We start from the raw sequence: 115,343 nt of genomic DNA, 5'->3' as shown, positions 1-115,343 counted from the left end.
TCGACCGCTCCGGCATCGTCACCGTGCGCGAGCTCCTCGCGCTCCCGCAGAACCAGCTCTCCGCGATCCGCGGCGTCGGCCGGGAGACGGCGCGCGCCATCCAGGACTTCGTCGAGCGCTGGCGCGCGGCGCGCGCGACCGAAGGCGGCGCCTCATCGCCCCTCGAAGGCGGCGCGCCGGGTCGACCGCGATCGACCCCCCCGCTCCCCGCGCCGTTCTACCCGGGCTTTCAGGGCGAGGACGCCGCCGTCGCCTATCTCCCCGGGGTGCCGCGCGAGCTCACCACGGCCCTCGCCGACGCCGGCCTCGCCCGCGCCTCCCACGTGGCCGCGGCCTCGCCGGGACGCATCCTCCACGTCCTCGGCGATCGGCCTGACGCCGCCGAGGCGGTGCGCGCTGCCCTCGCCAAGCTCGCCGAGGGCGCCGCCGACGACGCGCCCGCGACCCTCGCCGCGTGGCTCGATCTGCTGCTGCCCGGCAAGGCGGCGGGCGCCGGCAGGACGCGCGTCGCTGCGGGCCGGGGCGCGGCGTCCGCCGTCCCGTTCAAGCACGTCCGCGAGCTGTTCGGCCTCGATCCCGTGGAGGGCGAGCGGATCACCGAGGCCTCGCTCCTCGCGAAGAAGCACCGCATCTCGCCCCAGGCCGTCTACCTCCAGCTCTCCAAGGCCCGGGAGCACTGGCGCGGCTTCCCCCGGCTCCAGGTGCTCCACGACCTCGTGCACGGCGCGCTCGCGAGCCTCGGCGGCGTCGCCTCGGTGGCCAGCGTCGGCGCCGCCCTCGCCTCCGCCGTCCCCGCGGGGCCCGCCGCGGAGGACGCCTCGCCCGACGCGGCCGCGCGCCTCGCTGAGGCCCTGGTCCGCGTCGTCGTCGAGACCAGCGAGCACCTCGTCGTCGGGCCCGTTCGCGGCCTGTGGATCGCCCCTTCGTACGAGCACCTCCGCGTCGCGCGCGCGCTCGGCGACGAGGCCGACGCCCTCGCGGCGCGCGAGCCGCTCCCGGCTTCGGAGGAGGCGCGCACGGCGCTGGCGGCGCGCGTGAAGGACACCGAGCTCGCGGCGCTGCCCCCCGAGCGGCTCGTCTCCCTCGCCGCCGAGGCCAGCCGCACCGCCGCGAAGAGCGCCAGGCTCGAGCTCTATCCGCGCGCGATGTCGCCCGCGCGTGCCCTCAAGCTCTCCGCCGGGGCGATGGCGCACCTCGAGCTCCAGCCCGACGAGATCGTCAAGGCCGTCGTCGCGCGCTACCCCGAGGCCGAGCGCCCGCCGCCCCGCCCGGCGCTCGATGCGCTGGTCCGGCCGCTCGGTCTCGAGTGGAGCGACGAGAAAAACGCGTACATCCGCCCCGGCGCGCTCCCGACGAGCACGGTGCAGACCCAGCTCCCGCCCGCCCCGCTGCCGACCCACCATGGGTCCCGCCGGCCCACGCGCGACCCGCTCGTCCAGGAAGCGCGCGAGTTCGACGAGCGCTTGCGCCTCGCCGCGAGCCGCAAGCTCTTCCGCGTCATCGAGGTCAACTGCGCCTTCGCCGACGAGGCCGCGAGCCGGCTCTCGCGGGACCTCGGGATCGAGCCTGTCTCGCTCGATCGCGCCATCTTGCGCGCCGCCGACGCGGTGGCCCGGGAGTGGGAGATCCCCGACCGCGGCGTCCTCGACGACGCCGATCGCGCGGGCCCGACCGGCCCGGACTGGGCCAACCTCCGCGACCTGATGCGCGAGAGCGCCGAGCGCGTCGTGCGCGACCTCGTGGCGAGGAACGCGTCGGTGCTCCTGACCCAGCCGGGGCTCCTTGCCCGCTATCGCCTCGACGGCGTCCTGGCCACGCTGATCGAGGCGACGCAGAAGGACGACGGGCCCGCCGTCTTCCTCCTGGTCCCGGCCTACGACGACCTCGGCCCGGCGCCGATCGACGCCGTTCCGGCGCCGATGCCGATCCCGCAGAGCTCGCCGGCGCAGCGGCTGCGCGTGCCCGAGTCGTGGATCGAGAACCGACACCGGGCGATGCCCTGAGCCGCGCGAACACCGCGCCGCCGGCCCGGCGCGCGCCCGCGGATCGGAAATCGGCGCCGCGCGTGCGCGTGGTACCGTCGGCGCCGATCCGGCCGAAGCAGGCGAGGCGCGAGGTAGACGATGGCAGGCAAGCGCAAGAAAGGAGCGGACGAGAGCCTCACGACGGCGCTCGCGCGGCTCCTCGAGAAGACCCTCCTCCCGGACCTCACGGCCCGGGCGAAGACCCCGGCGGTGGCCGCGGTGCTCGCCGAGCAGCACGCCCGCGAGAAGGCCGAGTCGCGCACCGCCGACGCGCTGGCCGAGTGGACGCCGCGCTGGATCGAGCAGATCGGTGTGGCCTGGGTGCTCTCCTGCGTGTTCCTCCGGACGCTGGAGGACCGCGGCCTCGTCCGCCACCGGCGCATCGCTGGCGAGGGCGCCGCAGATGCCGAGCAACTGTTCTTCGAGCTCGCCCCGTCGCTCACCGCCCGCGACTACCTGCTCACCGCCTTCCGCGAGGTCGCGCGCCACCCCGGCGCCGAGGATCTCCTCGGCCCCACCCGGAACCCGGCGTTCCGGCTCTCGCCGTCGAACGAAGGCGCCCGTGCGCTGCTCGATTTCTTCCGCCAGACGGACAAGACTGGTGGCGGCCTGTGCTGGCGCTTCGAGGGGAGCGACACGCGGTTTCTCGGAGATCTGTACCAGGATCTATCGCCCAGCGTTCGCGAGCGCTACGCGCTTCTGCAGACGCCGGACTTCGTCGGAGCGTTTATCCTCGATTTGACCCTCGATCCAGCGATCGCGACCTTCGGTCTCGAGGAAACGCACCTTATTGACGCGACGTGCGGGTCGGGACACTTCCTGCTCGATACTTTCGAACGCATCTGCGAACACCGGATGCGTACGGCGCCAGGGATCGATGTTAGGGAACATGCAGCGGCGGCACTGGGACAGGTCCATGGCGCGGACATCAACCCCTATGCGGTCGCGATTGCGAAGTTTCGATTAATACTGGCATATATGGCGAAGGCGGAGCTCCGCAGCCTCGTCGACGTGAGCGGAAAGCTGCCGATTGATGTCGTGGTGGCGGATTCACTACTGTATGGTGTCAATGGGACGACTCGGAACTTCGCGGAACTAGGAAAACAGAGTGCGGCGGAGTGGGGACAGCCCATGTTCGACCTGGAGGACCAGGAGGCGGCGAGCCGGTTGTTCGGGCGGAAGTACCAGGCGGTGGTGGGGAATCCGCCGTACATCACGTGCAAGGATGCGGTGCTCCGGGAGGCGTATCGGGAACGATATGTGAGCGCATCGGGGAAGTACGCACTGGCAGCCCCGTTCACGGAGCGGTTCTTTCAGCTCGGAGTGGATGGGGGGTACGTGGGCCTGATCAATGCGAACAGCTTCATGAAGCGGGAATTCGGAAAGAAGCTGATCGAGGACGTGCTGAGGCGGCTCGATGTCACCCGAATCATCGATACCTCAGGAGCCTACATCCCGGGGCATGGGACCCCGACGGTACTGCTTTTCGGGCGGAACCAGCAGCCTGTCGCAACGACGGTGCGCGCCGTGCTCGGCAAGAGGGGGGAGCCAGAGACGCCGGAGGAGCCGAAGAAGGGGAAGGTCTGGTCGGCGATCGCGACACACTTCGATGATCTGACCTACGAGGACGACTTCGTATCCATTATCGATGTCGAGCGAGCAACGTTTTCGAGGCACCCATGGAGCCTTGGTGGTGGCGGAGCGTCCGAGCTCAAGGAATTGATTGGAGAACGAGCCAAAGCGCGCTTGGGCGAAATCGCAGATAGCATCGGAATCGCATCATTCACTCTCGAGGACGACGTGTACCTTCGGCCGAAGAGTGCATGGCTGAGGCTTAAACTGCCCGAAGCGCGGCTCCGGGCCATGGTTGTTGGAGAGGCGATTCGGGATTGGTCCGTCGGTGAAGTTGACGATGCATTCTTCCCCTACGACGACAATCTCTTGCCCGTGAGTCCGTTGGATCCAGGCTTGACTGCCCTTTGGCCTTACCGAACCAATTTGTCGAACAACATGCTATTCGGTGGCAAGACCAAAATACAAGGGGGACTCAAGTGGTATGAGTTTGGTCGACTTACGGTAGACAAGCTGCGTACCCCGCGAACAATCACATTTGCCTTCGTCGCCACCCACAATCACTTCGTCCTCGACCGGGGCGAGAAGGTGTTCAACCGCACGGCCCCCATCATCAAGCTGCCGGAAGGTGCCACGGAGGAGGACCACCTGGCGCTGCTCGGATACCTGAACAGCTCGACGGCGTGCTTCTGGATGAAGCAGGTGTTTCACGACAAAGGATCAGGCACGGACACGGGAAAGTGGCAATCGGAGCCTGCCAAGATCGCCTATGAATTTACTGGAACAGGCTTGCTTCCGCTGCCGATTCCGTCTATTCCGCAGCCCAAGACTCTCGTGGAGCTTGCGTCAGCTATCGAGCTGGTAGCGCGGGAACGGTCCGAGCTTCTGGATGAGCTGATTGATGGAATCATTGAAGATCAGTCGCTGCATGATTTCCAGAGGCGCATAGCAAAGGCCGCCGATTTAGACGGACAGTTGCTTGCTCACGGAATATACTTTCAGGAGTGGATGGATTGGTTCGTATATGGATCGATGGGTCTGGCGCCGGTCAGTCTCGCCGACCGATTTGGAACTGATCCGAGCGTCCGGATTGGAGTTCCTCTTGGGGGGCGACCGTTTGAGCTGCTCCTGGCACGCAATGGACAAGCTGTCGGAATTGATGGGCAAGCTCTCTTGCCCCAGTTGCCACCGTCTTGCTCACCAGAGACCGCCGCACTCTGGGAGGACCTCGTCAGTACGATAACGGCTAGCCCCGAACTCAGTGTCCTCGAAACCCCCGACTATAAGAGGCGCTGGTGCATCACTCCCAAGGACATGGGAGGTCGTGTCCTTACGTTCGAGGACCGCATGCGCGACCGACTTCAGTCCTGGCTGGCCGACAGGATCGAGGCCATATTTCGCGAAAGCCAAGCGCGGTTTTCGCTACGTCAACTGCTTGAGCGCCTGAGCCTCGACGTATCTTTCGGAGTCGCAGCGCAGCACTGGTCCGGCGCAACCGATCTGGATGCTGTCGTCGCAGCTTTTGTCGCGGCCGATGCGGTCCCCTACCTCGCCGCCCTTCGCTACACCGCCGAAGGCCTCGAGACCCGCAGCGCCTGGGAGCACACCTGGGCCCTCCAGCGCCGCGAGGACGCCGGTGAGAAGCTCTCCGCACCCATCCCCGTCCCGCCGAAATACGACGCCAAGGACTTCCGCGACCCCAACTACTTCCGCCTCCGCGGCAAGCTCGACGTCCCTCACGAGCGCTTCATCTCCTATCCCGGCGCCGAGAAGGACGACGATCCGAGCCCGCTCTTCGGCTGGGCCGGGTGGAACCACCTCGAGCGCGCCACCGCCCTCGCCGGTCTCTACCAGGAGCGCAAGACCGAGGACGGCTGGGGCGCCGATCGCCTCACCCCCCTCCTCGCGGGCCTCCTCGAGCTCGTCCCCTGGCTCAAGCAGTGGCACAACGAGATGAACGAGGAGTTCGGCGAGCGCCTCGGCGACTACTACGAGCGCTACGTCGACACCGAGGCCCGCGCCCTCGGCCTCTCCCTCGACGCCCTCCGCGCCTGGCGCCCCGAGGCCAGGGGACGCAAGGGCAAGGCGAAGCGAACCGCGCCGTGAGGGCCCCGACGAGCCGATTCCGTCCGCGGGACGATATCGAGCAGGCCTGGAGAGCCGAACTGGAGGAGCTCGCGCAGCAGGACACTCGGAAGGACAGGTGAGCCGTAACCACCCGGCCAAGGCCATCGTGACCACCCCGTCGAGGCCGGCTACGACTTGGGAGCGAGCTCGATGACACGCTCGGGCGGCCACGTGGGCAGCAGGATGAGCACATCGCGCAGGTAGGCCCAGCGCTCGTGTCGGATGCACGGAGTCAACCCGCTCGCCTGGGTGACAGACGTCATCGAACACTTGTATTTTACGCATTTTCTGCTATATTCAGCAGGCGCATGCGGAACGAGGGCGGGTGCTGGGGGGGTTGACGATGGCGAAGACGGATCGGAAGTTGAGTTATGATTCCAACGTCCTTTCTGTGGCGGTAAGCCTGGCGCTGCTGACGGCCCCAGGGTGCACAATCCGGCTAGGACCGGGCACGGATGGAACTGGTGGCAGCGGCCGCACCGACGATCAGACCGAGCAGGCTGATCCTATGCCATCCGATACCGGTGACGCGCAGCAACCACAACCGAACCAAGAAGCGACGCCGGAGGAGATGCAAACAGCCGCCGATGCGCTGGCGCAGGTAGATCCACAGGAGCTGGCCCTCGCCAGCGCGAAGGCCGGCTACGCCGCTTACTTCGTCCAAGGCAGCATCGAATCCCTCGGACTTGATCCCAACACGCTGGACGACGCCACGCTATCTCAACTCATCGAGCAGTACATGCCGCAGGCCATGAACGAGGCCAACAAGTGGGCGCTGACCGCAGACACATCGAACCTGCCTATTCCTGAGAATCCCAGGTGGGATTGTCGTCGCCTCTACGGTTGTCCTTCCAGGGTTCATTGCGTGAGGCCGACATGGGACGCTTTTTGCTTTGCCACCGACTGCGACGAAGCAAAGTGCCGCTCCTGCCCCGACATCTTCAACCTTAGTAATTTGCTTATCAAGTCTTGGTGCGCCTATGTCTGCATCGATGGAAGCAAAACAGTTGGCATCGCAGCAACAGTGATATCCCACTGGCGCACTGAGCCCATTGGCCCATTCTGCGTTCAGCTTTGAGAAGCACCATGGGAGAAAGTGCGCAAAGGGACGCTTTCAGCCACGCTCGAGAAGAGGCATCCAAGCTCGCCATGACGGTCGCGAGCGCTCTCAACTGGATGGGTCTGCTTGCCTGTCCACGGGCGGCCGCGCGTTATCCCGAGGATGGATGGCCACGACGCGAGGCGCTGGCAGGCGAGCTTGAGAAGTATCTAGCCTGCATGGTCCACGCAAGAGCCGCCCTGAGTGGGTGGGATCTCAAAATGCTCGCCTCGGAGCCGCACGCTCTGCGGCTGCATGGCTTTCTCATGGACTGGAATCCCTCGCCCGCCATCCCGGTGGGAATCATGCAGTCGGCGCGCGATTGTCTCGAGGCGCTTGATGTCCCAGAGCCTGCGGAAGGTTGGGATTCGTTCGACGGCTTTCCAGACCTGCCGACGCATGGCCGGAGCATGGGCCTGCCTGCGAGCGGTTCCCAAGCCGGCCTATCGGGAATCTTCGATTGTAGGACCCAGATGTCGATGTTGCCCGCGATACCGGAGGTCCATGCGCGCTCAGCGCTCGGTGTGGAGCTTGGCGGCGCGTTCCAGCGTGGACGCGGCGGACCAGGTGGTTTTTGGCTGCTCGACGCGCCTGCGATTCGTTTCTCCTCTCCTCCGCCCGAGTGCAGCGAGGACATCCTCGTTCCGGACCTTGCAGGATGGCGTCGGGAGCGGTTGACGCGCCTTCCCAGAGCGGCCTACCTCACCGTCGCGCCGGACTGGGCATGCGAGGTGCTGAGCCCGTCGACCGAGGCATTCGACCGCGAGTGCAAGATGCCCGTGTATGCCCGCGAGGGCGTGCGCTGGGTGTGGCTTCTGGACCCCGACGCTCGTGTCCTCGAGATCTACAGCCTGACCGAGAACCGCTGCTGGGGGATGCCGGCGGTCTACCGCGACAATGCTCTCGTACGAGCTGAGCCGTTCGAGGCGATCGAGCTCGATCTGGCAGTGCTCTGGACGTAGGTCGTCGCCTCAATCGTAAACGCCCGCCGAAGGCCATCGTGACGACTACCTCGCGCCGCCGAAATGGTTCACGATCTGCTGCGCGATCTGCCGCAGGACCGGCCCGCCCGCGCCGCTCACGAGCAGCTCCAGGCCGGGCACGAGGACGATCCGCTCCCACGGCTCGGCCGCGTAGGTCGGCTCGGGCGGCGGCTCCCTTCGCGGAGCGGGCGGCGGCGCGAGGAGCGCCTCCATCTCATCGAGCGACATGGCCGCGAGCTGCCGCCTGATCGCGGGCAGCTTGAGCCCCTTCTCGCGCAGCTTCTGGATGGTGAGGATGCGAAGCCGATGCTCGCGCAGGTACCGCGTCCCGGGTCCGGCGAAGGGCGGCGGGACAAAGAGGCCCTGCGTGTACCAGTAGCGGATGGTCCGCTCGCTCACCCCGGCCTCGCGCGCGATCTCCCCGATCGTCGTTCCGTCGTTCGGCATGCTCTTCCTCCTACGGCCGGGAAGAATAGGCCGCGCAGGCGGCAAACGATCGGAAATCTTGACAAGATTTCTCGCCAATTCGCCCGTGAACCAGCGATTCTGACAAGTTTACTTCTCAAGAACGGGTCGTGGAGGTCACTATGGAGAAGTTGACTTCTCCATCCTGGCTGCTGACAACCGCCGCCGACAAGCTAACTTATCCAACATGGCCGCCGACAACCGCCGCCGACAAGTTAACTTATCCATCGTGGCCGATCCCAGGCTCTTCCGAGAAGTTAACCTCTCAAGGCCGCCCGGGTTCGGGCCGCTCGCGCCGCCCGGACGACGCTGCCACGTTTCAGGGTCATGGGGCCACCCCGTTGCAGGGTCATGGGGCCAGGGGGAGACGACGTGACGTTCCGCGCGAAGGCTGCGCGCCAAGCGGCGCGTCAAAGGACACAAGCCTTCGCCATGCCTGCGTGAGCTCATGGCGGCGGCGGTGCGGTCGCGCTCGGCCGGCGACAGCAAGGGACAGACGTCCATCGACCGCGCGTGAGCCGTGGACATACCCCGAGATCGTCGAATGGCGGGGACGTGTTTCGAGCTTTCCAACGAGACGCGCCGTGGTAGTTCAAATTACGTCCTGCAGGGGCGTCCGCGGTGGCCCGCTGACGCACGTAGAGTCGAAGAGGGGATCGACAGCAAACAACTGATGTCTCGCGGAACCGCGAGAGCGTCCTCGTGCGGAGCGATCGGCGCGCGAATCGTCGCGCCGATCGTTCCGCGGTGGCTCTCCTCGTCATCTCCTCCGCTGTCGACCGTCGGCGACGAGGCGCACCGGCCGCGGCGGCCGAACACTGCGCCAACTGATGGTTTTTGACCATGGAATCGAAGGGAGCTCGCATGAAAAAGTATAAACTCTCCGGTCGGGTCGTCCGAGCCAAGACCGAAAGGGGCGTCGGGAGTGTGCGTGTCGAGGCGTGGGACAGCGCGGAGGTCACCACGGATCTCGTCGCCGTCGCCGTGACCAACCAGACCGGCGATTTCGAGATATCGCTCGACCAGGCCGCCGTGGATCGCCATTTCCAGGGGCGGAAGCCGCTGATCGCGCTCCGCGTGTTCTCGCCCGGGGCCGAGGAGTACGTCACGCGCTACACGCAATGGAAGGTGTCGCCGACGCCTGCGACCGTGCGGATCGAGGTGGACCTCGCGTTGACCTCGACCAGGCGCGCTCCAGCCCAATCGGTCGTACGCGGCATCGTGCGGAACGATCAAGGCGCGACGGTCGCGAACGCGACGGTGCGCGCCTACGACGTGAGGCTGACGTCAGAGATAGAGATCGGCTCGTCGACGACCGATTCGACGGGTCATTACAAGATCTCGTACTCGCCCCTGCTGGCATCCGGCAAGCAACAGCCGGATCTCCGGGTGATCGTCTACAACGGGTCGAATCAGGAGCTGGGCCGCTCCGCGCTGATCGTCCGCGCCCCATCGACCGCCGTCGTCGACCTGGTCACCAGCCAGAACCAGGAAGATCGCGGCCCCTCGGAGCTGCAGCAGCTCAAGTCCCGCACCGCGGCCCATACGCAGGGGGTGGTCCTCGGAACCCTTCAGGCCGAGCAGGTCGAGTTCGTCGCGATGGGGACCGAGGTGGATCGCGGGAAGGTCGAGGCGCTCGTCGCGGCCGACTCCCTCCTGACGTCCGTCGGCGTCGGCGGGTCCGCCGATTCTTTTTACCCCTTCGTCCGCATGGGCTTGCCGGCCACCCGGCGCGGGCTCCTGTCGTACCCCAAACCCGCGCTGCGCCGCGCGCTCGACGAGGCAAAGGAAGCGAAGATCGTGGGCGGCGAAGTCAGCGATAGCTTCGTCGATCTCCTCACCCAGGCCGCCGTCGATCTCGCCATGGGGGCGCCGCCCGCGGGAGCGACCTGCAGCCTCGGTCAGCTCGTCGAGCTCGTGCTGTCCGAGGAGGGCTACGCGGAACAGTTCCTCGCCGAGTACCTGGCGTTCGATGGCACGCCGGAGGCCTTCTGGGCCCACCTCGCGTCCTTGCCCGAGTACCAGAGCGAGGGCTCGCTCAACATCCCGCGGCTCCAGCTCGTGCTGCAGCTGGGCGCGCTCACGCGCTATCACTTCCCGCTCGTCGAAGAGCTGTGGGAGCGCTGGCAGGACGCCCAGTTCGCCGAGCTCAAGGACCTCGCGGCCTACAGCGAGGCCGACTGGATCGCGGTCCTCACCATCCAGCGCAACGGCTCGCCCATCAACTACCCGGCCGACACGCCCGGAGCGACGGTGGCCGAGAGGCGCGCGACCTACGCGAAGGTCCTCCGGCGGGCCCTGGAGGAGGCGTTCCCGTCGAAGGCGGTCGCGTCCGCGATCGCCGCGGTCGGCGGGAGCGAGCTGCCCACGTTCTTCAACAACAACCCTTCGTTCAAGCTCGGCGAGGCGCGCATCGGCCACTTCATCGCGTCGAACCCGGGGGCGGTCGCGGGGCTCTCCAACCCCATGGTCGCGGTGCGCGATCTCAAGGTGGTCGAGCGGCTGCACAATCTCACACCCAGGTACGAGGAGGCGAAGGTGCTGCTCGACGCCGGGTTCAAGTCGGCGCGGGAGATCTCCATCCGCGGCAAGCCCCGGGTCGGCGCCGAGCTCGGCGCTGCCCTCGGAGGCGTCGAGATCGCGAACGACATCTACGAAAAGGCGGTCGCCGTCTCCGATGTTGCGCTCGCGCTGTCGCTCAAGTTCGGCACGGCCTTCAACCAGGGCTCGGCCTACGCCCTGCCCAACCCCGCGCGCCGCGCGAGCCAGCCGGCGCCCGATCTCGCGACGTACGAGGCGCTCTTCGGCTCCTCCGACGCGTGCGCGTGCGCGCACTGCGCCTCGGTCTACGGCCCGGCGGCGTACCTCGTCGACATGCTCCGCTTCCTCGACCGGTACAGCTCCACGATCACGAAGAGCGGCAGCACCAAGTGGACCGCGAAGGAGCTGCTCCTCGGCAGCGCGCCGGGCTCCACGCCGGCGCGCGCCGGGCGGCGCCCGGACATCGGCCGGATCGACCTCACCTGCCAGAACGCCGACACGCCCCTGCCGTACGTGGATCTGGTGAACGAGATCCTCGTCCACGCGTTCGTGGGCGAGACCAAGGAGCAGAACGAAGCCCCGCCCGCGTTCCCGGAGCACATCGCGACCGTCGGCACCGCCGAGGAGCTCGCGGCCATGCCGAACCCGCCGAGCGGCGAGGAGGACTGGCACGAGACGGCTTACGAGCGCCTGGCGGAAACCGACTTCCCCTTCAGCTTGCCGTATCACCACCGGCACCACGAGGCGCGCGTCTACCTCGAGCACCTCGGCGTGCCCCTGCACGCATTCCTGAGCGAGCTGAGGGCGAGCTGGTCCAGCCCGGAGGCCATGTATCCCGAGGAGGCGGCCGCCCATCGGCTCGGGCTTTCACTGCGCGAGCGCGATCTGATCCGCGGCACATCGATCTCGGGCGTGACCCTGGCGAGCGCCTGGGGCGTCTCCGTGATCCCCGGCGGGCTGTTCAACGTGCCGGTGTTCCTCAAGCGCTCGGGGCTGTCCTACAACGAGCTGCGCGATCTGCTCGAGACATCCGTGCTCCATCGCTTCGGATCACCGGCGATCCAGCCGGCGGATAGCTGCAAGATCGACGAGCAGAGCATCGGCGGCCTGAGCGACGCCGTGGCCTCGCTGGACATCTTGCACCGCTTCCTGCGGCTCCGGCTGCGCCTCGGCTGGTCGATCCGCGAGCTCGACCAGGTGCTGGCCGCGTGCGCACCCAGCGGCACCGACCTCGTGAACAATCGCGCGCTGCGCGTGATCGCGGTGATCCAGGCGCTGCGCGCCGACCGGGGCATCTCGCTGCCGATCGCGGTGCTCGCGAGCTGGTTCGGGCCGCTCGACACCCGGCGCCGCGACGCCGGCGAGACGCCCTCGTTCTACGAGCAGCTCTTCCAGAACAGGGCCGTGACCAACCCGGTCGACGCGGCGCTCGCGCTGCCGGGGGTCGCCAGCCTGCCGACCGCCAACCTGCTCGCCGACCACACGCCCGCGGTCCTCGCCGGCCTGCGCATCAGCCGGGAGGAGCTGTCGCTGCTCACCGAGGACTCCGGGCTCGGGCTGCCCCCGCTCGTCCCGGCGGACACCTCCGATCTCGCGCCGGTGACGCTCGCGAAGCTCCACCGCATCGTCACCTTTGCGCGGGCGTTGCGGCTGTCGTTGCCCGATTTCCACGTGCTCTACAACCTGAGCAAGTACAGGCCGTTCGAGGTCGACAACCCAGAGCACACGCTGCGCTTCCTGGACACGGTCGATCGCGTCAGGCGCTCGGGGCTGTCGCCGGCCGACCTGGATGTCGTTTTCCGGGAGGGGTCGTCTCCGCGCGCGCGGATCTCCATGACGGCCGAGGCGGCGGGCCCCGTGCTCGACCAGATGTTCGGCGCGCTGCTGGCGCTGCGCGGCAAGAACGGCGACGGCGCCCCGGACATCGAGGCCGAGGCGGCCCTCGTCGAGGACACGCTCGCCGCAGCGCTGAAGCTCGACGCGCGGTCGACGCACCTGCTCATCGCGGACATCCTCACGACGGGCGAGCCGGGCGATGTGCCGCTCGGCAGCGCGTTCTCGCTGCCCGCCTCACCGCCGCCGTCGCTCGACGTCGTCAGCCGCGCCGCCCAGCTCGCCGCCTACCGGCACCTGGCCAAGGCCGCGGCGGTCGTGCAGCGGCTCGGCGCGAGCGCCGACGAGATCGAGCGGATGTTCGTCTTGGACGAGGGCGAAGGCGCCACGGTGGCCCTCGATCTCGACGCCTTGCCGCGCGCCGAGATCAACAGCGCCGGCACCGGCTCGCCGCTGTTCGAGGCCTGGGAGAAGCTCGTACAGTTCGTCGAGCTCCGTTCCCTGCTCGTCGGACCGAACCCGTCGCTGGCGAGCCTGTTCGTGGCCGGGACCCCGGAGCAGGCCGCCACGGCGCTGGCGGAGGCCACGGGCTGGCCCGCGGCGGACGTCGAGCAGCTGCTCCTCGCCCGCGGCTATGGGCCGAGCAACCCGCTCAACCCGAGCAACGCCGCGGAGCAGGTCTCGGTCCTCGGGCTCGTGCGCCGCGCGATCGTGATGCTGAAGCGGCTCGGCATTTCGGCCCAGCAGGCGATCGACTGGGAGACCTCGATGTACTCGGACGGCGCCGGGCCTGCCGAGAGCATCGTCCGGGCCGCGAAGGCCAAATACTCCGACGCCGAGTGGGCGCGGGTGGCGCCGCCGCTGCGCGACGTGCTGCGCGAGCGGCTCCGGTCGACGCTGGTGGCGTACCTCGTGGCGAAGCGGGGATACGAGGACAGCGACGACCTGTTCGCCAACCTGCTCGTGGACGTCGAGACGAGCCCGGCGGTGATCACCTCGCGCCTGAAGCAGGCCATCGGCTCGGTGCAGACGTTCGTGCAGCGCGCGCTCATGAACCTGGAGTCGGGAGAGCTGAAGCTCCCGGAGGAGGCGGCGCGCGAGTGGGCGTGGCGGAAGAGCTTCCGTGTCTGGGAGGCGAGCCGCAAGGTGCTCCTTCAGACCGAGCTGTACCTCGACCCGTCGCTGCGCGACGACAAGTCGCCGTTCTTCAAGGCTCTGGAGGCCGAGCTCCGGCAGCAGGACATCACCGACGACTCCGCGGAGCGCGCGTTCGAGCGGTACCTGGACAGGCTCGACGAGGTCGCGAACCTCGAGATCGCGAGCGCGTTCCACCAGGAGGAGGAGGGCGACGACACGCACCTTCCGATCGACGTGCTCCACGTCGTCGGCCGCACCGCGGCCCAGCCGTACAAGTATTTCTACCGCACGCGGGTGGACGGGCTGTCCTGGACTCCCTGGGAGCCCATCGATCTCGACATCGAGGGGGACAGGGTCCTGCTCGCCGTGGTGGATCGTCGCCCACACCTGTACTGGCCGATCATCGAGGAGCGCGCCGAGCCGGTGCAGCCGATACCGAGCGACACGCGCGAGGCGGGCAAAACGGCGGTGACGAGCCATTACATCCGCCTCGCGTGGAGCCAGCGCCGCAACGGCGCGTGGGGTGCGCGCCGGATGAGCGGCGGCTCGGAGGTGACGCTGGCGTCAGAGTCGGATCCCGATCGTGTCTCGCTGTTCGTGCAGCGCGACGACGAGCAGGATCCGCCCGCGATCGCGGCGATGACGCTCGACGGCACCGGCGGCGATCGCCTCGGGCATTTCGCGCAGAGCGCTTGCGGTGCGCTGGAGGGCACCCAATTCATCTCCAACTATTCGCACTTCAGATCTCTCAGTGATGGAATGCCCCTCAGGACCGGCTGGCGGGGGCAGCACGTGGTGTCGAAAGATGCGACAGAGCTGGTCGTTCCGGTCAAGATCAACGGCTTCCTGAAGTGGATCCCGCTGCTCGGCAGCGTCACCCCGTTCCGCGCGCTCATCCCGCGTGAGATCGGCAGCGGGCACTTCAAAGACACCGCCTCGGCCGGCGTGTCGTTCTTCTTCAAGGACGCGAGGTCGACGTTCTTCGCTGATCTCGTCCTGACCGAGTACACCGAGTGGGATAAGGCCACGCAGGTCCAGCCCGGGATGACGGCGTACGGCGACATCGGCCTGAAATTCGGCGCGTTCGCCATGCGCGCGGGGTCGACGGCGGACGAGTGGGCGCACAGGGCGCCCGAGGAGACGCGCATCGCGCACGTCTACGAAGACGCGAAGCGATACCGCTTCATGTCCTTCTACCACCCCTACGCCTGCCTGTTCCGGAAGGAGCTGCAGCGCTCGGGCGTGGACGGGCTGCTCAAGTGGTCGCTCCACCCGACCGAGCCGCTCCAGCTCCGCTCCGGCGACGTCGACGCCTTCAAGGAGACGTACGACCCCGACCCCGCCAACGTGCTCACGCCGTATCCGAAGGAGGAGGTCGACTTCTCGTTCCAGGGCGCTTACTCGATCTACAACTGGGAGCTGTTCTTTCACGCGCCGTTCCTGATCGCCCTCCGGCTGATGCAGAGCGGCCGGCACGCCGAGGCGCAGCGCTGGCTCCACTTCATCTTCGACCCGACCACGGGCGATCCGGCCCCGGCGCCCGAGCGCTTCTGGAACGTGCGGCCGTTCCGCGAGAACAAGGATCTCGCCTCGATCGAGGACGAGCTCCGGGAGCTGCCGGCCTCGGAGCAGGGCGCGATGGCCAAGCTGATCAGCGCGCTCCTGACGAACCAGGGCGACGCGTCGGAGAAGCTCGATCTCGCCGCGCAGATCGAGGCGTGGCGGGAGGACCCGTTCAATCCGCACCTCGTCGCGCGGATGCGGCCGATCGCCTACCAGAAGGCGGTGGTGTCGAAGTACATCGAGAACCTGATCGCCTGGGGCGATCAGCTCTTCCGCCGCGAGACCATCGAGTCGATCAACGAGGCGACGCAGCTGTACATCCTCGCCGGCAACATCCTCGGCCGGCGCCCGGCGCGCGTCGAGCGGAAGGACGCGGTGACGCCGCGGAACTACTGGCAGCTCGAGGCGCTCGGGCTCGGAGACCTCTCCGACCCGGTGATCGGGTCGCGGTCCCGCGTCGAGGCGGAGAGCCTCGCGATCCTGATCAAGCCGCCTCACCCCACGATCCACGAGCGGGCGCCTGACCTCGGGGAGCTGTACTTCTGCGTGCCCCGCGACGAGGCGCTCTCGGGGCTGTGGGACACGGTCGCCGATCGGCTCTTCAAGATCCGACACTCGATGAACATCGATGGGTCGGTCCGGACGCTGCCCCTGTTCGAGCCGCCCATCGATCCGATGCTGCTCGTGCAGGCCAGGGCGCTCGGCGTGGATCTCGCGACGGTGCTCGGCGAGGCGAGCTCCCCGCGGCTCCCCTACCGCTTCCAGGTGGTGCTCGCGAAGGCGGCGGAGCTCTGCGGCGCGGTCTCCGGGCTCGGCGCCGCGCTGCTCGCCGCCATGGAGAAGAAGGACGGCGAGGCGATCGCGCGGCTCCGCTCCGGCCACGAGGTCGAGCTCCTCGCGGCGGTGCGCGAGATCAAGGCGCAGCAGGTCAAGGAGACCCAGGCGACCGTCGCCTCGCTGGAGCGGTCGCTCGAGACGGCGCGGCTCCGCCGCGACCACTACGCGGGCTTGCCGCGGATCAGCGCTGCGGAGCAGGGCGCGCTGGCCATGAGCATCACGGGCTTGGAGCTCGGGCTCGCGGCGCAGGTGATCGCCGCCGTCGCCCCCGGCGTCGAGGCGACCCCGTCGACGACGTTCGGCGGCGCGGGCACGATGGGGAGCCCGGTGGCCCTCACCACGATCGGCGGGCAGGCCTCGGGCGCGTCGATCGAGGCGGCGGCACAGGCGCTCTCCATGGCCGCCGGCGCGCTGCGCGAGGGCGCGTCGATCGCGTCAACGATCGCCGGCTACGAGCGGCGCGCCGAGGAGTGGGCGCTGCAGGAGCGGCTCGCGGCGAAGGAGATGCAGGGCCTGGAGAAGCAGATCGTCGCCGCGAAGATCCGCGCCGCGGTGGCCGAGGTGGAGCTCAGGAACCACGATCGGCAGACCGAGCAGGCGCGCGAGGTGCTCGAGTTCCTCCGGGACAGGAAGCGCACGACCGAGGAGCTGTACGACTGGATGGTGGCGGAGCTGTCGACCGTCCACTACCAGACGTACACGCTGGCTTTCGACATGGCCAGGCGCGCGGAGCGGGCGCTCCGGTTCGAGCTCGGCACGGCCGACAGCACGCCCGCGATGGTGCGCTTCGGCGCCTGGGACAGCCTGAAGCAGGGCCTGCTCGCGGGCGAGCGGCTCCAGCACGACCTCCGCCGCCTGGAGGCCGCATTCCTGGAGCAGACGCCGAGAGAGGCGGAGCTCGTCAAGAACGTCTCGCTCGCCGAGGTCGCGCCCGAGCAGCTCATGCGGCTGCGCGAGACCGGCACCTGTGACGTCGTGCTGACGCAGGAGGTGTTCGATCTCGATTACCCGGGTCACTACTTCCGTCGCATCAAGTCGGTCGCCGTCACGATACCGACCGTGACCGGCCCGTACGCGGGCGTGAGCTGCACGCTCACGCTGAGCAACACGCGCGTGCGCCCGCCGCCGCAGCCGGCGGTGACCGCCGAGACCTATCCGGACACTGAGGGCTTCCGGACGGATCTCGTGCCGCTGACGGACGTGATCGCGACCAGCGGAGGGGTGAACGACGCGGGCCTGTTCGAGCCGAACCTGCGCGACGAGCGGTATCTCCCCTTCGAGGGCGCGGGCGTGCTCGGCACCTACAAGATCGAGCTCCCTGCGGCGAACAACCGCTTCGACATCGCGGCGGTGAGCGATGTGATCCTGCACATCCGGTACACGGCGCGCTCGAACAGCACCCTCGCGGCCGCGGCGAAGACGTATTACCACGACCACCCGCCGGTGCGGCGCCGGCTCTTCAGCCTGCGGTCCGAGCTGCCGGCCGAGTGGGCCCGGTTCATGGTAGCGCCGTCGGATGACGACGTGGCACAGCAGCTGTCCATCCCGCTCACGCCGGAGATGTTCCCCTATGCCCCGGCGACGCAGAAAATCGCGCTGAAGAGCTACACGCTTTATGCGCGGTGGAATGGGAAGACGCATTATTCGGCCGGGGACGAGCTCCAGGTCGCGATGGCGCGGCCAGGCGTCGCGGAGGAGGGCCCGCTCACGCTTAACCAGTTCCCGCTGGACAGCACCGGCGGCTGCAACACGGGGGCCAGCGACAAGGTGAATTTGTCCGAAGGCGAAAGGGATCTCGGCACCTGGACGCTCGGCGCGAGCCGCACTCAGGTCGGCGTGATCGACGATGAGCTCAAGACGGAGGACGACCGGCTCAACGACACGCTTCAGGACATCTACCTGCTCTGCGAGTACGGTTTCGTCGACGCGATCGAGGTCGGATAAGAGAACCAGGCGATCTCTCACCAAGGAGTCAGCATATGTCGGACAACATCACGCTTCCTGAGGGCGCGGGCACGCTCCTCGCCACCGACGAGATCCTCGGCGTCCACGTCCTGCGCGCCAAGCTGCAGACAGGCGCGGACGGCACCGCCGTCGACGTCTCGCAGACCGACCCGCTTCCGGTGACTCTGGTCGGGTCGCTCCCGGCCGGCACCAACACGGTCGGCGCGGTGAACGTGAAGCCGGCCACGGCAGGTGGGCTCTCCATCTACCGCAACGTCGGACTGAGCACCACGGGGCAGAGCGTGAAGAGCTCCGCCGGGCAGGTGTTCGGCTGGCACCTGGCCAACTGGAGCTCGACCGATGCGTTCGTGAAGCTCTATGACGCGGCCGGGGCCCCGACGGTCGGCTCGAGCCAGCCTGCCTTGACGCTCATGGTGCCGGCCGGGCAGGTGGTCTCGGCAGAGCACACGAATGGTATCGCGTTCACGAACGGCATCGGTATCGGCGCGACCGCCGCCGCGGCAGACGACAACACCTCCCAACCGGGAGCGAACACGGTGATCGTGAACGTGTTCTACAAGTAGCGCTGCCCGCAGAGGGGACGAGCCCTCGTCCGGGGGGATCGGGCGACGAGGACAGGGCCGTGGAGAGCTTGAACAGTCCGTGAGCGGCGCTGGCCCGGCGCCGCTCACGGGCTCGGCGGCCGGCGCCGTCGTGCCGGAGCGAGTCGCTCCGGGCGCGCGGGCCGCCCATTGCCATGGGAAGAGGGAGACGAATGAACGCTCGTGAGCCCAAGAAGGAATCCACCGCTGCTCCGGCAGCATCACCGGCCGCGCCGGACGGCGGAGCTCGCGGCAAGAGCCGAGACCCCGCGTCCCTCGCCCGGGAGGGGTCCGGCAAAGACACCGAGGCTCCGAAGGGCCTCCCCGGCGCGCCCAAGGCGCCGGAGCTGCCCGCGCCCGCGCTGCCCAAGGGCGGCGGCGCGATCCGCGGGGTGGATGAGAAATTCTCCGCGAACCCGGTGACGGGCGCGGGGTCGTTCTCGATCCCGCTGCCGCTGAGCCCCGGCCGCGCGGGGTTCGGGCCAGCGCTGGCGGTGACGTACGACTCGGGGGCAGGCAATGGCCCGTTCGGCGCCGGCTGGCAGCTGTCGATCCCGCGCATCACGCGAAAGACCGACAAGGGCCTTCCCCGTTACGACGACGCGCACGAGAGCGATGTGTTCGTCCTGTCCGGCGCGGAGGATCTGGTGCCGGCCCGGTCGATCGACGGCGCCACGCTCGACCGGTACGAGACCGACACCGAGAGGGTGATCCGCTACCGTCCCCGCGTCGAGGGCGCGTTTGCGCGCATCGAGCGCCGCGAGGTCAAGGAGGGCGGAAACGTGTACTGGACGGCGACGACGCCGGACAACATGACGAGCGTCTACGGGCGGAGCGCGCCCGCGCGGATCGCCGACCCGGCGAGGCCTGCGCGCATCTTCTCGTGGCTGCTGGAGGAGACTCGGGACGACAAGGGCAATGTCGTTGTATACGACTACAAAGCAGAAGACCTGATGGGTGTGGCGCGCGACGAGGCCGCGGAGAGCCACCGCCACGCCGGCCGTGCGGCGGTGGCGAACCGCTATCTCAAGGGCGTCCGTTACGGGAACACCGTGCCGGGCGTCGCGGGGAGCTTCCTGTTCGAGGTCGTCTTCGATTACGGCGAGCACGACGCCGAGGCGCCCACGCCCGAGGGAAGCGCCCCGTGGCTGGTCCGCCAGGACCCTTTCTCGGTGTACCGCGCCGGCTTCGAGATCCGCACCTACCGGCTCTGCCGTCGCGTGCTGATGTTTCATCATATGTCCGAGCTCGGCGAGACGCCGTGCCTCGTGCGGTCGCTCGACCTCACATACGTGGAGAACGCTTACCTGACGCGGCTCGCCACCGCGATCCAGGCCGGATATGTCCGCCATCCGCAGACCCAGGCGTACAGCCGCGAGGCGCTCCCGTCGATCGCGCTGACGTACAGCGAGCCGGTGATTCACCGCGAGGTGAAGTCGCTCGACCCCGAGAGTCTGCGCGACCTGCCGGGCGGCACGATGGGTTCCGGGCGGCGGTGGGTCGATCTCGACGGCGAGGCGCTGCCCGGCGTGCTGATCGAGGAGGGCGAGGCGCTGTATTACAAGCAGAACCTCGGCGGGGGCCTCCTGTCCGCGGCGCGGCCGCTGCAATCTCGCCCGGCCGTCTTCGGCGGGCAGCTGCTCGACATCGACGGAGACGGGCGCAAGGAGCGGGTGGTGTTCGAGCGGCCGGTGGCGGGCTACTTCGACCGCACCGACGCGGGCTGGGCGGCGTTCCGCCCGTTCGCGTCGCAGCCGAACGTCGACTGGAGCGACCCGAACGTCCGCCTGATCGATCTGAACGGTGACGGGCACGAGGACATCCTGATCACGGGGCCCGACACGTTCACGTGGTATCCGTCGCTCGCCAAGGGCGGCTTCGACCGGCCGATCACGATCTCGCGTCCGAGCGACGAGGAGCGCGGGCCGTCGCTCGTCTTCGCCGACGCGGCGCAGAGCATCTTCCTGGCCGACATGAGCGGCGACGGGCTGGTGGACCTCGTGCGGATCCGGAACGGCAACGTGTGTTACTGGCCCAACCTCGGCCATTGCCGCTTCGGGGCCAAGGTGCAGATGGGCGGCAGCATGCGATTCGACCACGAGGGCCGCTTCGACCCGAAGCGCATCCGCCTCGCCGACGTGGACGGCTCGGGGACGACCGATATCGTCTACCTGCACCCGGACGGCGTGCGCTTCTATGCGAACAACGCCGGCAATACGTTGGCTTCGCCGGTGATCCTGCCGCAGCTGCCCGACGTGAGCGATCTGGCGGCGGTCGAGGTGATCGATCTGCTCGGCTCCGGGACCGGGTGCCTGGTGTGGGCCTCATCGCTGCCCGGGGCGCGCCCGCGGGTGCGCTACATCGATCTGCTCGGGAGCAAGAAGCCGCACCTCTTGACCTCGATCGCGAACAACCTCGGAAGGACCACGACGGTGACCTACGCTCCGTCGACGAAGTTCTACCTGGCCGACCGGGCGGCCGGCCGGCCGTGGGTGACGAGGTTGCCGTTCGTGGTCCATGTCATCGAGCGCGTGGAGGTATTCGACGCGATCTCGCGGCATCGCTTCGTGACAACGTATGCGTACCACCACGGCGACTACGACGGGGTGGAGCGGGAGATGCGCGGCTTCGGCATGGTGGAGCAGCGGGACACCGAGTCGTTCTCGGCGTTCAGCGGGGCTGGCTTCGCGCCGCCCGCGGCCAACGCGGATCCCGAGCTGCACCTGCCGCCGGTGCTGACGAAGACGTGGTTCCATACCGGCGCCTGGATCGAGGGGGTGAAGATCTCGGCGCAGTACGAGCGCGAGTATTACGCCGGCGACGCGGATGCGGTCCGTCTGGCGGACACGCTGCTTCCCGAGGACTTCCGCGTCGTGGAGATGCGCGAGGCGTGCCGGGCGCTCAAGGGGCGGCCCCTCCGCCAGGAGATCTATGCACTCGACGGCTCTGCGGAGGAGCCGCGTCCGTACGTCGTCAAGGAGCACAGCTACGCGATGCGGCGGCTCCAGCCCGCGGTGGGGGATGCGCACGCGGTGTTCTTCGCGCATGCGCGCGAGGCGCTGGAGTACCATTACGAGCGCGGCGAGAGCGATCCACGCGTGGCGCACGCGCTCACGCTGGAGGTCGACGATTACGGCGCGGTCCTGCGGGCGGCGCAGATCGGGTATCGCCGGCGGGCGGCGTGGGCGGAGTTCCCCGAGCAGGGGCAGGGGAAGGCGACGCTGACGGAGAGCAAGGTGAAGCACCTGGTCCCGGACGAAGAGGGTGCTTATCGGATCGGGGTCCCGACCGAAACGCGGACCTACGAGCTGCACGGCCTGCCGCTCGGCGCGGAGGGGGTGCTCGCGTTCCAGGCAGTCCTCGACGCGGCGGCTGCGGCGGAAAACGTGCCGACGCTCACGTACGACGGGACGCCGAGCGGGGGCTTCCAGAAGCGCCTGTTGCAGCATGCGCGCACGAGGTACTGGAGCGACGATCTCACGGGGCCGCTGCCGTTCGGAGAGGTCGGCAGCAGGGCGCTCGTTTACGAGAGCTTCGCCAAGATCCTCACGCCTTCGTTGATCACGTCCGTGTTCGGGACCCGTGTCACGAGCGGCATGCTCGCGGAGGGGGGCTATCTCCAGCTCCCGGACGATCCGGACTATTGGGTGTCCTCGGGGCGGGCGGTGCCTTCGGCGGCTCACTTCTACTTGCCGACGACGTTCGTCGATCCGTTCAGCAATGCGTCGCAGGTCGCCTACGACCCGTATTGCCTGCTCGTGACGGCGGTGACCGATCCGCTGAGCAATCTCGCGGAGGCCGTCCCCGACTACCGCGTCCTCGCCCCGCGGCAGCTCACGGACGCAAACCGCAACGTGAGCGAGGTGCGCTTCGACGCGCTGGGGAGGGTCACGGCGATGGCGCTGATGGGCAAAGCGGGTGCCGGCGAGGGCGACACGCTCGACGACCCGACGGCCACATTCGCGTACGATCTGGAGCGATTCGAGTCCACCGGCGAGCCGAGCGTGGTGCACGCGCGCGCCCGCGAGCAGCACGGACCGGGCAACCCGCGCTGGCTGGACACGTACATCTACTCGGACGGCTCGGGCAACGAGGTGCTGCGCAAGGTGAAGGCGGAGCCGGGGCTCGCGCCCGAGCGCGACGCGAACGGCGCGCTGGTGCACGACGCAGAGGGCGACCTGGTCTTTTCGCATGCGACGTCGCGCTGGGTCGGGACCGGGCGCACGGTGCTGGACAACAAGGGCAATCCGGTCAAGCAGTACGAGCCGTTCTTCAGCGCGACGCACGAGTACGAGGACGAAGCGGAGCTCGTGGAGTGGGGGGTCACGCCGATCCTGCGGTACGATCCGCTTGGCCGGCTCATCCGGACCGACCTGCCCAATGGGACGTTCTCGCGGGTGGTGTTCGATGCGTGGAAGCAGACGTCGCACGATCCGAACGACACGGTGCTGGAGAGCTCGTGGTACGCGGCGCGCCAGGCGCTGCCTGCGGGCGATCCGGAGCGCCGTGCGGCGGATCTGGCCGCGGCGCACGCGGGCACGCCGGCGGTGAGCCACCTGGACGCGCTGGGGCGGGTGTTCCGCGCCGTGGCGGACAACGGCGCCGAGGGACAGTACGTCACGCAGAGCACGCTGGATATCGAGGGGCAGCCGGTCGTGATCACGGATGCGCGCGACAACGAGGCGAAGCGGCATCGCTTCGGGCTGGGCGGGCAACTGCTGTACCAGAACAGCAATGACGGCGGCGAGCGGTGGATGCTGGCGGGCGCGACAGGACAGTGGCTGCGCGCGTGGAACGGGCGAGGGTTCGTCTATCGCTCGTCGTACGATGGGCTGCGCCGGCCGACGCACGAGCAGGTGCAGCTGGGCTCGGGCAGCGAGCGACTGGCGCGCCGTTACGTCTACGGCGAAGCGCACCCGCAGGCGACGGCGCTGAACCTGCGCGGCAGGCTGTACCAGGTGTATGATGGCGCGGGAGTTGTGACGAGCCAGGCGTACGACTTCAAGGGAAATGTGCTGCAGGCGTCGCGCCGGCTGCGCAGCGACGTGCACACGGACGCCGACTGGTCGGTGCTGTCGGCGCTGACGGATGTGTCCGCCATCGCGACGGCGGCCGAGCCGCTGCTGGAGACCGAGAGCTTCGGCACGCTGACGGCGTACGATGCGCTGAACCGCCCAACCAGCCTGACCGCCCCGGATGGCCTGACCGCCTCGGATGCGAGCGAGGTCAAGCCGACGTACAACGAGGCGGGGCTGCTGGAGCGGGTGGAGGCGCGGATTCGAGGCGCGGTGGCGTGGACGACGTTCGTCGACAACATCGATTACGACGCGAAGGGGCAGCGCGAGCGGATCGAGTACGGCAACGGCACCTCGACGGCGTACACGTATGACCCGCTGACGTTTCGGCTCTCGCGCCTGAAGACGACACGGAACTCGGACAGCGCTGTGCTGCAGAACCTGACGTATGTGTACGACCCGGTCGGGAACATCGTGGAGATCGGGGACAGCGCGCAGCAGACGGTGTTCTTCAACAACGCGGTGGTATCGCCGAGCGCGCAGTACGTGTACGACGCGGTCTACCGGCTGATCGAAGCGACGGGGCGGGAGCACGCGGGCGGGCTGTCGGACGCGCCGCGCGACCAGAACGACCTGCCGATCCAGTCGCTGCCGCACGCGAACGACGCGCAGGCGCTGAGGAACTATACGGAGCAGTACGTCTATGACGCCGTGGGCAACCTGCGGAGGATGGTGCACCAGGCGGGCACGGGAAGCTGGACGCGGTGGTATGCGTACGAGGAGACGGAGAACAACCGGCTGACGAGCACGACCGGGGACCCGGAGAACGGGCCGTTCCGCACCTATGCGCATGACGCGCACGGCAACATGACGTCGATGCCGCACATCACGGCGCTGACCTGGGACGAGAACGACCAGGTGCGGAGCACGGATCTCGACGGCGGCGGCAATGTCTATTACGACTACGATGCTGCGGGTCAGCGCGTGCGCAAGGTCTGGGAGCACAATGGGCTCGTGGACGAGCGCATCTACCTCGGCGGTTACGAGGTGTACCGGAGGCGCAACAGCTCGGGGCTGGTGCTGGAGCGGCAGACGCTGCACGTGATGGATGGCGCGCGGCGGGTGGCGATGGTGGAGACCAAGACGGTCGATACCCCGGGGCCGTTCACGGTGACGCCGCGGGTGCGCTATCAGCTCGACAACCACCTCGGGTCGGCGTCGCTGGAGGTCGACGGGGCGGGGCTTGTGATCGGCTATGAAGAGTATCACCCGTACGGGACGACGGCGTACTGGTCGGCCAGCAGCGCCGTAGAGGTGAGCCAGAGGCGGTACCGGTACACGGGCAAGGAAAAGGACGAGGAAACCGGGCTCTACTACCACGGCGCGAGGTACTATGCGCCGTGGCTGGGGAGGTGGACGAGTGCGGACCCAGCGGGAATGGTGGACGGTCCGGGGTTGTATAATTATGTGAGGGGAAATCCAGTTCGGTTGACGGATCCGACCGGGAAGGAGAGCGCGACCGACAAGCAGATTGCACAGATGACTGATGTGCAGTTGCACCGGCATTTTACTAGCCTTTCGCCAGAAGCCCGCGCGTCGTTTGCCGGTGCCGCAACCGGCAAATTTGCAGAAAGAGCATGGGCGACACTCAACCGGGGTGGAATGGACATTGGCTATGATCTCCCAGCCGACACGATCACGGGCTCTGCTTCAAAGGCGGCTACGCCGCACATGACTGCAGTGAGCCCGCGTCCAACGGCGGAGCAACTCCGAGACAAGACGCCGCTCCTGCCGTTCTTTCTCAAGGTGCCCGCGCAGTATGTTCGAACGAATCAGGAAACACCCCAGGGGGCTCCGGTTGGTCTGGCTGCCCTACGGCAGCTAAATGGAGGTGCAGCACTCGCGGTTGCCAATTTCTCGCGGGACATCGCTCCAGGAACAGCTGTCGAGAATCTCACGCTGCAATCCGTCGACGTCCTTTCTGCCGGCGTTGGAGTTCTCGCTGCGGCGGCACCCCTTGAGAGGACTGGGGCAACCGTGGGACCGCTCGCGAGAGCTGTTTCGAGCAGCGAGAGGAATGCCAGCCCTCTCAGCGAAGCGCAACGTGCGGAGGCCCTTGCAATCGCCGAAGAATTGGGGATGCCAGCGGAGCGCACCGTTGTAAGCAGCTCGCAGAGCACCTCTCATGCCGGTGGCATGCTGGATATCCTCATCATTGGTCCAGATGTGCTACCCGCGGTTAACGCTCCAGTGGGCACAACGGGTGCAAACGCAAGGATCGGCATGCGCGGTGCCCTGGCACATGAACTGATCGGCCATCGCGAGGCTTATCTCGCGGGGCGTACCCTTTCGGACGGCATTTTCGAAGAGGCACAGGCGAGCATCAGGGCTGCCAAGTTGACTCCGGGACTCTCCAGCACCGAGCGCGTGACGCTGTTGAGGGATGCTGTTAATCGTCTCCATAACGCTGGCCGGACGACCGAAGACATTAGGCCACTTCTCTTTCTCGGGAGGGCTGAATGAAAAAGGTGATGACAATACACGATGTGTGGGAGTTCTCTCATGTTGATGGCGTGGTCGCTGCTGGCACAAATGCGGACTTTGATGCGATGGATCGCCGGAGAGTTGAAGCGCTCTTGTGTGGGCGTGAGGTCGTGGTGATTCTTGCTAGTGGTGCTGTCGCCCGGTTGATTCCTGCAGGTGTTCATGTCTCCGAATCGATTGTTGGCAAGAAAAACATTCTTCTAACCATGCCGAGATTCATATCCAAGACAGATCTAGTCGTGGGGTCCGACGTGTGTATGGTCGACGAAGGTGGATAACCCCGGCCTAGCGCAAGGCTCATTTCTTGTTCGGTCATTGAGGTTTCGCTTCGTCTTGCCCGGTTTTGTTTCGCGTAACAGCTGAATCGAAGCCAGAGGCTGGGTCGAACCCAGGATACTGCTTTTTCCCTCCGGCCCCCGAGCCACCAGAAAGGTGAGAGCGCCCGTACCGGCGGCTCGCAACGTGTATTACTGGCCCAACCTCGGCCATTGCCGGTTCGGGGCCAAGGTGCAGATGAGCGGGAGCATGCGGTTCGACCACGAGGGCCGCTTCGACCCGAAGCGCATCCGCCTCGCCGACGTGGACGGCTCGGGGACGACCGATATCGTCTACGTGCACCCGGACGGCGTGCGCTTCTATGCGAACAACGCCGGCAACACGCTGGCTGCGCCGGTGATCCTCCCGCAGCTGCCCGACGTAAGCGATCTGGCGTCGGTCGATGTGATCGATCTGCTCGGCTCCGGGACCGGGTGCCTGGTGTGGGCCTCGTCGCTGCCCGGGGCGCGCCCGCGGGTGCGCTACATCGATCTGCTCGGGAGCAAGAAGCCGCACCTCTTGACCTCGATCGCGAACAACCTCGGAAGGACCACGACGGTGACGTATGCGCCGTCGACGAAGTTCTACCTCGCCGACCGGGCGGCCGGCCGCCCGTGGGTGACGAGGCTGCCGTTCGTGGTCCATGTCATCGAGCGCGTGGAGGTATTCGATGCCGTCTCGCGGCATCGCTTCGTCACGACGCATGCTTACCACCACGGCGACTACGATGGGGTGGAGCGGGAGATGGGCGGCTTCGGCATGGTGGAGCAGCGGGACACCGAGTCGTTCTCGGCGTTCAGCGGGGCCGGTTTCGCGCCGCCCGCGGCCAATGCCGATCCCGAGCTGCACCTGCCGTCGGTGCTGACGAAGACGTGGTTCCATACCGGCGCCTGGATCGAGGGGGTGAAGATCTCGGCGCAGTACGAGAGCGAGTATTACGCCGGCGACGCGGGCGCGGTCCGTCTGGCGGACACGCTGCTTCCCGAGGAGCTCCGCGCCGTGGAGATGCGCGAGGCGTGCCGGGCGCTCAAGGGGCGACCCCTCCGCCAGGAGATCTATGCGCTCGACGGGTCGGCGGAAGAGCCGCGTCCGTACCTCGTCAAGGAGCACAGCTACGGGATGCGGCGCCTCCAGCCCGCGGTGGGCGATGCGCACGCGGTGTTCTTCGCCCATGAGCGCGAGGCGCTGGAGTACCATTACGAGCGCAGCGAGAGCGATCCGCGCGTTTCGCACGCGCTCACGCTGAAGGTCGACGATTACGGCGCGGTCATGCAGGCGGCGCAGATCGGGTATCGCCGGCGGGCGGCGTGGGCGGAGTTCCCCGAGCAGGGGCAGGGGAAGGCGACGCTGACGGAGAGCAAGGTGAAGCACCTGGTCCCGGACGAAGAGGGGGCTTATCGGATCGGGGTCCCGACCGAGACGCGGACCTACGAGCTGCACGGCCTGCCGCTCGGCTCGGAGGGGGTGCTCGCGTTCCAGGCAGTCTTCGACGCGGCGGCTGCGGCGGAAAACGTGCCGACGCTCACGTACGACGGGACGCCGAGCGGGGGCTTCCAGAAGCGCCTGTTGCAGCATGCGCGCACGAGGTACTGGAGCGACGATCTCACGGGGCCGCTGCCGTTCGGAGAGGTCGGCAGCAGGGCGCTCGTTTACGAGAGCTTCGCCAAGGTCCTCACGCCTTCGCTGATCACGTCCGTGTTCGGGACCCGTGTCACGAGCGGCATGCTCGCGGAGGGGGGCTATCTCCAGCTCCCGGACGATCCGGACTATTGGGTGTCCTCGGGGCGGGCGGTGCCGTCGGCGGCTCGCTTCTACTTGCCGACGACGTTCGTCGATCCGTTCAGCAATGCGTCGCAGGTCGCCTACGACCCGTATTGCCTGCTCGTGACGGCGGTGACCGATCCGCTGAGCAATCTCGTGGAAGCCGTCCCCGACTACCGTGTTCTCGCCCCGCGGCAGCTCACGGACGCAAACCGCAACGTGAGCGAGGTGCGCTTTGACGCGCTGGGCCGGGTCACGGCGATGGCGGTGAAGGGCAAGCCTGGGGCCGGCGAGGGCGACACGCTCGACGACCCGACGGCCACATTCGCGTACGATCTGGAGCGATTCGAGTACACCGGCGAGCCAAGCGTGGTGCACGCCCGCGCCCGCGAGCAGCACGGACCGGGCAACCCGCGCTGGCTGGACACGTACAGCTACTCGGACGGCTCGGGCAACGAGGTGCTGCGCAAGGTGAAGGCGGAGCCGGGGCTCGCGCCCGAGCGCGACGCGAACGGCGCGCTGGTGCACGACGCAGAGGGCGACCTGGTCTTTTCGCACACGACGTCGCGCTGGGTCGGGACCGGGCGCACGGTGCTGGACAACAAGGGCAATCCGGTCAAGCAGTACGAGCCGTTCTTCAGCGCGACGCACGAGTACGAGGACGAAGCGGAGCTCGTGGAGTGGGGGGTCACGCCGATCCTGCGGTACGATCCGCTCGGCCGGCTCATCCGGACCGACCTGCCCAATGGCACGTTCTCGCGGGTGGTGTTCGATGCGTGGAAGCAGACGTCGCACGATCCGAATGACACGGTGCTGGAGAGCTCGTGGTACGCGGCGCGGCAGGCCTTGCCGGCGGGCGATCCGGAGCGCCGTGCGGCGGAGCTGGCCGCGGCGCACGCGGGCACGCCGGCGGTGAGCCACCTGGACGCGCTGGGGCGGGTGTTCCGCGCGGTGGCGAACAACGGGGCCGAGGGGGAGTACATCACCCAGACGACGCTCGATATCGAGGGGAAGCCGCTCGTGATCACGGACGCGCGCGACAACCAGGCGATGCGGCATCGCTTCGGGCTGGGTGGGCAGCTGCTCTATCAGAAGAGCAACGACAGCGGCGAGCGGTGGATGCTGGCGGGCGCGACCGGACAGCGGCTTCGGGCGTGGAACGGGCGTGGGTTCGTCTATCGTTCGTCGTACGATGGGCTGCGCCGGCCGACGCACGAGCAGGTGCAGCTGGGCTCGGGCAGCGAGCGGCTGGCGCGCCGTTACGTCTACGGCGAAGCGCACCCGCAGGCGACGGCGCGGAACCTGCGCGGCAGGGTGTACCAGGTGTATGATGGCGCGGGCGTGGTGACGAGCCAGGCGTACGACTTCAAGGGCAACGTGCTGCAGGCGTCGCGGCGGCTGCGGAGCGACGTGCACGCGGACGCCGACTGGTCGGTGCTTGCGGCGCTCACGGATGTGGCTGCCATCGCGACGGCGGCCGAGCCGCTGCTGGAGACCGAGAGCTTCGGGACGCAGACGGCGTACGATGCGCTGAATCGGCCGACGAGCGTGACGGCGCCGGATACGAACGAGGTCAAGCCGACGTACAACGAGGCGGGGCTGCTCGAGCGGGTCGAGGCGCGGGTTCGAGGTGTCTGGACGACGTTCGTCGACAACATCGATTACGACGCGAAGGGGCAGCGCGAGCGGATCGAGTACGGCAACGGAACCTCGACGGCGTACACGTACGATCCGCTGACGTTTCGGCTCTCGCGCCTGAAGACGACACGGAGCTCGGACAGCGCGGTGCTGCAGAACCTGACGTATGTGTACGACCCGGTCGGGAACATCGTGGAGATCGGGGACAGCGCGCAGCAGACGGTGTTCTTCAACAACGCGGTGGTATCGCCGAGCGCGCAGTACGTCTACGACGCGGTCTACCGGCTGATCGAAGCGACGGGGCGGGAGCACGCGGGCGGGCTGTCGGACGCGCCGCGGGACCAGAACGACCTGCCGATCCAGTCGCTGCCGCACGCGAACGACGCGCAGGCGCTGAGGAACTATACCGAGCAGTATGTCTATGACGCCGTGGGCAACCTGCGGAGGATGGTGCACCAGGCGGGCACGGGAAGCTGGACGCGATGGTATGCGTACGAGGAGACGGAGAACAACCGGCTGACGAGCACGACCGGGGACCCGGAGAACGGGCCGTTCCGCAACTACGCGCATGACGCGCACGGCAACATGACGTCGATGCCGCACATCACGGCGCTGACCTGGGACGAGAACGATCAGCTGAGGAGCACGGATCTCGGTGGCGGCGGGGTGGTTTACTACACCTACAGCGCGACGGGGCAGCGCGTGCGCAAGGTCTGGGAGCACAACGGGCTCGTGGACGAGCGCATCTACCTCGGCGGCTACGAGGTGTACCGGAGGCGCAGCGGGTCGGGGCTGGTGCTGGAGCGGCAGACGCTGCACGTGATGGATGGCGCGCGGCGGGTGGCGATGGTGGAGACCAAGACGGTGGACACCTCGGGGCCGTTCACTGTGACGCCGCGGGTGCGGTATCAGCTCGACAACCACCTCGGGTCGGCGTCGCTGGAGGTCGACGGGGCGGGGCTTGTGATCGGCTACGAGGAGTATCACCCGTACGGGACGACGGCGTACTGGTCGGCCAGCAGCGCCGTGGAGGTGAGCCGGAAGCGGTATCGCTACACGGGCAAGGAGAAGGACGAGGAGACGGGGCTCTATTACCACGGGGCGCGGTACTACGCGCCGTGGCTCGGGAGGTGGACGAGCGCGGATCCGGCGGGGGTGGTGGATGGCCCGAATCTATACGCGTACGTGATAGGGAATCCCGTTCGGTTTCATGATCCGGTGGCCAGGAGAGCGCGACCGACAGGCAGATCGGTCAGATGACTGACGTACAGTTGCATCGGCATCTCAAAGCTCTCACCGAAGAAGGGCGCGCGGAGTTTCGTGCGTCGGCCACAGGAAAGTTCAATGAACGAGTCGTGGCTTCGTTGTCGCAGGGCAAGCTCGAAGCCATCCGCACTGGCGTCACTACAGTGGAGCATGTGCGGCCCGAACCTAAGGAGGTGACGCCATCGACGTACTCGGCGCCCGGTCGCATACATTCTCCGGACGCGACCTTTGAGGCGCCTGGGACGAGTAGCGGCAACGGGGCCGATCGAATGCCCGACCCGGTGACAAAGACCGTCTACGAGTACCTAACGGAGGAGAATCCGACCGCAGGAGCGGTCGTGGAGGGAATTCAGTCGGTTGGTGGCCTCGCACTGCTCACCATGGACGTTCGCGCACTCCTGAGTGGTAGATCTCCTGGTCAGCGACTCAGCTTAAGAGGTGCTGGAGAAGGCGCAGCGAACGGAGGAGGAGCTGCCGCTGGAGCGCTGTCAACGTCAGGTCCTCGCTTGCTACCTCCGCCGCGACCGCTCGCCATGGGGGAAGGTGATGTCATAAGTCACTTCACCGATGCCAAGGGCGTTGAAGGAGTCACGGGTATAGTAGGCAATCGTCTCAGTGTGGGACAGCAGGTAATTGTCAGAGAATTGCGGTTTGGAGTAGGATCGAACGAGTTTCTGGCGGGAGAAAAAGGAAGGATCTTCGTCACCAAGCTCGGGGACGAAGCGACCGTGGGCGAGCTCAACCAGATCGGTGTTTTTGGTGAAAAGCAGTCCTTCGTGGTACAGTTTTCTGGTGAGGCCGCATTCACGCAGGGGGCTCGGGTCACCCCTGAGCTTGCCGCAAGAAATATTTACAGTATTCCCGGTAATTCTACTCTCAAAGAGTATGATTTTATCGTCAAGAGGTTGCGATGAACTGCGGTATAGATCTGAATACTCCTCTGAGTAAGGTTGTTAGCGAGCGCATCGATGAGCAGATAGATGCGCTCGGTGCGTTGGCTGTGGGCTTGGATGACGCCGGTAGGCTCATTGTCGAAGGATTCGTGCGCAGTTCCAACCGTTTCTTGATTGCAGAGAGGTTGGTGCGCTTTGGTCATATTGTTGTTGGGCCGCTGCAGGAGGTCGTGGAATCTGCCACGTGCAAGGAGGTGCGCGTGCTGGGATCCGTTGTGTTGCTTAATCTGAAGGTGTACTCGGTGGTGCCGTATTTGCTTGATGTGATTCGTGGTGATGATGATTATCTGAGTCTTGTTTCCAGTAATCTTGCTGCCGCCGGCGTCGTGCAGGCTGGTGATCTTATGGTGGAGCGACTTCGGACGCTGACGGAGGCCAGGAAATACGAGATCGTTGGCCTGTTGACGGCACTTGAGAAGCTGGGAGTTCCCTTGCCTGATGACGTTCGTGAGCGTTTTGGCGCACCCGATACGCCTTTTGAAATACGTCTGTCGTTGCCAGCAAAGCGATGAGTTTGCGACCCGTCGATGTTGGTAGCTGGTAAGCAATTTAATGCCCCTTGATGCATGGGCGATCGGTTAAGAATCCGCGGCAATTCCCGCGCGTTTTGCCTTGCGGGAGCGCTCTCGGCGCTGCCGGCGGGACTTGCCCAGTACTTTGGCGAGCAGCAGTATCCGTCGCTCCATCTCGGCCAGATCGACGTTCTGGCCGCGCATGCGCAGTGCGAGGATCATGGGAACGGCGCGGTTGAGCGTCAGGTAATAGCGGTCCTCGCCGCCGTCGGTGGGCGCGATCCCGACGACGCGAAAGGTTCCCTCGACGCGCTTCTCGTCGACGCGCGCGGCGAGGACGACATCCACGTCCAGACGCCTCTTCTCGAAGTCGAGCGCCCCCGTCGCGAGCGCCTCATCGAGTTTCATTCCGCGGCAGAAACGCTTGTCGCCTCGACCGACACGAACACGCGCGATGCGCGGGTCCTGACTGGCCTTGAGCCGCATGAGGATGTGCACGCAACGTGCCTTGAGGCGCAGAAGCCGCTCGTGATCGACGTAGCCGAGGTCTGCCAAGAACAGGCCGCCCGGTGTCAGGACCGACTCGTCCAGGTGCGGATTGTCGTGCTCGCGCTGGGGTGAGATGTGGTGCTCGATCGGAGGTGGTCCTTGAGCGAGATGACCGCATGAATCTTGAACGAAGCCGGGCGCTCGGGGCTTGTCGAAGGCGACCAACACGCCGCGAGCTTGCGGAGCACCTGACAGCTCGAGTCGGCCACCTGGACGTCGGAGAAGTGCTCAAGCAGACGCTCCATCTCCGCCACATCGCGCAACGAGGGGTCGACCGCCCGCACCGCGGCCATCGCGCGGCGAGTCACGTCCGCCATCAGGTTCGCGAACGGCACCGTGAAGCGGTCGTAGAAGGCCGAGGGCGCCAAGTCCTGGCCGGTCAGATGGATGTAGTTGGCGAAGATCGTCGTCTGCGTGCCGGGTAGACCCGACATCGCCAAGACGAATGCCTCCACCAAGGCGCTCACATCGACCTTTCGGTCGCGCGTGACCGCCCCCATCTGCCGCGCCGCCGCCCACAGGGCCTCCGCGTCGAACAGCTCGTGGTACTTCGCGAGAAAGGGGACCGGCACCGCGGGCGGCGCCGATGTGGGCTTACCGGAGGGCTTCGCCATGGCCGCACGATCGCCGACTGTGATCGAAATGTCGATCGTCCTCGGGCCGCTGCGGTCAAGCGATCGATTTTATTGGCAGAATCGTCCGCTCTGCTAACCGGACGCCCATGCCTGCGCTGGCTGGACACGTACAGCTACTCGGACGGCTCGGGCAACGAGGTGCTGCGCAAGGTGAAGGCGGAGCCGGGGCTCGCGCCCGAGCGCGACGCGAACGGCGCGCTGGTGCATGACGCGGAGGGCGACCTGGTCTTTTCGCATGCGACGTCGCGCTGGGTCGGGACCGGGCGCACGGTGCTCGACAATAAGGGCAATCCGGTCAAGCAGTACGAGCCGTTCTTCAGCGCGACGCACGAGTACGAGGACGAAACGGAGCTCGTGGAGTGGGGGGTCACGCCGATCCTGCGGTACGATCCGCTCGGCCGGCTCATCCGGACCGACCTGCCGAACGGCACGTTCTCCCGGGTGGTGTTCGATGCGTGGAAGCAGACGTCGCACGATCCGAACGACACCGTGCTGGAGAGCGCGTGGTACGCCGCGCGCCAGGCCCTGCCGGCGGGCGAACCGGAGCGCCGTGCGGCCGACCTGGCGGCCGCGCACGCCGGGACGCCGGCGGTGAGCCACCTGGACGCGCTGGGGCGGGTGTTCCGCGCGGTGGCGGACAACGGCGCCGAGGGGGAGTACATCACCCAGACGACGCTCGATATCGAGGGGCAGCCGCTCGGGATCACGGACGCGCGCGGCAACCAGGCGATGCGGCATCGCTTCGGGCTGGGCGGGCAGCTGCTCAATCAGCAGAGCAACGACGGAGGCGAGCGGTGGATGCTGGCGGGCGCGACAGGACAGCGGCTGCGGGCCTGGAACGGGCGTGGGTTCGTCTATCGCTCGTCGTACGATGGGCTGCGCCGGCCGACGCACGAGCAGGTGCAGCTGGGCTCGGGCAGCGAGCGACTGGCGCGCCGTTACGTCTACGGCGAAGCGCACCCGCAGGCGACGGCGCGGAACCTGCGCGGCAGGCTGTACCAGGTGTATGATGGCGCGGGCGTGGTGACGAGCCAGGCGTACGACTTCAAGGGAAATGTGCTGCAGGCGTCGCGCCGGCTGCGGAGCGACGTGCACGCGGACGCCGACTGGTCGGTGCTGTCGGCGCTGACGGATGTGTCCGCCATCGCGACGGCGGCCGAGCCGCTGCTGGAGACCGAGAGCTTCGGCACGCAGACGGCGTACGACGCGTTGAACCGCCCAACCGGCCTGACCGCCCCGGATGGCCTGACCGCCTCGGATGCGAGCGAGGTCAAGCCGACGTACAACGAGGCGGGGCTGCTGGAGCGGGTGGAGGCGCGGATTCGAGGCGCGGTGGCGTGGACGACGTTCGTCGACAACATCGATTACGACGCGAAGGGGCAGCGCGAGCGGATCGAGTACGGCAACGGAACGTCGACGGTATACACGTATGACCCGCTGACGTTTCGGCTCTCGCGCCTGAAGACGACACGGAACTCGGACAGCGCTGTGCTGCAGAACCTGACGTATGTGTACGACCCGGTCGGGAACATCGTGGAGATCGGAGACAGCGCGCAGCAGACGGTGTTCTTCAACAACGCCGTGGTGTCACCGAGCGCACAGTACGTGTACGACGCGGTCTACCGGCTGATCGAGGCGACGGGTCGGGAGCACGCGGGCGGGCTGTCGGACGCGCCGCGCGACCAGAACGACCTGCCGATCCAGTCGCTGCCGCACGCGAACGACGCGCAGGCGCTGAGGAACTATACCGAGCAGTACGTTTATGACGCCGTGGGCAACCTGCGGAGGATGGTGCACCAGGCGGGCACGGGAAGCTGGACGCGGTGGTATGCGTACGAGGAGACGGAGAACAACCGGCTGACGAGCACGACCGGGGACCCGGAGAACGGGCCGTTTCGCACCTATGCGCATGACGCGCACGGCAACATGACGTTGATGCCGCACATCACGGCGCTGACCTGGGACGAGAACGATCAGCTGAGGAGCACGGATCTCGGTGGCGGCGGGGTGGTTTACTACACCTACAGCGCGACGGGGCAGCGCGTGCGCAAGGTCTGGGAGCACAACGGGCTCGTGGACGAGCGCATCTACCTCGGCGGCTACGAGGTGTACCGGAGGCGCAACAGCTCGGGGCTGGTGCTGGAGCGGCAGACGCTGCACGTGATGGATGGCGCGCGGCGGGTGGCGATGGTGGAGACGAAGACGGTCGACACGTCGGGGCCGTTCACTGTGACGCCGCGGGTGCGGTATCAGCTCGACAACCACCTCGGGTCGGCGTCGCTGGAGGTCGACGGGGCGGGGCTTGTGATCGGCTACGAGGAGTATCACCCGTACGGGACGACGGCGTACTGGTCGGCCAGCAGCGCCGTGGAGGTGAGCCGGAAGCGGTATCGCTACACGGGCAAGGAGAAGGACGAGGAGACGGAGCTTTACTACCACGGGGCGAGGTATTACGCGCCGTGGCTCGGGAGGTGGACGAGTGCAGACCCTGCGGGGTTAGTAGATGGGCCAAACCTGTATCAGTATGTACGGGGGAATCCGATACGGTTGGTGGACGCCAATGGGACGGAGTCGAAAGAGGTTGCTGATTTCAAGGCCGGCCTGAGGTTTCAGCTGAAGACCGTATCCGCTGACGATGGCACGGTGAAGCCTGTCCAGCATAGGACGAGAAGCATCTTCGGGGACAGGAAGGACATCAAGCAGATCGGTGAGCTACAGGTTGCGCTGCCTCCCGAGACGAGCACATCGTCTCCGGGAGCGACTCACTCGACCCCGCCGGGACGAGGAACAGGCCCGGCCGGAGCTACGTATGTGCCGCCTGGAAGGAGCAGCGGCGGTCCGACCGACGGGATGTCCCCGGAGACCGCCGCGGTCTATCGATACCTGACGGAGGAGAACCCCGTCCTTGGGGCCGTCGTCGGTGCGGTCCAGGTTGCAGGAGCGATTCTCATGCTCCGTTCCGATGTTCGGGCTCTCAGCTCCGCTGCCAGGGCGAATATCTCGCCGACGTGGAGACCTGCGGCGGGGAAGAATGAGGGGCGAGAGAGCACCCCAGGCCTGTCAGCATCCCACGTGTTACCGTCCGGCAAGGCTTTAAGCTCCCCAGGAGGGCGCCCCATCGCGACGCTTGAGCAGCGGAGTCCATCGATCCTCGTCTCCGAGCGACCCGGCGAAGTCGGAGTCATGATCTCAAGACGCCTCACCCCAACGGAGATGTGGTCGCTGCAGAAGGAGTTCGGAGTCGAGTTCGCTCTGGTCTATCGAACCGGAATGGGACGAGGTGGTGGAGGCGGCACGTACTGGCTTTACTCTGGGTCCGTCGCAGGGGTCAAGCCGCCCATTGGGCCAAACATCCGTCTCATCAGCCACACTCATCCAGAGGGCGGTGACTACGGGCCCAGCGAGCAGGATCTCGGATTCCTTAAGGATTTGCGCAAAGCGGGCTCGCCACAGAATGTGTCTAAGGTGATAGAGCATGATATGAACGTGATCACATTCGGGCAGCCTCGCCCCAAGAAGTAGTAGAGGAAATTGGATCATGGACGACAGCAAGCTGAAAGAGTTTGAGCATATGTGGCAATCGGACAAGGAGCGCTACATGCTGAGCGAAGTCGAAGGCGGCGACTCCTCGAGCAAGAGGTATGCGATCGTCGACATTAGTACGAATCATGGAGTTATCATCGAAGACAACGAGGTCGCGCACGAGGTCGTCCGGCGCATGCTCGAAGCCGGCGTGAGCGTCGGCAATCCATTTGACCTGAAAACGAGAAAAGAGATCCTGAAACGCCGCCTCAGGTCGTCCTGTGAGGGCCATTAACACGATCTCCTCCTGCGGTTCTCTGGTGCCGACCTGGTGCTCGTGAGCTCGGCAATGCTCTAGCGCATCTGCATACCGCACTCGGTCAGCCCGCTGTCAATGAGCGAGAGCCGCTTCCGTGGGAAGAACAAGAGCTCCTGTCGTGTCTCCATGATGCGATCTTTGGATAGCTATATCAGGTTCTTGCCGCAGCTCTTGCTGGAGCTGGGGGCGCCGATGATCGGCGCGATGCCGCTCTGGTCCCCGTGAGGCCGGGCTTGACATCGGTGACCTCTAGCGCCCCGCTGGTGGTGCTCTCGTCTCGGCAATCGCCACCACCCCGCTGAGCCCTCCTTGCGCCGGCAATCGCCAACTTGCCATCGCAGGCATTCGCGAATGCTGATGACGGTCATCGTGCTCGTTGGCGCTGCCCGCGTATGCTGGCGATGGTGGAGGAGGACCCTCTATCAAAAGCGCAACCTCGGCGGAGGCCTCCTGTCCGCGGCGCGACCGCTGCAATCTCGCCCGGCCGTCTTCGGCGGGCAGCTGCTCGACATCGACGGAGACGGGCGCAAGGAGCGGGTGGTGTTCGAGCGGCCGGTGGCGGGCTACTTCGACCGCACCGACGCGGGCTGGGCGGCGTTCCGCCCGTTCGCGTCGCAGCCGAACGTCGACTGGAGCGACCCGAACGTCCGCCTGATCGATCTGAACGGCGACGGGCACGAGGACATCCTGATCACGGGGCCCGACACGTTCACGTGGTATCCATCGCTCGCCAAGGGCGGCTTCGACCGGCCGATCACGATCTCGCGTCCGAGCGACGAGGAGCGCGGGCCGTCGCTGGTCTTCGCCGACGCTGCGCAGAGCATCTTCCTGGCCGACATGAGCGGCGACGGGCTGGTGGACCTCGTGCGGATCCCGAACGGCAACGTGTGTTACTGGCCCAATCTCGGCCATTGCCGCTTTGGCGCTAAGGTGCAGATGGGCGGGAGCATGCGGTTCGACCACGAGGGTCGCTTCGATCCGAAGCGCATCCGCCTGGCCGACGTAGACGGCTCGGGGACGACCGATATCGTCTACCTGCACCCGGACGGCGTGCGCTTCTATGCGAACAACGCCGGCAATACGTTTGCTTCGCCGGTGATCCTGCCGCAGCTGCCCGACGTGAGCGATCTGGCGGCGGTCGAGGTGATCGATCTGCTCGGCTCCGGGACCGGGTGCCTGGTGTGGACCTCGTCGCTGCCCGGGGCGCGCCCGCGGGTGCGCTACATCGATCTGCTCGGGAGCAAGAAGCCGCACCTCTTGACCTCGATCGCGAACAACCTCGGAAGGACGACGACGGTGACCTACGCTCCGTCGACGAAGTTCTACCTCGCCGACCGGGCGGCCGGCCGGCCGTGGGTGACGAGGTTGCCGTTCGTGGTCCATGTCATCGAGCGCGTGGAGGTATTCGACGCGATCTCGCGGCATCGCTTCGTGACAACGTATGCGTACCACCACGGCGACTACGACGGGGTGGAGCGGGAGATGCGCGGCTTCGGCATGGTGGAGCAGCGGGACACCGAGTCGTTCTCGGCGTTCAGCGGGGCTGGCTTCGCGCCGCCCGCGGCCAACGCGGATCCCGAGCTGCACCTGCCGCCGGTGCTGACGAAGACGTGGTTCCATACCGGCGCCTGGATCGAGGGGGTGAAGATCTCGGCGCAGTACGAGCGCGAGTATTACGCCGGCGACGCGGATGCGGTCCGTCTGGCGGACACGCTGCTTCCCGAGGACTTCCGCGTCGTGGAGATGCGCGAGGCGTGCCGGGCGCTCAAGGGGCGGCCCCTCCGCCAGGAGATCTATGCACTCGACGGCTCTGCGGAGGAGCCGCGTCCGTACGTCGTCAAGGAGCACAGCTACGCGATGCGGCGGCTCCAGCCCGCGGTGGGGGATGCGCACGCGGTGTTCTTCGCGCATGCGCGCGAGGCGCTGGAGTACCATTACGAGCGCGGCGAGAGCGATCCACGCGTGGCGCACGCGCTCACGCTGGAGGTCGACGATTACGGCGCGGTCCTGCGGGCGGCGCAGATCGGGTATCGCCGGCGGGCGGCGTGGGCGGAGTTCCCCGAGCAGGGGCAGGGGAAGGCGACGCTGACGGAGAGCAAGGTGAAGCACCTGGTCCCGGACGAAGAGGGTGCTTATCGGATCGGGGTCCCGACCGAAACGCGGACCTACGAGCTGCACGGCCTGCCGCTCGGCGCGGAGGGGGTGCTCGCGTTCCAGGCAGTCCTCGACGCGGCGGCTGCGGCGGAAAACGTGCCGACGCTCACGTACGACGGGACGCCGAGCGGGGGCTTCCAGAAGCGCCTGTTGCAGCATGCGCGCACGAGGTACTGGAGCGACGATCTCACGGGGCCGCTGCCGTTCGGAGAGGTCGGCAGCAGGGCGCTCGTTTACGAGAGCTTCGCCAAGATCCTCACGCCTTCGTTGATCACGTCCGTGTTCGGGACCCGTGTCACGAGCGGCATGCTCGCGGAGGGGGGCTATCTCCAGCTCCCGGACGATCCGGACTATTGGGTGTCCTCGGGGCGGGCGGTGCCTTCGGCGGCTCACTTCTACTTGCCGACGACGTTCGTCGATCCGTTCAGCAATGCGTCGCAGGTCGCCTACGACCCGTATTGCCTGCTCGTGACGGCGGTGACCGATCCGCTGAGCAATCTCGCGGAGGCCGTCCCCGACTACCGCGTCCTCGCCCCGCGGCAGCTCACGGACGCAAACCGCAACGTGAGCGAGGTGCGCTTCGACGCGCTGGGGAGGGTCACGGCGATGGCGCTGATGGGCAAAGCGGGTGCCGGCGAGGGCGACACGCTCGACGACCCGACGGCCACATTCGCGTACGATCTGGAGCGATTCGAGTCCACCGGCGAGCCGAGCGTGGTGCACGCGCGCGCCCGCGAGCAGCACGGACCGGGCAACCCGCGCTGGCTGGACACGTACATCTACTCGGACGGCTCGGGCAACGAGGTGCTGCGCAAGGTGAAGGCGGAGCCGGGGCTCGCGCCCGAGCGCGACGCGAACGGCGCGCTGGTGCACGACGCAGAGGGCGACCTGGTCTTTTCGCATGCGACGTCGCGCTGGGTCGGGACCGGGCGCACGGTGCTGGACAACAAGGGCAATCCGGTCAAGCAGTACGAGCCGTTCTTCAGCGCGACGCACGAGTACGAGGACGAAGCGGAGCTCGTGGAGTGGGGGGTCACGCCGATCCTGCGGTACGATCCGCTCGGCCGGCTCATCCGGACCGACCTGCCCAATGGCACGTTCTCCCGGGTGGTGTTCGATGCGTGGAAGCAGACGTCGCACGATCCGAACGACACCGTGCTGGAGAGCTCATGGTACGCGGCGCGGCAGGCCCTGCCGGCGAGCGATCCGGAGCGCCGCGCGGCCGACCTGGCGGCCGCGCATGCCGGGACGCCGGCGGTGAGCCACCTGGACGTGCTGGGGCGGGTGTTCCGCGCGGTGGCGAACAACGGGGCCGAGGGGGAGTACATCACCCAGACGACGCTCGATATCGAGGGGAAGCCGCTCGTGATCACGGACGCGCGCGGCAACGAGGCGATGCAGCATCGCTTCGGGCTGGGCGGGCAGCTGCTCTATCAGAAGAGCAACGACAGCGGCGAGCGGTGGATGCTGGCGGGCGCGACCGGACAGCGGCTGCGGGCCTGGAACGGGCGAGGGTTCGTCTACCGCTCGTCGTACGATGCGCGGCGCCGGCCGACGCACGAGCAGGTGCAGCTGGGCTCGGGCAGCGAGCGGCTGGCGCGCCGTTACGTCTACGGCGAAGCACATCCGCAGGCGACGGCGCTGAACCTGCGCGGCAGGCTGTACCAGGTGTATGATGGCGCGGGCGTGGTGACGAGCCAGGCGTACGACTTCAAGGGCAACCTGCTGCAGGCGTCGCGCCGGCTGCGCAGCGACGTGCACGCGGACGCCGACTGGTCGGTGCTGTCGGGGCTGACGGATGTGGCTGCCATCGCGACGGCGGCCGAGCCGCTGGTGGAGACCGAGAGCTTCGGCACGCTGACGGCGTACGATGCGTTGAACCGGCCGACGAGCGTGACGGCGCCGGATACGAGCGAGGTCAAGCCCACGTACAACGAGGCGGGGCTGCTCGAGCGGGTCGAGGCGCGGGTTCGAGGCGCGGTGGCGTGGACGACGTTCGTCGACAACATCGATTACGACGCGAAGGGGCTGCGCGAGCGGATCGAGTATGGCAACGGCACATTCACGGCGTACACGTATGACCCATTGACGTTCCGGCTCTCGCGCCTGAAGACGACACGGAACTCGGACAGCGCTGTGCTGCAGAACCTGACGTATGTGTACGACCCGGTCGGGAACATCGTGGAGATCGGGGACAGCGCGCAGCAGACGGTGTTCTTCAACAACGCGGTGGTATCGCCGAGCGCGCAGTACGTGTACGACGCGGTCTACCGGCTGATCGAAGCGACGGGTCGGGAGCACGCGGGCGGGCTGTCGGACGCGCCGCGCGACCAGAACGACCTGCCTATCCAGTCGCTGCCGCACGCGAACGACGCGCAGGCGCTGAGGAACTATACCGAGCAGTACGTCTATGACGCTGTGGGCAACCTGCAGAGGATGGTGCACCAGGCGGGCACGGGGAGCTGGACGCGGTGGTATGCGTACGAGGAGACGGGGAACAACCGGCTGACGAGCACGACCGGGGACCCGGAGAACGGGCCGTTCCGCAACTATGCGCATGACGCGCACGGCAACATGACGTTGATGCCGCACATCACGGCGCTGACCTGGGACGAGAACGATCAGCTGAGGAGCACGGATCTCGGTGGCGGCGGGGTGGTTTACTACACCTACAGCGCGACGGGTCAGCGCGTGCGCAAGGTCTGGGAGCACAACGGGCTCGTGGACGAGCGCATCTACCTCGGCGGCTACGAGGTGTACCGGAGGCGCAGCGGGTCGGGGCTGGTGCTGGAGCGGCAGACGCTGCACGTGATGGATGGCGCGCGGTGGGTGGCGATGGTGGAGACCAAGACGGTCGACACGTCGGGGCCGTTCACGGTGACGCCGCGGGTGCGCTACCAGCTCGACAACCACCTCGGGTCGGCGTCGCTGGAGGTGGACGGGGCGGGGCTCGTGATCGGGTACGAGGAGTACCATCCGTATGGAACGACGGCGTACTGGTCAGCCAGTAGCGCGGCGGAGGTGAGCCGGAAGCGGTACCGCTACACGGGGAAGGAGAAGGACGAGGAGACGGGGCTGTACTATCAAGGGGCGCGGTACTACGCGCCGTGGCTGGGGAGGTGGACGAGCGCGGATCCAGCGGGGTTCGCGGATGGGCCGAGCTTGTACGCCTATGTGCGGGGGGATCCGGTTCGGCTAGTCGATCCTCGGGGAACGAACGCAGAGGATCCGTTGCGAAGTGACGCACCTAGCGGTGTCGTTCAGTTCAAGCATCCATCTGCGGGCGGACAGACCGCTCTGGTTTCCGACGCGCCCATCAGGTTCGAGGAGCCGGGAGCTCCTGAGCCAGTGAAACCCGAGCCTGCACCCGTACCGGTGGCGTCCCGCAAGCCTCCTCACAAGGCCAATCCGCCTCCGCTGGCCAGCACGTCTTCTCCCGTCGCAACCACGGCTCCAGCCGCAACCACGGCCGAGGCAGTTGGGGCCTTTGCAAAGGGTGCTGCAGAGGGCTTGGCATCCGGTATTCTCGTGAATGCAGCGATCGGCGTAGGCGCAGGCCTCGCGGGCGTGAGCGTGGGCGTCGCGGCGGCCACCGTTGGCGTTGTTCTCTTGCCGTTTGCTATTCATGGTGTCATCTCTCACTGGGATGAGATCACGGCGAGCGTCGATCGGCTAGTACATGGCGCCGGGACTGCAAAAGACTATCAGGCCGCTGGTGAGGTGGTCGGCGGTCTCCTGTCCACCGCGACCTCAGGGCCTGCGAGCAGGGTGGGGGCGGAGCTTGGTCAGGCGATTCGCACAGAGGTAACAAGCGCTGTCTCAGCACTCGGACCAAAGCTGGCGCCAGTCGGAGCCTCACTGGACGATGTGGCGAGCAGCTCGATGCTCCAAAGCACGGGAGGTACCGCGACCGCGAAAGGAGGAGCGGCGAGCTTCACCGATGATGGGGAAAGAGCTATTGCAGAGTATCTCGAGGCCTTCGGTAGAAAAGTATGCAAGAACCCGCAGGAGGGTGTTCCCGGCGCAGGGCGGCAGGGTGACGCGTACGTTGATGGCGTCATGCACGAGTTCAAGACGCTGGACCCAGGGGCAGGCCCGGGTACTGTGAAGAACGTCGTGAATGACTCCATTCGCGGCGGGGGTCAGGCACGTGAGATTATCATGGATGCACGTGGTACCGGACTCACCAAGGAAGCGGCAGAGAAGGGCGCAGCGAGAGCCCTGGGTATCTCACGGGGCAAGCTTGACGGTCTCACGATGATTGGTGATGGGTATTTCTTCAGATGGACTCCGAGGTGACCATGTCCAGGCCGATGAGTGTGTTCGTTGATTTTTGCGGCGATGAAGGCGTGCTCCTCAGCGCTCTCACCGAGATTCTCGGCTGCTCTCTCGTGAAAGAAGAGATTGATGTTGGGGTTCTCTATCGTGGTAGGCTCCTTGATATGGAGGTTGTGTTGGTTGGAGATCACGGTCTGGATGATGATTGTGGAATTAAGTTTTCTGAGTATATGTACCAGTTGAAATTGGTGGCGTTCGATTCTGGGATGCGCCTCTCCAGTTACGATCGGATGTATGAGAGTGTTGTTGTGTTCGTTGCGGAGAGGTTGTGTGAACGTCTTCGTTCCAGGACTCAGGTTGTTGTGAATCTGCAGAGAATAATCGCCACGTTCGATCCAGGAGCTGGCGCGGATTGCAGCCAGTGACAGCGGTGGAAATCGGCATCGACGCCCACAAGGGCTGAGTCCAGGCGATTGTCTCACCGACTGCCTGTCCCGAGGCACCGGACGTTGCGTGAGCCCACGCCAGCGGTCGCTTAACTCGACGCTGCGGACCGATGGCCCACGTCGAGTAAAGCGTCTGTACCATGTCCATGAAGCAGGTGAAGACACCGACGTCAGTTGGGTCGGGATTGTCAATCGATAGCCATTTTGCTGAGGCTATACAGGGATCGCTGGGGAGGCAGCCGAGCGGTTCGAGTCGCGGGGACTCGACCATGTTCGGCGCAGGCGCGAGCACTCGCTCCGGGAGCCGGGCAGAGCCGGGTAGCTCGGAAGGATCCCTCGCGCCCCTCCGCCTCCGCGTCAGAGCATCGTACGACGCGCCGCCCGCGTGACCGCCCCCGGGCTGAACCGACGAGGATCTACCCGCGCACGTCGATGAATCGGGATGCTCCCGACGCGCTGGTAGCTCTTCGCGAGCCTGTCCTGCATCTCCGCGGCCGGGTCTTCCTTCGATGCCCTTGACGATCGCGATGCCCACCCTCTTCTGAGCCCATCCGTGTTCGGTGCCCGTGTCACGAGCGGCGTGCTCGCGGAGGGGGGCTATCTCCAGCTCCCGGACGATCCGGACTATTGGGTGTCCTCCGGGAGGGCGGTGCCGTCGGCGGCTCGCTTCTACTTGCCGACGACGTTCGTCGATCCGTTCAGCAATGCGTCGCAGGTCGCCTATGACTCGTATTGCCTGCTCGTGACGGCGGTGACCGATCCGCTGAGCAATCTCGTGGAAGCCGTCCCCGACTACCGTGTTCTCGCCCCGCGGCAGCTCACGGACGTAAACGGCAACGTGAGCGAGGTGCGCTTCGACGCGCTGGGCCGGGTCACGGCGATGGCGGTGAAGGGCAAGCCTGGGGCCGGCGAGGGCGACACGCTCGACGACCCGACGGCCACATTCGCGTACGATCTGGAGCGATTCGAGTCCACCGGCGAGCCGAGCGTGGTGCACGCCCGCGCCCGCGAGCAGCACGGACCGGGCAACCTGCGCTGGCTGGACACGTACAGCTACTCGGACGGCTCGGGCAACGAGGTGCTGCGCAAGGTGAAGGCGGAGCCGGGGCTCGCGCCCGAGCGCGACGCGAACGGCGCGCTGGTGCACGACGCAGAGGGCGACCTGGTCTTTTCGCATGCGACGTCGCGCTGGGTCGGGACCGGGCGCACGGTGCTGGACAACAAGGGCAATCCGGTCAAGCAGTACGAGCCGTTCTTCAGCGCGACGCACGAGTACGAGGACGAAGCGGAGCTCGTGGAGTGGGGGGTGACGCCGATCCTGCGGTACGATCCGCTTGGCCGGCTCATCCGGACCGACCTGCCCAATGGCACGTTCTCCCGGGTGGTGTTCGATGCGTGGAAGCAGACGTCGCACGATCCGAACGACACCGTGCTGGAGAGCGCGTGGTACGCGGCGCGGCAGGCGCTGACGGCGGGCGATCCGGAGCGCCGCGCGGCTGACCTGGCGGCCGCGCACGCCGGGACGCCGGCAGTGAGCCACCTGGACGCGCTGGGGCGGGTGTTCCGCGCGGCGGCGGACAACGGGGCCGAGGGGGAGTACATCACCCAGACGACGCTCGATATCGAGGGGAAGCCGCTCGTGATCACGGACGCGCGCGGCAACGTGGCGATGCAGCATCGCTTCGGGCTGGGCGGGCAGCTGCTCTATCAGAAGAGCAACGACAGCGGCGAGCGATGGATGCTGGCGGGCGCGACAGGACAGCGGCTGCGGGCCTGGAACGGGCGTGGGTTCGTCTACCGCTCGTCGTACGATGCGCGGCGCCGGCCGACGCACGAGCAGGTGCAGCTGGGCTCGGGCAGCGAGCGGCTGGCGCGCCGTTACGTCTACGGCGAAGCACATCCGCAGGCGACGGCGCTGAACCTGCGCGGCAGGCTGTACCAGGTGTATGATGGCGCGGGCGTGGTGACGAGCCAGGCGTACGACTTCAAGGGCAACCTGCTGCAGGCGTCGCGCCGGCTGCGCAGCGACGTGCACGCGGACGCCGACTGGTCGGTGCTGTCGGGGCTGACGGATGTGGCTGCCATCGCGACGGCGGCCGAGCCGCTGGTGGAGACCGAGAGCTTCGGCACGCTGACGGCGTACGATGCGTTGAACCGGCCGACGAGCGTGACGGCGCCGGATACGAGCGAGGTCAAGCCCACGTACAACGAGGCGGGGCTGCTCGAGCGGGTCGAGGCGCGGGTTCGAGGCGCGGTGGCGTGGACGACGTTCGTCGACAACATCGATTACGACGCGAAGGGGCTGCGCGAGCGGATCGAGTATGGCAACGGCACATTCACGGCGTACACGTATGACCCATTGACGTTCCGGCTCTCGCGCCTGAAGACGACACGGAACTCGGACAGCGCTGTGCTGCAGAACCTGACGTATGTGTACGACCCGGTCGGGAACATCGTGGAGATCGGGGACAGCGCGCAGCAGACGGTGTTCTTCAACAACGCGGTGGTATCGCCGAGCGCGCAGTACGTGTACGACGCGGTCTACCGGCTGATCGAAGCGACGGGTCGGGAGCACGCGGGCGGGCTGTCGGACGCGCCGCGCGACCAGAACGACCTGCCGATCCAGTCGCTGCCGCACGCGAACGACGCGCAGGCGCTGAGGAACTATACCGAGCAGTACGTTTATGACGCCGTGGGCAACCTGCGAAGGATGGTGCACCAGGCGGGCACGGGAAGCTGGACGCGGTGGTATGCGTACGAGGAGACGGCGAACAACCGGCTGACGAGCACGACCGGGAACCCGGAGAACGGGCCGTTCCGCACCTATGCGCATGACGCGCACGGCAACATGACGTCGATGCCGCACATCACGGCGTTGACCTGGGACGAGAACGACCAGGTGCGGAGCACGGATCTCGACGGCGGCGGCGATGTCTATTACGACTACGATGCTGCGGGGCAGCGCGTACGCAAGGTCTGGGAGCACAGCGGGCTCGTCGAGGAGCGCATCTATCTCGGCGGCTACGAGGTGTACCGCAGGCGCAACGGGTCGGGGCTGGTGCTGGAGCGGCAGACGCTGCACGTGATGGATGGCGCGCGGCGGGTGGCGATGGTGGAGACCAAGACGGTAGACACGTCGGGGCCGTTCACGGTGACGCCGCGGGTGCGCTACCAGCTCGATAACCACCTCGGGTCGGCGTCGCTGGAGGTCGACGGGGCGGGGCTGGTGATCGGGTACGAGGAGTACCACCCGTACGGGACGACGGCGTACTGGTCGGCGGCGTCGGGGATCGAGGTCTCGCAGAGAAGGTACAGGTACACGGGTAAAGAGAGGGACGAGGAGACGGGGCTCTATTATCATGGGGCGAGGTACTACGCGCCGTGGCTCGGGAGGTGGACGAGCGCGGATCCAGCGGGGATGGTGGATGGGCCGAACCTGTACGCATATGTGAGAGGGAATCCGGTTCGACTGAGGGACCCGATGGGGAGGCAGTCGCAGGAGGAGTACGTTTTCACTGGAGAGCGAGTCGCGCTTCCTGGAGGAGGTTCGGCTCCTGCTCCGCCGGTCACGGTCAAAGGCAGCACGATCGAACTGCCCACCATAATTATCCACAAGGAAGACAAGGATCCAGAAGTCGAGCAGCAGGAACGGATAAATACAGCGAAAAACGAGGCTGAGAAGAAGATCTATAACCACCAGAAGGCGGAGGCAAGCGGAGCAGGCGGGTTCGCTCGCGGCGTCGCGCGCCCCCCTGGGTTGCTAGCTCGCCAAATAGCGGGGTTCATCGTCGATCCATCGGCAGAGCAACTCGTGGATGCGTTCGTCTCGTTAGTGGCATCGGTTCTGCCCCGCGATCCAACGAACCTTCAGCAGGCAGAGCAAGAAGCGGAGAAATTCGAGAGATTCGCGTCCGGCAAGGCAACTGCCGAAGAGTGGGGCGAGCAGGCTTCTCCTATTGTCTCCGTGGCGTTAGGTGCGACGATCGCCAAGGCAGCGAAGCCACCAGCGACAAAACTACCCGGCAGCGGTCCAGCATCTGGCGTAATCGAGGTGAGTCCTCTGGTGAAGTCGACCAAAGCATTTCATGGCTACAATCCTGCGCGTCCTGTCGAATTCGTATTCGACCCGGGCAGCAGCCGGTTCGTGGTCGGTTCCGCGAAGATCTCCGCTGGGGGATCACCCCATCAAAAACTGGCGAACACAGTCGACGCTGATCCTTCTCGCGTGGTCGGTGGAATGTTCCGGAGAGGGCCGAGTGGCGAGATTCTCACGAACGAATTCAGTGGGCATTTCTGGCAGAACTGGACTCCGGAAGCGCGTGAGCAATTGAAGTCTATGCTGGAACAGATGACAGGGCAGAAGGTCATACATCATGAAGGTATGTAGAATATGACGATCTGGGTTCCTTTGTTCAACTTGGGTGAAGTCACCTTCGGGATCGCAGGGACTGCGTGGGGAGCACTCGCAAAGGATGGGACTGTTGCCTCGCTCGCATCTCGCCCTCAGGCTTGTTTGCCGTTCCTCGAGCTTCGATTCGAGCAGATCGACCAACTCGTCAAGAGCTCGCTCCTTCAGAACGGCATCCCAGAGGAGCGCTCCCCACCATTGCCGCTCACCAATGCCATTCTCGTCGGGTTAGGGTCTTCGTCTGCCTACTGGCAAGGCCTTGCGCTTTTACGCATAAGTGAGTTGTCAGACAAGGCGCCATTCGAGGCTGAGCTAAGACGCCTAGCCTCCGATGGCGCCACGCAGGCGGTGCGACATCAAGCCAAGAGTTTGGTGGGATCACGGCGCGGGTAGGGGCGTCAGCCCGCGCAAGGCGGCGGCCCGATCCGGCGGTCCCCAGTCCACTGGACCGTCAGAAACTACTCGGTCCGAAAGACTATTGTCCCGTCTATCGGTAACCCCAAACGAACCGTCGGCGTCGGCATTTGCACTGACGCCATCGGAGCGCGTCGGAGTCAGGTTGATCTTCGGGCCAGGTGATGTGCTGAATATCGTCACCATGAGAGTGCAGCTACTCCGACGGCTCGGGCAACGAGGTGCTGCGCAAGGTGAAGGCGGAGCCGGGGCTCGCGCCCGAGCGCGACGCGAACGGCGCGCTGGTGCACGATGCGCAGGGCGACCTGGTCTTTTCGCACACGACGTCGCGCTGGGTCGGCACCGGGCGGACGGTGCTGGACAACAAGGGCAATCCGGTCAAGCAGTACGAGCCGTTCTTCAGCGCGACGCACGAGTACGAGGACGAAGCGGAGCTCGTGGAGTGGGGGGTCACGCCGATCCTGCGGTACGATCCACTCGGCCGGCTCATCCGGACCGACCTGCCCAATGGGACGTTCTCGCGGGTGGTGTTCGATGCGTGGAAGCAGACGTCGCACGATCCGAACGACACGGTGCTGGAGAGCTCGTGGTACGCGGCGCGCCAGGCGCTGCCTGCGGGCGATCCGGAGCGCCGTGCGGCGGATCTGGCCGCGGCGCACGCGGGCACGCCGGCGGTGAGCCACCTGGACGCGCTGGGGCGGGTGTTCCGCGCCGTGGCGGACAACGGCGCCGAGGGACAGTACGTCACGCAGAGCACGCTGGATATCGAGGGGCAGCCGCTCTCGATCACCGACGCGCGCGACAACCAGGCGATGCGGCATCGCTTCGGGCTGGGCGGGCAGCTGCTCTATCAGAAGAGCAACGACGGCGGCGAGCGGTGGATGCTGGCGGGCGCGACAGGACAGCGGCTGCGCGCGTGGAACGGGCGTGGGTTCGTCTATCGCTCGTCGTACGATGGGCTGCGCCGACCGACGCACGAGCAGGTGCAGCTGGGCTCGGGCAGCGAGCGACTGGCGCGCCGTTACGTCTACGGCGAAGCGCACCCGCAGGCGACGGCGCTGAACCTGCGCGGCAGGCTGTACCAGGTGTATGATGGCGCGGGCGTGGTGACGAGCCAGGCGTACGACTTCAAGGGAAATGTGCTGCAGGCGTCGCGCCGGCTGCGGAGCGACGTGCACGCGGACGCCGACTGGGCGGTGCTGTCGGGGCTGACGGATGTGGCTGCCATCGCGACGGCGGCCGAGCCGCTGGTGGAGACCGAGAGCTTCGGCACGCTGACGGCGTACGATGCGTTGAACCGGCCGACGAGCGTGACGGCGCCGGATACGAGCGAGGTCAAGCCGACGTACAACGAGGCGGGGCTGCTCGAGCGGGTCGAGGCGCGGGTTCGAGGCGCGGTGGCGTGGACGACGTTCGTCGACAACATCGATTACGACGCGAAGGGGCAGCGCGAGCGGATCGAGTACGGCAACGGAACGTCGACGGTATACACGTATGACCCGCTGACGTTTCGGCTCTCGCGCCTGAAGACGACGCGGAACTCGGACAGCGCTGTGCTGCAGAACCTGACGTATGTGTACGACCCGGTCGGGAACATCGTGGAGATCGGGGACAGCGCGCAACAGACGGTGTTCTTCAACAACGCCGTGGTGTCACCGAGCGCACAGTACGTGTACGACGCGGTCTACCGGCTGATCGAGGCGACGGGTCGGGAGCACGCGGGCGGGCTGTCGGACGCGCCGCGCGACCAGAACGACCTGCCGATCCAGTCGCTGCCGCACGCGAACGACGCGCAGGCGCTGAGGAACTATACCGAGCAGTACGTTTATGACGCCGTGGGCAACCTGCGGAGGATGGTGCACCAGGCGGGCACGGGAAGCTGGACGCGGTGGTATGCGTACGAGGAGACGGAGAACAACCGGCTGACGAGCACGACCGGGGACCCGGAGAACGGGCCGTTTCGCACCTATGCGCATGACGCGCACGGCAACATGACGTCGATGCCGCACATCACGGCGCTGACCTGGAACGAGAACGACCTGGTGCGGAGCACGGATCTCGACGGCGGCGGCGACGTCTATTACGACTACGACGCTGCGGGTCAGCGCGTGCGCAAGGTCTGGGAGCACAACGGGCTTGTGGACGAGCGCATTTACCTGGGCGGCTACGAGGTGTACCGGAGGGCCAGGACGCGCCGTGCTCCGGCAGCGGACAGCTGTGGACCATGCGCTCGCCCACATCGCAGCGCGGAAACGACACAGCGCGCGCTACATCGGCGCCAGGAGAAATCTGTTCGACCGCTGGCGCGCCGCAGCCATCCAGAATCTCGAGGCGGCTCAACGGCTGATCCAGGAGGCTGCATAACCTGTCGGAATTAAACAATTTTCAACATGTTTGACGTGCTGGATAATATGGGAAGATTCCAGGTCTACGCCATAAAAACGACCGCCGACGGGGCACATGTGACAGGTCGCCTCATCGTGGGCACGTTCACACGAGGCAAATCCGTTCATTCTGCCCATCACGCCGACGAGATGGGTGTGAAACACGGGGAACCGGTCGAGCTCGATCTCTTGATCGATGGAATTGTCATCTACAGTAACGAGATCGACGAAATTCAGGAGGGCCTTACCGCGTTGATACGGCTCCGAGGCCACTGGCCCGGCCAGATCTCACAAGGATGGATTCTGGAGGGCGGCTGACCCTCTCACACTGCATCCGTCCGCCACGTGAAGATGCCGACGCCTGTGGGGTTCGAGACCGGAATCCCAGTGGAGCGAAGCGACCTGCCGGACGTCATCCGAGAACTCGCGGCTCTGCGGGCCTTGTGGGTCTCATCAGAGCCGCATCGCGACGTGATCCTTGAGCGCCTCGATCGGCTCATCGATGAGCTCAACGAGATCAACAGCTCCGATGACGACATAGAGATATTCATCGGATAGCCATCCGGGCACGGCGAGCATGTGCCGAGTCGCATCATCGATGCTTCGTGCCGCCGCCCCCTCAGAGCGTCGTCCCGCCCGCCGCCCGCGCGAGCGCCTGGTCGATGGCCCCCGGGCTGAACCCCACGAGGATCTGCCCCCGCACGTCGATGATCGGGATGCTCCCTCCGCGCTGGTGGCTCTTCGCGAGCTTGTCCTGCATCTCCGCGGCGGCGCCCGCGTCCTCCTCGATGTCCTTCACCACCGCGGCGATCCCCTTCGAGCGCAGGTAGTCCGCGGCCTGGTGGCACGGCTTGCACCACGAGGCGCCGTAGATGATCACCGTGACCCCCGCGAGGTGGCTCGGCGCGCCCGGCGCGCCGGCGCCAGCCGAGCCGCCGGGGCCCGGCGCCGCGGGCGGCGGCGCTGTCTTCGCGAGGTGCTCGGCGCGCCGCTTCTCCAGCAGCGACTCCCATTCCCTCCGCGGCATCGTCCGGACCGCATACGTGCCGTCCGGCCGCTTCTGCGTCAGATCCGCGACGTAGAACGCGTCCCGCGTCCCCTCCGTCCGGTCCGAGAGCATGGCGCGCACGAGCGCGCGGCCCTCGGCCGGCACGTCGGCCGGGCGCATCTCGACGTGCGTGTCGCCCTTCTCGTCGATCCACGTCAGCATCAGGTTCGCCGTGTCGTCGCGGAGCTCGAGCGGCGGCAGCTCGGCGACGGCCTGCGCCGGCGTGGTCCCGTCGTCGCGCTTCTCCTTGCACGCCGGGCCGAGCGCAGCCGCGGCGAGCGCGAGCAGCACCCCCGCGACGCGGGCCTTCCGCGACCCCCCCCGCGACCCCCTCACGCCTCGCCTCCCATCGCCGCCGCGGCCCCGAGCTCCTCGCTCAGCGCCATCCACTCGGCCATCGCCGCGTCGACGCGCTTCGCGAGCGCTTGCTCTTCGCGCGCCGCCGCCGCGAGCTTCGCCCAGTCGCCGCCCGGGTCCTGCTTGAGCGCCTCGCGCATCTCCGCGAGCCGCGACTCGCCCGCCGCGATCTCCGCCTCCAGCTCCTTGACCCGCTTGCGCTTGCGCTCCGTCGCGCGCGCCGCCGCCTTGTCGCTCTCGAACGCCCGGCGCCGCGCCGCCGCGTCGCCCGCGCCCGCGTCGTCCGGCGGCGGCATCGTCGCGCCGCTCCGCCGCACCGCGCGGCCAGGAGCCTTCGCGCCCCTGTCCGCCGCCTCCGCCCGCGGCTCCTCGCGCGGCGGCGGCGCGCTCGCCGCCTTCCGCGCTCCCCGCGCGTTCTTCGCCCTCTCGCCCTCCTCGCGCGCGCGCTCCGCCTCCTCCGCCTCGGCCGCGAGCTTCTCGAGGTTGTCGCGGTAGTCGCGGAAGCCGCCGGGGTAGATGTCCACGCGCCCCTCGCGCACAGCGACGATGCGCGTCGTCACCGCCTCGAGGAACCTGCGGTCGTGCGAGACGAGCAGCACCGTGCCCTCGAAGCCCGCGAGCGCCTCCTCGAGGATCTCGGCGGCGGGGATGTCGAGGTGGTTCGTCGGCTCGTCGAGGAAGAGCAGGTTGCGCGGCTCGAGGAGCAGCTTGCCGAGCGCGAGCCGGCTCCGCTCGCCGCCGGAGAAGCCCTGCACCTTCCGGAGCGCGTCGTCCCCGTAGAAGCGGAAGCGCGACAGGTACTGGCGTGTCGCGTCGACGTTCATGTCGGCCCGCACGCTGCGGATCTCCTCGACCGCGGTCCTCGACGGGTCGAGCGAGCCGAGGTGCTGGTCGAAGTAGCCCTGGCAGAGGTTCGTCCCGCGCCGCACGTCGCCCGCGTCCTCGGGCGCGCCCGCGCCGGCGAGCAGCTTGAGCAGCGTCGATTTGCCGGTCCCGTTGGGCCCCACGATGCCGACGCGGTCGCCGCGCCGCAGGAGGAGGTCCACCCCGGAGAAGAGCGTGCGCCCGCCGCGCGAGGCGCCCAGCCCGCGCGCGTCGAGCACGATGTCCCCGCTGCGCGGGGCGGGCGCGAACCGGAACCGGACCTTCTCGGCGGTCGCCCACACGTCCTCGGGCCGGTCGATCGTCTCGAGCTTGTCGAGCATCTTGCGCCGGCTCTGCGCCTGCTTCGTCTTCTGGCCGGCGATGTTGCGCCGGATGAAGTCCTCGGTCTTGGCGACGAACGCCTCTTGCCGCTCGGCGAGCTCCCGCTCCCGGGCGAGGTCCTCCTCGCGGGCGAGCGCGTAGTCGCTGTACTTGAGCGGGTAGGCGCGGAAGCTGCGCTGCCCGAGCTCGAACGTGTGCGGGCAGACGGCGTCGAGGAACGCGCGGTCGTGCGAGACGCAGAGCAGCGCGCCGCCGAGGCCCGCGAGGTGCTTCTCGAGCCAGGTGATGGTCTCGATGTCGAGGTGGTTCGTGGGCTCGTCGAGCAGCAGGAGATCGGGCTCGATGGCGAGCACAACGCCGAGCTGCAGGCGCCCGCGCTCGCCGCCGGACAGGCTCGCGACGGGGCGCTCCATGTCGGCGGGCGAGAACCCGAGGTGGGCCGCGATGATCTCCACGCGGCGCTCGAGGTCGTCGCCGCCGGCGATGTGGTAGCGGTCGGTGAGATCGCTGAGGCGGGCGAGGTCGGCCTCGCTGCCGCTGGCGGCCGCGTGCTGCGCCGCGGTGAGGGCGTGGCGCAGCTCGAGCACCTCGGAGAAGCCGGAGAGGAAGGCGTCGAGCACCGTGCCCTCGGCCGCGAGCTCGTGCGACTGCCGGAAGTACGCGAACCGGATCCCCTTGCGGATCACGACCGAGCCCGTGTCGGGGGTGAGCTCGCGGGTGACGAGGCGGAGCAGCGTCGATTTGCCCGCGCCGTTCGGGGCGACGAGCGCGGCGCGCTGGCCTTGCTCCAGGGAGAAGGTGATGCCCTGGAAGAGCCTGTCCGCGCCGTAACCGAAGCTGAGGTCGGCGACCTGGAGGACCGTCATTGCGGCCGAGTTCTAGCATGTGTCGGGCGCGCGCAAGGGGGCTCGGAGCGCGACGCGCCGGGCGCGCGCAAGGGCGCTCGGCGCGCGGGCCCCGACATCGCGCCGACATGGCGCCGACAGCGCGCGTGACGGTCGGCGCGGGCCGCGCGGGCGGTGAAGAGGCGGCGGCGCCTCGCCCGCTCGGGGCGAGCGAGGCGCCCGCGGGCTCAGTCGTCGACCATGGCGGCCTTCACGGCCGGGCGCTCCATGATGCGGCCGAGCCAGCCCTTCAGGTTCTTCAGATCCGAGGTGTCGATCTTGGTCATCGACAGGCCCCACCCGAGCACGGACGCGAGATCGAGATCCGCCAGGGTACAGCGCTCGCCGGTGACGTACGGGCGGCCGTCGAGCCGGCTGTCGAGGATGCGGAGCAGGCCGCGCACCTCGTTCAGCGCGGCCTCGGCCTGCTTGGCGTCCTGCTGCTCCTTGGGGAACCACTCGCTCGTGTTCTTCATGTAGCGGTACAGGGCGCTGGTGACGTTGACCTGTCCCCAGACGAGCCAGGTCAGGGCCATGAGCTGCTCGGGCGAGCCGGGGGCCGGCCACAGGCCCTTCTGGACGCCGTAGCGCTCGCCGAGGGCGATCTGGATCGCCACCGACTCGAACATCGGCGTGCCGTCGATCACGATGGTCGGCACCTGGCCATTGGGGTTGAGCGCGAGGAACTCCGGCTTCCTCTGGTCTCCGGCGCGCAGATCGACCCGGACGGCCTCGTGGGGGACGCCGAGCTCGGCGAGCGAGATGCGGATGCGACCAGCGCTGGACTGAGGGGCGTAATAGAACGTGATGGTCATGGTTGGCCTCCGGCGCCCCTTGTAGTGGATCCGATTCGCCGCCGTCACGCTCATCGTGCGTGGGGCCGCCAAGTTTCCCCGGGGCCCCGTTGAACAGCGGTGTTCCCATTTTGTCATGGCGAGCAAGAAATCGACAGTAATGGGCGGCTCACGAGCGGCGGTCCCTCAAGCACCGATCGGCGCGAAGAGTGAACAGGAGAGTCGTCAGGACAACACGAGAGCTTCTTCTCGCCGACGGTCTTCATGGTCAATCCACGCGCTCTCCGCGCAAAGCGCAGATCGCGAGCGGCCCGATCCGATCCCGGCGCGGCGACATCGCGCCGGTCCTCCTCGGCGGCGTGCCCTCCCGATGGCGTCGTATCCTGCTGCATCGGAGCAGATCTTTCCTGTTCGGACGAGGACGGGAGCGCGCCTCGCGCCCGCGGCACTGTCCTTGCCCGTAGCGGGGTCGCCGCGCCCCGCGCACAGGAGGCGCGCTCTGGAAGGGAAACACGATGCGCAAAATGCTTCTTCACTTTCACGTCGTCCCGATCCTCCTTGCGCTCGCCGGCGGCTGCTCCGGCGAGAGCAACCAGCAGCCCGACACCGGCGGTACGCAGAGCGGCGGTACGCAATCGGAGCAGCCCCCGGCGCCGCTCGGGCCCGAGCAGCAAGCAGAGCTCAGCGCGCTGCTCGATGAGCAGGAGTCCTCGGCGAACATGACCGCGGAGGACTTCGCCTCGAGGTACGCCGTCCCCTTCGCCTCGGGCCTGCCTTACGCGCCGGCGGACGCCGAGGGCCTCTCGCTCGTCCAGGGCTCCACGCTCGCCCTCGACCAGGACGAGCTCGCGAAGCTCTCCGCGAACGGCTTCGTCATCTCGGAGAAGAAGGCCTTCCCGACCTTCACTTACGGCTACGCGAGCATCTACGCGCTCGATCTGCCGCTCTACGTGTCCGCCGACTCCATCCTGTACGCGGTCCACCGCTCGTACGACGCGATCCTGAAGGACGTGGAGCTCGCCGCGCTCGCGCCCGAGCTCGGGGCCATGCTCGAGGAGATGCGCGCGCGGCTCGCCGCGGGCGCCGCCGGCGAGCTCGGCGCCGAGGCGCGCGCCGACGCGGACCTCTTCACCGCCGTGGCGCTCTCGCTCCTGAACGACGCGCCCGTCGCGCCCGTCGCGGGCGCGGACGCCGCGAAGATCGACGAGCTCGTCGCGGGCGCCAAGGCCCACCAGGGCACGGGCAACGTGCGCCTCTTCGGCGCAGGCCGGATCATGGACTTTTCACAGTTCGAGCCCCGCGGCCACTACACCGACTCACCGGAGCTCCAGCGCTACTTCCGCAGCATGATGTGGCTCGGCCGCGTCGACTTCCGCTTCCTGGAGACCCAGCAGGACGGCACGCAGATCCTCCAGCGGCGGCAGCTCGAGGGCGCCTACGCGCTGCGCGCCCTCGCCGACGAGAACACCCTTGCCCGGTACACGCGCATCGACGACACGGTCCAGACCTTCGTCGGCGAGAGCGACACCATGACGCTGCCCGAGCTCGACGTCCTGCTCACGGACCTCGGCCTCGCCGACGCCGCCGGCCTCGCCGGGCTCTCGGACGAGCAGATCATCGACGTCGTGGTGAAGAAGGGCCACGGGACGCAGCGGATCTCGAGCCACATCATGATCAACGGCCTCGACAAGGGCACGATGCCCCTCTCGTCGAGCTTCGCGCTGCTCGGCCAGCGGTACGTCGTCGACTCCCACGTCTTCTCGAACGTGGTCTACGATCGGGTGAAGGGCGGCACCGTCAAGCGCATGATGCCGAGCCCGCTCGACGTGGGCTTCGCCGCGCTCGGCAACGATCAGGCGGGACAGCTGCTCGCGCCCGAGCTCGGGCAGTTCCCCTACGCGCCGGACCTGCACATGATGCGCGTGCTCGTCGACGCGCACCCCGGCGACTTCTGGAGCAAGAACCTCTACAACCGCTGGCTCGGCGCGCTGCGGGAGCTGTCGCCGGCGAAGGCGCTCGCCGACGCCGCGGGGCTGCCCGCGGTGGCGAAGACCGAGGCGTGGGGCCGGCGCCTCCTGAACACCCAGCTGGCCTCGTGGGCCGAGCTCCGGCACGACACGCTGCTCTACGCCAAGCAGTCGTACACGAGCGGCGCCACGTGCGAGTTCCCGGACGCCTACGTCGACCCGTACCCGGCGTTCTATGCGCGCATCGCCGAGCTGGCGGAGCAAGGCGGGCGCGTCGTCGACGCGCTCGATCTGTCGGGCTCGCCGGGGCTGAACCAGCGGGTGCCGGCGTACTTCGCGCGGCTGCAGAGCGTCGCGCGGACGCTCGGCGAGATGGCCGAGAACGAGCGCGCCGGGGTGCCGCTCACGGCGGAGCACCTCGATTTCATCAACCAGGCCGTCCGGATACAGCACGGCTGCGGCTCGGACGAGGGGGCGGAGGGCTGGTACGCCGGGCTCTTCTACGACGTCTTCCAGACCGTGGCCGAGGACCCGACGATCGCCGACGTGCACACGCAGCCGACCGACGAGGGCGGGGCGCCGGTCGGGCGCGTGCTGCACGTGGGCACCGGCCGGCCGCGGCTCATGGTCGTCACCGCCGATCCGTGCGGCGCGCCGCGCGCCTTCGTGGGGCTCGCCTCCTCGTACTTCGAGAAGATCACCGGAGACTTCCAGCGCATGACCGACGAGGCGTGGGCCGGCGAGCTCCACCAGGCGACGCCGGACGACGTCGCCTGGATGCAGGACCTCGTCTCCCGCTGACCTCGCGTTCAGGGCTCGCGCCCGCAGGATCGAGCCCTGAAGTCTGTGCCGTGCTGTGCCGGCCAACGCGCCCGTGTGTCTGTGGGATCACGGTTTGCTGCGCAGCGCCGTCGAGCGCGCTGGACATGCGCTGGGAGAGCGCTTCGACGGCGCGCTCCGCCGCCGGCTCGGTCTTGCCGCCACATTCTGGACGAGCGGCGCTGCGGGTTCGCGGCGAGCGACGGCGCTCGGGGCGATGACGCGGCGTTCTCCACCAGGCGAGGCTTGAAGCCGTGTGGTAGCGTCGGTGCATGCCCACCGGCACTTCGGTGCGTGACGTCTGGAACGAGCTGCGCACGCGCTTCGACGTGGAAGAGTGGCAAATCCCGGACGAGTGGCGCGCGGACCGGACGGACAGCCCCGCGGGGAAGATCCTCCGGGAGCTGGATCGCCCCGCCGCGCCACGGACCTCGCCGATGTTCCTGCTGTCCGGAACGATCGGCACGGGCAAGAGCACCGAGCTGTGGAGGATCGCCGAGGAGCGGGCCCGGACGGGGGCCGAGCTCGTGGTGTTCGTCGATCTGGTCCGCCACTTCCAGAACGCCTTTGGATCCACCGAGGCGCTGCAGCACATCAGCTCGTGGGAGGTGTGCTTTCTCTGCGGCGTCGCCCTGATCCGCGCCGCACAGGAGGAGGGGTATCGATGGAGTCCGGATAGCGTTCAAGGGCTCGCCGATGCCTGGTCGGCGCTCGCCGGTGCGGCGCTGCCATCGGGCGCAGCGCCGCCGACCATCGATGTGTTCAACGCCGCGAAGTCCATGGTGCTCTTCGCGTCGACGGCGGTGTCGGTCCTCGCGCCCCAGGCGGGGGCAGCCGCGGCGGTGGTCAGATCGCTCGCCGAGCTGGCCAGCGCGGGCAAATGGTCGCTCCCGATGGCGAAGAAGGACACCCGGCGGCTCGAGGACCAGGATCCGCTCATGCAGAGCCTCGTCGACAGGGTGAACGTGCTGCTGGGCGACTTCCGGCAGTGGAGTCGCCCGGTGCTCTTCGTCATCGACGGGCTCGACCGTATCGTCAGCTTCGAGCGAGCTGAGGCGCTCTTCCTGCACTCCCAGATGCTCGCCCGCCTGCAGGCTCCGCTCGTCGTCTGCGCTCCGTTCGCGCTCAGGAACCACCTGGCCACGAGCGAGGTGCGGCGGTTCAAGCCCCGTATCCTCCATAACGTGCCCGTGCTCGATCATGCCGACCCGATGCGACCGGGCCCCGGCGTGGCCTTCTTCGGCGATCTGTTCCAACGCCGAATCCACGGCCTCGGCGCGGGCCACCTCGTCCCGCAGCCGCTCCTGGCTCGGCTCGCCTACTACTCGGGCGGCCGCGCCCGCGACTTCGTCAGGACCATTCGAATGCTCGCGGACTACGGGTACGACGATGCGGCACCCGTGGCCACGGAGGCGATGGTCCAGGAGGTGATCACGGAGGCGCGACACCTCATCGAAGGAGGTGTCGACAAGGGGCATGTCGCGCTGCTCGAGGCTGTCGCCCGAGATCCCAAGCACGAGCTCCCGGACAGCCAGACGGCGCGGGAGCTCCTGACGTATGCCCGGCTGCTGCCTTATCCGAACGAGTCGGAATGGTTTTACCCGCACCCGCTCCTAATGATCAGCAAGGTCCGCCTGTAGCTCCGTGGGTGGAGCGGATCGCGCGGGCCTTCCGCGGGATCGATCGGGGCCTCATCGTGCTCGTCGATCACGCGACGAACGCCCGCCTCGGCGAGCTCGTCCGCGGCCTCGTCGTAGAGCACCCGGAACTCGATGTGCTCACCGAGGCGCCGCGCGTCGAGGACGTGCCTCGCGGCGCGCTGCTCGTGCTCGCCGCGCGGGCGGTGGACGCGCTCTGGCTCAACTACACGCGCCCGATCTTCCGCGAGCGCGGGCTCAAGGTCGTGCTGTGGAGCACGGCGGAGGTGACCGCGGCCCTCGCGAAGGAAGCGCCGGACTTCTTCGACTGGACGTCGCGCCGGTTCGAGTGTCCCGGCGGCGTTCCACGGCAGGCGATCCTCGGCCTGCGGGCGGCGCTGTGCGCGCGGGCGCCCGGCGTGCGCTGGCGCGGTCCGGAGCTCGAGGCGTCGTTCGAGGCGGCGTTCCCTGGCCGTCCGCTCGTCCGCGTGCGCGCCGATCTCCCCTACGACGCCTTGATCGAGTCCGCGAGGAGCGCGGGGCGCGCCTGGAACGTGTGGTCCGAGATCTACAGCGAGCGAGACCTCTACCGGGTGCAGTGGGCCATGGCCGAGGCGGGCCGGCGAGGGCGCGTGGTGCTGGACGGGCCGCGGGTCGTCCATGACGACCTCCGCTCCCCCGTGAAGGATTACTGGCTCGTCCACGGGCAGCTGATGAATCTCCATTACGCGAGGGAGGTCCTCGGCGACGCGGGCGCTCCGGCCCCCGGGCGGCTCGCCGCGCTCCTGGAACTCGAGCCGGAGGCGATCCGGCTCGCGGTCGGGCTGCTCAAGGCCGGCATGAGCAGCGCGTCGGTGGAGGGGGCGGCGCGCGAGAGCAGCGATCCTGGCGCGGCGGTCGCGCGGCTCGCCTGGGGCCAGGCCTCGTCGCTCGTTCTCCAGGAGCGATTCGAGGCCATGCCTCCCGTGCGGCGCGCGTTCGCGGTGGACAGAGAGGCGCGCAAGCGCCATGCGAGCGAGCGGGCTGCCATCCTCGCGCGGCTCCGCGAGCGCGTGAGCGCCACCCTGGATGTGACGAAGGCAGACGTCGAGCCCCTGCTGCGCGCTCGATCGGTGTCCGGACAAACGTGGGATGCGATGATCGCGGCGGCCCGAAGCGTTCAGGCGCACGACGTCGCGGCGTACTGGTCGACGCGAGGCTCCGGTTCCACGGGAAGCGTGGCTCGGCGCACCTTCTTCGAGTGCATCCGGGCGGCGCAACACGCCCTCGCCGACCGCGACGTGGACGCCGCTCTTCGGGCCGTGGAGGAGATCCGGGAGGACGACACGCTCATCGAAGGCAACGACGAGTTTTACGGCAGGATTGTCCTCCGAGTTGCTCAAGCTGCGCTGGCAGCAGGCCGAGTGGGTGAAGGCGAGCGCCTGTTCGAGCGCCTCGTTAGCTGGGGCAAGCGACGGAAGATGACGTTCGACCAGCTCGAATGGCTGTTGCAGTTCGCGAAGCTCGATGGAGCGACGGTCGAGCGATGCCTTCGAGAGAGTGTGCGCACACACGCACCCGAGGAAGCGCCGTGGACGCAAGTCGTCGCGCTTCGGGTGTTGGCGGAGGCCCTCGCAACGCAGGGGCGATTTGCCGAGGCCGAGGACCAGTTCCGTCGAGCGCTCGCGCTCGACGCGCACGTGCACCCGCGGCTCGCCTGCCAGATGCTGACGAGGCTCGCGGACGTGCTCGCCGCGCAGGGGCGCCACGCGGAAGCCGAGCCGCTCGCCAGCAAGGCCCACGAGCTCGCGCGTCGTTACGACAACGACATGACTTACCGAGATTATGCGCTGATGCTCTGCTGGCTCGCCGAGCGCCGCTCGGCGCTCGGCCAGTCGGACGCGCGCGAGATGGCACAAAAGGCCCTCGACGCGCTCCGCGCATGGCTCCAAGAGCAGGATCCGGTCAGGAGAGAGACGGAGCCCCATCTCTTGCGCATCCTCGGGCTCGACGCCTGAAGCTCGGTCCGGAAGTGAGCCTCCACACCGCGGCCTGTTCCACGACAGCCTCCGGTTTGAGTTTCAACTCTGGCCGGAGGCTCCGGACAGCCTCCGGTTTGAGTTTCAACTCTGGCCGGAGGCTCCGGACAGCCTCCGGTTTGAGTTTCAACTCTGGCCGGAGGCTCCGGACAGCCTCCGAGCGCGCCTCACGCGGCAGCGGCCGCCGCCAGGAACGCCTGCGAGAGCTCCGACGGCGCCGGCAGCGCCGCGCTCGCGAGCCCCCGGCGCGCCACCGCGAGCCAGCGCATCGGGTCGGCGACCGCGCCGCTCGCGATCGCCGCGAGCAGGCGGCGGCGCATCCAGTCCTTGCGGCGGTAGAAGCTCGTGCCGTGCTCGGCCGTCGGGCGCGGGACGTAGCTCGCCAGCGAGACGTGCGTCTTCTCGTGGAGCAGGAGATCCGCCAGCGCCGTGAAGGCGACCGCGTCGTCGCGCAGGAGCACCGCGGTGAGCAGCGCCCGCACCCGCGCCGACGCGAGGTTCACGCTGATCCCGCTCCCGTCGGTGTGCGCCATCTCGTCGGGGCCGTAGAGGTCCTGGTGCACCCAGATCGGCGACGCCGGCAGGTCCGTGGACTCGGAGATCGCCGCGTCGAGCCGCTCGATGATCGTCATCGCCGCGGCCACGGCGCGGACGCCGGGCACGTCGATCGCGGTCTTGAGGAGCGCCTCGCGCGAGGTGCGGGGCATCGGGCACGGGGCGGCGCTCGGCGCCCGCGGCGGCGCCCCGGCGGCGGCCTGGAGGGGCTGCGACGCCGCGCCCTCGCTCGCGAGGCGCCGCCAGAACGCCTGCGCGAGCGGCTCGTCGAGCGCGAGGTACACGAGCTCCCCGGGCCGCACGCCGGGCGCCTCCCGCCCCACGGCGACCTCCGGCCCCGGACCGGAGGCGCCGAGCGGCCAGCGGGCGGTGCTGCGGACCTGGCTCGACGACAGCGACGGCGCGGCCTCTAGCGGGCGGAGCGCGCCGGTCCGGTGCGCCTGGAGCAGCTCGCGCAGCGTCAGCGGCGCGCTCCGGTAGTGGACCTGGCCGGGCGGGGACAGCGCCGCCCCCGAGGGCCGCTGGCCGGCGTCCACCACGATCGACCGGAAGAGGGGCGCGTCGAGCAGACCGCTCGCGAAGCGGATGACGTGCTCGGGCGCCGCCACCGTGGGGGTGCGCGCGACCGGATCGAGCTCGTCCACCGCCTGCGCGGACGCGATCGTGATGCTCTCGCCGAGCAGCGCCGCGTGGAGGAGCCGGTCGAGGACCGAGGAGAGGCGGTGATCGACAGCGCGAAGGAGCTCGCGGTCGTACAGGGCGTCGCGCAGGACGAACCGCTCGAAGGCAGCGATGAGCGCCGCCTCGACCGCCGTGGACGCGGTGGCCGCGACCGCGGAGCGGCCCTTGTTGAGCGGCACGCCGAGCGGCAGCTCCGCGACCAGGCCGAAGCCCGCCGCCGTGATCGCCCGCGCGAGCTCGCGGTGAAGCCCGAGCTCGGGGCCGGGGAAGGGATCGATCCGCGTCGCCACTGTGAGCCCCTTCTGGGTGATCGTGAGCTGCGGCTCGATGCCCTCGCCCCGGCCGACGAGCAGCTCGACCGCGCCGCAGAGCTCGCCCGACGGCGGGAGCCGGAGCGGCACCTCCGCGGCGCGGCGGAGGCGCCCGCGCGCCGTGTTGACGAGCGCGCCGTCCACGTAGATCCGCGCGACGGCCGCGTCGACCAGCCCCACCGCCGCGGTGACCTCCGCGGCGAGCGCCGGCCGCGAGATCGGCTGCGCGAGCGACAGCCTCACCGAGGTGCCCGTCGTCGGGCGGCGCGGCGGCTCGGAGGCGCGCGGCGACGCGGGGGCGCCCGCGCGGCCGCCGTCCGCGTACGGCGCGGGCGAGGGGCGGGGCAAGGACAGGAGCGTCCACGAGAAGTCCTCGTAGGGCGGCCCCCCGCCGAGCGGCGCGACGAGCAGCCGGTGCCCGCCCGAGGGCGTCGCCGTGACCACCTCGATCCACGGCGCGATCTCGAGCACGGAGAAGAAGCCTATCCCGTGCTCGCCGATCGCGTCGGGCTCGCCCGCCTTGCCGCTCCGGAAGGGCACGAGCAGGTCGGCGAGGAGCTCGGTCCGGCCCATGCCGCGGCCTTGATCGGTGACCGAGATCTCGCGCCCGTCCTCGGACGAGCGGACGTCGATGCGGGCGCCCGGCGGCGACGCGTCGAGCGCGTTCTGGAGCAGCTCGCGGAGCGGGCCGATGCGCGACGACGCCTGCGCGTAGATGGTGCGCGAGAGGATGCGCTGCGCGAGGTCGGGCACCGTGGCCTCGCCGCGGCAGGCGGCGACGAGCGCGAGGCGCTCCGCGCTGCTCGCCTGCAGGTAGGCCTCGGCGCGCCCGTGGATCCGCACGAGCAAGAGCTCCGAGAAAAGCCCGTACGAGATCTGGCTCATGGCTCGCCTCCAGACGTCCTTTCGCCGGGCCGGGGCGCCGCGAAGGCCGTCCCGTCCACGGGTTCGCCGACGATGAGATCGCGCTCGAGATCGGCCTCGCGCACCCCGGAGGCCCGGTCGAAGGCGGCCCGCAGCGCGTACCAGTCGCTCCAGCCCGAGGGGCGCCGCACCGCCGCGCTGTCGTCGCGGATGAGCAGGAGCCGGCGCGTGCCGAGGCACGGCAGCGGCCCGGCCGGCCGCCGCCCCGGCGCGTCGGGGAGCGGCGGCGCGCCCGGCGCCCGGCGCGCCGCCGCGCCCGCGCCGCGATCCGGCTGGAGCCGGCTCCGGCAGAGGGCGACCATCGTCGTGTGCGGGCTCGTCGCCCGCGCGACGAGCAGCAGCAGCCCCCCGAGGTCGCCGCGGCGCCGCGCCAGGGCCGAGAGCGTCTCCGGCGCGTCGATCTCGAGCTCGTCCTCGAGCAGCTCGCGCTCGCCGGGCAGGTGAGGCTGCCACTCGCGCTCCGCCCAGAAGCTCTCCGGCACGAACAGCCGCTCGGCCACGCTCGGCCCGAGGAACCCGAGCAGCGCCTCGCGCCGCTCGGGGGTCACCATGCAGCGCCCGGGGCCGAGCAGGGCGCGCGCGAGATCGAGGGCGACCTCGTCCCAGCCCGCGGATTGCAGCATGAGCGCGCTGATCTGGGCGGCCATCTCGGCGAGCCTGTCGCGCGTGCGACGGCCCTCGCCGCTCGCCGCGGCGAGCTCGATGAGGCGCCGGTAGAACGCCGTCGCGACAGCGGTGAACTCGGGCCCGACCTTGAGCGCGTCCCGCCCCTCGGTGAGCTCCACGGCGGCCGGGAAATCGATGAGCGCGAGCTCGGCGAGGGCGAGGCAGGCGTCGACCTTGACCCCGGCATGGAAGGTGGCCGCCGAGATGCTCGGGAGCAGCCCTCGCCCGCCGACGTGGAACCGCGCGAGGAGCGCGTCGTCGCGCTCCGCCTCGAGGTGGGGCCGCGACTCCAGCGCGGCCGCGCCGGGGGGCTGCGGCGCGACAGCGACCCGCTCCTGGATGAGCTGCCCGCCGGAGATCAGCCGGCCGTCGTTCACGGCCGCGCCGTCGAGCAGCACGAGGGCGCGGCTCGCGGGGAAGAAGTGGAGCGCGTCGCGCAGGTAAGCGCGGACCGTGGCGGTCTCGAGCAGCGCCGAGGTGACGCGCACGCGCGTCCCGAGCAGCGGCGCGATCCGGCGCACCGAGCACATCAGGGCGGCGGTGAGCTCGGGCGCCGCGCGGCCGCGGGCTTGCCCGAGCTCCTCCGAGGCGGCCGCAGGCGCGCTGCTCGCGTCGCCCGCGCTGGGCCAGGCGACGACGCGGATCGCCCAGCCCTCGACGCCGTCGCCGGTGGTGAGGTGCAGGCTGAAGCTCTCCGGATCCGAGAGCCCCAGCCCGAGCACGGAAAAGAACCCGACCCCGAACCGGCCGAGATCGATCCCTGGCCGCTTGTCCGTCGCGAACGGGATGAGCAGCCGTGAGAGGATTGCCCGGAGCCCCATGCCGGCGCCGGCGTCGCTGACCTCGACGCGCCCGTCGGTGACGGCGACGTCGACGACGGGCTGCGGCGCGCGGGCCGCGTCGGCCGCGTTGAGCACGAGCTCGATGAGCGGCCGGAGCGGATGCCCGAACTGCCGGCAGATCTCCTCGTCGAGGATCTTGAGCAGGTAGGCGCGGTCGATGGGCGGCTCCGCGAGGTCGCGCTGCCCTGCGCACAGCGCCTCGAGCGCTGGGCGGTGCAGGCCGACGGCGACGAGCTCGTGCAGCGCCCCCAGAAAGTACAGCCCGGCGTCGCCCGGCAAAGGCGCGGCGCGTCGGTTGCCGCCCCCGTCACCCCCCGCTCCGTAGTGCGCGTGCACGCTCGACTGCTCCCCCTCACGCCCGCCCTCGACATGCCCCTGCGCGAGTTGCGCGCACCCACCGTGCGAATGCGCGCCGAGTGAGCGCCGAGTGGCGGACGAGCGAAGGCGCTTTCACCGCCCGTGCCGAGCCGAACCGTCGCGCGTCGACCGTCCGTCCTTCAGCGCGCGGCCGCCGGGGGCGTCGGCCTTCCGCCGCTTCGGCCTACCCCGCGGCTTGGTGCTCGCGCGGCGAGCTCGGCGCGCCGCGCGCTTCGTCCTCGTCCGCGCCGCCCGCGCCCTGGGCGTCGCCGAGCCGCGCCGCGGCCCCGCGGGGGAGCGCCGCGCCCTGGGGGAGGGGGGTGCTCAGGGGCAGCGGCGTGGCGCTCTGGGGCGGCGGCGTGACGCCCTGGTGCAGGTCGGAGAGCTCGGGCAGGTCGGAGAGCGCGAGCGCGCTCCACTTGCCGGGGGGCGGGATCGACGTCACGCCGGCGCGCTCCCGCTCCAGGCGCGCGTTCAGCTCGCCTCCGATGAGCAGCGCCAGCGCCAGGAGCCACAGCCAGAACAGGAAGATCGCGACGGTCGCGAGGCTCCCGTAGAACGTGGCGTAGCGGCCGAGCGTGGCCACGTAGAGCGAGAAGAGGGTCGACACGGCGGACCAGAGCACCACCGTGAGCACCGCGCCCGGGAAGATCCGGCGTCGCTCGATGTTCGGGCGCTGGATCGAGATCCTGAAGAAGGCGGCGACCATGCAGATGACGAGGCCCCCGGGGAGGGCGAAGGCGACGATGCGGGCGCCGATCGATCCGGAGAGCGTGCCGATCAGCACGCCGACGCCTGCGACCACGGGCACCACGGCCAGGCTGGCCATCACGCACGCCGCCGCGATCGCCCTGCGCACATACCAGGGGCGCTCGCGCGTGTTGTAGATCGTGTCGAACACGCCCATGGCGGTCGAGAGCCCGGAGGACGTGATCCAGAGGAAGCCGGTGATGCTGATCGGCGCGACCGCCGACGACTGCGAGAGCCGGATGAGCTCCTCCGAGACGAGCTTCGCGACGTCCGGGGGCGCCGCCTGCAGGATGGGCCGCACCACCACATCCGACCACTGGTGGATCCGGCTGAGCACATAGCCGGCGAAGGCGGCGAGCGGGATCAGGCTGAGGAACGCATCGAAGGCCATCGCGCTCGCGGCCCGCGGCCCGTTGTGGCGATCCAGGCTGATGATGACGCTCCACACCGCCTTCGCCGCGCGGTGGCGCGCGATGTGTTGCCGGATCGGAGCAGGCACGGGCGCAGCGTCGCTCTCCCTCGTGCGGGGCGCAATACCATCCGCCCCGCCGCCGCGCGCGGCCGATCTCGGGACGGAGGCGATGTCCGTGCAGCGGCGCTCCGGCGCTCCAACGCTACGGCGCGCGCGCCTAGGCGTCGGTGTTCCTGTCGGCGGCGAGGAGGCTCTGTACGGCGTAGGGCACCGACTCGACGCCCGCGAGCTCGGCGAGGGCGTACGCGATGTGCTCGCGGCTCGCGTGCGGCGGGATGCCGACGATCGCCCACGAGCCGCCCTCGCCGCGATGCAAGTTGCTCCCGCGCTCGACGCGCATCGCGGCGAGCGCGGGGTAGACGGCCACCGTCATCCGCTTCGGCCGGAGGCGGTCCAGCGTGCGCATGGCAAAGGCGATCCGGTCGAACTCGCTGGGGTCCCGGTACTCGACGTGCCGCGCCCGGTCGAGCTCCACATGATGGGCATCACGCTCGCGCACGTCGTGAGCATAGCCCAAGGAGACCGCCGCGCCGCTCCGGCCTGCGGCCCCGGACGGCGGATCGAGCCGGCTCGAGCGGGCCGCGGGTGCCGGCGCCGGCCGGCCATGCTACGCGCCGAAGCGCCATGGACAGCCTCCCCCTGCTCGCCGATCACCCGTACGCCTCCTTCCTCGATCAGGTCGAGAAGCCCGCGCGCTACGCGGGCGGCGAGGTCGGCTCGGTCGTGAAGGACTGGGCGTCGGTCGAGGCGCGCGTCTGCCTGGCATTCCCGGATGTCTACGACATCGGGATGAGCCACCTCGGCTTCAAGATCCTCTACAAGCTCCTGAACGACGACCCGCGCACGCTGGCCGAGCGCTGTTATACGCCCTGGGTCGACATGGAGGCCCAGCTCGTGAAGCGCGGGCTGCCGCTCGTGTCCCTCGAGTCCGCGCGCCCGCTCAGGGACTTCGACGTCGTGGGCTTCTCCCTCCAGTTCGAGCTCACGTACTCCAACATCCTCACGATGCTGCACCTCGGCGGCATCCCGCTGCGCGCGGCGGACCGCGGCGAGGACGACCCGATCGTGATCGCGGGCGGCCCGACGGCGACCCACCCCGAGCCGATCGCCCCCTTCCTCGACGCCCTCGTCATCGGCGACGGCGAGGAGAAGGCGACCGAGGTCGCCCTCACGTGGGCGCGGCTCAAGCGCGAGGGCGTGCCGCGGCGCGAGCGGCTCGTCGCGATCGCGCGCCTCGGCGCCGTCTACGTGCCCTCGCTCTACGCGACCCGGCTCGATCCCGACACCGGCTTCGAGGTCGTGGACCGCCCGCTCGCCTCCGGGATCCCTTTCCCGATCGAGCGCGCCCTCGTCGATCTGAACCAGTACCCGTTCCCCGACGAGAGCCCCACCGGCGGGCCCGAGGCCATCTTCGACCGCATGTCGATCGAGATCGCCCGCGGCTGCACCGAGGGGTGCCGCTTCTGCCAGGCCGGCATGATCTACCGACCCGTCCGCGAGCGCGATCCCGAGCAGATCGTCGACACCGTGATGCGCGCGGTGCAGAGGTCCGGCCAGGACGAGGTCTCGCTCACGGCGCTGTCGACCGCCGACGTCTCGTGCATCTCGCCGCTCATCAAGAAGGTCACCGAGCGCCTCACCGCGGAGCGCATCTCGCTCGGCGTCTCGTCGCTGCGCGCCTACGGGCTCGAGCCCGACCTGCTCGACGAGCTCAAGCGCGTGCGCGCGACGGGCCTCACCTTCGCGCCGGAGGCGGGGACCCAGCGGATGCGCGACGTCGTGAACAAGAACGTCACGGAGGAGCAGCTCCTCGAGACGGCCGAGCGCGTGTTCAGCCGGGGCTGGGGCAAGATGAAGCTCTACTTCATGATCGGCCTGCCGACCGAGACCGACGAGGACGTGCGCGGCATCGTCGAGACGGGCGCCCGCGCGGCCGGCGCCGGGCGGAGGGCGGCGGGCAAGGGCAAGCCGGTCGACGTGACCGTCAGCGTCTCGACCCACGTGCCGAAGCCTCACACGCCCTTCCAGTGGGCGGCGATGGACACGCTCGGCGAGGTCGGGCGCAAGCAGCAGCTGCTCAAGGACACGGTGCGGCCGTATCGCGCCGTCACGCTGAAGACCCACGAGGCCCACGCCAGCGTCCTCGAGGGCATCTTCGCCCGCGGCGACCGCCCCCTCGCCGACGTCCTCGAGCGGGCCTGGCGGCGCGGCGCCCGCTTCGATTCGTGGGAGGACCAGCTCGATCTCGCCGTGTGGGAGGAGGCGTTCACGCACGTCGGCGTCGACCGCGCGAAGTACCTCGGAACCCTCCCCGTGACGGCGCGGCTGCCCTGGGATCACATCGACGTCGGCCTCGAGGAGGGCTTTCTCTCGAAGGAGTACAGGAAGGCGCTCCAGAGCCGCCTGAGCCCGCCGTGCGGCAAGGTCGCCGGCGCGTTCGTCCACCACACGAACCTCGACGACGCCAAGGCCGACACGCGGCGGCTCGTCTGTTACGACTGCGGCGTCGCCTGCGATATGACGCAGATGCGCGAGGAGCGGCTCACGTTCCTCGATCGGCTCGGCGCCCACCGGCGCTCGCTGCCGGTGCTCACCGACGCAGGCGCCGCGCCGCCCGCGGCCGCCGCGGGTCCCTCTGGCGAGCCGGCGAACGGAGGCGGAGCGGAGCGGGCGAGCGATGGCGGAGCGGAGCGGGTCAGCGCGCCCGCTGCGGAGCCGGCGAGCGGCGACGACAGGGAGCCCTCGCGCGCCGCGGGGGAGGCGCCCCAGCGCGCGCGGCGGATCGCGCCGGCGCCGAAGGGGCGCGGCGGCTTCCGCTACCGCTTCCGCTTCGAGAAGGCCGGGCCGATGGCGCTGCTCGGCCACCTCGACGTCGTGCGCGAGCTGCCCCGCGTGCTCCGGCGCGTCGGCGCGCCGATGACCTACACCGCGGGCTTCCACCCGAAGCCCGACATGACCTTCTCGCCGGCGCTCTCGCTCGGCGTGATCAGCCTCGACGAGTACGTCGACCTCCGCCTCGAGCGCGATCTCGATCCCGCCGCGCTCGACGCGCTCGTCGCCGCGATGTCGGCCGCGAGCCCGCGCGGGCTGGTGTTCCGCGGCGCCGTCAAGCTCGGCCCGGAGGACCCGTCCCTGAGCAAGCTGATCGCCGGCGCGCGCTACGCGCTCGCCTTCGCGCGCTCCGCGATCGGCGCCGACGCGGAGGCGCTCCTCGCGGCCCGCTGCAGCGCCGCCCTCTCGGCCGCGTCGCTCCCGATCCGCCGGGAGATCGAGCGGCTCGCCAAGATGGTCGACGTGCGCCAGTACCTCGTGCGGGCCGAGGTCGGCGGGCCCGAGGTCCACTCGGCGCTCGCGCGCGCCGGGCTCGTCGGCGACCTCGTCGCCCTCGAGGTCGAGGTCGACATCCGCGGCTCGGGTGCGGTGAAGTCGTCCGAGGTCGCGGCGGTGATCGCGGGAGAGCCGGGAGAGGCGCCGGGCGCGATCACGCCGCCGCCGCACCGCGCCGTGCGGCTTCAGCTGTTCGGCCGCACCTCGCCGGCGGGCTCCGCAGCGGGCGAGCGCTTCTCGCTCTTCGATCTCGAGCGGGCGCGCCGCGTCAAGTCGGCTCCGGAGCAAACACCCGCCCTCCCGGTCGCCGCGGACGCCGAGTGAGCCAGCCCGGGACGGTCGCGTCGTAAAGATCCTCCCGGCGGCGGCGGCGGCGGCGAACGGAACGCGAAGCGCGAAGCGCGGAGCGCGCGCGGGCGATCGCTCGTGGATCGGCTACGCTGGGCTTTGCTTTATGGCGAAGGAGGGTCACGAGACGGCGTGCTGCGCCGCGCGCCTGGCGGCGGCGGGGGCGGTCGGCGCGAGCGTCGCGCACGAGCTGCGCAACGCCCTCGCGGTCGCGGAGTCGTCGCTCTACCTGGCGCAGCGCGATCTCGACGATCGGCCTTGCCTGCTGCGCCACCTCGATCGGGTGACGTGCGAGATCCGCAAGGCGCACGAGGTCATCGGCAGCGTCCTCGGGCTGGCGCGCGGCGAGCCGCTGCGGCGCGAGCCGGCGCACCTCGGCCGGCTCATCGAGAGCGCGCGGCACGCGCTGGTGTTGCGCACGGCGGTCCGGTTCGAGGTCGCCGTCGCGCCGGCCGACCTCACGCTCCTGTGCGACCCGATCCTTCTCGAGCGCGTCTTCTCGAACCTCTACCTCAACGCGATCGAGGCGTTCGACGAGGGGGCCGGCGGCGTGATCGTCACGCGGGCGTGGAGGGGCGATGAGCGCACGCACCTCGAGGTCGAGGACAACGGCCCCGGCGTTCATCCGTGCGTGGCCGACCACCTCTTCGATCCGCTCGTGACCGCCAAGGTGAAGGGGACCGGCCTCGGCCTCGCGCTGAGCCGGGTCATCGTCGAGGCGCACGGCGGCGAGATCACCGCGACGGCGGGCCGGTGCGGGGGCGCGGCGTTCCGCATGTGGTTGCCGAACGCGTGACGGCCGCGGAGCGTGGCGAGCTCCCGGGACGCCACCTCGACGTGCTAACGTCCTCTCATGCAGGTCAAGCGCCGGACAGCGGAGCGAGGCCCTTTTCGCGCGGAGCACCTCCGCGCGGGTGATCCGTACGAGCTGTCGAACGGCCACCCCGTCTACTGCGCCCCCACGGGGGGGCGCGCCTCGGGGCCGAACCACCTGGGCAGCTCGGTCGTCGGGTGGGACCCGGCGGTCACGGAGGTGGGCGTGGACACGGGGTACTCCCCAGATCCGGGCACCCTCCTGGCGCCGGACGTCGCGGTAGGGAACGTGCCCGACAGGCCGGGCTGGGTGAAGGGCGTGCCGGAGCTCGCGATCGAGTACGCCGACGTGGGGCAGGACGAGGCGGCGTTGAAGGAGAAGATCGCCGACCTGCTCGCGGCCGGTACGAAGCTCCTGTGGGTTGTGCGCCTCATCGGTCCACGGCGGGTCGAGGTGCACGAGCCGCACCGGAAGGTGCGCGTCGCGCTCCCCGGGGAGCAGCTGAGCGCGCCGGGCATCCTGAAGAACGCGGTCCGTGTCGAGGCGCTCTATGACCGAAGCGAGGCGGAGAAGAGCACGCTGACCAACCTCCTCCAGCGGCGTGGATACGAGGATCTCGACGCCGTGCTCGATGCAGGGCGCGAGGAAGGTCGCGAAGAGGGGCGCGAGGAAGGTCGCGAAGAGGGGCGCGAGGAAGGCCGTGAAGCGGGGCGCGAGGAGGGGATCCTCGAGGGCAAGCGCGACGCGCTGAGGCGTGTCCTCGATCGGCGAGGATTGCGGCTCACGAAGGCGGCCGCAGCGAAGATCTCGGCGTGCAGGAGCGAGCGCGAGCTCGACCGCTGGCTCGACCGCGCCCTCGTCGCGTCGGCCACGGCGGAGGTGTTCCGCCGCGCGGGCCGTTGACCCGGGCCCGCGCGCCGCACGGATCAGGCGCGGCCGCGGCCGCGGACGAGCTCGGCGATGGCCTCTCCCAGGCCCTCCAGCGTGAGCGCGAACATCGGGAAGATGCCCTTGATCGCGTCGACGGTCGGGTGGGAGTAGGGGCCGATCCCATCCGGGTTCAGCCACACGGCGCGATCGAAATGGTCGCGGAGCATCATCAGCCAGGCGACGCCGGGCAGCCGCGCGTCGGGGTCGAACGAGGAGCCTGCGCCGCCGCCGGAGCCCGACGAGCCGAGCAGCTCGTAGGGCGCCATCGAGGCGTCTCCGACCATCACGAGCTTGTGGTGCTTGCCGCACTCGCGGAGGAGCTCGCGCACCGGGACCGGGTCGAGGAGCCCCTCGGTCCTGAAGACCCTCTCGTAGACGCAGTTGTGGAAGTAGTAGCTCCTCAGCTCCTTCCAGTGCGTCGCGCGCTTCGCCGCGCTGAAGAGCTGCGACACGAGCGCGGCGCTGGGATCCATCGAGCCGCCCACGTCCATCATCAGGATCACGCGCGTGTTCGGCCGGCGCGGGGGCCTCGTGACGATCTCGATCTCGCCCGCGTTCCTGGCCGTCGCGTCGATGGTCGCCTCGATGTCGAGCTCGCGATCGCCGCCCTCGCGCGCGAAGGCGCGCAGCTTGCGCAGCGCCACCTCGATCTGGCGCACGTCGAGCGTGAGATCGCTTCGGTAGGGGCGGTAGCGGCGGGCGTCGGCGTTCTGCACGGCGCCGCTGCGCCCGCCTGCGGGGCCGCCGACCTGGATGCCGCTCGGATGGAAGCCGCCGCGGCCGAACGGCGAGGTGCCGCCGGTCCCGATCCACCGGCTCCCCCCGTCGTGGCGCTCGCGCTGCTCGCGGAGGCGCTCCTCGAACCGCCGGAGCACCTCTTCCAGATCGAGCTCCTCGATCATCGCCTTCTCCTCGTCGGAGAGGGCGCGCCTCTTGATGGGATCCCGGAGCCACGAGAGGAGCTCCTCCGTGACCGCCTTGGCCTCCACGTGCACGCCGCGGAAGTGCTCGGCGAACGCCAGATCGAAGTCGTCGAGGTGCGCCTCCGAGTGGACGAGCATGGCCCGCGCGACGTGGTAGAAGCCTTCGAGCGAGCTCTCGTGGAGGCCAGCGGCGAGCGCGCGCGCGAGGCCGACGGCCTCCTGGGCGCCGACAGGGACCTTGCGGGCCCGGAGCTCGTAGAGGAACGCGACGAACATCGCTATGACCGGAACCGCCTGCCGCCCGCCAGCTGATCGGCCAGCGCGACAAGGTCCTGCTCCTTCTTGAGCAGCGCGCCGAGGAACGGCAGCGCCTTGTCGAGCTTCACCTCACCCACGCCCGCCCTCCGCAGGACGGCGATCCAGTCGATGAGCTCGCTCGTCGAGGGGCGCTTCCGGATCCGTGTGTTCTTCCGGATCTCGTAGAAGACCTGCATCGCCTGGTCGGCGAGCGTCCGATCGAGATCGGGGTGATGGACGCGGATGATCTCCCGCATGAGCTCGGGCTCCGGGAAATCGATGAAGTGGAAGACGCAGCGGCGCAGGAAGGCGTCCGGCAGCTCCTTCTCGTTGTTGCTGGTGATGATCACGACGGGCCGCTCCCGCGCGGCGATCTCGTCGCCGGTCTCGGCGACGCGGAAGCGCATCCGATCGAGCTCGTGGAGGAGATCGTTCGGGAACTCGAGGTCCGCCTTGTCGACCTCGTCGATGAGGAGCACGACGCGCGCCGAGGCGTTGAACGCCCTGCCGAGCGGGCCGAGCTTGATGTACCGGCGGATGTCGCGGACATCGCCGTCGCCGAAGCGCGCGTCGTAGAGCCGCTGCACGGTGTCGTAGACGTAGAGCCCGTCCTGGGCCCGCGTGGTGCTCTTGACGTGCCAGGTGATGAGCTCGGCCGACAGGCTCCTAGCGATGGCCTCGGCGAGCAGCGTCTTGCCGGTGCCGGGCTCTCCCTTGACGAGGAGCGGCCGCTCGAGCACCAGCGCGCAGTTGACGGCGGCCTCGAGCGCCTCGCTCGTGAGGTAGCGTTCGGTGCCGCGGAAGCGGCGGAAATCGGACATGCGGCAACGGTAGCACCCCCGGCCGAGCGCGGCGGACAGCGCGGGATCAGAGCCAGTCGCGCGCGAGGTAGGCCGTCCACGAGGCGGCGCGCTCCCAGAGCGGGCGCCGGGCCCAGCGCGCGACGGTGATCTCGCGGCAGTGGGCGAGGTCGTCGGCGAACATCCGCTCCATCGCGCCCGCGAACCCGCGGTGCGAGATGATGGCGTTCACCTCGAGGTTCATGCGGAGCGACTGGCTGTCGAGGTTGGTGGAGCCGACGGTGGACCAGAGGCCGTCGATGACCGCGGTCTTCGCGTGAAGGACGCGGCCGCGCCACTCGAACATGCGCGCGCCGGCGTCGAGGAGGTGGCCGTAGATCGCGCGCGACGCGAGCAGGACCGCGGGCACGTCGGTGGTGCCGGCGACCATGATCCTGACGTCGACGCCGCGGCGAGCCGCGGCGGAGAGCGCGTGGATGATCCGGAGCGGCGGCAGGAAGTAGGCGTTGGTGATGAAGATCCTGCGCCGGGCGCGCTCGATGGCGAGCCGGTAGGCTTCGCGGATGCCGTGGCGGTGCCTCCGGCGGGGGAGGTCGTTGCTGATGATCTGCACGGCCGGGTCGGGCCTGCGCTCGGCGTAGCCGTAGCGCTCGTCGTCGATGGGGGCGCCGCCTGTGCGCTGCCACGTGCGCAAGAAGAAGTACTGGAGCTCGGCGGCGGCGGGGCCCTCGATGCGGAGGTGGGTATCGCGCCAGTCGGCGCCGCCATCCTCCGGAGCGGCGTAGTCGTCGGAGAGGTTGAGGCCGCCCGTGAAGGCGACCGCACCGTCGACGATGAGCGCCTTGCGGTGGTCGCGGCGGGCGACCTTCCCGAGGGGGGCGGAGAGATCGAGGGGGCGGAAGGCGAGGGGGCGGACGCCGGCGCGGCGGAGCCCGTCGAGGAAGGACGACGAGACGGAAGAGCCCCAGGCGTCGAAGAGGACGTTCACCTCGACGCCGGCCGCCGCCCGCTCCATGAGCGCCTCGGCGAAGCGCTGGCCGGTGCGATCGCCCCGGAGGATGTACGTCTCGAGGCAGATCGTGCGCCGGGCGCGGGCGATGGCCTCGAGCATGGCCGGGTACGCCTGCGCGCCGTCCTTGAGGAGCGCGAGGCGGTGCGCGCCGACGGTCATCTCGGCGAACGCGGGCGCGGTAGGGGGCTGGGACATGCGGCGGGGGCCAGGCTGCCCGGGACGAGGCGGCGCGATGATAGCGCGGACGGGCGCGCGACGCCGCGGCGTGATGCTTGGCCGGCGTCGGTCAGCGGTCGATTCCGTGGGCCTCGCCTCGGCCCGCCATCGCGTCCGGCAGGCCAGGGGCGACGCTGCACCGCGCCGAACATTCATGTCCTCGGGCAGAAGCGGTATGCGGAGCTACCCGCGTATCTCGGGGGCTGAGACGTGGCGTCCATGTCCTTTGCCCGGAGTGAGGCCGCGCGGTTCATGAAGCTCCACCTGTCATCGACTGTCCGAACGAGCACAACCACACGTGGGCATCGAGCTCAACCGGCGCAGCATCCGTCGGGGGCGGCGACCTGTCTGCTCCATCGGAGGAAAAGGGGCGCGGCCAGGTGGCGTTGCTTGCCCCTACCTACGCGAGCACCTAGCCTGGACCGCGAACGAAACCAGCGCAGCGCGGAGGGAAACACCATGATGCCGATGATGAGCCTGCCGATGATGGGGCCTATGGGGATGATGCCCCAGATGATGGGGATGATGCCGCAGATGATGGGGATGATGCCCCAGATGATGGGGATGATGCCCCAGATGATGATGCCGCAGATGATGGGAATGATGGGTCAGATGCCGATCATGGCGCGGATGACCTGTGAGATGGATAAAGAGGGTATGGTCTGCAAGATGATTCCCATGGATGGCATGGGGATGGACATGCTGCGCCAGCGCTGTGAAGCCATGATGAAGATGATGGGAATGGGCATGCCGATGATGATGATGTGCGGCAACATGCCGATGATGATGTGCATGAGCACCGGCATGGGCATGGGCGTCGGCGCGAGCGGCACGAGCAACATGGGCGCCGGCTCGAACGTCGCCAGCATATCCAGGTGAGCGCGTCGGCGCGGCCGGCGTTTCCCGAGCGCAGCGCAGAACACACGGAATCCTCGCGGCACCGGAGGGAGAAGAGGAGTGCCGGGAGACGTCCTTTTCCTCTCGGCGTCCTGGCGCCTCGGTGATCCGGGCTGTCGAGCGCCCCTGTCAGCCCGTCTTCTCGACGTACGTCATCACCAGGTACAGGATGACCTGCTGATCGGTCAGGTTCCTGTACTGATGGGGCACGTCGGCGTCGAACATGATCGCGTCGCCGGTCGCAAGCACATGCCGCTCGGCGCCGACGACCATCTCCAGCGTTCCGGAGGTCACCACGAGGTTCTCCACGGTGCCCGGCGGGTGAGGATCCGCGTGTTCCGTGGCGAGGGGCGCGAGCGTGATCTCGTAGAATTCGACGGTCCTCGGCACGTCGAACGGGAACAGCGCGCGGGACGTGAACGAGCCGTCATGCGACGTCAACACCTTGGCGCGCGCGGCCAGGATGAGCGATGTGCCGCCGAGCGACTGGTCGCTGATCAGCGCCGAGAAGGGCACGCCGAGCGCCCGCGCGATCTTCCAGAGCACGTTGATCGTCGGCGTGCTCTGGCCGAGCTCGATCTGGCTGAGCATCGCCCGGCTCACGCCAGACGCCTTCGCCAGCCGCTCGAGGGAGAGCCCTCGCTTGGTCCGTAGGCGACGCAGGTTGGCCCCGACGATGCCGGTGAGCGCCGAGGAGGCGTCCTGCGGGGCCATCTCGTAGGCCCAGGCGTCTCCAGAGGCCTCGTCCACGTCCCGCTGCGGCCCCTCTCCGTTTGCGCGGCTGGAGTACGAGCTCGCGGGGCCAGCGACGCTCTCCGGTCTGCGCTGCGAGCGCGGTCCAGCGGGCGATGAAGGGCGCCCCGCCGATACGGCGGACGCTTGCACGCCGTTCTGGTAGCCCTCCACGGGCAACGATGCGCCGAGCCCATCGCCGGAAACGAGCCCAGGCGAGCTCCGTGGCGTGTTCTGACGGACGGTCTTCATCGCATCTGCCAGACGGGCATCCACGTCCACATCGGGAACCACCAGAGGGCGACCTGCATGGTCAATGCGCCGCCCGACAACGTCTTCCTGTCGCTCTCGGGAGCATGCTCGTTCCGAGCCGCTCGCCGCTGCTGCCGGTATTCCTCGAGGTCGATCACTTGAGCACTCTGGGGGCGCATCCGCTTCACCTCCAACCCGTAGGTCCATCATCCGTTATAACGGATTGTCTGTCAAGGGACAGCTCGGCCATGACGCACGAGGGTCGGCACGCTGCGTTGGCCCGAGGACGGCACGACGCCCTGTCGTCCGTGGCGACGGGCACCTGCCTCTGCTCCTATGCCGAGAAAATCGAGCTTTTCGTCCGCCCTGTCCATGTTCAGAGCGTCCAAGGATGAGGCTGCTTTGTGTTGACGCGTTGCGTCTTTCTGCGGCTGGGCGGAGCGAAGCGCCTCCGAAATAGTGGACGATGCGGAGTGTGGGCCGCCTGAGGGGGCGCCCGTCGCGCTCGTCGGGATCGCCGGCGCGGCCCACCCGCGCGAGCGGTTCACCCGTGGCGGGGGAGCGGATGATGGTGCTTTCCAGGAACATCCGGCGCGCGCCGCGCTCTGTCCTCCTATCGCAGCGCGGCCGCGGAGCTGGCGAGTGCGCCGCGACAACACGAGCACACGAGGAGGCAGCCATGGCGGGCGTCGACGTGGGAGGTGGCGAGAGGCGGGCGAGAAACAGCGAGATCAACATGATTCCGTTCATCGATCTGCTGATGGTGACCATCGCCTTCCTGCTGATCACGGCGGTGTGGGTCACGAACTCGCGGCTCAAGACCAGCGCGGAGGTGCCTGCCGCCGCGGGGTGCGGTGAGGAGTGCCAGAAGGAGCCCCTCAGGACGATGCATGTCCACATCGGCGAGGATCAGTTCAACCTCGTGTGGAAGCAGGGCGCGACTGTCCTGAGCGAGGTGAGCGTCCCCAAACGTCCTGTCGAGATCGGCGGGGCGGGAGCCACCGCGATCCGTTACAGAGAGCTCGGCGAGGCCATCCAGCGCGAGTGGGAGCGGAGCGGCGAGCACCGCGCGCCGAGCGACCGCCGCGCCGACCAAGCCGTGCTCCACAGCGACGACAAGACGCCGTTCCGCGAGCTCGTCGCCGTGCTCGACGCGATCAACGCCCCGCGCCGAACCGTCCTCCTCCAGGACGGCCGCAGCGCCGAGATGCCAGCCTTCCTAGCCACCTTCTCAGCACGATAGAGCGGCGTCGTCTAGAGACGGGCGGGAAGTTACGCGGTGAACTCGGTCGTCAGCGCTACCCAGTTCGAGGGCGGGCGGACGGCGTAGCTCAGCGCCAGGACCTCGATCAGCACCACCCGGTAGATCGCGTGGACGTCGTCGACGTCGACCTCGTGCGCGTTCGCCTCGAGCGCCGCATCGAGGTGCTCCTGCACGAAGGCGAGGACGTCGGGCTGCTCCATCGCGATGACGTCGTCCGAGTCGACCGCCTCGGCAGGATCGTGGAGGCGGATCTGCTCGTCCAGGTTCAGCGACTCCTCGACGCCCGTGAGCGCCGTCTCGGTGACCTCGTCGAGGTCCTGACCGAACAGCTCGTCGAAGGCGAGCCAGATCGCGAGCGTCAGGAAATAGCCGAGGGCGAGCGCCGTCTCGTCGAGCGGGCCGGAGAGCACCGAGGAGATCCGGTCCGCGAGCGCAGGCTGCGTCTGCTCGAAGCGCGTGAACGCGTCGTCGAGCTGCTTGCGCGAGTCGTCGTCATCCTCGGCGAGCTGATCCTCGATCTCGGACAGGACGCGCGCCGGCACCTGAGCGTACGAGGGGACGGGGCGAATGGCTGCGCGGCGTACCCACACGCGGACAACCTAGCACACGATGGCGCGGCTCATGGAGCGAGCAGCCGGATGCTCGACGCCGGAACCCATCCCTCCGTTGCGCCCCAGCGGACCTCCGCGAGCCCGCCCGATCTCCTGCCGACCTCGACCGACGCACCCTCGGGGATCGCGCTGTGCTCGGCGCGGGGCAGCGCGCGCCCGTCCTCGTCGAGGAGCCGGACCTCGGGGACCACCACGACGCCGGCCCGGGTCGTGATGCGGAGGTGCCGCGCCGCATAGGTGAGCGGCACCAGCGCGAGCAGCGCGACGAGCGCCGTCGGCGCAAGGACGCTGCCCGCGACGTGCGCAGGGCCGGCAGGGCGGCGCCGCAGGACCACGCCCAAGGCGAGGAGCAGCGACGCGAGGAGCGCGGCCGCCGCCCAGGTGCGCTCCGAGGCGAGGCCGACGATGACCCGGCCGAGCGTCGGGCGCACGTCGACCGCATCCGTGGCGCGGCGCGAGCGCCGGCGGGTGATCTCGGCGCGCACGAGATCCAGCGCGCGATCCGCGTCGGCGTCGCCCGGACGGAGCCGCAGCGCCTCCTCGAACGCGGCCGCCGCCCGGCCGAGGTCTCCGGGGCGATCCGCGCCCTCGCGGACGCGCGTGACGTAGGCGAGCCCGCGGTTGTAGCTCGCGTCCGGGTGCACGAAGCCGCGGTCGGCGAGCAGCTCGAACGTGTCGATCGCCGCGCCGTACTCGCCGCGGCCGAGCGCCGCCGTGCCCTCCTGGAACATCACCTCCGGGGACTCCGCCGGCTGCGCGCGCGCCTCGCTCGACGGCAGCGCCGGCGCGAGGCTGGCGACGAGGAGGAGCGCGCCGGCGAAGAGGCGCCTGCGGCGGCCGTTCATGCGGGCTTCCATCGCGAGAGCTCGGTCACGACGGCGCGGCTCTGCTCGACGAGCGCCGCGGCGGCGGCGCCGCCGCCCTCCTGCGCGGTCGGCTCGAACCGGATCGCCTCGCACGCGGCCAGCGCCTCGCACGCGCGCGACGAGAGCGGCCCTGGGACGCCGCGCCGGCCGAGCTCGCCCGGGAGCTCCGCGAGCAGGACGCCGCGCGAGCGGAGGCCCGTCGCGGACTCGATCGCCCGGTGCACCGCGCGCTCGATCGCCGCGGCCGTCGCCCCGAGATCTCCCTGCGCGGCCGCCTCCTCCGCTTCGCGCTGGGCGATCGCCGCGAGCCGGGCGGGCGAGGTCGCGCCCGCCGCGCGGCGATCGCGCGCCCGGCGCAGGAGCCGATCGCCCGCGCCGAAGAGCGTGACGGCGAGCGGCGGCGCGGCGAGGAGCAGCCAGAACGGCGCGCCGTCGAGGGGCAGCGTCGCGGGCGGGGTGTGCGGGCCGAGCGACGTGCGGAGCCCCGGCATTCCGGCGAACGGCGCGCCACGGCCGGCGCCGTCGCCCTCGGCGAGAGGCGCCCTGGACGGCGGCCCGGACGACGCCGGAGGAGCCACCGGGCTGACCTGGACGACGCCGAGCTCGGCGCGCTCGACCACGTAGCGCTTCTGCGCCGGATCCCAGTAGGGGAGCTCGATCTTCCCGAGATCGACGGCGCCGCTCTCCTGGATCCGGACGACGTAGCCGAACGATCGGGTGCCGCCGATCGCGCCGCCGCGCGGCTCGATCGCGTCGCGCTTCTCCGGGTCGAGCCAGTCGAGCCCGGTCCGCTCCGGCACCCGGAGCGACTGGGGGAAGTTGCCGGTGCCCGCGATCTGCACGTTCACGGCCACCGAGCCGCCCTGCTCGATCTGGCGGGGCTGCACCGTCGCCTTGAGCGTGAACTGACCGACGTCGCCGACGGCATAGCCGGACGGGCGGCCGGCGAGGGGCGGCTCCGTGACCTTGACGACGACGTCGTTCGATTCGCGCAGCACGCGCGCGCCGATCCGGCGACCGGTGATGCGCGTCTGCATGCTGCCCGTGCGCAGCTCGCCCGTCTTCAGCGGGAACAGCGCCAGCTTGTCGACGAGGCGGGCCGCATAGCGGTACCCGCCGACCCGCGTGTACACGGGCCGCTCGGTGCGGGGGTCCTCGAGGAGCGTGTAACGAAGGAAGTCCGGCGCGGGCGCCGCGCGGGGCTCGGTCATCTCGGCGTTCTCGCGGAAGTACAGGTAGAACGAGACCGTGACCTGCTCGCCGACCACCGCGGTCGTCTTGTCGGGGATGGCGCGCAGGAACACCACCGGGTCGGGCTCGCGCGGCATCGCCAGCTCCGTCGCCTCGGCCTCGGGCTCGTCCTGGGTCGCCTCGTCGTCGAAGAGGCCGCCCGGACCGCCGAACGGCCACGGGAAGCCCTGCAGCGGGCCGCCGGGCAACAGGAACGGGTTGCTCGGCCGGCGAGGCCGCCCGCTCGCCGGCGTGACCTTGATCAGGATCGGAGCCGCCGGCAGGCGCCTCCCGTTCCAGGAGATCGTCGGCCCCGGGATGGTGTAGCGGCCGGGTTTGTTCGCGACGATCTGCCACGTCGCGCTGATGCCCAGCTGCGTGATCATGACGCCGCCCCCGAGCTGCGTCTTCATCTGCGTCCCGATGCTCGGGCCGGAGACGATGGAGAGGTCGGGCGGGACACGCAGCTCCGGATCGGAGGGCATGCCGGCGCCGCGCTCGACGAGCGCCTTCACCTCGACCGTGAACGGCTCGCCGACCTCGACGTCGGTGGAGCTCGCGCGCGCCGTGAGCTCCGGCTGCTGCTGGGCACGCGCGCGGAGCGGGGCGATCAACGCGAGCAACGCCACGAGCAGCGCGGCCGCGAGCGGCGCGAGGCGCGGGGGGGCGAGCGCGAGCGTCACTTGTCCTCCATGCCGCGGCCGCGCCGCATACCGGCCTTGTTCTTCGCCTCCTGCTCCTGATACGTCGGCGCCTCCTCGAGCTGGTCGAGGATGCGATCGTCCTGCCGACCGGTCTGCGGCGGCTCCTGGGGCTGCTCGCGCGGCGGCTCGGGTTGCTCGGGTGAGCCGGCGTCGGGCGTCTGATCCTGCGGGCCAGCGTCGGGGCTCTGATCCTGGTCGCCGCCGTCGTCGCCCGCGTCCTGGCCGCCGCCGTCGTCGCCCGCGTCAGGCTCGCCGCCGTCGTTGCCCGCGTCCTGGTCGCCGCCGTCGTCGCCCGCGTCGGGCTCGGCGTCCGGCGGCGCATCGGGCTCGGCGTCCGGCGGCGCGTCGGGCTCGGCGTCCGGCGGCGCGGCGTCCTTCTGGTCCTCGATGCGCCGCAGCGCGATCGCCCGGTTCCAGGCCGCGTCCCGGCCGACGCCGTCGCCGCCGGCCTCCTCGAGGACCCCGGGGATGATGGCCAGCGCCTGGTCGTAGTACGTCACCGCATCCTCGTACTTGCGCCGCAAGAACTCGAGGTTGCCCGAGAGGTAGCGGGCCCGCGCGCGCAGGTCGGCCGGCACGCTCGGATCGGCCCCGATCGCCTTCACGAGGACCAGCGCGCAGTCGATCTCGATCCCGCGCAGCGCGTCGCTCTGCTCCTGCTCCGTCCCGCCGTCCGCGAGCTCCTCGTCGCCGAACCGATGACCGTAGCGCTCGGCCAGGTGGAACAGCGTCAGCCCGAGATCGAACGAGCCGTTCGGCTTCTGGCGCACGGAGTCCGGCAGCCCGATGCCGGCGTCGCTGCACGCGCCCGTCCCCAGGTAGCTCTCGAGGGCCTGCGCGGCAGACTCGAGGTTGCCCGCGTCGAGATCGCGGATCGCCTGGTCGACCGCCGGCGCGTTCCGCTCGAACGGGGACGTCGGATCCCACCCGCTGCACCCGGTCGCCGCCGAGAACGCGGCCCCGGTGAGGCACGCGGCGGCGAGCCCGATCGCGATCCAGCGCCCCCGGCGCGCGAAGAACCCGGCGAGATCCACGCGCTTGCGATCACGACGCGGCATGCTGCCCTCCCGCGTTGCCCCGAGGCGTCGGCCCCGCTCCCGCCGCGAGGTCCGCGCCGAGCGGGCGCCCCTTCAGCAGCCCTGCGCGCTTCGGCGCGGCCTCGGGGTGTGTCGCCACGAAGCGACGGCGCGGAGCGTCCTTGAGGAACACCTCGGCGATGAGGAGCAGGATCGCGAGGCCGAGCGGGTAGAAGTAGACGTCCGCGTAGACCGTCTCGACCCGCTCCGAGAGCTCGCTCTTCATCTGCCGCCTGAGCTCCGCGGCGATCGTCTCGATGCCCGTGGTCCCCTTCTCCGCGCGGATGATCTGCCCGCCCGGCGTCGCCTGCGCGATCGACGCGAGCTGCTGCTCGCCCGAAAGCGACAGCTCGGTCGTGAGCGGCTTGCCCTGGCGATCCGTCCGCCACCCGACGATGCGGCCGTCCTGGCCGATCTCCGGGATCGGCTCCGGCGTGCGCCCGCCGATCTGAACGACGTGGATCGTCGTGCCCTGGGCGCCGATCGCCTGGGCGACGCTCAGCGGGTAGCCCTCGAGGTCCTCGCCGTCCGTGACGAGCAGGATGATCCGCTTGTGCTCGGCGGACTTCGGATCGCGCCTCAGGAGCTCGTTCGCCTGGTCGAGCGCGCGCGCGATCGCCGTGCCGCCGATGGGCATGTCGTTCGGGTCGAGCTGGCGGAAGAACTGCGCGATCGCCGCGCCGTCGGCGGTCAGCGGGAAGCCCATCGGCTCGCCGGCGAACGCGACCGCGCCGAAGCGCGCGCCCTCGAGATCCTTGATGAGGCGGGCGACCTCGACCTTCGCCCGGAAGATGCGGGACGGCTCGACGTCGCGCGCGTACATGCTCTTCGAGTAGTCGAGCACGATCACCACGTCGACGTTGGTCGCCGGCACGAGCCGCGTGCCTTTGCCGTACTGGGGGCGCGCCGCGGCCACGAACGCGAGCGCCGTCGCGAGCACGAGCAGCACGCCCTTCCAGGCGCGGCGCTTCGCCGGATCGGCGGTGGTGAGCGCCTTCACGCGATCCTCGTCGCCGAAGCGCTTGATGGCGCGCGCCACGCCGAAGCCGCCGAGGATGAGCAGGAGGCCGATCAGCGCGGCGAACGCCGTCCCGAGCAGGAACCAGGGAGCCGCAAAGTTCACGGGAACCTCCGGAGCAGCCAGGCGCGCAGGAGCGCGTCGAGCCCGATCAGGAACACCCCGGGCAGGAGCAGGAACGGGAAGAGATCCTCGTACGCGGCGCTCGACGCCTCGAAGCGGGTCTTCTCCAGCCGGTCGAGCACGTCGTGCATGCTGTCCGCGAGCGCCTTCGCGTCGGTCGCCACGTACGACGCGCCGCCGGTCTTCTGCGCGATCTCCTGGAGCAGCGCGGGGTTCACCGGGAAGCGGTGGCGCACGTAGCGCGGCTGCCCGAAGAGATCGATGCCGTCCTCGACCTCGACCTCGTCGTCGGTGCCGATCTGGATCGTGTAGACCTTGGCGCCGAGCGAGGTCGCGAGGTGGGTCGCGTACTCGGGGGAGATGGCCCCGGCGTTCGAGTCGCCGTCGGTCAGGAGGATGACGACCTTCGACTGCGCGTCGCTCCTGCGCAGGCGGGCGACCGCGGTGCCGAGCGCGTCGCCGATCGCCGTCGCGCTGCCGTCGATCACGTTGAGCGTCATCTGCGAGACCATCTGCGTCAGCAGGTGGTAGTCGAGCGTCGGCGGCGACAGCACGTAGGCGGCCTTGCCGAAGACGACGACGCCGAGGCGATCGGTCCTCCTGCGGCTGATGAAGTCCTGGAGGACGAGCTTGGCCGTGTCGAGCCGGGTCAGCCGCTTGCCGCGCGGCAGCTTCGGCTGGCCGGGGAGGTCGCTCGGCCGCGCGTCGAGGATCGCGCGCATCGAGCCCGACAGGTCGAGCGCCACGACGATATCGATGCCCTTGTCGTCCGAGCGCTGCTCGCGGAGCACGCTGACCGGCCGCCCCATCGCGAGGACGAGCAGCGCGAGCGCCACGGCGCGCAGCACGCCCGGCAGGTCGCGCAGGTGGCTGCGCAGGCCGCGCGGCCCGCGCGCGAGCGGCGCGACCGTGCCGAGCCGGAGCCGCGGCCTGCGCGCGTCCTCCGCGAAGACGCCCCAGTACCAGACGACGGGCACCGCGATGAGCGCGAGCAAGAACCACGGGTTCTGCCAGCTCGCCGAGGACCAGGCCTCGCGGCGCGCGAGGTAGGGGTACACGCAGGCGAGCGCGGCGACGACGAGCGTCGCGATGAGGGCGAGCGATGCGCGCTTCGTGCGGCTCAAGGCGCCTCCTCCGGCGCCCCGGACGGGCGAGCGGGCGGCTGCTGCCCGCCGGCGGGCGAGCTCCGGGGGCCGGCGCCGTCGCCGGGCCGCGCCGCCGGCGGGGTCGTGCGGTGCACGATGTTCTCGCCGTCGTCGAGCGCCGTGAGGCAGTCGGCCTCGCTCGGCTGGAGGCGCGCGAACTTCACGAGATCGCAGTCGGCGAGGAACCGCGCGATCTGCGGCAGCACCGGCACGGGCGGGCGCACCCGCGCGAGCAGCTCCCGCATCTCGTCGCTCGTCGTCTCGAGGCCGTCGAAGCCGTACCGCGCGCCGAGGTACTTGCGCACGCAGTCGCTCACGCGATCGAAGTACTCGCCGGTCCGCCCCTCGCCGAGCAGGTCGGAGCGCCGGAGCGCCTCGAGCTCCTCGAGCGCGGCGACCCACGGCAGCTTGGGCGGCGGCGCGACCACGACGCGGGGCCGGCGCAGCCAGCGCCGGACCAGCCACGCCACGAGCAGGCCGAGCGCCGCGCCGATGAGGATGCCGACCGTGAGCTGCTTCGCGAGCACCCACTCCTCCCGCTGCGGCCTCGGCGGCGGGTTCGGCTTGACCTTGGGATCCCGCTCGTTGGCGATCGGGTCCTCGATCACGATCTCGTGCGGCCGGGTGCAGACGGTGACGAGCTCCCCGCTCGCGCGGGACACGGCGATCGGCACCGGCGGCAGCAGGAGGGCGCTCCTCCCGGGCTCCTTGGGCAGCGGGACGAACGGGATGACGAGCTTGGTCGTGGCGCCGGCGTCGGTCGCCGTCGTCGTGCTGGTCGGCCCCGCGCCCGCGTCGGCCTCGGGCAGGACGAACCCCGCCTTCTGGATCGCGCGCGCGGCGTCGCTGTCGCCCTGGACCTTGAAGCCCTCCGGCAGCACCGTCTCGCCCTTGCCGTGCGTGACGGTGATCTCGAGGTGGGCCGCGTACCCGCTGAACCCGTTCTTCGGGAACGTCTCCTCGATCCGGGGGCGCGTCGCGCCGGGCGGCACGTGCTCCGCGCACGAGGCCCACACGCTCTCGCCGCGCTCCTTCGCCGCCGGCGCTGCCGACGCCGGGGCCGGCAGCGCCGGCGGCGGCGGGGTGTCGTCAGCGGCGGGCCCTCCGGCGCCGCCAGCGTCCGGCTGCGATCGCGCCGGCGCCGCGCTCGCGAGCGCCGTCGCCAGCGCGGCCCACGCGAGCGGGCTCGCGCCGCGCGCGGCGTGGACCGCCGAGCGGCGCGTCCTCATCGCCTGAGCCTCCGCGCCCGCTTGGCGAACAGGTCGCGCAGCGGGCTCACGAAGCTCTCGCCGGTCTTCACCACGACGGCGTCGAGCGCGAGCTTCTTGAACAGCTTGTCGCGGTCGCTCCGGACCTTGCGCATGGCGGCGCGGTAGTGGTCGCGCACCGCCCGATCGCCGGTGTCCACCACGACCTCTTCCCCGGTCTCCAGGTCCTCGAACGTCGCGAGCCCCACGTCGGGCAGCTCCTCGTCGCGCGGGTCGACGAGCATCACCGGGATCACGTCGTGCTTGGCGCTCGCGAGCGAGAGCGAGCGCTCGAAGCCGGAGGCGAAGAAATCGCTGATCACGAAGGCCACGCTCCTCCGCTTGGCCACCTTCACCAGGGTCTCGAGCGCGAGCTTCAGGTTCGTCCCCGTGTACTTCGGCTCATGCCCGAGGATCTCCCGGATGACGCGCATCACGTGCTTGTCCCCCTTCTTCGGCGGGACGAGCTTCTCGATGGCCTCGGTCGCGAGCACGAGGCCCACGCGATCGTTGTTCTTGATGGCGCTGAAGGAGCAGAGCGCGGCGATCTCGGCGGCTACGCGCGCCTTCGACGCGCGCCGCGTGCCGAACTGCTCGCTCTGCGAGGCGTCGACGACCAGCATGACGGTCATCTCGCGCTCCTCGACGAACACCTTCACGAACGGCTCGCTCATGCGGGCCGAGACGTTCCAGTCGATCCAGCGCACGTCGTCGCCGGGCAGGTACGCGCGCACCTCGCGGAACGAGAGCCCTTGCCCCTTGAAGACGGACGAGTACGTCCCGGAGAGCTGCTCGTTGGCGAGCCGTTGCGTCCGGATCTCGATGCGCCGGAGCTGCTTCAGGAGCTCCGGCGGCAGCGGGTTCTTCGAGCCGGAGGCCTTGATCACGGCACCTCGACCACCTCGAACACGCGCCGGACGATCTGCTCGGACGTGACCTCCTCGGCCTCCGCCTCGTAGGTCAGGACGACCCGGTGACGGAGCACGTCCGGGCCGATCGCCTTCACGTCCTCCGGCGTGACGTAGCCCCGGTGGCGCAGGAAGGCGTGCGCGCGCGCCGCGAGCGCCAGCGCGATCGAGGCGCGCGGGCTCGCCCCGTACTCGATGAGGCTGCTCAGCTCCCGCATCCCCTTCTGCCCGGGCTCGCGCGTCGCGAAGACCACGTCCACGATGTAGTCCTTCACGCGATCATCCATGTACACGTCGCGCACGACCTTGCGCGCGGACACGAGCTCCTCGGGGGTCGTCACCTTCGCGGCCTTGCCCTCGATCGCGGACGTCGTGCGGTCGATGATCTGCCGCTCCTCGGCCCGCGCGGGGTACCCGACCTTGACCATGAGCATGAACCTGTCGACCTGCGCCTCCGGGAGGCGGTAGGTCCCCTCCTGCTCGATCGGGTTCTGGGTCGCCATGACCACGAACGGGCTCGGCAGCGGGTAGGTCGTGTCGCCGATCGTGACCTGCCGCTCCTGCATCGCCTCGAGGAGCGCGCTCTGCACCTTCGCGGGGGCGCGGTTGATCTCGTCGGCGAGCACGAGGTTCGCGAAGATCGGGCCCAGCTTGGAGGTGAAGTCGCCCTTCTGGTGGTTGTAGATGACGGTGCCGATGAGGTCGGCGGGCAGCAGATCCGGCGTGAACTGGATCCGCGAGAACTTCGCGTGGATGGCGTCGCAGAGCGTCCGCACCGTGAGCGTCTTGGCGAGGCCCGGGACGCCCTCGAGGAGGACGTGTCCCCCGGTGAGCAGCCCGATGAGGATGCGCTCGATCATGTACGTCTGACCGACGATGACCTTGCCGACCTCGCTCAGCAGGGTGTCGATGAAGGCGCTCTCTTTGGCGACCAGCTCGTTCAGGGCGCGTACGTCGTGCATAACGGGTGGGAGCTCATAGCAAGCCCGGCCGCCCGAGGACAACCGGCGCCTCTCGAATATTCCTCGGCGCGAGGCGGGGCCCCGGCGCGCGCTCGTCGGCGCGGGGCGGGGCCCCGGCGCGCGCTAGAAGCCGGGCTCGCGGAACTTGGCGCGCCCGGTCTCGCCAGGCGATCGGGAGCGAGGCGGGCTCGCGCTCGCGGCGGGGGTGGAGGAGGGCGGCGCCGCGGGCGTGGTGGACGGGGCCGGCTCTGACACGCGCGCGGGCTCCGGGGCGCGCGGCTCGGCGGTGACGACCCCCGGGCGCGGCTCCACCGCGATGGCCGGCGCCGCGGGCACCGCCACGGGCGGCGCGCCGGGGCCCTCCCCGAGGCCGATCCACAGGAGCGTCGCCGCCCCGAGCAGCGCGCCCGAGGCGACGAGCGCCGCCGCGGTGGCGATCGTCCGGGCGCGGCGGCGCGGGTCCAGGCGCGAGGGGGGGCGCCCCCGCGATCTGCCCTCCGCGGCGCGCAGCGCGTCCTTGATCAGCGCCGCGCGACGCGCGGTGCGCGCGGCGAGCGCGTTGCGGATGTACCCCGTGACCTCGCCGGGGCGGCTGCCGAGGGCGGCGCTCACCGCCTCCAGCGCGTCCGCGAGCTCGGCCATCGTCGCGAAGCGCTCGGCCGGATCCTTGGCGAGCGCGCGCATCACCGCCGCCTCGAGCGCGGCGGGGTACCCGGGGACGAGGGTGCCCGGCGGATCGACCGGCTCGGGCCGCGCGATGCGCGCCATCGTCGCGAGGTCGTGGCTGGCGGCGAACGGGTGGGTGCCCGTCGTCAGCTGATAGAGCACGATCCCGAGCGCGAAGACGTCGGACCGCCGGTCCAGCTGCTCGCTATAGACCTGCTCGGGCGCCATGAAGAGGATCTTGCCCTTCATGTGCCCGGTGTTGGTCGTCGGGTTGTCCACCTGCGCCATGGCCTTGGCCACGCCGAAATCGGCGATTTTGACCGAGCCGTCCCGCGTGATCAGGATGTTGTGCGGCGAGACGTCCCGGTGAACGAGCCCGACCAGCGCGCCGCCGTCGTCCCGTAGCTCGTGGGCCGCATGGAGCCCCCGCGCCGCCTCGATCGCGATCCTCACCGCGACGGGCAGGGGGAGCGGGCTGCCCTGCTTGCGGGTGCTGCCGCCGAGCAGCGCCACGAGCGCGTCGCCGTCGATCCACTCCATCACGAAGTAGAGCACCCCGCTCTGCTCACCTTGATCCAGGATCGCGCACACATTGGGGTGCTTGATCCGGGCCGCGATGCGCGACTCCGTGAGGAACATGCGCTTGCAGCGCGGATCGCTGGAGAGCGCCGGCAGCATCGTCTTGACTGCCACGATCTTGTCGCCCGCCGCCCCGCCGCGCTCTCGGGCCGCCCACACCGTCCCCATTCCGCCCTGCGCGATGGCGATCAGCAGCTCATAGCGGCCGAGAAGCTGGCCTGGCACAAGATCGACGGGCGCTATCACAGCTCGTACCTGCGACTCCTGTGTCGTCGTGAATCCGACCATGCTGAAGCCCTCACCGACAGTGGGAGAGCGTTCCAGGCGGGTCGTGCAAGAGCGTTCCAGGATCGGACGCCAATCTCAAACAATTTTCCAGTTGTCGAGGATCGATCTGCGTGAGTACGGTTAGACTGCCTCTATCGCTTGGTGATGGAAGGAGGCGTGGGTGAAGCATCGGATCACCATCGGCGGAGTCGTATTCTTCGCCCTGGTCGGCGTCGGTCCGGCTGCGTTCGCCGAGCCTCCCCCGGAGGACGCCGGGCGCGCGCCGCCGGCCGCGGTCGCGAGCGACACTGCGGCTCTCGCTGCGCCCCACAAGCCGAGCGCCGCGGAGCTCGCGTCCGCGCGGCGCCTCTTCGCGCTCGGCCTCGCTGCGGAGGACGGCGGCCGGTGGGCAGAGGCGCTGGAGACGTACGAGCGCATCAGCAAGATCGTCGTGTCCCCGCCTCTCTGGTATCACCTCGGGGTCTGTCATGAAGCGCTCGGCCACGTCGTCGAGGCGCTCAACGCATTTGAGCTCGCCGCGTCCGGCGCGACCGCGCGGAACGAGCCCGCGCTCGCCAGGGAGTCGCGGGCACGACTAGAGAAGCTCCGCGTGAAGACGTCGCAGATCGTCCTGCAGCTGCCCGAGGACGCGACCGGCGTGCGCGTCGAGATCGATGGTGAGCCGATCCACGCCGCGCTCGTCGGCGCGGCCATCCTCGTGAGCCCCGGGGCGCGGCGGGTCGTGGTGGAGGCCGAGAACTATGCGGCGCGGTTCGAGGCGTCGGTGCAGGCCGAGACGGGCGCGGTCGTCGAGCTGCGGGCCGATCTCGGCCGCAAGCGATCGCCCGCGGTCCTGCTGTCGATCGCGCCCGCGCGCCGGGCGCTGCCCAGCGCGCCCGCGCCCGGCCCGCGCATCTCGCCGGTGGTCGTCGTGGGCACGGCGGCCGCGCTCGCCGCCGGCGCCGTGGTCACGGGCGTCGTGGCGTACGACGTGCGGCACAGCTTCCTGAAGAAGAACGCGAACCCTGCCCCGGGCTCGCTGGGCGAGCGGCAGGCGCTGCACGACCGCGGGCAAGCGCTCGCCGTCACGAGCACGGTGCTCACCGGGGCCGCCCTCATCGCGGGCGGCGTCGCCACGTACCTTTTCTGGCCCTCGTCCTCCTCGCCCGCGGCTCCTCCGGACGCCGCCGGGCGGCGGCTTGCGCCCGCGCCCCGCACCCCCGGCCCGACGGCGCTCTCGCCATGGGTCGGCGCGGACGGCGCCGGGGTCGCCGTGCAGGGAGTGCTGTGAGCGGCGCCCATCGGCCCGGAGCGGGCGTCGTCGCGGCGCTCGCCTTCGCCTGCACCGGCCTCGGAGCGTGCGCCTTCATCGCGCCGTTCCCCGACGTGGCGGCGGATCCCGTGCCGGTGGGCGAGGGGGGAGCCGGCGGCGGCGGCGTTGGGGCGAGCGGCGGCAGCGAGGAGCAGGAGATCTGCGTTCCCCGTACCGAGGCGGCCTGCTACGCGGGGCCGCAGGGCACGCAGGGCGTCGGCCTCTGCGTGGGCGGCGTCGCCGCGTGCAATGACGACGGGACGGACGTCGGCGCCTGCGTCGGCCAGGTGCTGCCCACGTTCGAGAGCTGCGCCACGCCCGAGGACGAGAACTGCGACGGGCGAGCGTGCACGGGCGATCCCGTGCACAGCGTCGCGCTCGGCGGGGCCGGCGCTCAGCAGGGCCTGGGCATCGCCGTCTCGGCCGACGCCGTCGTGGTGGTCGGCTCGGCGTCGGGCAGCACCGATCTCGGGGCGGGCCCGTCGGACGAGCTGGGCGCGCTCGCCGAGCCGGACTCTTTCCTCGTGTCGTTCTCCCGCGACGCCTCCACGCGCGAGGGGCGGTTCCGGTTCGGCCGCCGCTTCGCGGACAGCGTCGCCCGGGCGGTCGCGCTCGCGCCGGGGGGCGACGTGGTGCTCGCGGGCAGCGTGGCCGGCGACGTCGATTTCGGCGGCGGCGTGCTCGCGGGCGCCGGCCGCCGCGCCGACGTCGTCGTGGCGCGGTTCGACGCGACCGGGGCGCACCAGTTCAGCCGGCGCTTCGGCGACGAGGCCACGCAACAGGCGGCTGCGGTCGCCGTGGACCAGGCGGGGAACGCCTTCATCACCGGCGAGTTCTCGGGCACGCTCGACTTTGGCGAGGGCCGTCAGGGCGAGCGGTTCACCCTGGAGAGCCACGGCAGGAGCGATGCCTTCCTGGCCAAGCTCGACGCCGCCGGCCACGTCGAATGGGCCAAGCGGCTCGGCGGCAAGGGAGATCAGGCCGGCACGGGCGTCGCCGTCGACGGCGACGGCAACATCATCGTCGTCGGCTGGTTCAGCGGGGAGGTCGATTTCGGGGGCGAGAAGCCGCTCACCACCGAGGCCAAGACCGACCTGTTCGTCGCGAAGCTCGACCCCTCGGGCGATCACGTCTGGAGCAAGGCGGCCGACGCGACCAACGCGGCCGAAGCGCTCGGCGTGGCCGTCGATGGAGCGGGCAACATCCTCGTGACCGGCTCGTTCCGGAGAGCGATCTCCTTCGGCGAGTCGCTGCTCACGAGCAATGGAGACAAGGACATCTTCCTCCTCCGGCTGGACGAGAACGGCGTCCTCCAGTGGTGCGAGGACTTCGGCGACGACGCCGATCAGGAGGGCGCCTCCGTCGCGGTCGATCTGGCAGGCAACATCCTCCTCACGGGCTCCTTCCAGGGGAGCCTCGACATCGGCAACGAGGCGGACTCTGCCACGGGCGCCGCCGACGTGTTCGTGGCGAAGCTCGACCCTGCCAGCAACCCGATCTGGCTGCGCTCGTTCGGCGACTCGGGCGAGCAGCGCGGCGCCGCCGTCGCCGTCGATCTCCTCGGCGACAGCTGGGTGACCGGCCGCTTCGACGGCGTCCTCGATCTCGGGGCGGCCACGGCCACGAGCCGGGGCGCCGGCGACGCGTTCCTCGTGCAGATCGGGCCGTGAGCGCCGCTCGCCGGCGGCTCACTCGCCGGCGAGCGGGTAGATCGGCCGGATGTCGATCGGGATCCCCTCGAGGCCGCCGAGCGCCTGGCGCATTGGCTCCGAGACCTCTCCGTACCTGGCGAGGAGCTCGCCGGCGGCCTGCCTGTCGCCGCGGTGCTGCACCATGCAGAGATCGCGGACGAGGCGGGTGACGGCGGCCTCGAGCTCCGCGGCGTCGACGGTGAAGCGCCGTGTCGCCGGGTCGAAGCGGGCGGCGCGCTCCTCGAGGAACCGGTTGATCTGGAGCGCGGCCCCCTTGCCGTGCGCCTCGGCCACGCCGAAGCGGGTGCTCCTGAAGAGCCCTGCGAAATAGGAGATGAGGAGCTTTTCCCTGAAATCGGCCGCGAAGTGGCCTCGCTGGATCATGAAGAGGACGTTGTAAGCGCCCATCACGTCGGCCTTGGCCTCCTCGAGCGCCGAGTACGTCGGGCCGAGCGCGATCCGCACCTCGACCCGCTCCCCGCCCACGGTCGTGAACGCAGGGCCCAGGCTGTGCGAGAGCTCGTGGAAGAGCGTCTCGTTGAAGAACGCGTCGGAGGACAGGTGATCGAGCTGCGCCGGGTCGAGGATGCGCTCGGCGATGGGGCGCATGATCAGCTCGAACTTCGTCTCGATGACGTTGCGGAGCAGGACCTTCTTGGCCCCCTTCTCGGCGCGGACGCGCTCGTCGTTCGGCAGGTTGAACGCGATCGTCTGGACCGATTTGCGGGCGTCGCCAGCGCTGAACACGAGGTCGACGACCTGGATGGGGCTCTCCCCGCCGCGCGCCGTCTTCACGTCCTCGGGGACAGGCAGGTTGCGCTCCATCTCCGGGAGGAGCTCCTTGTACTTCGAGAGCTTCCGGGAGGCGTCGGGGTCGCTCACCGTGACGAACGACTCGAACGAGGCCTTGAGGCCGAGGAGCTCGTCCTCGTAGGTCTCATAAGGGCCGATGGTCGCCTCGACGCGGCTGTCGAGGTCCATCCAGTCCTTGTCGGATGCATAGTAGTCGTCGGAGCGGAACGCGGCGGCCCGGGACCTCAGGAACCGTCGCAGGCTCTCGCTCGCGGTGAGCGCCGCGGCCTCCTCGAGGAGCGCGCCGGCGGGGCCGAGCCACGCCGCATAAGCCTGGCTGTACGGCACGGCGACGAGCCGGCCCTGGTCCCGGCGGATGAGCGTGAACAGGCTCGTGAAGGCCTCCTTGTCGCCCGGGTGCTGCTCGATCCACGCGTTGAGCTCGTCGGCCGAGAGATCTTCCGGGTAGAAGCCGGCGCCAGGCGGATGAGGCTCGTCGACGGCGAAGGGGCGGTGGTGATCCTGCCTGTCCCATGGGCCGCGCATGATGTCGAAGTAGGCGAGCCTGTCCCGCCCCTCCGGGGTGCCGTCCGCGACGAGCTCCTCGCGGAGCTCCGGGTTCCCGGCGTAGGCCTGCCGATCGAACACGGGATCGAGCTGCCGCGAAGCCTCGATGAGCTTGGCGAGCGCTCTCTTCTCCGGCTCGGGCAGATCGCCGATGTCCGCGGTGAGCCTGGCCGGCGCGAACTGCTTGACCTTCTCGGACAACATTGGGACCTCCTTATTTCATGAGAGGTTATCCCCGGCTCAGGGGCGGCTCGCCGGGACCGGGTGGGCGTCGCGGTACTCGCGGATGGCCTGGGCTTCGTCGATGGCGTGCTTGAACCCGGTCGCGGCGCGGAACGCTGCCCCGTCCACGACGACGGGGTACTTGATGTGGGTCAGCGCCGCGCGCGGGAGCTTCGGCAGGCCGAAGCGGCCGAGCGCGTTGCGCAGGACGAACTCGGGGAGGGGCACCGCCACCCGGCCCGCCGCCCGGATGATGAGCGACAGCGGCACAGGCTGCGGGCCAGAGACGTTGTAGACGCCGCGGATGCGCTTCTCGAGGGCCAGGCAGATGGCGGTGACGACGTCCTGCTCGTGCATGAACTGGAACAGCGGGTCGAACCCGAGCACGTACGGGACGTGGGGGCCGCGGAGGAAGCTCGCCAGCGTGCCGTGGCCTGTCGGGCCGAGCGTGTAGCACATGCGGAGGACGGTCGTGCAGAGCTCCGGAGCGCGCCAGAGCGCCGTGCAGGCGTAGAGATCGGCCGCGACGAGGTCGGCGAGCTCGGGGAAGGTGGACACCGCCATCGGAGGATCCTCCTCCGTGTGGTAGAGCGGCGACTCGGGGCCGGCGCCGTAGTAGGTGTGTCGGCCGACGAAGATCACGTGCTCGACCCCGCAGGCGCGGCTGTTGTCGAAGACGACGCGCGTGCCGCCGAGGTTGATCCGATACCGCTCCTCCGTCTGCTCCACGAGGTGCGTCACGGTCGCCATGTGGATGACGGCCTGGGGCCGGGCCTTGCGGAACACGTCCTCGGCGGCGCGCTTCTGCAGATCCACGTTGTGCATCTCGATGCCGGCCGGGGCGGTCGGCCACGGCCGCCGGTCGATGCCGATCACCTCGTGCCCCTCCTCGAGGAGGCGCGTCGCGACCATGCGGCCAAGCTGGCCGGTGATCCCTGGAATGAGGACCCTCATGCGTGCTCCTTCGATGAGGCGGGCCTGGGCGGCGTGGCGCCGCGCCAGTCCAGCGAAAGCTTCCCGCGGCGCCGCTTTCGGCCTGCCTCGATGAGCTCGGCGATCCTCGCCTTCACCTGCTCGACGTGGCCCAGGATCACCTCGTCTTCCTCGGCGCCGGTCCCGGCGAACGTCATCGGCTCGCCGTAGGTGATCTCCAGCTGGACCGGCAGCGGCGCCGGGATGAGGTACGGGGTGATGGGGATGTACGGCACCCCTAGCAGCCGGCCGATCGTGTACGAGTTGGCGATGGTCGGCACCGCCTCGCCGCCGCCGACGAAGCCGAAGGGGATGACGGGCGTCCTCGTCTTCATCGCGAGCCGGACGAACCCCGACCCGAAGTGCACGAGCGAGTTGCGCTCGCTGTAGAGCTTGGCGGTGCCGCGCGCCCCCTCGGGGAACACCATGAGCAGCCGCTCGTCCTCGAGGAGGCGGCTCGCGTGCTCGGGGAGGCCGGTGAACTGCCCTGTGCGGCTCGACCAGAGCGAGGTGAAGGGGAGGCGATTGATGAATTTCTCCGCCATCCCCTCGGCCAGGCGCGGCGGATCCATCTCGAAGAACATCGACGCGACCACCATCGCCCCGTCGATGGCGACTCCCCCGCAGTGATTGCCGACGAGCATCGCCCGCCCGCGCGCGGGGACGTTCTCCAGGCCCGTGACGCCCACCGAGAAGTAGTGATGATAGAAGAAGTCCAGGAGGGAGAAGAAGAGACCCAGGTGCTTCTGGGAGATGCCGTAAGGATCGACCCCGAAGCTGTTGAAAGGGATCTCCAGCCGCTGGACGCGCTGGGCAATCGAGTCGCTGACGAGCAGTGTCAAGGGTCACCCTCCGGGAGGCTTCGGCGCCCGGAGGGTATGCGCGATCGGGCGAGGAGCACAACCTCCGCCAACCGGCGCAAGAGGCCGCCGGCGCGGCCGAGCCACGGACCGCGCGCCGCGCGCCGCGCGCCGCGCGCCGCGCGCCGCGCGCGCCCATCGAGGATCGCTCCTTGAAACATAACGCGCCGCGGCGACGCCTTCGCGACCGGTCGTCGCCGGCCGCGCTCGTCGCTGGATCGAGGCGCCGCGCGTCGTGCGCGTCGTGCGTGCGCGTAGTGATTGAGCAGCCGTGCTGCCCGCGCTATGGGGTCGGCCATGTCGATCCGACGCCGCGCTCCCGAGCTCTCCGGCCGTACGGGCGGAGAGCGTCCCTGCGACGCCCGCCGGGAGGTCGCCTCGTGACAGCGCTCGTGATCCGCCGGGCGGCGCCCACCGACGCCGCGCTTATCGCGGCGAACAACCGGGCCATGGCGCTCGAGACGGAGGGCAAGGTGCTGGACGCCGCCACCACCCTCCGCGGCGCCGCCGCGCTGATCGCGGATGAGGCCAAAGGGTTCTATCTGGTGGCCGAGCACGCGTCCGAGATGGCCGGGCAGCTGATGATAACCTATGAATGGAGTGACTGGAGAAACGGTACTTTCTGGTGGATCCAGTCCGTCTATGTGACCCCCGCGCAGCGGCGCAGCGGGGTCTTCCGGGCGCTGTATCGGCGAGTCCACGAGATGGCGGCGGACGCGGGGGACGTATGCGGCATTCGCCTGTACGTGGAGACCGCGAACGCGCGAGCGCAGTCGACGTATGTCGCGCTCGGAATGCGGCGTTCGCACTACGAGCTCTACGAGCTCGATTTGACCTTGGGCTCTTCCTGAGCCGTCCGGCTCTCCTGGTTCGAATCAGGGGGGACGACCGCGGCCATCGACGGCCAGGAGCCCTTGACGAGGGCTCGCATCGCGGCCGTCTTCAGCGCCACCTCCCCAGGATCGAGGAAGACGCCGAGGGCCTGGCGGATGTGCGGGAGCGAGCGGATGAGATCGGCTGGCGTCATCGCTTCGGGCGGCGACACGTCGCACCGCTCGCAGGCCTCCTGGATGATCCTTCTGGCGAACGCGGGTGCGAGGCCACAGCACTCGACGACCTGCTCGAAAAGCGAGCGCATGAGCTGGTTCCCCCCGGGGTAACGTCCGACGTGCGGCGCGTCTTTCACTTGGGCGAGCACATACCGCCCCACGACAAGAATAGCCTACCTCCCCTATCGCGCTCGTGAGGCGACCACTGACGTTCTGCTGTCTTCCGTGAGCATGTAGGCGACGCTGCGGCGCGTTCAATGTGCGATAGCGCGACCCGACGTCGCGCTATCGGCGCCGAGGTCGCGGGTGCTCGCGGTCGTCGGGGTATTGGACGTGTCTCCATGGTCGGAGTGTTGGACGAGGTGGCGAAAAGGATCATGGCTCGACCCGGGGGCGCGCTGGGGCCATGCGCAGGTACCGTCTTGGGCTATCTCCGCAGTGACGTCGTGCGTCACAGCCCTGTGTGCGTCACAGGCCTGATGGCTTGAAGGGCGTCCGGGAGGTCGTCCGTGGAGCGCTCCGCTTCGGCTCTGGCGCCTTTGGCGGGGTCTTCGGCGCCGCGCTTCGAACGGTCGATGAGCGGGTGGCCGGCTTCGCCGTCGGGGCCGTGGATCCGCTGGTCGTGCGCGTGTCGGGCCGGCTCGTCCTGGGCTTGACGGCCGTGGGCGGGGTCGCTCTGGAACTCGGCCGCGGAGCGGGGCTCGTCGCACGGTTGGCGGTGGGAGCAGGGACCTGTGCGGGCCTCCCCGCGGAGCCCGGGGCGGAGCTCTGGGCGGCTCTGCCCGGAATCACGCCCTGAGCGGAGCTGTCGGGAACAGCGCCCTGAGCGGAGCCGCCGGGGGCCGGGGATCCGGCCGGTTCGCCGGGATGCCCGGGCGCGGCCGCCTGGAGCGGCCCGCTGGCCGCCGCGGCCGCGGGGAAGAAGGACGAGATCCGGGAGACAGAGGCGCTCTCCGCCGTGAAGGGAGCGGCGGGCTCGCGCTGGCCGACGGCGAGAAAGGCGCCTGCCCCGAGCGTGAGCGCGACCGCGCAGGCGCTGGCGAGCACGCGGCGGCGCACGATGTGGTGCCGGCCGCGGGAGACGGCCTCGGAGACGACGGCGCCCAGCCCCGGCGCGCTGCCCTCGACGCCCGAGTTGTCCGGCGCCGCCTCGGCGCTCCGCTGGCTCAGGGGCAGACGATCGCTGGACGGAGCGCGCTGGCTCAGGGGCAGACGATCGCTCGACGGAGCGCGCTGGCTCAGGGGCAGACGATCGCTCAACGGAGCGCGCTGGCTCAGCGGCGATCGCACCGATCTGGGCGCCGACGCGGGACCGCTCCGCGCGCTGACCGGCCCGGCGAGGCCCTCCGGCGGCCCGCGCAAACCGACCTCTTTGATGAGCGCCTCCACCGCTCGGGGCGACGACACGGCGAGGCCCGGCGTCTGCGTGGCCGCGTCTTCCAGCGCCTCGGCGAACGCCGCGGCGGTCGGGAAGCGGTCGTCGGGGTCGGTGCGCAGCGCGCGCAGGCAGATCTGGTCGAGCGCGGTCGGCACCGACGGGACCACCCCGCGCGGACCCGTGGGCGCGCCCTCGAGGATCTGCGCGAGCAGCGCGCCGTCGTTGTCGGCCTTGAACAGGCGCTCCTCCGTGAGCATCTCCCAGAGCACCACGCCGGCCGAGTACACGTCGCTGCGACGATCGACGTTCGCGGCCCGGATCTGCTCGGGCGCCATGTAGGCGAGCTTGCCCTTGAGCGCGTTGCCCCGCGTCGACACGAGCCTCGTCTCGGCGCGGGCCACGCCGAAGTCGGTGATGCGCGCGATGCCGTCGACGCCGACGAGCACGTTCTGCGGCGAGATGTCGCGGTGCACGAGGTGGAGCGGCTCGCCCTCGCTCCCCGTGAGCTCGTGCGCGGCGTGGAGACCCGCGAGCACGTCGAGGAAGATGCGGAGCGCGATCCCGAGCGGGACGGGCCGCTTCGCCCGCGCGCACGTGCGGAGCAGGTTGTGCAGCGACGGCCCCTCGATGTACTCCATGACGAGGAACAGCGGGTCCTCGACGAGATCGAACGTCGCGACGACGTTGGGGTGGCGGACCCGCGCCGCGAGGCGCGCCTCGTCGAGGAACATCGCGACGAACTCGGGCTCCGCCGCGATGTGCGGGTGCATCATCTTCAGGGCGACGAGGCGCTCGAACCCGCCGGCGCCCACGGCACGCCCGAGATACACCGTCGCCATGCCGCCTGACGCGATGGCGCGCAAGCTCTCATAGCGGCCCGCGTGCAAGGTCACGTGACCAGACTACACCATGCGTGGTGCGTTCTCCACGACTCCCGCGCCGCTCGCGCGAACGCGTGCTCCTCCCACACGGCCCACACGGCCGCGAGGAGAACCGGACTCTGTGTCGATGTGAGGCGCCCTGCGACTGATCACCGAGCCCAGAGGCGCCGAGCCCAGGGGCTCACGTGACCTGTCTGTCGGCGATCCGGGGCTGTGGTGCCGCGCGCGGCGTGGGAGGAGGAGGCGCGATCAGCTCACGATCGGCAGCCGCCGGGCCGCCCGCCGTGAGCGCGGGCCTCCCTGCTCGCGCTCGCGCAACGCAAGGTCGTGCTCGATGATCGTTAGGGGGTTGTCGTAGGCCGGTAAAGGAAGATCCTGATTCTTCGCATAGACAGGGTGCCTACCGTGCTTCTTGTACCACTCGGCCACGGTGGCGTTGGCCTTCATCTTCTCGAGGATGTTCCGCCATCCAGCCCCGGTGTTGTACGCACAAAAGCTGATCTCGCCGAGCTGCGTTCCGTACGGAATGATGCACATCTCGGTGCGGCGGAAGTCGTAATTGAACAGATCCTGGAACCACATGCCCGCGACGAACAGGACCCGCCACTCGTACTCGCGGGCGTCGCCCTCGCCGGCGTGCGCGGCGCCCGTCTGGCTCATGAACTGCTTCAAGAGCGTCGCGAGGTGGAAGCCGGGCGGCGCCTTGTCCGGCTGGTAATGGCGCAGCAGCGCCGCGACGACCTGCGCCTTCGTGAGGGCGCGGCCGCGCCCCGCGTCGAAGATCGCGCGCAGGTCGGAGAGCAGCCCTTCGACATCGATGAAGTCGAGCAGCGGGACCATCTGCTTCGTCTTCTTGTGGACGAACAGCACGGTCCCGATCCCGCAGTTCGGGTGGCAGCCGCAGTTGATTTGCCCCCAGTCCTTGTCGGGGCCGTCGAGGAGGTCGGTCACGTTGCCGAAGGGGCTGAGCGCCGACAGGGGGAACCAGTCGCGCAGCGGGTCGGTCACGCCGGTCTGCCGGGCGATGTCGTGCGCGAGGTGGCTCAGCGTATAGCGCTGCTTCTCGCGCAGCTCGTCGGAGATGTCCTCGTCGCGGCCGGTGAAGCTGACCGGCTGGAAGCTGACGACCGTGATCTTGTCGGCGTTCTGGACCGCAAAGTCGATGATGGGCCCCACCTGATCGTTGTTGACCCCGTTGACGATCGTCACGACCAGGATGACGTCGATCCCGGCGGCCGAGAGCTCCTCGATCGCACGCAGCTTCACGTCGTAGAGGTTCCCGATCTTCCGGTGGCCGTTGGCTTCGTTCGTGACCCCGTCGAACTGCAGGTACGCCATCCGGAGGCCCGCTTCCTTGGCCTTCCTGGCGAAGCCCGGCTCGTCCGCGAAGCGGATCCCGTTCGTCGCGCACTGCACCGCGAAGTACCCCTTCTCGCGCGCGTACCGGATCGCGTCGAGGAAGTGCGGGCTCAGCGTCGGCTCGCCGCCGGAGAACTGGATCGACATCTGGCGGCGCGGGCGCACCGCCGCCGCGTCGTCCAGGATCCGCGTGATCTCCTCCCAGGAGAGCTCATGCACGTAGCCGACCTGATTGGCATCCATGAAGCACGGGTCGCACATCATGTTGCAGCGGTTCGTCAGGTCGACCGTGAGCACCGCGCCGCGGCCGTAACGGATGGTGCTCGAGCCGTGGTCGTGGATCCTGTCCTTCGTCATCTCGACGTCGCGGCCGCCGAAGAGGCGCTCGATCCGCGCCAGGAACGCCGGGTCGATCGAGATCGTGTCCGAGAAGAAGCCGTGCTTCGGGCACGTCTTCTCCATGACCACGCGCCCTTCGCGCGCGACGATGCTGGCGCGGATCTCACCGGGGTTGTCCGTGATGAGCCTGGTCCAGTCCGCCCTGCCACTCAGGATCTCGGCGCGCGCCTCCTTGACGCAGCGCGGGCACAGGCTGTCCGTCTCGCGAGGCCAGCCGAGCGGGGGCGCCGTGCGCTCGCCGCCCCTCGGGATCGGCTTGTCGCTCCACTTCGGGTGAAACGGCCTGGGCTCGCCGCCGAGGCGGCTCAGTCGCCGCAAGACCGGCCACGCCTTGTCGGCGGAGACCGTGATGGCCTTTTCCAGTGTCCGTACCAGGTCGATCAAGCTTCACCTCTCTCACAGCCGCATTTCGCGGCTGCACGGTAGGTCGACCTAGCGCGTGCTTCCATCAAATTCCAGGCTGTCACGCGGCGCTGACACGGCTTGGCCTGGGGCGTGACAGCGGGCCGTCGATCGCGGGATAGTGCGGTGCAGCGAATGCGATTCCTCCCTGGAACCCCCCGCGCCCTGGGCCTCGCCGCGGCGCTCGCGGTCACCGCGATGGCGGGCTCGGCAGCGCCTCAGCCGGCCGCGCGGACCGCCCGGGCGCCGCAGGCCGCGGAGGAAGGCGGCAAGGCGCCCGCGGGGGCCGAGGCCGGCGCGACGCCGCTGCGCGGCAGCCTCGGCGTGCCCGTCGGCGAGCGGCTGCTCTCGTCGAGCGACCCGGCGGCGCGGCTCCGCGGCATCGAGCGGCTCGGGGCGATCGGCACCGAGGAGGCGGTGAGCGCGCTGCTCGCCGCGCTCGAGCAGCACGGCGCCCCGGGGGCGCGCGATCCCAGGGCGCGCCTCGCGGCGGTGCGGGCGCTCGCGCCGCACGCGCAGCGCGACAGCGTGCGCCAGCTCCTCGCGCGCGAGCTCTCGGAGAGCGCGCCCGCGCGCGGCGCCGCCTCGCCGCTCGGCGAGGTGCTGCGCGGCACCGCCGCCCTCGCGCTCGCGCGCACCGGCGAGCGGCGCGCGCTCGGCGTGCTCGTGAACGCGATCGTGCAGGGCGGGGCCGCGGGCGAGGCCGCCGCCCGCGCGCTCAAGGCGCACCCGCCCGCGTCGCTCCAGCTCCTGCTCGGCAGCCGCAAGCGCCTCGAGCCGGCGCTCGCGAGCTTCCTCGGCGATCTCGGCGATCTCCGGGCGATCGCGGCGCTCCGGCCGATGCTCGAGGGCGGCGACAGGGCGGCGCAGGTGGCCGCCGCGCGCGCCCTCGCGCGCCTCGGCGACGAGGCGGCGCTGGCGAAGGCCCGCGCGTGGCTCCGGAAGCCAGAGCCGGGGCTCTTCGAGCCGACCGCGGAGATCCTCGTCTACCTCGGCGCGCCGGAGGCGCCGGACGCCGTGGCCGCGCTGCTCGGATCCGAGCTCGGGCGGATGGAGGGGCTCAGGCTGGCCGAGCTCGCGCCGGCGGAGCGGCTCGTGCCGGCGCTCGCGCGCTCTCTCCCGCTGCTCCCCGACGACGCGCGGCCCCGCGCGGTCGCGGCGATCGGCCGCGCGGGCGGCGCGGAGGCGGCGCGGCAGCTGCGCCGGCTCCTGAGCGAGCGCCCCGAGCTCGCGACGGCGGCCGCGTTCGCGCTGGCGACGATGCCGGGGGCCGAGGCGCGGGCCGCGGTCGCGGAGCTCTTCGACGGCGCGCGCGCGGCGAAGGACGCGGACCTCCGCAGGCTCGGCCTGCGCGCCGGGGTGGTCCGCGGGCTTGCGCTGCGCGACGCGCCCGAGGCGCTCGAGAAGCGGCTGCTCGCAGCGCTCGCCGCGCCGAAGGGGTCGAGCGATCGCGCCGTCGGGGTGTTCGGCGCCGTGGCGCTCGGCCTCCGCGACGCGGTCGATGTCGTCGGCGCCTGCTCCCCGTCCTCCTGCGATCGCGCGGCGGTCCACGCGGCGGCGCGCGGCGCGCTCGCCCGGGGCGAGCGCGCCCTCGCCGCCCTCGCGCCGCTCTTCGCGGCGCTCGCCGCGTCGGGCGCCGCGGCGCCGGGCGGCGACGCGAGCGCCGCGCAGAGCGGCGACGCGGCGCCCGACGCGGCGGCGATCTCCGCCGGCGTCGCGCTGCTCGCGGAGCCCGGGGGCGGGGCGATCGCGACCTCACGGCTCGCCGCGCTCGCAGAGGCGGGCGGGCCGCTGTCGCCGCTCGCCGCCCGCGCGCTCGCGGCCCGCGACGACGAGGTGGTCCGCGGCAGGATCGAGCGGCTGCTCGAGGGGAGCGATCCCGTCGTGCGCGCGCACGTCGCGCTCGGCCTCGGGAGCGACCCCATGCCCGACAGCGTCTCCCTCCTCGCCCGCGCGTACCGCTTCGAGGACGACCCCGCGGTGCGCCGCGCGATCGTCCGCGGCCTGTCCCGGCGCACCGAGGTGCAGCGCGGGCGCGTCCTCGTCGCGGCGCGGGATCTCGATCCTGACGAAGGGGTGCGCGCGCTCGCGCGGGCCGCCCTCTCCGGCGTCGACGTGCGGGCGCTCGATCCGCCGCGCTCCGCGCTGGCGACGGGCGTCGTGTGGGTGGCCATCGTCCCGAACGACCGGAGCGCGTCCATGAGCGCCTCCTCGCGCCCAGCACGGCTCGTCCGGCCGGATGGGCTGGCGGTCCCCGTCGTGGCCGATCCCGACGGCGTGCTCCTCGTGCCGGCGGTGCCGCCCGGCGCGAGCGCCGTCCTGCTTGCGCCGGCCGCACCCCCGGGGGACCCTGGCTCATGACGACGATGAGCAACGCGACGGACGAGGGCGACGCGGGCGTGGAATCACGCGCCGAACCACGCGTCGAGTCACGCGTCGAATCGAGCGCGGAGCCCCGCGCCGCCGGGGCGCCGGCGAAGGCCGAGGCCGACCGCGCTCCGCGGAGCGGCGGCGCGGCCGCGGGCGCCGACGCGATGTCGTTCGAGGAGTCGACGCGCCGCCTCGCGAAGATCGTCGCGGAGCTCGAGGGCGGCGACCTGCCGCTCGAGCGCGCGCTCTCGCTCTTCGAGGAGGGCATCCGCCTCTCGCGGTCGGCGCAGGAGCGCCTCGATCGCGCGGAGAAGCGCGTCGAGGAGCTGCTCGGGATGGACGCCGACGGGCGCCCGGTGACGCGCGAGTTCGAGAGCTGAGCGGAAGAAGGGTGACATGAGGACCGCAGCGGCGCTGATCATCGGCAACGAGCTGCTCAGCGGGAAGATCGCTGACGAGAACCTGGTCGTGCTCGCGGGCACCCTGCGCGCGCTCGGCGTCAGGCTGGAGCGGGCGGTCATGGTGCTCGACGAGCTCGAGGTGATCGCCGCCGAGGTGCGGGCGCTCGCGGCGTCGCACGACTGGGTCTTCACGAGCGGCGGCGTGGGCCCGACGCACGACGACCTGACGATCGCGGGCGTCGCGCGAGCGTTCGGCGTGCCGGTGGTCAGCGCGCCCAACATCGAGAGCCTCCTGCGCGATTACTATGGAGATCGGCTCACCGAGGGGCACCTGCTCATGGCCCGCATCCCGGAGGGCGCGCGGCTCGTGACCGGCGGCAGCGCCGCGTGGCCCGGCGTGGTGATGCGCAACGTGTGGATGCTGCCCGGCGTGCCGCAGATCTTCCGGGCGAAGCAGGCGCTCATCCAGGCGGAGCTCTCCGGCGGGGCGCCGTTCGTCTCGCTCGCGGTGTTCACGACGCTCGACGAGGGGCAGCTCAAGCCGATGCTCGACCGCGTGGTCGAGGCCCACCGCGACGTCGACATCGGCTCCTATCCGAGGTGGTCCGGCGTCGAGTACCGCACGAAGCTCACGTTCGACGGCCTCGTCGAGGCGAGGGTGCGCGCGGCGCGCGACGCGTTCGCCGAGAGCCTCCCCGCGGAGACGATCGTCCGCGTCGAGTGACGCGCGCCGCTCTCGCTCCGCCCGGCGGCGTCGGCGGCGCGGTGGCGCTCAGGTCGAGCGATGGGATCGGCGCGCTCGACGCCGTCCGTGGCGGTGCCGTCCGTCCAGGCGATGCCGCCTGGTGCCCATTGACTTATCTCGACGTGTTTTCTCATGCCTTGAGGGCTTCTCCCCTCTCCGCCTCCCTGTCGCCTCCAGCCCCCGCGTCGTTGCAGGCTCGTATTGCGGCCGTGTAATGTCGGGCGCCATGAAACGCGGTTTCGCGGGCGCGTCGGGAGCGTCGATCACCGCTCTCGCGCTGAGCTGGGCGATGATCTCGTGCGGCGCCGCCGTCGGTTATTCCGACGACTGCGTCGAGATCTTCAGCTGCGAGCCGCCGCCGTCCTCCCCGGCGCCGTGTGCCGGCGACCCCGCCACGACGCCAGCGAAAGAGGAGTGCGGCGTCTTCGTCGCGGGCCGCGGAGACGACGCCCGCGCGGGGACGAGACAAGAGCCCGTGAGGACGTTGCAGCACGCGGTCCAGAAGGCGCTGCTGGAGGGCAAGCCGCACGTCTACGCGTGCGCGGAGGACTTCCACGAGGCGGTGCGCCTGCCGTCGGGCGTCGAGATCTGGGGAGGCCGCGCCTGCGAGCGCGAGGACTGGGCCTACCTCGGCGCGGACCACCCGACCGTCGTCGCGCCGCCCGCCGGCCGCGTGCCGGTCCGGGTACACGCGCACGGCGCCGTCCTCTCGGACCTCTTTTCCAGCGACCCGCGCTCGCTCCTGTTCGGCGTGCGGCTCGTGGCGGCCGACGCGATCGAGCCGGGCGGCTCGTCCATCGCGCTGGTCGTGACGGACGACGCCGAGGTGGAGGTGAGGTGGAGCGAAATCTTCGCGGGCAACGGCGCGCCCGGCGCGCCCGGCGAGGACGCGCCGCTCGAGGTCGCGGAGGACGGCGCGCCGGGCAACCACGGCGCCGCGGTCTGCTCGGACGATCTCGTCGACGGCGCCTTGCCTGCGGTGACGCTGTGCCCCGACGGCAGCTCGTCGATCGGCGGTCGCGGCGGCTTCGGCGAGCGCGGTCGCGGCGGCGACGGTGAGAACGGCGCGGTGAGCGAGCGTGATCCCGCGATGGCTCCGCTGCTCGGCGGCCAGGGCGGGAAGGGGGTAGCCGGGACCGACCCGTGTGCCGCGGGCGAGGCCGGACAGGACGGCGCCGAGGGCGCGTCGGGCGAGGGCGGCGAGCAGAAGGCCGCGCGCGCCAGCGCCGAAGGGTGGCACGGCGCCTGGGGCGAAGCGGGGACGCCTGGCACGATCGGCCGGGGCGGCGGCGGCGGCGGCGGAACGCGAGGGCGCGGCGTCTGCGCGAGCACGGAGCCCCAGGGCGGCGCGTCCGGCGGGTCGGGCGGGGGCGGCGGCTGCGGCGGTCGCGGGGGCGGCGCCGGGCAGGCGGGCGGATCGAGCATCGGCATCCTCACGGTGGGGGCGGAGGTGGTCGTCGAGCACTCGAGGATCACTGTGGGGACGGGGGGCGACGGCGGGCGCGGCGGACGCGGTCAGGCCGGGGGCTACGGGCGGGCGGGCGGCATCGGCGGAGCGGCTGGGATGAACGGGGGACAGGAAGAATATGCCTGTGAGGGCGGCCACGGAGGGCGGGGCGGTCCCGGCGGCGGCGGCGGCGGCGGGCTCGGGGGGTACTCCCTCGCCGTCGCCCGAGTGCACGGCGGCATCGATCTCAAGGAGAGCACGGCCGTTGTGCTGGGCGAGGTGGGCCGCGGAGGCGGAACCGGCGGCTCCGACCGATGGCTCGGCCAAGGAGAGGACGGCCTCGCCCAGGAGATCTGGTCGTTGGAGCAGCTGATCGAGCCACCGCGGTGAACCGCGGCGTGCCCATGCCGAATCGCCGATTCGCGAGGGAGAACGATGCAACAGAGGGTAGTGGCGGGGGCGGCGGTGCTGTTGGCGCTCGCCTCCGCGGCGTGTGGAACGGCCGACCGCTGCGACGGTGGGGTGTGGTGTGGTGGGGCGGCGCCGACGGAGGCCGACTGCCTCGAGGCGCTCGCCGCGCACAAGGCGGTCGACGGGTGCGGCGTCTTCGTTGACCCCGAGAGCTCGTTCGACCCGAGCGACGACCTGGCTGGCACGATAGCGAGGCCGGTGAGCTCGCTGGTGTACGGGATCGAGCTCGCGCGCGCGGGCCGGCGCCGCGTGTTCGCATGCAATCAGTCGAGCCACCAAGAGATCCTGACCGTTCCTTCTGGGGTCGATATCCATGGTAGGTTCAATTGCGAGCGCGGCTGGCAGTACGAGGCGGACGGGTATCTCACGCGCATAGGCTACCCCGACGAGCAGCATCCCCACGTCATCGTGCCGGGCGAGCGCGATGGGCTCGACGACGGCATCTCGACGTTCACCGACCTGGATTTCCGTCACAGCGGCATCAAGTACTTCAGCCAGTCGGCGATCGGGATCCTCGTCGAGCCGAACGCGGCGCTGGAGCTGGTCCGAAGCGAGCTCGTTGTCGGGCCGGGCGCGTCGGGGCTCTCCGGAGACGAGCTCCGCACGGAACCGCTGGAGCGAGCACGCGCGGGCGCAGTCGGGAATCCAGGGGGTGACGCCTGCTCTACCGATACCGTGCCCGGAGGCGCCTCGGTCACCACCGCCTGTGAGGACGGCTCCGTGTCCAGGGCCGGCAAAGGGGGCGATGGCCGCGCGGATCACGGCGAGGCCGGGAGGGATGGGGCGCCGCTTCCAGCCCCGAACCCTCGCGGCGCCGGCCTCGGAGGCGCCGGGGCGGAGGAGGGCGGCCGGTGCAATCGCGGGGAACGCGGGCAGAAGGGGGAGGTCGGCGTGGATGGCCAGAACGGACGCGGCCCCGGGCGGTTTACGCGAGAGGGCTGGGTGGGTGAGAACGGAGCCGACGGGAAGCGCGGCGGGGTCGGGACCGGCGGGGGCGGGGGCGGGGGCGCTTACGGCGGCTCGGCCGCCTGCGGGGTGTCGCCGAACGGCGGCGCGTCCGGCGGCTCTGGCGGCGCCGGCGGTTGCGGCGGCCAAGGGGGCCGCGGGGGTGCCCATGGGGGCGCGAGCATCGGCATCCTCGCCCTCGACGGCGCCAGGGTGATGTTGCGCCAGGTCGCGATCGAAACGCTCGGCGGCGGTGACGGCGGCGATGGAGAGCGCGGACAGGACGGCGGGCCTGGCGGGCTGCCTGGAGGGATAGGGCAATATCCGGGAGCCGAACATCAGCCTTGCTACGGTGGCGCAGGCGGCGATGGCGGCCGCGGCGGCAACGGCGGCAGTGGGACGGGTGGGCCGTCGATCGGCATCGCCTACGTGGACGAGGATCAACTCACCCTGGAGGGCGTCACCTTCACGATCGGTGCTCCGGGCGAGGGCGGCCGGACCTTCACCGAGGACGGAGTGAAGGCCGACGACGGCTTCGCCGCCGAGACGTACCGTTTCACGCTGTGAGCCCGGCCGGCGTCGCGCCCGTCGGGCTCGTTCGGGATGCGGCGGCCGACGGACGGGAGCGGTAGTCGCGCCTATCCGGCGAGCGGATGCCGATGGGCCTCCGCCGGATAACGACGGGTTCCACCGCGGATGACGATGAACCCCCCGTCGGATGACGGCGGGTACCCGCCCCGATGACGACGTCTGCGGGGCGGATGACGATGGCTCGCCGCCCGATGCCGATGGGTTTCGGCCGGACGCTGATGGGCTCCAGCCACGTGCCGGCGGGTCCCGGCCCCGATGCCGATGTCTCCGCGCCGGACGACGATGGCTCCCGGGCGGATGACGACGACATCCACCTAAGCTGACGATGGTCCCCTCCCGGAATGACGACGCCCTATGCCGCGATGCCGACGATTGCGAGCCGCGCGCTTGCGGGGCGCATATCGCGCCTCGCGCTGTCGCCATTCACAGGCACGCTCCTGCTGGCGCTCGCAGGCGCCATGGGCCGAGACGATCCCCTCGACATCCCGCTCCCTGTGCACATAGCCTGCGCTGATGGCCAAACCTATCTCTCCTCCCGAAGAGACCATCGACAACGATCCCACGCTCGAATCCCTGGCCGAGCGGCTCGGCAAGCCGGAGCCAGGCATCATCGAGGCATTGCTCGACGGCACGACCGGATCCCAGCTCGTCGAGCGAGGGCGGCAGATCGCCTCCTCACGTGTCTTGACCGACCTGCGCCGCCTCTACGCGACGGCGCACGCGTGCTGGTCGGGCGCGTCGAAGGAGAAGCGGGAGAAGCTGCGCGGCTTCTCGCCGGAGCTGCTCGCGCTCGCGGTCGACCAGGCGCTCGCGCTGGAGCGGCTGCTCGAGGCGCACGAGAGCGCCGGGCAGAAGAAGGACGCGGCGCGCGCCACGACGGACGCGGCGCTGCGGGAGCGGCTCTCGCGCTCGCTGCTCCTGCGCGACCAGGCCTACGAGGTCCTGCGCGGCGTCGCCGGCTCGGGCAAGGAGGCGCGCGAAGAGCTCGCGCAGGCCGTCGGCACCGCGGAGGATCCGGGCGCGCTCGCGCGCGGGCTCACCCAGCTCGCCGCGCTCGGCAAGCGCTACCTCGCGCAGAAGAAGGGCCCCCTCGCCGTGCGCGCCAAGCTGATGCGGCTCGATCAAGACTATGTCGCGCGCCTCGAAGAGACCGCCGAGGAGCTCACCCAGGCGGCGAAGACCGCGGCCGCGCGCCCTGCAGGCCAGAAGGTTACGAGCGGCGACCTCGACCGGGCCGACGGCATCAATCTGATCCTCCTCGAGCAGATCGTGCGGGTGTTCGAGCGCGCCAACGAGCAGGATCCGACCATCCCGCGCCTCGTGCCCATCGCGACGCGGCGGCTCTTCAGCCGGAGGACCAGGAAGAAGGCGACCGAGACGTCCGGCGGAGGAGGCGGCGCGGTCGGCAGCAGCAGCGCTGGCACTGGCAGCGCCGTCGGCGCGCCGCCGGACGAGGAGGATCCGCTCGAAGGCGACGACGCGCCGGGCTGAGCCTAGAGCGCCCTGATCGGACCCGAGCATCGACCGAGGGCCCAGGCTGCATGGAACCTGGGCCCTCTTCCTTTTTGTCACGCCCTTGCCGGCGACTTCACGGGCGGCCCCTCGCCCGCGGCCAGCTCGCATCCACTTCCCGTGGATTCCCGTGGATCTGCGTGGCCAGCCAACGTGCTCCTCGGCCGAGCAATGTCCTACCGCTTTCGTGAGGACGCTTGTACCTGGAGAATCGGCGGGCGAGCGTGCTTTGGCGAGAAAAATCGCGGGGTGGAGGCAATGAGATGAGAACGGCGCGATTGACGACGATCGTTGCGGCGGCCCTTGCCGCCCTGGTGCTTGGTGCGACGGCGCCGGCGTGCCTGTGGGATCGCGAGGAGCCCCTGAGCGGGTGGATCTGCGCGATACCGAATACCGGCGTTGTCGAGCACTGCGTCGACGCGAGCGAGGGCCCGGCCAGCGCGTGGAACAAGGCCGAAGCGGACGGCGAGCTGCCGATATTCATGTGGGCGCGGTGGTCGGGTCGCGTGACGCCCGAGGAACTCATCGCGAGCGAGGCGGAGCTCGGGGCCTGGTTCGACACCGTCGATCGGGTCGTGTCCTATGTGCGCGACGAGAGGAAGCACGCCGAGTCGCTCCGGGCGACGCTCCACGGCGAGCTCGGTAAGCTGCTCCGGCTGATCAGGGATAGCCAGGAGGAGGCCCTCCAGGCAGAGCCGATCCATGCGGCCGACAACTTCAACGAGGCGATGACCGGCAAGGCGAGCGCCGAGCGGGAGCCCCTCGCCGCAGCGATCGCGGCGGACAAGCTGGCGATGGCCTCCGTGCAGGCCATCCTCGATCGAGCCAGGGACGAGGGCGCGCCGCTGCAATCCAGGTACGCGGGCGCGGCGGCGCGCTTCGCCGCCTACCGCGCGACCGAGGCGGCGGAGACGGCGGCGTACGCGGCGCTCTCGGCGCAGGCGTCGCGATCGGCGATCGACGAGCTCGACGGCGTGGAGCAGGCGGTGCTCGCGGCGGCGCGCGGGGCGAGCCGCGCGCCGGGCGAGCTCGCCGCGGAGGTGATGACGCTTGCGGCGGAGCTCCAGGCGCTCGCTGTCTCGTTCGACGAGGCGATCGCGCCGCATAGGGAAGTCCTTGCGACGCACGGCGCGGTGGTGCCGGACATGACGTCGGGGGCGCTGCGGTCGCTGAGCGCGATGCTGGGCTACGCGCAGCGGCGGGTCGCTCGGAGCGACGCGACGGCGACGGCGCTGCTCGGCGGCATCGCGCTGCGCCGGCAGGCGCTCCGCGCGCTGCAGATGGATGAGGGGGCGCGCGAGGCGAGCGCGCGGTCGCGGCTCCGCCGGGCCTCGGAGGCGTTCAGCGAGGGAGCGCGCGCGCGGGCGGCGGCGCTGTCGGCGGCGCCGCCGATGAGCGAGAAGCTCGGGCTGCCGCTCTTGGCCGAGCGGTGCGGGGAGCTCTTGGCGCTGGTGCAGATGCGGCCGCTCTGCGAGACGGCGTCGTCCTCGTGGCGAGAGGCGGGGTGCGCGGCGCTCCGAGGGCGGTTCGACGCGGCGGAGGCCGAACTCAGGACGGGCTTGCCGCAGAAGATCGCGGCGGGCCTCGCGGTGCTGCGGGAGAAGGGGATGGGCGCGGCCGAGCTCGACGCAGCGCAGGCGAGGCTCGACGCGGGCGACGTGAAGGGCGCCGCGATCGCGTATGACGCCGCCGTGCGCGGCGCGGAGGGGACATGAGAAGCTCGAAGGACGTTGGGCTGCGCGGCCGGAGCTCCGTGGTGGTCCAGAAGCTCGTCGCGCTTGTCACGGCGCTGGCGGTGCTGGCGCCGTCGTTGGTGTGGGCCGGCACGCCGTACACCATCCTCTGGAGCAGCCGCCAGGACGTCGACTCGTGCGCGAGCGGCGAGCTGGAGACGGAGGGAGACGCCATGTTCGAGGTGAACCAGACGCCCCTGCCCACCTACGGGATCCCGGGCGCGCTGCAGGTCGAAGGCGACGGCTCGCTGAGCAACACGCTCGAGGCGGGGTTCGACTCGGTGCTGCTCCGCACGGGTACCAACGCGTTCCACTTCGGAGTCCACACCGCGAACGGCAGCGACTGGTGTACCCACGCGCACGACGTGGTGCACCTCGTCTCGGAGCCGCTCGGGCTCAACAAGCCGCTCTTCGACATCCGCCGCGATGGGACCGGCTTCGAGGGCAGCACCGTGGCCGACCTCGGCCTCGCGGAGATCAACCCCGCGCTCGCGCGCGACATCGCGGAGCTGGAGGTCGCGCTCGGCAAGCTGATGGAGGCGATCCTCCGGAACGCCGCCAGGGTCGCGGACCTGAGGGCACGGATGGACCTGCTGCGGCAGCTCGATCTGGAGCTGCACGACCTGGTGAACCGGCCGCTGGACGAGATCTCGCGGACCAACCTCGACGCGATCCTCGACCGGTACAAGGACGTTGTCGACACGGAGACGCGGGCGGCGATGGAGCAGCTCGTCGACGACCTGAAGAAGAGCGTCAGCGACCTGGAGGACGAGCTCGCGCGACTGATGGACGAGTTCGGCGCGCAGGCCGACGAGGTGGCGGACCTCGCGACGCAGGACGCGCGCGCCGAGGGATGGAACCCGGACGATCCGTGGGCGTACGCGCTCGGGGAGAGCGAGGTGCCGTGGGTCGAGGTGCCGGACATCTCGGAGGTGGACGGCGCGTTCGAGGAGGGGAGGGACCCGTATGCGGCGTATGCGGACGGCGTGATCGCGGCGCTGGAGGCCGACGTGAGCGGCGACGTGGTGGTCGCGCGGGCGGACTTCGTGGCGAACGTGCGGGCGTGGCGGGCCAACAGCGCGGCGCTGGAGATCGCGCTGCGCGACCGGATGGGCGTGTCGCTGGCGGAGACGAACGCGTTCCTGAAGGCGCAGAACCGGATCACCGGGTACGTGCGGCAGTTCATGGATGCGTCGGACTGGTTCGTGGACACGCCGGTGCCGGCGGACCTGCGGGCGCAGGTGGACACGGTGCTCAAGCCGCGGTTCGACGCGCTCGCGGACCAGATGAAGGATAGCCTGAACCAGTGGACGGGGGACGGGCTCGACCTGGAGCAGACGCAGCTCTACCAGACGGTCAGCGCGTTCGCGGGGGCGATGTCGACGGTCGCCGAGGGGTTCGGGGCGTACGCGGAGGTGATGCAGACGCTCGTCCACGCGACGACGCGCATCGGGGTCGGGTTCGTGCCGGTGGTCGGGCCGGCGCTCGACCTGTGCGAGGCCGTCACCGGCAAGGCGTGGTGCTTGCCGTCGGGGCAGGAGCTCAGCACCGAGGAGCGGATCTTCTCGGGGGTGGGGTTCGGGCTCGGGGCGATCGGGCCGATGTGGCGCGCGATCAAGGGGGTCGGCGGGCTGACGCCGGATGCGATTCGGGTCGCCGAGGAGATCGCACAGTTTGGCGAGGAGCTCGCCACAGCGCTGCGCGTGCCACGGCGCACATCGTACAAGACGCTGCGCGGGGCGGTCACCAGCGAAGTGATGAATGACTTCGAGAAAAAAGCGGCGCTCTATCTGATAAAGGAAGAGGGACGGGCCCTGATCGGGGTCGGCGACGACGGCGTGCGCAGGGTGCTCGGGATACCGTTCACCTCCGACATCAAGGGCGTGGCGAAAGCCCCCGATT

68 protein-coding genes and 1 pseudogene (2 of these 69 running past the window's edge) are annotated in these 115,343 nt (G+C 69.8%); 38 read left to right on the top strand and 31 right to left on the bottom strand.

Annotated elements, in window-relative coordinates; all coding sequences use genetic code 11:
• Together WMF19_RS36720 and pglX are read left to right on the top strand one after the other, a co-directional pair.
• On the top strand, positions 1–2,003 hold the end of the coding sequence (locus WMF19_RS36720) for a protein kinase domain-containing protein (RefSeq protein ID WP_437894623.1). Its footprint begins 2,431 nt before the window's first position; only the last 2,003 of its 4,434 coding nucleotides appear in the window; its start codon lies beyond the left edge, outside the window; the stop codon is at positions 2,001–2,003.
• A gap of 120 nt (positions 2,004–2,123) precedes the next feature.
• The gene (gene pglX, locus WMF19_RS36715; protein WP_437894622.1) at positions 2,124–5,702 is read left to right on the top strand and encodes a BREX-2 system adenine-specific DNA-methyltransferase PglX; all 3,579 of its coding nucleotides are present in this window, start codon (positions 2,124–2,126) and stop codon (positions 5,700–5,702) included.
• 149 nt (positions 5,703–5,851) lie between these two features.
• On the opposite strand, the gene WMF19_RS36710 is transcribed toward pglX, so the two are convergent.
• On the bottom strand, positions 5,852–5,986 hold the full coding sequence (locus WMF19_RS36710; protein WP_437894621.1) for a hypothetical protein: 135 nt from the start codon (positions 5,984–5,986) through the stop codon (positions 5,852–5,854).
• Between the two features lie 80 nt (positions 5,987–6,066).
• Here WMF19_RS36710 and WMF19_RS36705 point away from each other — a divergent pair, with 80 nt between their 5' ends.
• Entirely contained in the window at positions 6,067–6,801 is a 735-nt protein-coding gene (locus WMF19_RS36705) for a hypothetical protein (RefSeq protein WP_437894620.1), read from the top strand.
• Between the two features lie 8 nt (positions 6,802–6,809).
• On the top strand, positions 6,810–7,784 hold the full coding sequence (locus WMF19_RS36700; protein WP_437894619.1) for a Uma2 family endonuclease: 975 nt from the start codon (positions 6,810–6,812) through the stop codon (positions 7,782–7,784).
• A 45-nt stretch (positions 7,785–7,829) separates the two neighbouring features.
• On the opposite strand, the gene WMF19_RS36695 is transcribed toward WMF19_RS36700, so the two are convergent.
• A complete protein-coding gene (locus tag WMF19_RS36695; RefSeq protein ID WP_437894618.1) occupies positions 7,830–8,252 on the bottom strand; it encodes a MerR family transcriptional regulator in 423 nt (140 codons plus the stop codon).
• Positions 8,253–9,134: 882 nt separating this feature from the next.
• Here WMF19_RS36695 and WMF19_RS36690 point away from each other — a divergent pair.
• The 7 genes from WMF19_RS36690 (at position 9,135) to WMF19_RS36660 (ending at position 32,731) form a co-directional block, all read left to right on the top strand.
• Complete coding sequence (locus WMF19_RS36690; RefSeq protein ID WP_437894617.1) at positions 9,135–18,125, top strand: neuraminidase-like domain-containing protein; 8,991 nt, start codon at positions 9,135–9,137, stop codon at positions 18,123–18,125.
• Positions 18,126–18,160: 35 nt separating this feature from the next.
• Positions 18,161–18,709 carry a hypothetical protein gene (locus WMF19_RS36685; protein WP_437894616.1) on the top strand — a complete coding sequence of 183 codons (549 nt, stop codon included), beginning with the start codon at positions 18,161–18,163 and terminating at the stop codon, positions 18,707–18,709.
• Between the two features lie 191 nt (positions 18,710–18,900).
• The gene (locus tag WMF19_RS36680) at positions 18,901–26,265 is read left to right on the top strand and encodes a SpvB/TcaC N-terminal domain-containing protein (RefSeq protein WP_437894615.1); all 7,365 of its coding nucleotides are present in this window, start codon (positions 18,901–18,903) and stop codon (positions 26,263–26,265) included.
• On the top strand, positions 26,262–26,564 hold the full coding sequence (locus WMF19_RS36675) for a hypothetical protein (protein WP_437894614.1): 303 nt from the start codon (positions 26,262–26,264) through the stop codon (positions 26,562–26,564). The genes WMF19_RS36680 and WMF19_RS36675 overlap by 4 nt, the downstream gene beginning before the upstream one ends.
• A gap of 184 nt (positions 26,565–26,748) precedes the next feature.
• Positions 26,749–31,260 (top strand): toxin TcdB middle/C-terminal domain-containing protein, encoded by a 4,512-nt coding sequence (locus tag WMF19_RS36670; protein WP_437894613.1) that lies wholly within the window; start codon positions 26,749–26,751, stop codon positions 31,258–31,260.
• Positions 31,257–32,180 carry a hypothetical protein gene (locus WMF19_RS36665; RefSeq protein ID WP_437894612.1) on the top strand — a complete coding sequence of 308 codons (924 nt, stop codon included), beginning with the start codon at positions 31,257–31,259 and terminating at the stop codon, positions 32,178–32,180. The genes WMF19_RS36670 and WMF19_RS36665 overlap by 4 nt, the downstream gene beginning before the upstream one ends.
• Positions 32,177–32,731 carry a hypothetical protein gene (locus WMF19_RS36660; RefSeq protein WP_437894611.1) on the top strand — a complete coding sequence of 185 codons (555 nt, stop codon included), beginning with the start codon at positions 32,177–32,179 and terminating at the stop codon, positions 32,729–32,731. The genes WMF19_RS36665 and WMF19_RS36660 overlap by 4 nt, the downstream gene beginning before the upstream one ends.
• 66 nt (positions 32,732–32,797) lie before the next feature.
• On the opposite strand, the gene WMF19_RS36655 is transcribed toward WMF19_RS36660, so the two are convergent.
• Both WMF19_RS36655 and WMF19_RS36650 read right to left on the bottom strand, forming a co-directional pair.
• On the bottom strand, positions 32,798–33,286 hold the full coding sequence (locus WMF19_RS36655; RefSeq protein WP_437894610.1) for a hypothetical protein: 489 nt from the start codon (positions 33,284–33,286) through the stop codon (positions 32,798–32,800).
• A gap of 17 nt (positions 33,287–33,303) precedes the next feature.
• A complete protein-coding gene (locus WMF19_RS36650; protein ID WP_437894609.1) occupies positions 33,304–33,894 on the bottom strand; it encodes a hypothetical protein in 591 nt (196 codons plus the stop codon).
• A gap of 114 nt (positions 33,895–34,008) precedes the next feature.
• On the opposite strand from WMF19_RS36650, the pseudogene WMF19_RS36645 reads away from it, so the two are divergent.
• The 8 genes and pseudogenes from WMF19_RS36645 to WMF19_RS36610 form a co-directional block, all read left to right on the top strand.
• Positions 34,009–37,437, top strand: a pseudogene (locus tag WMF19_RS36645) (RHS repeat-associated core domain-containing protein); the annotation flags it as partial.
• 16 nt (positions 37,438–37,453) lie between these two features.
• Positions 37,454–37,732: a hypothetical protein gene (locus WMF19_RS36640; RefSeq protein WP_437894608.1), complete on the top strand. Its 279-nt coding sequence runs from the start codon at positions 37,454–37,456 to the stop codon at positions 37,730–37,732.
• Positions 37,733–38,107: 375 nt separating this feature from the next.
• Positions 38,108–44,209: a toxin TcdB middle/N-terminal domain-containing protein gene (locus tag WMF19_RS36635; protein ID WP_437894607.1), complete on the top strand. Its 6,102-nt coding sequence runs from the start codon at positions 38,108–38,110 to the stop codon at positions 44,207–44,209.
• Positions 44,206–44,613: a hypothetical protein gene (locus tag WMF19_RS36630; RefSeq protein WP_437894606.1), complete on the top strand. Its 408-nt coding sequence runs from the start codon at positions 44,206–44,208 to the stop codon at positions 44,611–44,613. Before WMF19_RS36635 ends, WMF19_RS36630 begins: the two co-directional genes overlap by 4 nt.
• Positions 44,614–45,187: 574 nt before the next feature.
• Positions 45,188–49,021, top strand: a complete 3,834-nt coding sequence (locus tag WMF19_RS36625; RefSeq protein WP_437894605.1) for an RHS repeat-associated core domain-containing protein — start codon at positions 45,188–45,190, stop codon at positions 49,019–49,021.
• A gap of 668 nt (positions 49,022–49,689) precedes the next feature.
• Positions 49,690–51,834: an RHS repeat domain-containing protein gene (locus WMF19_RS36620; protein ID WP_437894604.1), complete on the top strand. Its 2,145-nt coding sequence runs from the start codon at positions 49,690–49,692 to the stop codon at positions 51,832–51,834.
• 12 nt (positions 51,835–51,846) lie between these two features.
• A complete protein-coding gene (locus tag WMF19_RS36615; RefSeq protein ID WP_437894603.1) occupies positions 51,847–52,158 on the top strand; it encodes a hypothetical protein in 312 nt (103 codons plus the stop codon).
• Between the two features lie 27 nt (positions 52,159–52,185).
• Entirely contained in the window at positions 52,186–52,398 is a 213-nt protein-coding gene (locus WMF19_RS36610) for a hypothetical protein (protein ID WP_437894602.1), read from the top strand.
• A 61-nt stretch (positions 52,399–52,459) separates the two neighbouring features.
• Here the strand turns inward: WMF19_RS36610 and WMF19_RS36605 are convergent, their stop codons facing one another.
• From WMF19_RS36605 to WMF19_RS36595, 3 genes are all read right to left on the bottom strand, one after another.
• Positions 52,460–53,224: a glutaredoxin domain-containing protein gene (locus WMF19_RS36605; protein WP_437894601.1), complete on the bottom strand. Its 765-nt coding sequence runs from the start codon at positions 53,222–53,224 to the stop codon at positions 52,460–52,462.
• A complete protein-coding gene (locus WMF19_RS36600) occupies positions 53,221–55,317 on the bottom strand; it encodes an ABC-F family ATP-binding cassette domain-containing protein (RefSeq protein ID WP_437894600.1) in 2,097 nt (698 codons plus the stop codon). The genes WMF19_RS36605 and WMF19_RS36600 overlap by 4 nt, the downstream gene beginning before the upstream one ends.
• Before the next feature lie 206 nt (positions 55,318–55,523).
• Positions 55,524–56,150, bottom strand: a complete 627-nt coding sequence (locus tag WMF19_RS36595) for a glutathione S-transferase family protein (protein ID WP_437894599.1) — start codon at positions 56,148–56,150, stop codon at positions 55,524–55,526.
• Positions 56,151–56,644: 494 nt separating this feature from the next.
• Between WMF19_RS36595 and WMF19_RS36590 the strand changes: the two genes are divergently transcribed.
• From WMF19_RS36590 to WMF19_RS36580, 3 genes are all read left to right on the top strand, one after another.
• Entirely contained in the window at positions 56,645–58,897 is a 2,253-nt protein-coding gene (locus tag WMF19_RS36590) for a DUF3160 domain-containing protein (RefSeq protein WP_437894598.1), read from the top strand.
• A gap of 290 nt (positions 58,898–59,187) precedes the next feature.
• Positions 59,188–60,555 (top strand): hypothetical protein, encoded by a 1,368-nt coding sequence (locus WMF19_RS36585; RefSeq protein ID WP_437894596.1) that lies wholly within the window; start codon positions 59,188–59,190, stop codon positions 60,553–60,555.
• A gap of 8 nt (positions 60,556–60,563) precedes the next feature.
• Positions 60,564–62,549: a hypothetical protein gene (locus tag WMF19_RS36580; RefSeq protein WP_437894595.1), complete on the top strand. Its 1,986-nt coding sequence runs from the start codon at positions 60,564–60,566 to the stop codon at positions 62,547–62,549.
• Positions 62,550–62,737: 188 nt separating this feature from the next.
• On the opposite strand, the gene WMF19_RS36575 is transcribed toward WMF19_RS36580, so the two are convergent.
• The 4 genes from WMF19_RS36575 to WMF19_RS36560 all read right to left on the bottom strand — a co-directional run bounded on the left by WMF19_RS36575 (position 62,738) and on the right by WMF19_RS36560 (position 68,627).
• Positions 62,738–65,002 (bottom strand): ATP-binding protein, encoded by a 2,265-nt coding sequence (locus WMF19_RS36575; RefSeq protein ID WP_437894594.1) that lies wholly within the window; start codon positions 65,000–65,002, stop codon positions 62,738–62,740.
• A complete protein-coding gene (locus tag WMF19_RS36570; RefSeq protein WP_437894593.1) occupies positions 64,999–66,885 on the bottom strand; it encodes an ATP-binding protein in 1,887 nt (628 codons plus the stop codon). Before WMF19_RS36570 ends, WMF19_RS36575 begins: the two co-directional genes overlap by 4 nt.
• Positions 66,886–67,090: 205 nt before the next feature.
• Positions 67,091–68,155: a YihY/virulence factor BrkB family protein gene (locus WMF19_RS36565; RefSeq protein ID WP_437894592.1), complete on the bottom strand. Its 1,065-nt coding sequence runs from the start codon at positions 68,153–68,155 to the stop codon at positions 67,091–67,093.
• 130 nt (positions 68,156–68,285) lie between these two features.
• Positions 68,286–68,627 (bottom strand): hypothetical protein, encoded by a 342-nt coding sequence (locus WMF19_RS36560; RefSeq protein WP_272095461.1) that lies wholly within the window; start codon positions 68,625–68,627, stop codon positions 68,286–68,288.
• A gap of 125 nt (positions 68,628–68,752) precedes the next feature.
• On the opposite strand from WMF19_RS36560, the gene WMF19_RS36555 reads away from it, so the two are divergent.
• The 3 genes from WMF19_RS36555 (at position 68,753) to WMF19_RS36545 (ending at position 73,520) form a co-directional block, all read left to right on the top strand.
• Positions 68,753–71,779 (top strand): TIGR03960 family B12-binding radical SAM protein, encoded by a 3,027-nt coding sequence (locus tag WMF19_RS36555; RefSeq protein ID WP_437894591.1) that lies wholly within the window; start codon positions 68,753–68,755, stop codon positions 71,777–71,779.
• A gap of 130 nt (positions 71,780–71,909) precedes the next feature.
• On the top strand, positions 71,910–72,599 hold the full coding sequence (locus tag WMF19_RS36550; RefSeq protein ID WP_437324378.1) for a sensor histidine kinase: 690 nt from the start codon (positions 71,910–71,912) through the stop codon (positions 72,597–72,599).
• Positions 72,600–72,656: 57 nt separating this feature from the next.
• Positions 72,657–73,520: a Uma2 family endonuclease gene (locus WMF19_RS36545; protein ID WP_437894590.1), complete on the top strand. Its 864-nt coding sequence runs from the start codon at positions 72,657–72,659 to the stop codon at positions 73,518–73,520.
• A gap of 23 nt (positions 73,521–73,543) precedes the next feature.
• On the opposite strand, the gene WMF19_RS36540 is transcribed toward WMF19_RS36545, so the two are convergent.
• From WMF19_RS36540 to WMF19_RS36530, 3 genes are read right to left on the bottom strand one after another with little or no spacing between them, the layout of a single operon-like run.
• Positions 73,544–74,746: a vWA domain-containing protein gene (locus tag WMF19_RS36540; protein WP_437894589.1), complete on the bottom strand. Its 1,203-nt coding sequence runs from the start codon at positions 74,744–74,746 to the stop codon at positions 73,544–73,546.
• 2 nt (positions 74,747–74,748) lie between these two features.
• The gene (locus tag WMF19_RS36535) at positions 74,749–75,588 is read right to left on the bottom strand and encodes an AAA family ATPase (RefSeq protein WP_437894588.1); all 840 of its coding nucleotides are present in this window, start codon (positions 75,586–75,588) and stop codon (positions 74,749–74,751) included.
• Between the two features lie 46 nt (positions 75,589–75,634).
• A complete protein-coding gene (locus WMF19_RS36530; protein ID WP_437324375.1) occupies positions 75,635–76,774 on the bottom strand; it encodes a phospholipase D-like domain-containing protein in 1,140 nt (379 codons plus the stop codon).
• Positions 76,775–77,254: 480 nt separating this feature from the next.
• On the opposite strand from WMF19_RS36530, the gene WMF19_RS36525 reads away from it, so the two are divergent.
• Entirely contained in the window at positions 77,255–77,674 is a 420-nt protein-coding gene (locus WMF19_RS36525; RefSeq protein WP_437894587.1) for a hypothetical protein, read from the top strand.
• 147 nt (positions 77,675–77,821) lie between these two features.
• On the opposite strand, the gene WMF19_RS36520 is transcribed toward WMF19_RS36525, so the two are convergent.
• Positions 77,822–78,442, bottom strand: coding sequence for a helix-turn-helix domain-containing protein (locus tag WMF19_RS36520; protein ID WP_308738114.1), 621 nt, complete (start codon positions 78,440–78,442; stop codon positions 77,822–77,824).
• Positions 78,443–79,355: 913 nt separating this feature from the next.
• Here WMF19_RS36520 and WMF19_RS36515 point away from each other — a divergent pair.
• Positions 79,356–79,919 (top strand): ExbD/TolR family protein, encoded by a 564-nt coding sequence (locus WMF19_RS36515; protein WP_437894586.1) that lies wholly within the window; start codon positions 79,356–79,358, stop codon positions 79,917–79,919.
• Between the two features lie 29 nt (positions 79,920–79,948).
• Here WMF19_RS36515 and WMF19_RS36510 read toward each other — a convergent pair whose 3' ends face one another.
• The 10 genes from WMF19_RS36510 to WMF19_RS36465 form a co-directional block, all read right to left on the bottom strand.
• Positions 79,949–80,530, bottom strand: coding sequence for a hypothetical protein (locus tag WMF19_RS36510; RefSeq protein ID WP_012239127.1), 582 nt, complete (start codon positions 80,528–80,530; stop codon positions 79,949–79,951).
• Between the two features lie 29 nt (positions 80,531–80,559).
• A complete protein-coding gene (locus WMF19_RS36505; protein WP_437894585.1) occupies positions 80,560–81,396 on the bottom strand; it encodes a hypothetical protein in 837 nt (278 codons plus the stop codon).
• Positions 81,393–83,330: a BatD family protein gene (locus WMF19_RS36500; RefSeq protein WP_437894584.1), complete on the bottom strand. Its 1,938-nt coding sequence runs from the start codon at positions 83,328–83,330 to the stop codon at positions 81,393–81,395. The genes WMF19_RS36505 and WMF19_RS36500 overlap by 4 nt, the downstream gene beginning before the upstream one ends.
• The gene (locus WMF19_RS36495) at positions 83,327–84,409 is read right to left on the bottom strand and encodes a tetratricopeptide repeat protein (RefSeq protein ID WP_437894583.1); all 1,083 of its coding nucleotides are present in this window, start codon (positions 84,407–84,409) and stop codon (positions 83,327–83,329) included. Before WMF19_RS36495 ends, WMF19_RS36500 begins: the two co-directional genes overlap by 4 nt.
• Complete coding sequence (locus tag WMF19_RS36490) at positions 84,396–85,550, bottom strand: vWA domain-containing protein (protein ID WP_272095447.1); 1,155 nt, start codon at positions 85,548–85,550, stop codon at positions 84,396–84,398. The genes WMF19_RS36495 and WMF19_RS36490 overlap by 14 nt, the downstream gene beginning before the upstream one ends.
• Positions 85,547–86,692 (bottom strand): VWA domain-containing protein, encoded by a 1,146-nt coding sequence (locus WMF19_RS36485; protein ID WP_437894582.1) that lies wholly within the window; start codon positions 86,690–86,692, stop codon positions 85,547–85,549. The genes WMF19_RS36490 and WMF19_RS36485 overlap by 4 nt, the downstream gene beginning before the upstream one ends.
• On the bottom strand, positions 86,689–87,942 hold the full coding sequence (locus tag WMF19_RS36480; RefSeq protein ID WP_437894581.1) for a hypothetical protein: 1,254 nt from the start codon (positions 87,940–87,942) through the stop codon (positions 86,689–86,691). Before WMF19_RS36480 ends, WMF19_RS36485 begins: the two co-directional genes overlap by 4 nt.
• Positions 87,939–88,847: a DUF58 domain-containing protein gene (locus tag WMF19_RS36475; protein WP_437324365.1), complete on the bottom strand. Its 909-nt coding sequence runs from the start codon at positions 88,845–88,847 to the stop codon at positions 87,939–87,941. The genes WMF19_RS36480 and WMF19_RS36475 overlap by 4 nt, the downstream gene beginning before the upstream one ends.
• Positions 88,844–89,830 (bottom strand): AAA family ATPase, encoded by a 987-nt coding sequence (locus WMF19_RS36470; protein ID WP_272095442.1) that lies wholly within the window; start codon positions 89,828–89,830, stop codon positions 88,844–88,846. The genes WMF19_RS36475 and WMF19_RS36470 overlap by 4 nt, the downstream gene beginning before the upstream one ends.
• 123 nt (positions 89,831–89,953) lie before the next feature.
• Positions 89,954–91,300, bottom strand: a complete 1,347-nt coding sequence (locus tag WMF19_RS36465) for a protein kinase domain-containing protein (RefSeq protein WP_437894580.1) — start codon at positions 91,298–91,300, stop codon at positions 89,954–89,956.
• 223 nt (positions 91,301–91,523) lie between these two features.
• On the opposite strand from WMF19_RS36465, the gene WMF19_RS36460 reads away from it, so the two are divergent.
• Complete coding sequence (locus WMF19_RS36460; protein ID WP_437894579.1) at positions 91,524–92,633, top strand: hypothetical protein; 1,110 nt, start codon at positions 91,524–91,526, stop codon at positions 92,631–92,633.
• Positions 92,630–94,324 (top strand): hypothetical protein, encoded by a 1,695-nt coding sequence (locus tag WMF19_RS36455; protein WP_437894578.1) that lies wholly within the window; start codon positions 92,630–92,632, stop codon positions 94,322–94,324. The genes WMF19_RS36460 and WMF19_RS36455 overlap by 4 nt, the downstream gene beginning before the upstream one ends.
• Positions 94,325–94,342: 18 nt before the next feature.
• Here WMF19_RS36455 and WMF19_RS36450 read toward each other — a convergent pair whose 3' ends face one another.
• From WMF19_RS36450 to WMF19_RS36440, 3 genes are read right to left on the bottom strand one after another with little or no spacing between them, the layout of a single operon-like run.
• Positions 94,343–95,908: a dipeptidyl-peptidase 3 family protein gene (locus WMF19_RS36450; RefSeq protein WP_437894577.1), complete on the bottom strand. Its 1,566-nt coding sequence runs from the start codon at positions 95,906–95,908 to the stop codon at positions 94,343–94,345.
• 36 nt (positions 95,909–95,944) lie between these two features.
• Positions 95,945–96,880: an SDR family oxidoreductase gene (locus tag WMF19_RS36445; RefSeq protein ID WP_437894576.1), complete on the bottom strand. Its 936-nt coding sequence runs from the start codon at positions 96,878–96,880 to the stop codon at positions 95,945–95,947.
• A complete protein-coding gene (locus WMF19_RS36440; RefSeq protein WP_272095436.1) occupies positions 96,877–97,740 on the bottom strand; it encodes a lysophospholipid acyltransferase family protein in 864 nt (287 codons plus the stop codon). Before WMF19_RS36440 ends, WMF19_RS36445 begins: the two co-directional genes overlap by 4 nt.
• 398 nt (positions 97,741–98,138) lie before the next feature.
• On the opposite strand from WMF19_RS36440, the gene WMF19_RS36435 reads away from it, so the two are divergent.
• Positions 98,139–98,609: a GNAT family N-acetyltransferase gene (locus tag WMF19_RS36435; RefSeq protein ID WP_437324359.1), complete on the top strand. Its 471-nt coding sequence runs from the start codon at positions 98,139–98,141 to the stop codon at positions 98,607–98,609.
• Here the strand turns inward: WMF19_RS36435 and WMF19_RS36430 are convergent.
• The 3 genes from WMF19_RS36430 to WMF19_RS36420 all read right to left on the bottom strand — a co-directional run bounded on the left by WMF19_RS36430 (position 98,576) and on the right by WMF19_RS36420 (position 103,208).
• Positions 98,576–98,896 (bottom strand): hypothetical protein, encoded by a 321-nt coding sequence (locus WMF19_RS36430; protein WP_437894575.1) that lies wholly within the window; start codon positions 98,894–98,896, stop codon positions 98,576–98,578. The two genes, WMF19_RS36435 and WMF19_RS36430, sit on opposite strands and share 34 nt — an antisense overlap.
• Positions 98,897–99,275: 379 nt before the next feature.
• Positions 99,276–101,078, bottom strand: coding sequence for a protein kinase domain-containing protein (locus WMF19_RS36425; RefSeq protein ID WP_437894574.1), 1,803 nt, complete (start codon positions 101,076–101,078; stop codon positions 99,276–99,278).
• A gap of 237 nt (positions 101,079–101,315) precedes the next feature.
• Positions 101,316–103,208 carry a radical SAM protein gene (locus WMF19_RS36420; protein WP_437894573.1) on the bottom strand — a complete coding sequence of 631 codons (1,893 nt, stop codon included), beginning with the start codon at positions 103,206–103,208 and terminating at the stop codon, positions 101,316–101,318.
• A gap of 153 nt (positions 103,209–103,361) precedes the next feature.
• Here WMF19_RS36420 and WMF19_RS36415 point away from each other — a divergent pair, with 153 nt between their 5' ends.
• From WMF19_RS36415 to WMF19_RS36380, 8 genes are all read left to right on the top strand, one after another.
• Positions 103,362–105,587 carry a HEAT repeat domain-containing protein gene (locus tag WMF19_RS36415; protein WP_437894572.1) on the top strand — a complete coding sequence of 742 codons (2,226 nt, stop codon included), beginning with the start codon at positions 103,362–103,364 and terminating at the stop codon, positions 105,585–105,587.
• Positions 105,584–105,976, top strand: a complete 393-nt coding sequence (xseB, locus tag WMF19_RS36410; protein ID WP_437894571.1) for an exodeoxyribonuclease VII small subunit — start codon at positions 105,584–105,586, stop codon at positions 105,974–105,976. Before WMF19_RS36415 ends, xseB begins: the two co-directional genes overlap by 4 nt.
• Positions 105,977–105,992: 16 nt before the next feature.
• Entirely contained in the window at positions 105,993–106,721 is a 729-nt protein-coding gene (locus tag WMF19_RS36405; protein ID WP_437294310.1) for a competence/damage-inducible protein A, read from the top strand.
• A 247-nt stretch (positions 106,722–106,968) separates the two neighbouring features.
• On the top strand, positions 106,969–108,579 hold the full coding sequence (locus WMF19_RS36400) for a hypothetical protein (RefSeq protein WP_437894570.1): 1,611 nt from the start codon (positions 106,969–106,971) through the stop codon (positions 108,577–108,579).
• 45 nt (positions 108,580–108,624) lie between these two features.
• Positions 108,625–110,172: a hypothetical protein gene (locus tag WMF19_RS36395; protein WP_437894569.1), complete on the top strand. Its 1,548-nt coding sequence runs from the start codon at positions 108,625–108,627 to the stop codon at positions 110,170–110,172.
• A gap of 537 nt (positions 110,173–110,709) precedes the next feature.
• Positions 110,710–111,687 carry a hypothetical protein gene (locus WMF19_RS36390; protein ID WP_437894568.1) on the top strand — a complete coding sequence of 326 codons (978 nt, stop codon included), beginning with the start codon at positions 110,710–110,712 and terminating at the stop codon, positions 111,685–111,687.
• A 299-nt stretch (positions 111,688–111,986) separates the two neighbouring features.
• The gene (locus tag WMF19_RS36385; protein WP_437894567.1) at positions 111,987–113,423 is read left to right on the top strand and encodes a hypothetical protein; all 1,437 of its coding nucleotides are present in this window, start codon (positions 111,987–111,989) and stop codon (positions 113,421–113,423) included.
• Positions 113,420–115,343, top strand: partial view of a hypothetical protein gene (locus WMF19_RS36380; RefSeq protein WP_437894566.1) — the 5' portion only. 287 nt of this gene lie beyond the right edge of the window; the window shows 1,924 of its 2,211 coding nt (coding positions 1–1,924); its start codon is at positions 113,420–113,422; the stop codon falls past the right edge of the window. Before WMF19_RS36385 ends, WMF19_RS36380 begins: the two co-directional genes overlap by 4 nt.

Origin of the sequence: Sorangium sp. So ce124, assembly GCF_051525235.1 — a bacterium.
GTDB classification, from domain to species: domain Bacteria; phylum Myxococcota_A; class Polyangia; order Polyangiales; family Polyangiaceae; genus Sorangium; species Sorangium atrum.
This window is presented reverse-complemented; position numbering and strand designations above follow the sequence as displayed.

Bases quoted from the DNA above. Each gene is read 5' to 3' on its own strand.
- pglX (WP_437894622.1), top strand. From the start codon at position 2,124: ATGGCAGGCAAGCGCAAGAAAGGAGCGGACGAGAGCCTCACGACGGCG.
- WMF19_RS36685 (WP_437894616.1), top strand. From the start codon at position 18,161: ATGTCGGACAACATCACGCTTCCTGAGGGCGCGGGCACGCTCCTCGCC.
- WMF19_RS36705 (WP_437894620.1), top strand. From the start codon at position 6,067: ATGGCGAAGACGGATCGGAAGTTGAGTTATGATTCCAACGTCCTTTCT.
- WMF19_RS36650 (WP_437894609.1), bottom strand. From the start codon at position 33,894: ATGGCGAAGCCCTCCGGTAAGCCCACATCGGCGCCGCCCGCGGTGCCG.
- WMF19_RS36575 (WP_437894594.1), bottom strand. From the start codon at position 65,002: ATGAGCCAGATCTCGTACGGGCTTTTCTCGGAGCTCTTGCTCGTGCGG.
- WMF19_RS36430 (WP_437894575.1), bottom strand. From the start codon at position 98,896: ATGCGCTCGCTTTTCGAGCAGGTCGTCGAGTGCTGTGGCCTCGCACCC.
- WMF19_RS36600 (WP_437894600.1), bottom strand. From the start codon at position 55,317: ATGACGGTCCTCCAGGTCGCCGACCTCAGCTTCGGTTACGGCGCGGAC.
- WMF19_RS36415 (WP_437894572.1), top strand. From the start codon at position 103,362: ATGCGATTCCTCCCTGGAACCCCCCGCGCCCTGGGCCTCGCCGCGGCG.
- WMF19_RS36445 (WP_437894576.1), bottom strand. From the start codon at position 96,880: ATGAGGGTCCTCATTCCAGGGATCACCGGCCAGCTTGGCCGCATGGTC.
- WMF19_RS36395 (WP_437894569.1), top strand. From the start codon at position 108,625: ATGCAACAGAGGGTAGTGGCGGGGGCGGCGGTGCTGTTGGCGCTCGCC.
- WMF19_RS36555 (WP_437894591.1), top strand. From the start codon at position 68,753: ATGGACAGCCTCCCCCTGCTCGCCGATCACCCGTACGCCTCCTTCCTC.
- WMF19_RS36400 (WP_437894570.1), top strand. From the start codon at position 106,969: ATGAAACGCGGTTTCGCGGGCGCGTCGGGAGCGTCGATCACCGCTCTC.
- WMF19_RS36595 (WP_437894599.1), bottom strand. From the start codon at position 56,150: ATGACCATCACGTTCTATTACGCCCCTCAGTCCAGCGCTGGTCGCATC.
- WMF19_RS36390 (WP_437894568.1), top strand. From the start codon at position 110,710: ATGGCCAAACCTATCTCTCCTCCCGAAGAGACCATCGACAACGATCCC.
- WMF19_RS36585 (WP_437894596.1), top strand. From the start codon at position 59,188: ATGCCCACCGGCACTTCGGTGCGTGACGTCTGGAACGAGCTGCGCACG.
- WMF19_RS36540 (WP_437894589.1), bottom strand. From the start codon at position 74,746: ATGTTCGTCGCGTTCCTCTACGAGCTCCGGGCCCGCAAGGTCCCTGTC.
- WMF19_RS36515 (WP_437894586.1), top strand. From the start codon at position 79,356: ATGGCGGGCGTCGACGTGGGAGGTGGCGAGAGGCGGGCGAGAAACAGC.
- WMF19_RS36700 (WP_437894619.1), top strand. From the start codon at position 6,810: ATGGGAGAAAGTGCGCAAAGGGACGCTTTCAGCCACGCTCGAGAAGAG.
- WMF19_RS36680 (WP_437894615.1), top strand. From the start codon at position 18,901: ATGAACGCTCGTGAGCCCAAGAAGGAATCCACCGCTGCTCCGGCAGCA.
- WMF19_RS36695 (WP_437894618.1), bottom strand. From the start codon at position 8,252: ATGCCGAACGACGGAACGACGATCGGGGAGATCGCGCGCGAGGCCGGG.
- xseB (WP_437894571.1), top strand. From the start codon at position 105,584: ATGACGACGATGAGCAACGCGACGGACGAGGGCGACGCGGGCGTGGAA.
- WMF19_RS36480 (WP_437894581.1), bottom strand. From the start codon at position 87,942: ATGAGGACGCGCCGCTCGGCGGTCCACGCCGCGCGCGGCGCGAGCCCG.
- WMF19_RS36545 (WP_437894590.1), top strand. From the start codon at position 72,657: ATGCAGGTCAAGCGCCGGACAGCGGAGCGAGGCCCTTTTCGCGCGGAG.
- WMF19_RS36660 (WP_437894611.1), top strand. From the start codon at position 32,177: ATGAACTGCGGTATAGATCTGAATACTCCTCTGAGTAAGGTTGTTAGC.
- WMF19_RS36525 (WP_437894587.1), top strand. From the start codon at position 77,255: ATGATGCCGATGATGAGCCTGCCGATGATGGGGCCTATGGGGATGATG.
- WMF19_RS36470 (WP_272095442.1), bottom strand. From the start codon at position 89,830: ATGCACGACGTACGCGCCCTGAACGAGCTGGTCGCCAAAGAGAGCGCC.
- WMF19_RS36640 (WP_437894608.1), top strand. From the start codon at position 37,454: ATGGACGACAGCAAGCTGAAAGAGTTTGAGCATATGTGGCAATCGGAC.
- WMF19_RS36505 (WP_437894585.1), bottom strand. From the start codon at position 81,396: ATGAACGGCCGCCGCAGGCGCCTCTTCGCCGGCGCGCTCCTCCTCGTC.
- WMF19_RS36405 (WP_437294310.1), top strand. From the start codon at position 105,993: ATGAGGACCGCAGCGGCGCTGATCATCGGCAACGAGCTGCTCAGCGGG.
- WMF19_RS36690 (WP_437894617.1), top strand. From the start codon at position 9,135: ATGAAAAAGTATAAACTCTCCGGTCGGGTCGTCCGAGCCAAGACCGAA.
- WMF19_RS36675 (WP_437894614.1), top strand. From the start codon at position 26,262: ATGAAAAAGGTGATGACAATACACGATGTGTGGGAGTTCTCTCATGTT.
- WMF19_RS36530 (WP_437324375.1), bottom strand. From the start codon at position 76,774: ATGTCCCAGCCCCCTACCGCGCCCGCGTTCGCCGAGATGACCGTCGGC.
- WMF19_RS36495 (WP_437894583.1), bottom strand. From the start codon at position 84,409: ATGCCGCGTCGTGATCGCAAGCGCGTGGATCTCGCCGGGTTCTTCGCG.
- WMF19_RS36550 (WP_437324378.1), top strand. From the start codon at position 71,910: ATGGCGAAGGAGGGTCACGAGACGGCGTGCTGCGCCGCGCGCCTGGCG.
- WMF19_RS36450 (WP_437894577.1), bottom strand. From the start codon at position 95,908: ATGTTGTCCGAGAAGGTCAAGCAGTTCGCGCCGGCCAGGCTCACCGCG.
- WMF19_RS36665 (WP_437894612.1), top strand. From the start codon at position 31,257: ATGACTGACGTACAGTTGCATCGGCATCTCAAAGCTCTCACCGAAGAA.
- WMF19_RS36710 (WP_437894621.1), bottom strand. From the start codon at position 5,986: ATGACGTCTGTCACCCAGGCGAGCGGGTTGACTCCGTGCATCCGACAC.
- WMF19_RS36615 (WP_437894603.1), top strand. From the start codon at position 51,847: ATGTTTGACGTGCTGGATAATATGGGAAGATTCCAGGTCTACGCCATA.
- WMF19_RS36635 (WP_437894607.1), top strand. From the start codon at position 38,108: ATGCTGATGACGGTCATCGTGCTCGTTGGCGCTGCCCGCGTATGCTGG.
- WMF19_RS36535 (WP_437894588.1), bottom strand. From the start codon at position 75,588: ATGTCCGATTTCCGCCGCTTCCGCGGCACCGAACGCTACCTCACGAGC.
- WMF19_RS36590 (WP_437894598.1), top strand. From the start codon at position 56,645: ATGCGCAAAATGCTTCTTCACTTTCACGTCGTCCCGATCCTCCTTGCG.